The following is a 114,177-nucleotide window of genomic DNA, read 5'->3' as shown; positions in this document are numbered from 1 at the left end:
GGATCTGGGCGTTGAGCCGGACGAATCCGAGGCTGACTCCGGCGCCGGCGAAATTGCCGAGGACTCGGTAGCTCAGGCACCTGACTTCGGCGAAGAAAGTTCCATGGCCGATCTGGATCCGGAACTGGCTGAGATCTTCCTCGAAGAGGCCGGGGAAATCATCGACACCACCAGCGAGCAGCTGCACCAGTGGCAAAACAACCCTGAACAGCCCGAGCTGGTTAAAGAGCTGCAGCGGGAACTGCACACCCTCAAAGGGGGTGCCCGCATGGCCGATATCAACGCCATCGCCGATATCGCCCATGAAATGGAAACCCTGTTTGAACGTATTGCCGACGGCCGTATCGCTGCCACCGATGCGCGTACTGAACTGGCGCTGCGTGCCCATGATCAGCTCGCGGCACTGGTTGAAGCGATTGCCGACAGCGGCCACTGCCCCTCGGTGCCCGGTCTGGTTCAGGAACTGCATGCGGCCTGCAGTGACGGTCAGGCGGAAACCACGGAAACCGAACCGCAAATGGCGGTCACCGAGCCCGACGTCGATGAGACCGTCGTTCCCGAGCCCGAGGCCACGATCGAAGAGGCCGCCATTCCGGAGCCCGAGGCAGACAGCCTCGACCTGAGCGAACTGGAACAGGGCATCAGCGAGATGCTGACGCCTGGTCAGGACGACATACTGACGGAGTCTGAGGAGAACGCCGACACACCAGCAAACCTGTTGGCCGAGCAGGATCCTGAGCTGGTTGGCATTTTCCTCGAAGAAGCCTATGACCTGATCAACTCCACCGGCAGTGCGCTCCATGCCTGGAGCGAAGATCCGGCCAGCCGCGACATTGCTGCGGAGCTGCAGCGGGATGTGCATACCCTCAAGGGGGGTGCCCGCATGGCCGGCGTTGCGGCCATTGGCGACCTCACGCACGTACTGGAAGACCTGTTCGAGAAAATCGCCGAAGGTCAGATAGCCGCAACGCCACAGATGGTCGAGCTGCTGTTTGCCTGCCACGACCGCCTTGCCCAGATGGTGGAACAGGTTGCGACCCAGAAACCCTGTCCCCCTGCCCATGAGCTGGAGGCAGAGGTCAAGGCCATCCTCAGCGGAACGCCCGCCGGGCCACAGGCGTCGGCCGTCGCAATCGAAGATGTCGATGTGCCCGCCATGGCAGCCGAAAGCACCGATAGCAGTGATGACCTGGTCGGCGTATTCCTCGATGAAGGCCTGGAGATCCATGCCGCCATCGACGAGTGTCTGTCGCAGTGGAAAGCCGCGCCCGACGAGCTTACTGGCATAACCCAGCTGCAACAGGAACTGCACACCCTCAAAGGTGGCGCCCGTCTCGCCGATGCCGATGTCTTTGCCGAACTGGCAGAGCACTGGGAAAGCCTGCTCGATTCTCTGGTTCGGGGCAGTGGCAACCAAACCACGGTTCTGGCCCTGAGCGAACGCGCAAACGATGCCTTGCAGAAAATGCTCAACGGCGTTGAAGAGGGCGAGAAGCCTGTCGTCGATCCGACACTGCTGGCTGACATCAAAGCCGCCGAAGCGAGCGCGGAAAGAGCTGCCAGCGAAGCCGATACGTCAGCGTCTGCCGAGCCGGTGGACCAGGAAGTGATCGAGATCTTCCTTGAGGAAGCCGCCGAGCTGGTGGATCAACTCGAACACCTGCTGGCCGACTGGCAGAAAGATCCTGGCAGTCATCATTTCAATCAGGAAGCCCAGCGTGTTCTGCATACCCTCAAGGGTGGTGCCCGCCTGGCCCAGCTGAAATCCCTGGGGGATCGCTCCCATGGTCTGGAGACCCGGCTGATCGACCTCGGTGGCAATTTGCCGAACGCCGATGCCTGGCAGGCCATTACCGCCGATTACGACGGCATCGTCGCGCAACTTGCCGAGGTCAAGGGTCAGTTCGAGACCGGCCTGACTCCGGCTCAGCCAGCCGAACCGGCAAAGCCCGAAAACACGCTGGAAACTCCGCGGCCGTCGGCACCGATCACGCCAGCACCCGCGCCGGAGCAAGCCGCACCACTCCCCGCGGCGGCCGAGCCTGCTGAAGCGCCGGTACAGCAGCCCAAACCGGCACGCCAGCCCGTCAAGAAAGCCGCGGCCAGCACCCGCACGGGTACCCAGGAATCCATCCGGGTCTCGGCGCCGCTGTTGGACGAACTCGTCAACCTGGCCGGTGAGACCAGTATTACCCGTGGCCGCCTGGAACAACAGACCAGCGACTTCAGCTATACCCTCGACGAAATGGCCGCGACCATTGAGCGACTGCGAGAGCAGTTGCGGCGCATGGACATCGAAACCGAGGCGCAGATTCTGTTCCGTACCGAGCGTGAACATGGCCCGGATTACGGGGAAGACTTCGATCCCCTGGAAATGGACCGCTATTCGTCCATTCAGCAGCTGTCCCGGGCCCTCAGCGAGTCCTCGTCTGACCTTGCCGACTTGCGGGAAACCCTGTCAGACCGGATCCGTGATACCGAAACCCTGCTGGTACAGCAGTCGCGGATCAATACCGAGCTGCAGGAAGGTCTGATGAAGACCCGCATGATCCCGTTCGCATCCATGGTGCCGCGCCTGCGGCGGATCGTGCGACAGATCAGCGGCGAGCTGGGCAAGAAGGTGGAATTCGATGTCCGTAACCCGGAAGGGGAAATGGACCGTAACATTCTCGAGCGCATGATTGCCCCGCTTGAGCACATGCTGCGTAATGCCCTTGACCATGGCATCGAAATGCCGGATGAGCGCAAGGCCGCAGGCAAGCCGGAAGCCGGGGAGATTACGCTCTCGCTGACCCGCGAAGGCGGTGATGTGGTGCTGCGGATGATCGACGATGGCAAGGGCATCCCGATCCCGGTCATCCGCGACAAGGCCATCCGTCAGGGCATGCTGCGGGAAGATGAAGACCTGACCGACCGTGAGGTGCTGCAGTTCATCCTCCAGCCAGGCTTCTCGACCGCCCAGAAGGTGACCCAGATCTCTGGCCGTGGCGTAGGTATGGACGTGGTGGCCAGCGAAATCAAACAGCTCGGTGGCGCGCTCGATATCGACTCCGCCCTCGGCCAGGGCACGACGTTCACCGTCCGCCTGCCGTTCACCGTATCCGTCAACCGTGCGTTGATGGTGACCACCGGCGAAGATTTCTACGCCATTCCGCTCAATACCATCGAGGGTATCGTTCGGGTCAGCACTTACGAACTCGAGGAATACTACAAGCCGGATGCACCGCTGTACGAGTACGCTGGCCAGCAGTACCGCCTGCAGTATCTTGGCAGCCTGTTGCACAGTGAACACCAGCCCAAACTGCAGGGTCAGGCGCTGCCGCTGCCGGTGATTCTGGTGCGCGGTGCCGAGCAGCCCATGGCCCTGCAAGTGGACAGTCTGCTGGGCAGCCGGGAAATCGTGGTGAAATCCCTCGGTCCCCAGTTCAGCTCCGTGCGCGGGGTTTCCGGAGCTACCATTCTCGGTGACGGTAATGTGGTGGTGATCCTCGATCTTCCGGCCATGATCCGTTCCGACATTCTGTCCGAGCGTCAGCGCCAGGCCAGACTGCAGGGCGCCCAGGACTCGGTACGCCGGGAAGAGCGGGCAACCATTGTCATGGTGGTGGATGACTCGGTGACGGTGCGCAAGGTCACCTCACGCCTGCTGGAACGCAACGGTATGGAAGTGGTCACCGCCAAAGATGGCCTCGATGCCGTGGCCCAGCTGCAGGATCACCGTCCGGACATCATTCTGCTGGATATCGAAATGCCGCGAATGGACGGTTTCGAAGTCGCCAGCTTTGTCCGTCACGACGAGACCCTGCGGGATACACCGATCTGTATGATCACCTCCCGGACCGGTCAGAAGCACCGCGACCGCGCCTTGTCCATTGGCGTGAACGAGTATCTTGGCAAGCCGTTCCAGGAAGCCGAGCTGCTGGCAACCATTGAACGGCTGACCGGTGACAACTGATGGCCGGAAGCGCTGGCCGGCCGGCGGTCGGCATCGTTTCTGACGATGTCCTGCAACGACACCGGCTCCAGGAGGCGGTGTCCCGCTTCGGCCTGAATGCCAGCTTCAGCGGCGACCCGGAACGCCTGGAGGGCTACCCCCAGGTACCGGAGGCGGAAATCTGGCTGGTGACCCTCGAGGATGAGGCCGACCACCCCGACCTGTTCGAATTCCTGCTCGAACACACCAACGTACCGGTGCTGTTCGGGGTCGCTCCGGCCCCCAAGCCCGGCACCACCGACTACTTCCGCTGGGAACGGCGGCTTCAGGACAAGCTGGAACAGAATCTTGGCACCCTGGAGCAGCTCGATTCTGCCGACAGCCTCGAACAACTGGCCGCCACCGAGGCATCGGAAGCCCCCGAGCTGCCCCGGTGGGTGAGCCCGGCCGCTGCCGACCAGCCGGCACAGGATATCTGGATACTGGGCGCCTCCCTGGGCGGTCCGGCTGCGGTCAAGGCCTTTCTGGATCACCTCCCTGCCGGGCTGCCGGTGGGGTTCATCTACGCCCAGCACATTGATGGCAACTTTACCGACGTGCTGACCCGGGTGCTTGGTCGCCACGCCCATTACCAGCTCAAACACGCCAGCGAAGGTATCACGGTCAACAACGGCGACGTGGTTTTGCTGCCGGTTGAGCACGAATGGTACATCGCCAGCGATGGCCGCCTTGCCCGTAAGGATACCCCGTGGCCCGGGCTGTATGGGCCCTCCATCGATCAGGTGCTGCTCAACGTCGGCGATCATTATGGTGCCCGCTGCAACGCAATCCTGTTTTCGGGCATGGGCAGTGACGGCGCCATTGCCGCCCCGCTGCTGAAAGCCCACGGCAGTCGCATCTGGGTACAGGACAGCGCCAGCTGCGCCAACAGCTCGATGCCGGATTCGATCGCCGCCACCGGTTGCACCAGTTTTATCGGAACGCCTGAGCAGCTGGCCAGAGAACTTGTCAAAACCATTGAGGAATCCTGCCTGCTCAAGCGCAAGCAGCAACGGGATTCCGCCTGAGGAACAGAACCATGAGCGAAACCAGCCAGATCCTCCCCTGCGTAATGATCCCGATGACCGGACAGCAGCTGCTGCTGCCAAACGTATCCATTGCCGAAATCATCGATTACGCCAGTGTGGAGCCACGGAGCGACGCGCCCCAGTGGTTGCTGGGGGATATTCAGTGGCGCGGACTGACCCTTCCGGTCATCTCCTACGATGCGGCCAATGGCATCAAGGCCGGTGTTCCGGCCGGCAGTCGCGGTCGGGTGGCCGTGCTCAATACCATCGGCGAGCACCACAACACGCTGCCGTTCCTGGCAATCGTCACCCAAGGTATTCCCAGCCAGGCCCGGGTAGCCAGCGAACAGGTGCAGGAGCGGGAAGGCGAGACCGGCCCGGCGGATCTCATGCTGGTCGAGGTCGATGGCGAAAGTGCCCGCATCCCCAACCTTGAATACCTGGAATCCCTTGCCCTGCAGGCTCACCGGGGCTGACAACGGGCCCGGTGACGGCGACGGAAGCGAATGTTATAATGTTGCATTATTTTCCGGATTCTCCCTGCCATGTCCGACAGCGCCCTGCCTTACCGTCCGCACAATCACTCCGTCTGCGTCCAGCAGGCGCTGGCCGATGCCCGTGACATTTGCCAGAACCAACGGGCGCGCCTGACCCCGACCCGGGAGCGGGTACTGGAGCTGATCTGGCAATCCCACAAGCCACTGGGCGCCTACGATCTGCTGGCAGCGCTGGCTGAAGACGGCCACAACGCGGCGCCCCCCACAGTCTACCGGGCCCTCGATTTCCTGCTGCAGTATGGCCTGGTTCACCGAATCGCCTCGCTCAATGCCTTTATCGGCTGCACCCACGCCGGTCACCATCACACCAGTGTGTTTCTGATCTGCCGCCAGTGCCGCAATGCCCTTGAGCTGGCGGCCCCTGCGGTGGAGCAGGCAGTACAGCAAGCGGCCGCGGCCGAAGGGTTCACGCCCCGGGAAACGACCATAGAAATCGCCGGAGAGTGCCCTACCTGCAAGGCGGCAGAACATGCCTGAACGCTTGGTTACCCTTAACAACGTGAGTGTCCGCTTCGACGGCCCACCGGTGATCGATGGCATCAACCTGACGGTCAATCGTGGCGACATTGTTACCATCATTGGCCCCAACGGCGCCGGCAAGACTACGTTGATCAAATCCGTATTGGGGCTGCAACGGGTCTCCAGTGGCAACATCTGGCTCAAGCCCGGCGTGCGGATCGGTTACGTACCTCAGCATTTGGTACTGCAGCCAACCCTGCCACTGAGCGTGCGCCGCTTCATGATGTTGACCGGAGAGGCCGGGGACCGCTGCCAGCAGGCCCTCACCCGTACCGGTGTCGGTCACCTCGTCGATGCTTCGATTCACCACCTCTCCGGTGGCGAGAAGCAACGGGTACTGATCGCCCGGGCGCTGGCCCGTAACCCGGAACTGCTGGTGCTGGATGAGCCCGCCCAGGGCGTGGATATCAATGGTCAGGCGGCCCTCTACGAGCTGATCCGCAGCCTTCGCGACGAGCTCCACTGCGGCGTCATCATGATTTCCCATGATTTGCATCTGGTCATGGCCGCCACTGATCAGGTCATCTGCCTCAACCAACATGTTTGCTGTAGCGGCCGCCCGGAAGACATCTCGGCCGACCCTGCCTTTATCGAAACCTTCGGTCAGCAGGTCGCCGAGAGTCTGGCGGTCTATCACCATCACCACAATCATCAGCACAACCTTCATGGCGACGTCGTCGCCGGCGATGCTGACCACCGCCAGCATGAGGGATGCAGTGGCCATGGCGCTCATTGATTCAATTCTCGATGATTTTTTCTGGCGCGCACTGATCGGCGGCCTTGGGGTCGCTCTGGTGGCCGGGCCGCTGGGCTGTTTCGTGGTCTGGCGGCGTATGGCCTATTTCGGGGATACCCTGGCCCACTCCGCGCTGCTCGGCATTGCCCTGGGCTTCCTGTTCCAGCTGCCCCTCAACCTCGCCATTGCCGGCACCTGTGTCAGCCTTGCCGTCGTATTGGTGATGCTGGCCCGCAGCCGCACCCTGGCCACCGATACCCTGCTCGGTATTCTTGCCCACAGCGCCCTCGCCATCGGTCTGGTCACCCTGAGCTTCATGCCTGAGGTCCGCATCGACCTCAGTGGCTACCTCTTCGGCGACCTGCTGGCGATCAGCCGTGATGATCTGGCCTGGATCTATGGCGGCGCGGCAGTCATCCTGGTGCTGTTACAGCGGCTCTGGCGCGGCCTGCTGATGGCCACGATCCACGAGGAGCTGGCACGGGTGGAAGGATTCCCGGTCGAACGGCTACGCCTGGTACTGATGCTGATGTTCTCCCTGGTCATCGCCGTGGCCATGAAAATCGTCGGCGTGCTGCTGATCACCGCACTGCTGATCATTCCCGCCGCCACGGCCAGAAGGCTGGCCACCACCCCGGAACGGATGGTGCTGCTGGCCATGGGCATTGGCATGGTCGCGATATCCGGCGGTCTTGGCCTGTCCTGGTTTGCTGACAGCCCCGCCGGGCCATCGGTGGTCGTAGCCGCCTTCACCATGTTCCTGCTGACCTACAGTCTGGTCCGGCAACCCCGCAGCTGAAGCGGCCGCGGCGATCCACCTTCCCTGATTCGCCGACGTGGACTAAAGTGAAGCTGAGGCCGGACAGGCCTTCGCTTCCAGCCAGCCGGAGATCACCATGCCCCGCGCGCTCCAACAAGGATCCCGTTCCCTGCGTCGCCTGCTCCTCCTCCCGGGCTTGCCACTGCTGGTGTTGGTGGTCATCGTGATCGCTACAGCGTGGCTGGCCCAGACCGCCAGTACCGAGGGCCGTAGTCTGACCACCCAGCTGCTGACCACCCGCCAGCTGGGCCATGCAGCCCGTTTCGAAGCCCACTTCTCGCTGCTCGTTGAAAGCGCCAGGCGCATGGCCGCCAGCCGTATCGACACCCCCATGCAGTTTCGCCAACAGGCCAACGCCTTTCTCAGCCAGCACCCGGATCTGTTGGGGGTCGAGCTGATTCGCCGGGTTCCCGGATCCCAACGTCTTCAGGTCGAACAGCGGATCTCCGAGGAACTCGGCCAGCCGATGCAGTTCCGCCAATGGCAACAACTGATGACAGGCAGCCCCATCGAAGCCAGGGACGACTATCTGGTGGTCCGCTGGAGCACGGCCCGCAGCGATATGGAAGACAGCGGCAGTGGTATTGGCCCGGGCTTACTGGCCACCTCGGTACCGCAGTGGCCTCGCGAACTGGAGAACGCGTTGGTCCAGCAAATGGTGACCACAACGCCGCTGTCCACCGTGGAGAGCGGTGGGGTCAACGGCCACAGCCTGCGCATCTTCGTGCCCATCAACCGTGAAGACGTCGTCAGCATTGCCATGGCCCCATCACACTGGCTGGGTGGTCTGTTCGGTGCCTATCAGGATCCACGGATACGTTTTACCGTGCACGATCTCAACCAGCACAACAAGATACCGTTGTACGTGTCACCAGCGGAGGGGGCCGTCGTCGCCGAGCGGGCCCTTCGCTCGGAAGTCGCCGCAGGAAACCGCCACTGGATGATCACCACCTTTCCCACCAGGGAACTGTACCAGCAGGCGAATGCCCGCACCGTGAGGCAGTTGTGGCTGGCCGGGGCCGGCTTTGCCGTTGCCGCCAGCTCATTACTGGCCATGACGCTGCTGGCGCGACGGTTTTACCAGCGGCGGCTGGCACTGTCCAACGATCAACAGGCGCGACTCGATACCCGCCGGAAGAATCTGGAAGTGGAAAAATCCATTCTGCGTCAGGCGCTGGAGGACTCGGGACACCGAACCCGAGACCTGATCGCCCTGGCGGGAGGGCTCATCGCCGAACTGGATGAGAAGGGGCAAACCGGTTTTGTTTCTGAGCAGATCAGCGAGGTATTGGGCATACCCCCTTCGTTACTGGTCGATCAGCCTTTTGAAGCCCGGGTCGCGCCCGACAGTCTGGAATCCTTTCACTCCACCCTGGCCGCCGCCCGCGAATCCCGGGCCGTTGAACGGGCCGACCTGAACCTCCTCAGCGAGGACAACCACTGTCTGCCCGTTACCCTGCGGGTGAAGACCGTCACCGATCCGGTACATGGCTGCACCGGATTCCGCCTGAGTGTGATCCCCAGGCAGTAACGGGGCGCTCAGCTCAACGGCTTGTGGCTACCATCGCAAAACGGTGGCGTTGCCGTCTGCTTGCAGCCGCAAAACCACAGCCATTCTTCTTTCTCAGCGCGAAACCGGACCGGACGGAACGAAGTACCACGGTGGGAACCGTCACAGAACGGCTGGGATTCACTGCGGCCACAGGCACACCAGAAATAGTCCTTGCCAGCCTCAACCTTCACCGCGCAGGGTGTCGTTCTTGCAATCCGGGCTTCTGTTGACTCTGTCATCGTGATCTCCTGCTGGGTCTGCACAGTATAGCGGCACGGCCTAAGCGGCCATGCCGGGGTCATCAATGCTTGCCGTCCAGCGGACGCACAACGTCCTTCAGACGGCCACTTTCCACCAGTTCCAGAAACTCATCTCCAAGCCGCTGACTTTCCGTCACCGCCGCCCGCCAGGCTTTCTCACGACCGGCATCGTCATCCATGTAACGTTCAAAATCCTTACGGTCCGGCAATTTACGATCAGGCAACGACTCCAGATAAGCCTTCGAGGGGGCTACCAGCAGCACATCCTGCAGGCGGGTGGCATCGCCCCGCCGCCAGGGCAGCGATTTGTCAAACCAGCCGGGAATGACCTTGTCGGTAAAGTGGGGGTACAACACGATGCCAGGCTGCTCATAAGGCAGGTCCAGGTGGTAGTCCAGCAGCCCACCGTCACGGTACACCCCTTCCGGGGCACCGGGAATGTGGCTAACGCCAGACATCACCATGGGAATTGAGGCCGAGGCCAGCAAGGCCGGAATCAGGTTGTCACGGGTCAGCTCGACCTGGTGACTGGGAAAGTCCACCAGTTTGGCCACCGGGGTAGCCAGACGTCGGTCGTGGATGATGCCTCGCTCCATGAATCGGCCCAGGTGACGACGGCTGACCATATTGGCACTGATCGCCGTCATCAGCCCGAGAGCCAGACGGCCACGACTGTCGTGCTGTAACAATCCGCGACTGCGTACCACGACAATATTCAGGCGATAGTAGGGGTGATTGAGCAGGTATTCTTCTCGCCCTGCCAACAGCTGTTCGAGAAATGCCACGCTTTTACGGGTGATATCCGCGATGCTGCTGCCCTTGGCGAAACGCTGGCTGGTGTAAAGTTCCGCCAGCCGCGCCAGCTGCTCTTTGGGATCCTCCCCGGAGGCGATGGCGGCAAATCGCCAGCTGCCGATCGAAGCACCAATCAGTGCCCGCTCCTGGGGAGCACGCAACAGCCAGTCTCCGAAAATGGCCTGATCCAGGCCGGTCAGTCCCAGCGCCTTGGGGCCACCGGCGGCACCGGGCACCACGTGGACATCTTCCGGCACCAACGGCTTTTGCTGCAGGCGCTGCAAAGCCCTGCGGCCCGCGAGAACGGTTAACGCCGGGGGGCGGGTGTGTATCGCTGTCATCTGACTTCCTCCGTGACAAGTGGCGAGTGTAACCAACCGGCCGGACCACTACCACTTTCCCTTGTCATTTGAGGCCGCCCTGCCCGGTCAGAAAAAGTGGCCAATTTCAGGGTCATGGCAAGGAGATGCAGCGACCTTCCTGCAACATGCTAGACTGAGCAGAAGTGGATATAAAACTATAATAAACCAAGGATTGGCAGGACTTATCGTGACACCGGAACCGAACGCACCGAAAGCCGTAGCGACCAACCCCAGCCTGGTTGTGCTCGGTTTTCGCCATCAGATTGTCTACCACCTGCATTTCTGGGCGCTGGTAGCGGTGTCACCGCTTGTCCTGGTGCAATGGAATCAGGGCCATTACCTGCTGTCCGTGATTCTCTCATTGTTCTGCCTCAATGCCGTGCTGGTCATCGCGTGTCTGCGCTGGTGGAAAATCTATTTTCTGAACGGCTGGCCGTTTGTGCTGCTGGCCATCCTGTCCTCGACCTACTCGACCCACATTAATGGGCACGCAGGCCTTTACTGGGCATACCCGGCGGCGGCGGCGGTTTTCTTCCTGTTGCCGCTGCGGCCTGCGACGGTCTGCAACGTCCTGTTCGTGACCACCATGTCGGCGATTTCCTTCCGGCGCTTTCCGGAAGCCGACTTTTGGCGCATCACCTTTTCGCTGGGACTCACCTGCGTGTTTTCGATGGTCTTTGCCTGGCTGGTGGGGCGTCTCAAGAAAGAACTGGTCCAGATCGCCACCACCGACCCGCTGACCGGCTGCCTCAACCGGTCCCAGCTGGCGGACATACTCAACAACCAGATCCAGATGCGCGAACGATACGAGCGGGTATCCAGCGTCGTGCTGCTGGATCTTGATCACTTCAAGAATATCAACGACCGCTGGGGCCACGTCACCGGTGACCGGGTACTCAGAGAAGCGACGAAACGGGTACAGGCGCGGCTGCGGGAAAGCGACCAGATGTTCCGCATCGGCGGCGAAGAGTTCATGCTGGTGCTGCCGGAAACCCGTCAGCGGGATGCCGAGCAACTAACCCAGCAATTACTCGTTAACATCGCCACTGCGCCCTTCGAGGACGACATCAGGATGACCGCCAGTGCCGGCGTGACCGAGGTAAAAAAGGGCGATACCTGGTCTGCCTGGCTGAACCGTGCCGACCAGGCCCTGTACCTGGCCAAAAACCGGGGCCGCAACTGTTTGGTCAGTGGCCAGGATAGCGACCCCGGGCGGAAAGCTGCCGCACCCGGTTTATCCTGATCCCCGGTTAATGATGGCTGCGAAAGGCCTGGTACGCGGTGAACACCTGTTGCGGAGCCTCATAGTGAGGGTAGTGCCCGACCCGCGGCAATCCACAAGCGTCGGCGTTACTCACCAGCTCCTGGTAACGACGGGCCATGGCCACGCCGGAAATGGGATCAGTCCGGCCAAAAATGACCGCCGTGGGCATCTCTGCCCGGAGCAAGGCTCCGACCCAGCGGTTGCGGTGGCAGCGGCGCTCTTCCATGAAACGGATCAGGCGATGGAGAATGCCGCGGCCGTTGTTGTAGGTCAGCAAATACCAGAAGTTGTCGAGTTCGGCCTGGGACGGCCAGTGACAGCCACCGAACAGACGCCGGAACTGGACATCGAAGGTCCGCCGGGACATGCCCCGACTCACCAGCCCGCCGATGGGACCACTTAACAGGCGTTGTACCAGCAAGGGCCGGTGAACTTCCGGAAACAGCGCGCCGTTCAGGAAACAGACGCTGGCAATGGTAAACCCAAGCCGCCCCTCCTGCTGGCGAGCCAGCAGTTCCTGAGCCACACTGCAGCCGTAATCGTGGACCATCAGGTGGACCCGTTTCAGCCCCAGCCCTTCCAGCCAGCCCTGGTGCAGATCAGCCTGGTCATCAATGCTGTACCGGCGATTGGCCGGTTTGTCGGAAAACCCGAAGCCCAGCATGTCCAGCGCCATCACCCGGTAGTGCGGCGTCAGGTATGGCCAAAGCCGGCTCCAGTCCCAGCTGGCGGTGGGGTAGCCATGAATCAGGACCAGCGCCTCACCCTGCCCCTCCATGCGACTGAATATGGCATGACCATCGTAGTTGAACCATTGCCCCTTCTGTTGCCAAGCCTCCAGGGTGATTTCCCGCGACAATACCGTCGGTTTGTCTAGCGCAACGGGACTCTCCTGTTCCATCGGTTTCCCTCGTCTGAAAAGGTGTAAATGGCAACTGTAGTTCAAAGGTAGCACTTACGTCATCCTTTGGTCGCAATTTGCGATTCACCTCTCGGTGATGCCTGCAACTACCCATTCAGGGTGCGTCGTAGCGCGCTTTATCATAAGCTGTAGGGCTGAACGGCTGCGGGCCGGATTAACAACAACGAACCGATGGGCACCACGCCATGGCTGACACCCTGAACACCCTGACCGGTCACTACCGGCACATCATCCAACACCTGGGCGAGAACCCCCAACGGGAGGGCCTGCTGGATACTCCCGAACGTGCAGCCAAGGCGATGCAGTTCCTCACCCGGGGTTATCAGCAATCCCTTGAGGAGCTGGTCAACGGCGCCGTTTTCGAGTCGGCCATGGATGAAATGGTGGTGGTTCAGGACATCGAGCTCTACAGCCTCTGCGAACACCATCTGCTGCCGTTTATCGGCAAATGCCACATCGCCTATATCCCCCAGGGCAAGGTCCTCGGGCTGTCGAAGTTCGCCCGCATTGTCGACATGTACGCCCGGCGCCTGCAGATCCAGGAGAACCTGACCCGGGAAATTGCCGAAGCCATCGAACAGGTGACCGATGCCAGCGGTGTCGCCGTTGTTATTGAAGCCCAACACATGTGCATGATGATGCGCGGCGTTGAAAAGCAGAACTCATTGATGAAGACCTCAATGATGCTGGGCTCCTTCCGCAACTCCCAGGCCACCCGCACCGAATTTCTTACCCTGATCCAGAAACGTTAATTCCAGGAGACACCATGCCCGCTTCCGACGTCAGCCATCAGGCCACGGTACGCATCAAAGACCTGATTCTGCGCACCTACATTGGCATCAAAGAAGAAGAAATCAACAACCAGCAGGATGTCCGGATCAATGTCTGCCTGAGCTACGACGCCTCAGCGGCCATCAGCAACAACGATATCGATTCGGCCCTGAACTATCGCACCATCACCAAGCAGATCATCGGACACGTTGAAGGCAACCGCTTTGCCCTGCTCGAACGCATGACCCATGAGGTACTGGCCATCGTGATGGACCATGCCCCGGTACGCTGGGCCAGGGTCGAAATCGACAAGCCCCACGCCCTGCGTTATGCCGAATCGGTGTCTATCTCGCTGGAAGCCGAACGGGAGCTCTGAACCATGCCCAGCAATCAGCCGGAACAGATCCGCGCGCTGCTCAACGCGGTCAACACCATTGCCCTGGTCGGAGCCAGTGACAAGCCCAACCGGCCCAGCCATGACGTCATGGTCTTTCTGCAGCGCCAGGGCTACCGGGTGATTCCGGTCAATCCCCGGCTGGCAGGCCAGACCCTGCTCGGTGAGACCGTATACCCTGACCTGACAGCGATTCCCGAAGCCGTCGACATGGCGGAGCTGTTTCTTGCGCCCCGCTTTACCGACCCGGTGATTGATGAAGCCATCCGTCTCGGCATCGGTGCACTGTGGCTGCAAATCGGCGTGATCAACGAGGCCGGGGCGGCCCGCGCCGAAGCCCAGGGCCTCACCGTGGTCATGGATCACTGTCCCAAGCAGGAAATCCCCCGCCTTGGCATTTCACCGCGCAAACCCGCCAACAGCATCAGTTAAGCGGCACGTTTGTACAGTGTAGGTCATTGATATGTTCAGGAATAATGACGATACTCACCAACTGATGGCTCAGGCCAGCAAGCCATACACTGATTGGCAACCTCCATGCATAAACAATTCCTGAACGCTTTGCTCAGCCCACTTCTGCCGGCTCTGGTCATGCTGACCTTTCTGGCCGTGGCTCTGGGCCTGCAACACAGCATGGTGCGCCAGCAGGACCAACAGATCCAGGCCGCTATCGGCCAGGAAGCCGACAACCTGTCGAGGGAACTGACGGAGCGTTTCCAGGCCCACCAGCAGGCGATCTATCGTATGGCCCAACGGTTGCGGGTCAGCCCGGACATGACCGAAGCCACCTGGCGGATGGATGCCCGCAACTACCTCAGCAACTTTGGTATCTACCAGGCCATCGAATGGATCGACCGTGACTACTTCATACGCTGGATCGAGCCCATCAACGGTAATGAGAGCGTCGTCGGCTTCAACATTGCGTTTTCCGACCAGCGGCGTCGGGCTCTGGCCGAGGCGGCCGCCAATGACACTCTGGATTCGTCCGGCGTCATCACCCTGAAACAGGGCGGCACCGGGCTGGTCATATACGCCCCCGTGGGCTCCGGAGACGACAACAACGGCTTTATCGCGGGCGTATTTCTGCTCGAGAATCTGGCCGACACCCTGCTCAGCAGCAGCCTGCGTTCGGACTTCCTGATCACCATTGCCGAGAACGGCAAGCAAATTTACCAGCTGGCACCGGCGAACGACGTCAGCACGGCATACAGCGATTCCGTGCAGGCAGACCTGCTCAGCAGCACCTGGCAACTGACCCTCATCCCAACCGAACACTGGGTACAGAAACACCAGAGTTCGCTGCCCTGGGTAACCCTGTACACCCTGGCGCTGATGGGCGTATTGGTCAGTCTGGCCGGGCTGCTGATCCAGCTGGTCCTGAAACGTCACCAGGATCTGCTGAAAACCCGTTACGACCTGGAGCAGGAAATCCAGCAACGGCAGATCGCCCAACGCAACCTGGCACGCCTGGAATCCACCGACAGTCTGACCGGGCTGGCGAACCGCCGCTTTTTCATGGAGGACCTGGCCCACACCCTGATACTTGCGGACCGCCATCGGCGCCAGGCCGCCCTGGTGATGATTGATCTCGACCGCTTCCAGATGCTTAACGATTCCCTCGGCCATCAGTTTGGTGACGAACTGCTGATCCGGGTTGCCGAGCGTCTCAATGCCCTCGGTGATGAACGGGTGATGATCGCCTACGCCGGAGGCGATGAATTCATGGTATGCCAGCAGCACGTCGAAAACATCGATGACGTCATCCATCTGCTGGGGCAGATCCAGAAATGTTTCACTGAACCCTACGCCATCCAGGGTCACACCTACGCCATCACGGCCACCATGGGCATTGCCATCTATCCACAGAGTGGCGTGGACGCCGATGTGCTGCTGCGCAGCGCCGATATCGCCCTGCACCGGGCCAAGGAGAACGGCCGCAACTCCTACCAGTTCTACACCGAAGGCATGCAGGATCGGGAGGTACGGCGACTTGAGCTGGACAAGGACCTGGCAACAGCACTGGAACAGGACCAGTTCGTACTCCACCTGCAGCCCCAGCTTGACCTGAACACCATGGAGGTCAACAGTGCCGAAGCGCTGATCCGCTGGCAGCACCCCCAACGAGGCCTGATTCCGCCGTTCGAGTTTATTCCGTTGGCGGAGGAAAGCGGCCGCATTACCGACATTGGACGCTGGGTGGTGATGGCCGCCTGCCGTCAGCTCGCGGCTTGGCGGGATGGACCACTGAGCCGGATGAAGATTGCCATCAACTTGTCCGGGCGCGAACTCGACAACGAAGATCTGGTCGATCACATCCAGCGGGCGCTGACGCTCTTTCAGGTCGATGCCAGCCGGCTGGAAGTCGAGCTAACCGAAGAAATCTTTATCCAGAATATCGAACGCAACCGCAATCAGCTGAAGCGACTTCACGATCTGGGCGTTCTCCTGGCCATCGACGATTTCGGCGTCGGCTATTCCTCACTGGCCTATCTGCGGGACTTCCCCGTCGACCTGCTGAAAATCGACCGGTCATTCATCACCAACATCACCGAATGCCCTGACGATGCCATTATTACCCGGGCGGTCACCAATCTGGCCCACAACCTCGGCGTCAAAGTGGTGGCGGAAGGCGTGGAAACCGAAGAACAGCTTGAGTTCCTCAAGAACCTCAACTGCGACGTGGTTCAGGGCTACCTGATCAGCCGCCCGGTGGAGGCGACGCAGCTGGAGATCCTGCTGCGAGACAACCCGCGTTTCGTCATGGCCAGTAACCCGTAACTGCAACCACCAACCAAGGCTGAACCCGATGCAAGCCCGATACCTGACACCCGAACAAGACCGAAAAATCCGCCGCTGGGAAGCCTGGAACCGTGGCTATTTCATTTTCGCGTTCTTCGCCCTGTTGCTGATTCTGGTGTTCAGCAGCCAACTGGGGTTATCCAGCGGTGACAGCTGGGGTCCCCTGGGGCTGATCCTGGTGGTCCTTGTCAGCCCGATCATCGTCTTGCAGCTCCGCCTCCGCTGCCCTGCCTGCCATAAAAAAATTGGCTGGCAGGCCAAGCTGCTGGCGCCGGACCAGTGTCCCCAGTGTGGCATTTTCCTGAGCAGCCGGGACAACCCTTGACCTTTGAGTGGCTCATAGGTTTTAAACTGGCCTCATGATCGACCATCGCCCCCGCTAGCGGGTGGCAACCGTATGGTGAATGGAGGACGGTGAATGAAGGTCAAAGAACTTGCCAGAGCTGCCGGAACCAGCGGCGATACAGTCCGTTTCTATACCCGCGAGGGACTGCTTTGTCCGACCCGCAACCCGGACAACAACTACCAGCAGTACAGCGCCGATGACCTGCACCGGCTCAGGTTCGCCCGCAAGGCCCGGACTCTGGGCTTCTCGCTGCCCGAAATCAAGGCCATCCTTGAACAGGCCGATGATCACCACTCCCCCTGCCCCCTGGTCCGGGAGGTGTTTGAACAGCGTCTGTACAACGTGGAACAACAGATTGCGGAACTGACCCAACTGCGGGCGCGGATGCAGTCCGCCCTGCAAGCCTGGCAAACCATGCCCGACGGAACCCCGGACGGTCACACCATCTGCCGCCTTATTGAGCACTGGGACGATCCGGACAACATCAGCGCCAGCCAAGGAGACGTCTGCCATGACTGAACTCGCCCCAACTCCGGTCCGCCTCAGTATCAGCGGCGCCTCCTGCCAGGGCTGCGCCCGCAAGATCCGCGCGGCGCTGGCTGAGCTGGCCGGCAATGAAGACGCAATCGACATCGATCTGGACCAGCAGACGGTGACCCTGCCCCCAGACACCGATGCCGACGAAGCAGCGCGCCGGGTCTCCGAGGCCGGTTATCCGGCCGAGGTCATGGCTGCCGACAGCTGCCCGCTGCCCGCCAACGGCCCCGCCCCGGCTGCCCCGATCGCCAGCACCAGCGCCAGCGGCCCCCAGGTTCAGCTGGCGGTAACCGGTGCAACCTGCGCCTCCTGTGTACGGACCATTGAAGGCGCGCTGATGTCAGTGCCCGGCAGTCAGGGCGCGCATATGAACCTGGCGGACAACACCGCAACTGTCTTTGGCAACGCCGACACCCCGGCCCTGATTGCCGCGGTCGAAAGCGCCGGCTACGGCGCCCGGGAGATTGAAGACCCGGACACCATCGATGAACGCAAACAACAGGAAGACCAGCGCCATTACCGCGAACTGCTGATCAAAATGGCCATCAGCCTGGGGCTCGGTCTCGGCCTGATGATTTGGGGCATGGGTTTCGGCGACATGATGGTGACGGCCAGCAACCAGAGCACCTGGCTGGCCCTGGGCGGGCTGACCCTGGTGGTCATGCTGGCGACCGGCGGCCATTACTTCACTGGTGCCTGGAAGGCCTTCCTCCATCACAACGCCAACATGGACACCCTGATCGCGCTGGGTACCGGTACTGCCTGGCTGTATTCCATTGTGGTCGCCAGCGTGCCGGCCCTGGTGCCCGAGATGGCCCGGCATGTCTATTTTGAAGCCTCCGCCATGATCATTGGCCTGATCAACCTGGGCCAGGCCCTGGAACTTCGGGCCAAAGGCAAGACCTCCCAGGCGGTCCGGCGCTTGCTCGATCTGCGCCCCAAAACCGCCCGGGTGATCCGCGACGACCAGGAGATTGAGCTGCCGGTGGCCCAGGTTATGGTTGGCGACCGGTTACGGGTGCGGCCCGGCGAACAACTCCCCGTTGACGGTGAGATCACCGAGGGCGAGACCCGGATCGACGAGAGCATGCTGACCGGCGAGCCCATGCCCGTGGCCAAGGCCGTGGGTGACCGGGTGTCTGCCGGCACCATGAACGGTCGTGGGGCCATTGTTTATAAAGCCACACAGGTCGGCAGTGACACCGCGCTGGCACAGATCATTGCTCTGGTGAAACGGGCCCAGGCGTCCAAGCCGGCCATCGGCCGGCTTGCCGATCAGATCTCTGCGGTGTTCGTGCCTACCGTGATGCTGATTGCGGTGTTCTCCGCACTGGTCTGGTACAACTTTGGACCGCAACCGGCGGTGGTTCACATGATGGTGGCGGCCACTACCGTGCTGATCATTGCCTGCCCCTGCGCACTTGGACTGGCAACCCCGATGTCGGTGATGGTCGGCGTTGGCAAGGCCGCGGAATATGGCGTTCTGATCCGCCAGGGCGATGCCCTGCAAAACGCCGGCAAACTCGACCTGGTGATCCTCGATAAAACGGGCACCATCACCGAAGGCCACCCCACGCTGACCGACCTGGAAGCCCGCGATGGTGACACCCGCCAGCTGCTCGCCCTCGCTGCAGGCCTGGAACGTCATTCCGAGCACCCTCTGGCCGAAGCCATCGTTACCCGCGCCAGTGCTGACAACATTGAACCGGTGACCGTCACCGGCTTTGACGCCAGCAATGGCAAGGGTGTATCCGCACGTTTCGGCGACAGTACCCTGCGACTCGGCAATCGCCGCTGGCTGGAGCAGCACGGGGTCGACCTGTCGCCGCTGGAATCCGCGGCCAACCGGATCAGCAACAATGCCGGAACTCCGCTGTTCCTGGCCCGCGACCAGGAGGCGCTTGGTGTCCTCGGCGTCGCTGATGCCATCAAGGCGGATTCAGCAGCCGCGATTCAGCGCCTGCATGATGCTGGCATCCGGGTGATGATGGTAACCGGAGACGTGGAAGCGACCGCTGCGGCGATCGCCAATCAGGTCGGTATCGATGACGTGCGGTCAGAAGTCCTGCCTGAAAACAAAGCCAGCATTGTCAGCGACATGCATCAGCGGGGTTTCCGTGTGGCGATGGTTGGTGACGGCATCAATGATGCCCCGGCACTGGCGGCCGCCGATGTCGGTTTTGCCATTGGCACCGGCACCGACGTTGCCATCGAGAGCGCGTCCATCACCCTGATGCGGGGCTCACTGCACGGCGTTGTCGATGCCATCGAAATATCCCGCGCCACGGTACGTAATATCCATCAGAACCTGTTTGGCGCCTTTATCTACAACAGCCTCGGGATTCCCGTCGCCGCCGGACTGCTGTATCCGCTCTGGGGCATCCTGATGAACCCGATTCTGGCTGGGGCGGCGATGTCGCTGTCATCGGTGACCGTGGTCACCAACGCCAACCGCTTACGCCTGTTCCAGACCAGTGAAAAAAGGAGGAACCAATGAACGCCTGGCTGATCAATAGCGCAGGACTGCTGCTCATGGCCGGTATCGTCTGGTGGTTCTGGCTCGCCAGCGACCGCCGCAAACCCTCAGATAGTCATCATCACTGAAGGAAAACACCATGAAGAAACTCTCACTGGCTTTCAGCCTCGCCCTGGGACTCTCCCCCCTGGCCACGGCCCAGGCCGAAGAAACCGTGACCGTCTACAAGTCCCCCACTTGCGGCTGTTGCAGCGACTGGGTCCGGCACATGGAAGACAATGGCTTTGAGGTCAACGCCATCAACACCCAGCAGATCAACCAGATCAAGGCCGATGCCGGTGTACCCCAGGGGCTGGCCAGTTGCCACACCGCCTTCGTGGGGGATTACATCATTGAAGGCCACGTCCCGGCCTCAGATATCCGCCGCCTGCTGGCCGAAGCGCCGGCGGCCAGAGGGCTCTCGGTGCCGGGAATGCCGGCAGGCTCCCCCGGTATGGAAATGGGTGACCGTCAGGATCCTTACACCGTGATGCTGTTCAACGAGGCCGGCCAGACCCAGCCCTTCGCCCAGCATCCGTAACCCGCGCCCGGCCATTAAAGGGCCTGGTTGCAGAAGGCACGGAACTCCAGCTTACTGATGCGGCTGTCCAGGTTGAGATCCATGATCTCGAGCAGCCGCCGGCCCTGACGGAACACTTCCCGGGATGACGCCGCTTCGGCGCGGTCTTCGGGAATATTGCCGCAGGGCTGGCCTTCGCGGGCACCACACTGGACCAGGAACACCAACTCCGCACTTTCAATGTATTCACTGCCATTGCGGTTGGCACAGTCAAACTGCGCCTTGCCGACGCCCGCCAGGGCCTCGCTTTCAGTCCCGTCTGACACCCCGCCATAACCGGCACAACCCGTAATGACGAAGGCCAGCAGCAACGGGATGCCCACCCTTGCAGTGCCGTTCATGTTCTCACTCCCGTAACCATCAGCCGTTACTTACTATCGTCCATGGCACGCTTTCCTGCCACTGCCCCCGCACTCTGACGTTAGCACTGAAAACCGGTATACTGCGGTTCCAATTTAACGATCCCGCCAGTCAGGTTCCTTTGCATGCTAAATGCCGACGCGCTCAGTCAGTTGCGCCAGCTCAAATCCGATATCAAAGAAAACAAGGTGGTGTTGTCCGGCACCGTAAAGGCAACCAACGGCCGTTTTGGCTTCGTGGCCCTGGACGAAGGCCGTGATGTCTTCCTGCCACCGGAAGAGATGCAGAAGGTACTGCCTGGCGACCGCGTCAATATTACCGAACAGCAGGATGACAAGGGCAAGAGCCAGGGGGTCGTGGATGAGCTGCTGGAAACCGGTGTAAGCACCTTTGTCGGCCGTTATCTGGTTAAGGGCAAGGGGCACTTCGTGGTGCCGGAAACCCCGGGCATCAACCGCTGGATCTTTATTCCGCCCAAAGAGCGGCATGGCGCCGAACCCGATGACTTCATCTACTGCAGCATTCACCGCCACCCGATCCGGGATGGCAAGGGCCAGGCCAAGGTTCTGAAAATCATCGGCAAAGCAGGCGCGCCCGGTATCGAACGGGCCTTTACGCTGGCGTCGTTCGACATCAACGACGATTGGCCCGAAGCCGTGGCCCAGCAGGCTGAGCAGCTCGACGAAGCCGCCATCGAAGCGCTGGCCGCCGAGCGCGAGGATCGCCGTGAACAGCCCTACGTAACCATCGACAGCCCGGGCACCCAGGACATGGACGACGCCCTGCTGGCCGAACCGAATGCCACCGGCTGGAAGATTTCCGTTGCCATCGCCGACCCCACTGCACTGATCCCCGGCGGTAGCCCGGCGGAGCAGGAAGCCCTGGCCCGGGCCACTGCGATTTATTTCCCCGGTGAGCCGCGACCGATGTTCCCGGATGCCATCAGCACCCGACTGTGCTCACTGCTGCCGGATACCCCACGGCTGGCACTGATCTGCGACATGCAGGTCAATAACGATGGCAGCCTTGGCGACTACAGCTTTCACCAGGGGATCATCCGCTCCCAGGGCAAGCTCAGCTACGAGCAGGTTGCCCATGTCATCGAAGGCCGTGAAGGTGACGACACCCGCGAGCTGAGCGACGTCATTAACGCCAGTCTGGATCAGCTCCACCAGGCCGCGACGGCCCTGCGACGCTGGCGTGAAGCCAATGCCCTGCTAGGCACCGAGCGCCCGGAATTCCGCCTGCGCCTGGACGAGAACAAGCACATCCGCCAGATCGAGCCAGCCAGCCAGAATGAAGCCCACCGCCTGGTGGAGGAATGCATGGTCGCCGCCAACCGGTGCGCCGCCGATTTCCTCGGCCAGCGCGATCACGGCCTGTTCATTACCCACCCCGGCCTGCGCGCCGACCGTGCCGACAACATCCGCACCCTGCTGACCACCTACGCCCCCGAACTGGGCGAGCTGGATCCGGCCAGTGCCGACGGCTTCCGCCAGCTGATGCAGCAGGCCGACAGCGTGACCTGCGACGTTCCGCTTAAAGCCATCGTGTCCCGTCAGCTGGCCCGGGTGGAGCTGGCCTTCGCTCCCGCCCCGCACCAGGGCATGGGGCTGGCAGCCTACACCACGTTTACCTCACCGCTGCGCAAGTTCAGTGACTTTTATGTCCACCGGGTGATCAAGGCCGCGCTGTGGCAGCAGCCCCTGCAGGCGCTGACTGAAGCCCAGCTTGAAACCCTTCAGAGCACCCAGATCAAGGCACGACAGGCGGCCAACAGTCTGGAAAGCTGGCTCAAGTGCGAGTTTGCCCCGTCACTGGGCAGCGCACCGCAGCCCGGCGTCATCACCCGCACGGTGCCGGCCGGATTCTTCGTACGGCTGGACAGCAATGGCCTCGAGGGATTTGTCAGCTGCAAGACACTGGAAGGGAAGTTCAGTTTCGACCCGGTCACCCTGCGTCTGGTACACAACAAGAACGGTCGTATATTCCAGCTGGATCAGGCCGTGACGGTCACCCTGGCGGACGTTGACCGGGAACGCAAACAGATCAATTTCACATTGATCGAAGAAGACGGGCGAACAACAGAAGAAAGCCCGGCCCCGGCAGACGCCTGAGGCTGCTGCCGGGCACCAGGCCAGCGCCCATCAGTCCAGCATGGACTCCAGGCGCTGGTCTTTGGCACGCCACAGTGCGGTCAGCCAGTCCTTGATCCGCCGCCGGTGCTCACCATCGGCACTGTAGTCCCTGCCTTTGAGCTCCTCCGGGATGACAATCGTGTCCACGTGCAGCTTGACCACAGGCATGCGGCCACAGAGAAAATCCCAGAACGTCGGGGCTCCACCGGGAAAGGCAATGGTCACGTCCACCAGGGTCTGGATGGAATCACCCATGGCATCCAGCACGAAGCCGACGCCACCGGCTTTCGGGGTCAGCAGGTGTTTGTACGGGGATTTCTGGCGCTTGTGCTTGGCCGGTGTGAAGCGGGTCCCCTCGACAAAGTTCATCACACTTACCGGGGTATAACGGAACTTCTCGCAGGCCTTGCGGGTTGCCTGCAGATCTTCACCGCGCTTTTCCGGATGCTTGATCAGGTACTCCCGGGAATGACGCTTCATGAACGGAAAATCCAGCCCCCACCAGGCCAGACCAATCACCGGCACCCAGATCAGCTCCTTCTTCAGGAAGAACTTGAGAAATGGCGCCTTGCGGTTGAAAACCCGCTGCATCGCCAGAATATCGACCCAGCTCTGGTGGTTGCTCATCACCAGATACCAACCCTGGCGCTGCAACTGGTCGACGCCGGAGACCTGCCAGTCGGTTTTGTGGGTTAGCTTCATCCAGCCCGTATTGCAGGCCACCCAGGATTCCGAGATCCAGATCATCAAACGGGTGCAGAACACCCTGAAGCCCTGAATCGGAATGATCAGTTTCAACAGCGCCCAGGGATAAAGCAGCAGACACCAGAACAGGGTATTGACCGCCAGCAGCAGGGCATTCAGCACCCCGATGAACGGAGCAGGAAGAAAACTGAGCATGTGATTATCCATTATTGTCTTAGTATCGAAGGGCCGCATGATAGCAACCCCAACCCACGAAGGGCAGAGGCCCAAAGTGACCAATTTGCCAATTGACCTGGACGGTATTGCCATAGCTCCCGCTGGCACTCCGGGGCTATTCTTGCCTACGATTCATCCCGCTTTCCGAGAACTCTATGGACGGTGCCATGCCCAACTTCGCCAGGTCGGCGTTTGCCAAAGCCTCCGGTCTTTCACGCCGGACCCGACATTACGCCAACAATGCCTTTGACCGGGTCTTTCGCTCCGCCAGCCTGATTCAGGCCGGCCAGACTCCGTTTGAAACCCTGCACACGGATGGTCTGGTCAGCCTGCGGTACTACCCACCGCTGGCCGAAGACGTCATCGAACTGGAAGGTCTGGATATTCCGGTCGAACGCCGACCTCACAAGACCCCGGTGGTGATCGTACCGCCGCTGGCCGTCAACATGCTGATCTACGATCTGTTCCCCCAGCGCAGTCTGGTGCGGTTCCTGCGGGCCAAGGGCTTTGAGGTCTACCTGATCGACTGGGGCATGCCCACCCGCAAGCACACCCACTACAACATGCACACCTACGTTGCCGAACTGTTGCCGGCCTACCTCAACCGGGTCCGCCAGCACAGTGGTGAACAGGAGCTGTCGCTGCACGGCTGGAGCATGGGCGGCATGTTTACCCTGTTCTATTCGGCGCTGAGCAAGGATCAGCACATCCGCAACGCCATTGTGCTCGGCTCACCCATCGACAGCCATGCCTCCGGCCTGATGGGGATGATGTACCAGCGCATATCGGAAGTGGCCGAAGTAGTCCGGACCCGCACCGGTTTCCGGATTCATGACCTGCAGCCCCACTGGTTCCATACACCCGGCTGGGCCAACACCATCGGTTTCAAGCTAACCAACCCGATCGGCAGCGTCATGGGTTACTGGGAGCTGGTTGTGCGCCTGGGCGACCGCGAGTTCGTCCGGACCCATGCCACCACCTCAGCCTTCCTCGACCGCATGGTGGCTTACCCCGGCGGTATCATTCAGGACGCCGTGGTGCGCCTGTGGATCGACAACCAGTTGTCCGAGGGAGAGATCCAGATCGGTGACGACGTGGCCCGGCTACAGAACGTCAACGCCAACCTGATGGCGGTGGCCGGTGACAGCGACACCCTCGCCACTCCGGACGCAGCCCGTCGGGTCATGGATCATGTCAGCTCCAGCGACAAGACCTTCCGGGTTATCCCCGGCGGTCACATGGGGATACTCGCCGGCAGCAAGGCCCCCCATGCCAGCTGGCTGGAACTGGCGGACTGGCTGGCCGAGCGTTCCGACTGATTTTACCCTACACTGGGATCCATGAATCCCATCGATACATTCAACCTTGATGCCCGCGCCCTGCGGGTGCTGCTGGCCGTACTCGACGACGGCACCGTGTCCGGTGCCGCCGTCAAGCTTGGGCTCAGCCAGTCTGCAGTCAGCCACACCCTGGACCGGCTGCGTCAGGTCCTCGGCGACCCCTTGTTCGTCAAGTCCGGCCGCGGAATCGTGCCCACCAACTACACCCTGCGCATCGGCCCCCATGTGCGCCAGATCCTTGATGACCTGCGCTCGCTGTCCGCCGGCCCGCCGTTTGATCCCCGTGACGCCGAATTCACTTTTACCGTCGCAGCCAACGATTACCAGCGAGACCTGCTGCTGCCCCCACTGATGCAGACCCTGCGCCGGCAGGCGCCCGGCATTGCCCTCCAGGTGATTCCCTCCGGCATCCCCAGCGCCGACATGCTGCGCAAGGAAGTCTGCGACCTGATCATTTCTCCACACCCGCCGGCAGCCAGCGATGTCCTTCAGCGCCGGCTGCTGGACGATCAGATGGTGATCTTCTATGACCCCACGCAACGATCCGCCCCCACGACCCTGGCGGAGTATCTGCAGGCGAACCATATTGCCATTCTGTTCGGCACCGGCGAACGCATGGCCCTGGAAGGCTCCCTCAGCGCTCAGGGGCTGGAGCGCAAAGTGACGGTCACGGTATCCAATTTCTCCGGCCTGCCCGGCTTCCTGCGAGGATCCCAGCTTCTGGCAACCGCACCCCGCCGGATGAGTGAACACTTACTCAAGGGTTTTGCCTCGACACCTCTGCCCTTCGATTTCAAACCCTTCTCGTTGCTGATGCTGTGGCACCAGCGCAACCACGGCGACCCGGCGCATCGCTGGCTGCGCCAGCAACTGATCGACGTGGCACAACAACGGAAAAAATGATCGTGGCTATTCATCGATTTTATTCATAGGTGGTATGACCGGTGTGACTGTTATTTTGCACCGTTCAGGGGCGTACACTGAGTTTCCCACTCAGCCTATACCCGGAACTCCCATGCTCGCCCTGACCAGTGTCTGGACCACCGTACTGCTCGCTGCCGCCGTCGCCCTCGGCCCGCTGGCAACCGACATGTACCTGCCAGCCCTGCCCTCCATGGGCGTGGCGATGGCCGCCGGCACGGACCAGGTCCAGCTGACCCTGAGCATCTACATGGCCGGTTTCGCGCTCGCCCAGCTGCTCTGCGGCCCGCTGGCCGACCGTTTCGGCCGCAAGCCAGTGATGATCGCCGGCTTTGTCCTGTTTGCCATCGCCAGCGTCGGCTGTGCCCTGGCCAGCAATATCGAGACCCTGATCCTGTGCCGGTTCCTCCAGGCCATTGGCGGTTCGGCCGGCCCGGTCCTGGGCCGTGCCGCCATCCGTGACATCTACACTCCGCGGGAAGCGGCCCGGATCATGGCACTGTTGGCCAGCATCATGGCGCTGGCACCGGCATTGGCCCCCACCCTGGGCGGCTTGATGCTCAACCAGCTGGGCTGGCCCTCGATCTTTATTGCCCTGGCCGGCTACGCCATGGTGATGACGCTGATCGTCGCGATTGGTATCCCCGAGCCCATGGCCCCGGAAAACCGTCAGCCGCTGAAGTTGTGCAGCCTGATCGCCAACTACCGTACGATTGGCTCGGATATCAGTTTTATCGGCTACACCCTCACCAACGCACTGACGTTCTCCGGGCTGTTTGCCTTCCTGTCCGGCTCCTCGTTTGTGTTGATCGAATTCCTGGGAGTGGCACCTGAACTGTTCGGTCTCTATTTCGGCTTCATGGTGTTGGGCTATATTTCCGGCAACCTTACGTCGGTCCGGCTCAGCAAGAATCTGATGCCTGACCAGATCCTGCTGCGCGGGCTGGTGATTTCGGTGGCAGGTGGCAGCCTGATGGCAGCCCTGGCAATGATGGAGGTCTTCAACGTCTGGGCCGTGGTGGTGCCTCAGGCCATTGTCATGATCGGCGTCGGCATGGTGTTACCCCAAACCATGGCGGGCGCTCTCGCCAATTTCCCACGTATGGCGGGTTCCGCCTCGGCGCTGTTCGGCTTCGTGCAGATGGCAGTCGCCGCCACGATCGGAGCCATGGTAGGCTATCTGCACGATGGCACCTCCCTGGTGATGGCGGTCATCATTGCAGCCAGTGCCGTCGCGGCCCTTGCTGCCTACCTGTTGCTGGTGCAACGTCATCCGGCCACAGGCTTTGAGCCAGCCGCCGAGCCCGGTCGCTGACCCCGGAGCGTGACGAATCCGGGAGAATGGACTACACAGTAGTGGGTTCCATCACGTCCCAACACCACAACCCGGAGATACCCATGAGCAAAGTCACACTGGCCGGCAGCCCGCTGGAAATCGGCGGCCAATTTCCCGCAGCTGGCGACACAGCCCCCAGCTTTACCCTGACCACCCAGAGCCTGGAAGACGTCAGCCTCGACAGCTACGGCAGCCGCCGCAAGATCCTTAACATTGTCCCCAGCCTGGATACCGGTGTTTGCGCGGCGTCCACCCGCAAATTCAATGAAAAGGCCAGCAGCCTCGACAATACTGTGGTGCTGGTGGTGTCCGCCGACCTGCCCTTTGCCGCAGGCCGGTTCTGCGGTGCCGAGGGACTGGATAATGTGGTGACCCTGTCCACGTTCCGCCACCCGGACTTCCTGAACAACTATGGCGTGGCCATCCAGAATGGCCCTCTGGCCGGACTGTGCGCCAGGGCCGTGGTGGTGCTGGATGAAAACAACTCGGTCATCCACAGCGAGCTGGTCAGTGAAATCAAGCAGGAACCTGACTACGACGCGGCTCTCGGCGCGCTTTAACGAGCAACCCCGGACTTGCCCAAGGGTGCTCTCCCGCAGAGCACCCTCAGCGGTCACCGGCCTGCGGCCCACGCTCCCGGGGCTACTGTCTTCACCTGCGCCCTGCTAGAATCAAGCGCCCTTACTCTACCCAGAGCCGCACCCACCTGTGACCGACACAGCCAGCCAGCCCAGCCTGTCCAGACAACTGTTTACCATGACCTGGCCGATGCTGTTCGGTGTCCTGTCGCTGATGACCTTCCAGTTGGCAGACAGTGCCTTTGTGGGCCAGCTCGGGCGCGACCCGCTGGCCGCTCTCGGCTTCACCCTGCCCATGTACCAGCTGGTCATCGGCTTGCAGGTCGGGCTCGGTATTGCGACCACAGCGATCATTTCACGCACCCTCGGTGCCGGCGATTCGCTGCGGGCCGAGCGCCTCGGCGGTCTTGTGGTGGCGGTTGGCGCCATCCTGATTCTGGTACTGTGCCTGCTGTTATGGCTGCTGCGCGCACCGGTCATGACCCTGCTCGGCGCCGACGCCAGCCTGCTGCCGCTGATCCAGAGTTACTGGATGCCGTGGCTGGTCTCTGCCTGGCTCGGCGCCATGCTCTATTTCGGCTACAGTGTCTGCCGCTCCCATGGCAATACCCGCCTGCCCGGCTACATGATGGTGGTGAGCAGCCTGCTCAACATCGGCCTCGATCCGCTGTACATTTTCGTGTTCGGCTGGGGCCTGCCCGGTGCGGCACTTGCCTCCATTACCGCGTTCGGCATCGGCTGTCTGGTGATCTACCCCAAACTGCTGGGCTGGCAATGGCTGCGTTTCGATCTTCTGCAACTGCACCTTGCGACCGCCTTGAAGCAACTGGGCAGCATCATGGCCCCGGCCATGGTCAGCCAGCTGATGCCAGCGCTATCGGCGATGCTGGCCACCGCTCTGGTCGCCGGTTTCGGTTCGGCGGCGGTGGCCGCCTGGGGACTTGGAACCCGACTGGATTTTTTCTCGATCGTGGTGGTGCTGGCGCTGACCATGTCTCTGCCCCCCATGATCGGCCGCCTGCTGGGCGCCGGAGACCTTGAGCAGATTCGTCAGCTGGTCCGCCTGTCGGTGCGATTCGTGATGTTCTGGCAGCTGGCCATCGGCCTGTTGTGGTTGCTGGCCTCGGGGCTGGTGTCGCAGCTGTTCAGTGCCGACGCCACCGTGCGGGACGTGCTCGAAAGCTACCTGGTGCGGGTGCCGCTGGGTTACAGCGGGCTCGGGGTGTGCATGCTGATGGTGTCGGTCTGCAACGCGCTCGGCCTGGCCATGCGCGCGTTGCTGGTATCGACTCTGCGGCTGTTTCTCTGCTTCCTGCCGCTACTCTGGCTCGGCGGCCAGTGGGCCGGTATGAACGGCCTGATGATTGGCGCCCTGCTCGGCAACCTTTGCGCCGGTGTGATGGCCTACAGTTTCTACCGTCAGGGCATGCAGGCGCTGACGCTGCGCTCAGCCGAAGCGTGAGCGGAAACTTTCTGGCATCGCAGTCACCTGCTTGCTCTGATAGTTGAAGAACACAAAACCGTACTTCGCCAGCGCCACCGCCTGGCCATTTTCTGCCTTGCTGACACGGAACACGATGTCGCCACCGTAGGTGTTGAAATCGGTCATCCCCACCTCAAAGCGCAGCAACTCCGGAAAGAACGATTCCGACTGATACATGGTCGCCAGATCGGTGACGATGATCCCAACGCCCTGTTCATCGGCTTCTTCCACCCCATGGCTGACCAGGAACTGGGCCCGGGCTTCGGACAGCATCGAGATCAGCGCGTCATTCCCAAGGTGACGGGCGCCGTTGATGTCGGTGATCCGTACCGGCATTTCGGTTACGAAGGTAAATACGTCATCGGGGAAGGACAAAGCAACTCGGGCCACGGGCAGTCATCTCAGGTCGGGTTTGAATCGGGGCTGGTTCAGGCATAGCCGGGGCCGCCATCATACCTGCCCCGGGCGGCAGCTTCACCCGAAATCAGCGCTTTCCAGCGCTAACTGTGATAGAAAGATTGGCAGCTAACAATAATGTTCAATCCAAACAACGACACGACCCCGACATGGATATTCGCCCCGCTGCCACCCTTGCCCTGACCCGAAACACTGCCAACGGCCTGGAAGTGCTGCTGTTGCAGCGCACCTGGAAGGCGGCCTTCCTGCCGGGCTTCTACGTCTTTCCCGGCGGAGCCGTGGACGCCGCAGATCGCGACTGCCTTCGCCATCTGGGAGGCACCGATGACCAGACCGTCAGCCGCACCATGAGTCTCGATGAAGGCGGTGCCGACTACATGGTCGCCGCCATTCGCGAGTGCCTGGAGGAAGCCGGGCTGGTGCTGGCCCGCCACAAGGATGGCAGCCCCCTCAGACCGCAGGCCCTCGCCGCCATACTCGAACAGCGCAAGGCCCTGTTCGAGGGCAGCCTGAGCCTCGACCAGTTGTGCCAGCAACAGGACCTCGACCTGCCCCTGGACCAGCTGGCCTATCTGAGCCACTGGGTCACCCCTGTCGGTGCGCCCCGCCGCTTCGACACCCGGTTCTTTGTTTGCGCTGCTCCGGATGGCCAGCAGGCCTGTCATGATGGCAGCGAAACCATCGATCATGTCTGGCTGACCCCCCGGCAGGCACTGGACGATCACCAGAACGGACGGCGCCTGTTTGGCCCACCAACCCTGCGTACCCTGCGCCTGTTGCAGGACTTTGACAGCAGTGAGGCGGTGCTGGCCTACGCCCACGCCAATCCGCCGGGTGCGGAAGCGGCTCCCCCCTGGCCGGCCAGAAAGGGCGACAAGTCGATCGAGCTGGAGTCCGGTTCGCCGGCCTACGCCGAGGCCCGCAAGCTCGACCCCGAGCGATCCGGCCGCACCAGCGCGGCCATTGTGGCGGCGCAACCGGTCTCCCTGGCCCCCGGGGTGCTGCGGGTGACCGCCGACAATGCCGGTCTGATGACCGGTCCCGGCACCAATAGCTATGTATTGGGTCAGCCGGGTGATTTCACGGTGATCGACCCCGGCCCGGCCACCGATGCCCACCTGGAACAGCTACTGACACTGACCGGCGGAAACATCCGCCAGGTCCTCGTCACCCACACCCACCGTGACCACTCACCCGCCGCGCGGGTGCTGAAACAGCAAACCGGCGCCCGGCTCATCGGGCTGGCCCCACCGGCAGAGGCCACCCAGGATCAGACCTTTGTGCCCGACCACCAACCCGCTGACGGCGAGCTCATCGCCACCGGGGCCGGCGACCTCAAGGTGATCCACACCCCCGGCCACGCCTCCAACCACCTGTGTTTCCTGCTGACCGGTGAACAAATGCTGTTTTCCGGGGATCACATCATGCAGGGCTCAACGGTGGTCATCAATCCACCGGACGGCAACATGAGTGACTACCTCGGTTCATTACAAAAACTGCTGCTGGAGGATCTCCGCTACATTGCCCCGGGGCACGGCTTCCTGATTGGCCACCCGCACTCCGTCGTGGATTTTCTCACCACCCACCGCCTGGCCCGGGAACACAAGGTTGCCCGCGCCTTGCGCAGCCATGGTCCGGCCAGCGCCGAGGCGCTGACTCCGCACGCCTACGACGATGTGCCCGCCGCCCTCCATCCGCTGGCGACCCGCTCCCTGCTGGCCCATCTGGAAAAACTGCGGACCGATGGCAAAGCCCGGCAGGATGGTCAACACTGGCGATGGAGCGCGCCCATCCCGCAGTGAGGCAGTAGCTGGCCGCGGCATTAAACCTTTGTCACAACCGTACCCTGTCACCACCGGGCCGATTATCCTTGGCCCGGACTGACTAACGGCTCGAACGAGGATCCATGCCTACATCACCCTTTTGTCGCAACTGGCTGAAAACGATAACCGCAGCGCTCTGGCTCAGTGCCGCAGGCTTGCCAGTGGCCTGGGCGCAACAACCCGATGAGAGCGACGACGTCGAAGACATCGCCGAGGACGAGAACGTCAGCGATATCGATGCCTCAGAACCCCGTCGCGATGCGCCCACCCTGCAGCCAGTCGCCGCCCTGCCAGCAGCGACCCCGGACGCCGCGGTCAGCTCAGCGGACGAGGAAAGTACGGCGGCCAAGGTTGCTCCCAACATCGACCTCAAGGACGTGGCGCCCCCGCCGGAGCTCCAACCGGAGCCAGAACCGCCCGCACAGCCCCAACGACGGGCACCGGCACTGGAGCGGGAGCAGGCCCCACGCCAGCAACCTCATCCGGAGCAGCCATCGGAACCCGTGACCATGGGTGAAGAGCCCGCCGCCGCGATCGAGGGCAACGAACGTGAGCAGGCCCCGGGTACCGTAATTCCTGCTGCGGAACCGGAGTCCGAACCCGAACCTGTCGCCACCAGCCTGACCCTGCTCAATTCCGAGATTCTTCCCGGCACCGCAACCCGGCTGGCATGGGCCCCGGGCATCCAGATGGCCGGACTATCGCAGCCGACACCGGTGCTGGTGGTCAATGGCGCCCGCCCCGGCCCAACCCTGTGTCTGACCGGGGCCATCCATGGTGATGAGCTCAACGGCATCGAGATTGTCCGCCGCACGGTCTACGACCTCGACCCGGAAGAGCTGGCCGGGCGCGTCATTGGTATTCCCATCGTTAACCTGCCCGGCTTCGAGCGGGCCAGCCGCTATCTCCCGGACCGTCGCGACCTCAACCGGCATTTTCCCGGCAACCGCTACGGCAGCCTGGCCGATCGCATTGCCTATTCGCTGTTCAACAAGGTGATTCGTCACTGTGACATGCTGGTGGACATTCACACCGGTTCCCAACGACGCACCAACCTGCCTCAGTTGCGTGCGAACATGAACAACCCTGAGGTGGCCGCCTTTACCCGCGGCTTCGACCGCATGGCCGTCGTTCACAGTTCCGGGACCGTCGGCATGTTGCGGACTGCGGCGGTGGCGGCGGGCATTACCTCGGTTACCCTGGAAGCGGGGGAATCCCTGCGCATTCAGGAGCACCAGATCAAGGCCGGCGTGAACAGTCTCAACAGCCTGATGGAAAAACAGGGGATGATTTCGCGGATGTTCGTCTGGGGTGAACCGGAGCCGATCTACTACAACTCCTACTGGATCCGCGCCGAACATGGCGGCATCCTGTTCAGCGATGTGGAGTTGGGGGACCGGGTCCGTGAGGGCGATGTACTGGGTTTCGTCAGCGACCCGATCACCAATGCCCGTCATCCGATTAAAGCGCTGGCCAATGGCCGGATCATCGGCATGGCCGTCGATCAGGTGGTGATGGCCGGTTTTGCCGCCTACCACATCGGCGCAGTGACCGACGTACCGGCGCAAGAGGACGAGCAGGTCGAGGACTGACTCCCTGGGGCGACCGGCCATTGTGCTCAGGCGCCCCGGTCATTCAGGACGTTCCCAGCTCAGCGATAGCCTTGCGTATCTGGGTCAGGGCCTGCTCCAATACGGCTCGCGAGGTGCCCAGGTTAAGGCGCATGAAACCAGACCCGCCTTCCCCAAAGGAGGCCCCCGGGCTGAGTCCCACCCCCGCCTGACTGACAAAAAAGCGTTTCAGTTCACCGTCAGTCATGCCCAGCGCCCGGCAGTCGATCCACAGCAGATAGGTGCCCTGAGCCGGTGTCACGGTCAGTTGCGGGATATGCTCAGCCAGGTAATCACAGACAAAGTCGCGATTACCTGCCAGGTACACCAGCAGCTGATCCAGCCAGGCCCCTCCATGGCGATAGCCAGCCTCCAGCGCGGCCGCACTGAACGGATTGCACGACAGCACATGCAACTGCTCGAACGGCGCGGCCAGGGCCGCACGATGGGCGGGGTCAGGTGCCACCAGCACTGACAAGCCCATGCCGGGTACGTTGAAACTCTTGCTCGGGGCCACCGCGGTAATCAGCGGGTCCTGCGCTGTCGCCAGCGACGCCATGACGGTATGGGGCTCGCGGTCCGGGTAGACCAGGTCGGCATGAATCTCATCAGCCAGCACCACCAGGTTATAACGGCGGGCAATGGCCAGCACCGCCTCCAGTTCATCCCGGCGCCAGACCCGGCCTACCGGGTTGTGGGGAGAACACAGAAACAGCAGCCTGGCGCCATCGTCAGCACAACGTTCAAGGTGCTCCAGATCCATCTCATAGACGCCATCCCGCAGTCGTAAGGGGTTCTCCACCACTCGCCGCCCGGTCTTGCGAATGGCACTGTAGAAGGGCGGATAGACCGGGGGCTGGATAATGATGCCCTCGCCCTCGGCGGCAAACGCCAATGCCGCCGCGTGCAGAGACGGCACTACCCCGGGCACCAGCATCAGCCAGTCGCGCTCGATGGTCCAACCATGGCGCTCACGGAACCAGCTGATGATCGACTCATAGAGACTGTCGCGAAACAGGGTGTAGCCGTAAACCGGATGCTGTGCCCGTTCCACCAGCGCCCGGGTGACGGCCTCCGGCGCCGGGAAGTCCATGTCCGCCACCCACAGAGGAATCACCTCATGGCTACCGAATACCGCACCCCGGGCATCGAATTTCACCGCCCCGGTCTGCTCCCGCCCAACGATCTGGTCAAAATTCACCGTCACCAGCCAACGCCTCCTGTTTGTCGGTTACTCATCTTATGACTCCCCAGCATACCAGTAACCCCTCCATTCCCTGCGCCTTAGGTCTCAGTGACCCCACTGGCGAGGTTGATCACAATCACTCTAAACTGCCAAGTTCAGGCCTCTTCCACAAGGACCCAGCCAAGTCATGCTGACCCAGATTCTTGCCACCCTGTTGCCGGTCTTTCTGATCGCCTCCTGCGGCGCCCTGTATGGCCGCTATCGCAGTCCGGACATTAAGGGCATCAATGCCCTCAACATGGAGCTGTTCGTGCCCATGCTGGTGTTCGCGGTGCTGGCGGACCAGAAGGCGCCGTTGCAGGAATACGCCTGGCTCGCCCTGGCGGGCAGCATTGTGGTGCTCGGTTCCGGGCTGTTGCTGTGGCCGCTGGCACGCATCGCCAAGATCAACCCCAAGACCTTCCTGCCGCCGATGATGTTCAACAACTCCGGCAACATGGGCATCCCGGTGATCGTACTGGCCTTCGGCGAAGCCGCGCTGCCGGCGGCGGTGGTGCTGTTCATTGTCGAAATGATGCTCCATTTCACCGTTGGCCTGCACATGCTCAACCCCCACGAGCCACTGCGCAAGCTGCTGAAGATTCCGGTGGTGCTGGCCAGTATCGCCGGGCTGAGTCTGAATCTGGGTGGTATCGCGTTACCGGGGTGGCTGCTCGAATCCCTCAACATGCTCGGCGGCGTGTGCATTCCATTGATGCTGTTTACCCTGGGGGTGCGGATGCTGGATGTGGATTTCTCCGACTGGAAACTGGGCCTGCTCGGGGCCATCGCCTGCCCCGCCAGCGGCCTGTTGCTGGCCTGGCCACTGGTCGGCCTGATCGATCTGCCCGGTCTGCAACTGGCTACGCTGTGGGTCTTCGCGGCGCTGCCACCGGCGGTTCTCAACTATATGGTCGCGGAGCAATACCGCCAGGAGCCCCACCGGGTTGCCTCGCTGGTGCTGATCGGTAACCTTGGCAGCCTGGTGGTCATGCCGGTCACACTCGGTCTGATCTTCTCATCGTCACTGCTTTAGCCACTGCTATAGTGTAGAGGAACCTGCACGCCGACCGTTCAGTGACGCCGGTTTCAGAAACGGCGACCGGGTCTGGCGAACATCTTGACGATGGAAGAAGGAGGTCCTGAATGAGTGTTCTGCTGTTGCTGCTCAGCATCCTGGTGCTGATTTACCTGGGCACCGGCGGCACTACCGCCGCCACCGTGCTCTGCCTTGCCACCCTGATTGGCCTGTTTTACGACCACTGGCATCTGCTCAGCCTGGTTCTTGGCGGCGGCCTGCTGGCCCTGAGTCTGATCCTGTTATTCGGCGGTGACCTCCGCAAACAACGATTCAGCGGCCCGTTGCTGTGCTGGGTGCGCAGCAAACTCCCCAAACTCTCCGACACCGAAGCGGAAGCACTGAAATCCGGTACCGTCGATTGGGACGGCGAACTGTTTTCCGGCCAGCCGGACTGGCAGCGCCTGCTGGATTCCGCCCCCAGTCATCTGAGCAGCGAAGAGCAGGCCTTCATCGATGGCCCGGTGGAACACCTGTGCGCCATGCTCGACGACTGGGCCATCACCCATGAACACTATGACCTGCCCGCACCGGTGTGGAAGTTCATCCGCGATAACGGATTCTTTGGTTTGATGATTTCCACGGATATGGGCGGCAAGGGCTTCTCTCACACCGCACATTCAGAGATCGTGATGAAGATCTCCACCCGCAGCGTGTCAGCCGCCGTCACCGTCATGGTGCCAAACTCCCTTGGCCCCGGCGAGCTGCTGATGGAGTACGGTACCGACGAGCAGAAACAGCATTATCTGCCCCGGCTCGCCGCCGGTAAGGACATTCCCTGCTTCGCGCTCACCTCCCCGGTGGCCGGCTCTGATGCCGGTGCCATTCCCGACAAGGGCATTGTCAGCATGGGCGAGTGGAACGGCGAGCAAGTGCTGGGGCTGAAAGTCACCTGGAACAAGCGTTACATTACCCTGGCACCGGTTGCGACCCTGATTGGCCTTGCCATCAAAGTGTATGACCCCGACCGGCTGCTGGGCGGTGACGACGAAATCGGCGTGACCTGTGTGCTGGTGCCACGGGATCTGGAAGGGGTCAATGCCGGCGCCCGCCACTTGCCGATGAACACCGTGTTCATGAACGGGCCAACCTGGGGCACCGAGGTGTTCATCCCGATGGCACAGATCATTGGTGGCCAGGACATGCTTGGCAAGGGCTGGACGATGCTGCTGGAGTGCCTCTCCATCGGCCGCTCCATTTCCCTGCCCGCCCTCGGCACCGGTGCGGGCAAGGTCGCCAGCCTGGCCACCGGGTCCTACGCGCTGGTACGCGAACAGTTCGGTCGCTCCATCAGTCAGTTTGAAGGGGTGCAGGAGGCCCTCGAGCCCATTGCCGGCTACACCTACATGATGGACTCGGCCCGCCTGCTCACTGCCGCCATGCTCGATCGCGGGGTGCGGCCCTCGGTACCGTCCGCGGTGCTGAAATACCGCAACACCGACCTGATGCGGGAGGTCATCAACCACGCCATGGATGTGGTCGCCGGTCGCGGGGTCATTACCGGTCCGCGCAACTTCCTCGCCCGGGCCTATCAGGCGGTACCCATCGGCATCACCGTGGAAGGCGCCAATATCCTCACCCGCAGCCTGATGATCTTCGGCCAGGGCGCCATCCGCTGCCATCCGTTTATTGTTGAGGAAATTGAAGCCGCGGGTATGGAAGACAAAGCCGCTGCCGTCGACCGTTTTGATGGTGTGTTCTATCGCCATCTTGCCCACACCGGTCGCAACGCCCTGCGCGCCTTTGTCGGCGGACTCACCTTCGGACGACTGGAAACCGCCCCGCGGCTGGGGGATATTCGCCCCTGCTATCAGCAGCTGTCCCGCTTCAGCGCCGCGTTTGCCCTGATGACCGACGTCACCCTGCTCAGCGTCGGTGGCGGCCTGAAGGCACGACAGCGCCTGTCCGGGCGCATGGCCGACTGCCTGGTTCAGCTCTACTACGCCTCGGCAGTGATCAAGCAGTGGCACGAGGAAGGCTACCCGCCAGATCAGCGTCCACTGGTGGAATGGGGGCTCAAGACCTGCCTGCGCGACCTGCAGCAGCACATGCGCGAGCTGATCATCAATTTCCCGGTAGCGGCCCTGCGCTGGCCACTGCGGCTACTGGTCTTCCCGCTCGGCGCCAGCGGCCTCAACGGCCCCGATGACCGCCTCGGTACCCAGGTGGCGGAAACCATTGTCCGCGATACCCCGGTGCGTGCCCGCATCAGCCGTGGCTGTTACGTCAACCACAATCCGGATGACCCCCTCGGGCGGGTGCTGAACGCCTATCGGCTGGCCCACGAAACCCACGACATGCGCGAACGTCTGCATACCGCCATCCGCAGCCGCAACGAAGATGAACTCGATGCCATTGCCCTGCTGATGGGCCATCAACGCCAGGAACTGGTGGACTGGGCCCGTGAACAGCAGATCATCAGTGACGACGAGTGCGGTCCGTTGCTGGAAGCGTTGGAAGCTCTGTATGACGTGATCCGGGTGGATGCATTCGATGCCGAAGGCATCAAGAAGCTGGCCCGCTGTGCCAAGGGTAAACGACAGGTGGTGGAACGTCCGCCCAAGGAAGAAGACTGAGGAAGGGATCCGAGCTGCAGCGCTCGTGATGACGGGCCGGGGCACCAGACCCCGGCCAGTTTCGATCAGTAATGGTCGAGGATATCGAGGATTTCCCGGGTACCACGAATGATGGTGTAAACCCGGTCCTCCACTTCGACCCGCTGGCGACGGTCGTCGATGTCGTAGATACGGCCATCCCGATAGAGGTAATCCGGAAGATGGTCGCCACGTTCAATGCCCAGACGACGCTGCCAGCCCGGCGGCAGCGGCTCGCCCTGGGCGACCTTCTTTTGCAGGCCAGGGGGCAGGCCTTCCAGCCCGGGCGGGTTCGCCACAGCCGACACCGATCCCAGTGCCAGCAGCAGGCCGAGCATGCCTGCGGAGAGAGCCTTTTTCATACCTGTTACCTCATCTTGACGCTATAGACCCAAGCTACCATGGACATCCGGAGGTTACCCGTTACCACTTGTTCAGGAACGGACGACTCAGTCAGACTCGCTATCGGCCCGCAAGCCGTCCGCGATGGCTTCTTCCACCAACCAGCGTCGCAATATCTGAATGCCCCGTTCGCGACGCCGACTGGTTTTCCAGGCGAAATGGAACTGGTAGCCCGTGGCCAGCGGATGGCAGGGCAGGCGAACAAAATCGTCAGCGTCGTCCCGGTTGCTGAGCATGTAATCGTTGGTGAGTACGATGCCCTGGTGGTAACGGGCCGCCTCCAGTGCCAGCAGCATATGACTGAAGTGCTGGACCCGGGCCGTGACCGGGAGGGATTGGCCCACTGCGGAAAACCAATTGTGCCAGTCGCCCACCTTGCGGTCATAGATGCTGTAGGTGGACAGCAGGGGAAAACGCGCAAGCTGCTCCGGGCTCAGGGTAATCCGGTCATCCCCTTCCTGGCGGTTCAACGCCAGTTCACGACAAATTTTTTCCCAATAGTCACTGCTGCACACCGGAAACATCCGTTCCCGGTACAACAGTTCATAGCTGAAGGCCTGGGACGGCTGGTTGATGCAAATGAACGCATCGGCCACCCGGTCTGACAACACCGGGTTCTCCGTCGTCATTTCCAGGGACAGGTCGAGCTGGGGATAGCGTCGCTGCAGCTCGGGCAACCGGGGCACCAGCCAGCGCACTGCGAAGGAGCTGAAACAGGCCAGGCGCAGCCGCGAGGTTTCCTCACCCAACAACTGTTCGCTGGCCCGCTCAATCTGTAACAGCGCGGTGGTCACCGACTCCAGATATTGCCGGCCTTCATCGGTCAGCGCCAGAGTCCGTCCGGTGCGCAGGAACAGGCTCTCCCCCAGATAACTTTCCAGTTGCTTGATCTGGTGACTGACAGCACTCTGGGTCACCAACAGCTCCTCCGCCGCCAGGGAAAAACTGTTGAGGCGGGCGACGGCTTCAAAAACGGGCAAGGATTTCAGCGGGGGCAGCTTCATTATCTAATTTTCTAATCGGTTAAAATTAAGCATCATTTTATACGATAGCTTGAGCGACCTACACTGGCCACCCTGTCCCTTAGCCCCCGGAATAAACCATGTCTGGCAAGACCGTAAACAGCGCTATCCTGCTATTGGTGATCGGTAACGCCCTGGCACTGATCTCCGATGTCTTTATCAAACTGCTGGAACCCGGCGCACCGGTGTTCCAGTTTGCCTTCCTGCGTTGCCTGATTACCTTGCTGCTGTTGCTGCCGCTATGGAAACAGGTCAACCCACGGCGGCTGTTCCAGGGCGGGAAGGTTCATTTCATCCGCGCCCACATTCACCTGGGCGGCATGCTATGCATGGTGATCGCCCTTGGCGCACTGCCGCTGGCAACTGCCAACGCGGTGTTTTACGCGGCCCCCATTCTGGTCATGGCACTGTCCGCCCTGCTGTTTGGGGAGAAACTCCGCCCATTGAGTGTCTTCGCAGTAATGAGCGGTTTCGTGGGCATTCTGATGATTCTGCGGCCCGTTGATTTCAACTGGGGGGCAGTTGCCGCCCTGGGCTCGGCCGCGGCACTGGCGATCAACGCCGTGATGGTGCGCCAGCTGCCGCGGCGGCAGTCCACTGTGCACAAACTGGCGCTGACGTACGTGATGATTCTGCCCACCAGCGCCGTCTTTATGGTGGTGGAAGGCGCCCCCCTGGACCCGGCGATTCTCGTCAGTGCCCTGGGCTCCTCCCTGTTCATCCTGGGCTACAACGTGACCGTGTTGCTGGCCTATCGCCAGGTGGAGGCCAACCTGGTCACCAGTGCGGAGTACACCGGGCTGATATGGGCAGTACTGATTGGCTGGATAGGCTTCAATGAGACGCCCGACCTTTGGTTCGCAGTGGGCAGTGCCATGATAGTGGTGCCTCTGATTATGGTGGGGGTGCGTTCGCGTCAGCGGAGCGACCGGGTGCTCCGGGCCCAACCGGTGAATGGTTGAAGCCTCGGCCAATAACGATGCGAAGGGATGACCTGTCCCATCTCGCTGGCCTTAATACGGGGTCAGAGGGTCAGGTAACGGGCATTTCCAGGAAGCAGTTGGATTAGATACTGGGGGAGGTCATTAATTTTGACCCTTTCCCGTGGTCCGGTAGCCAGCCAGGAAAATAATTTAATTGAAGTGCGAATCATTATCATTAAAATGCGCACTCAAATATTATGACACGTGCTGGAGAACCCAATGTCGAAGTCCGAAGTCTCAACGCCGCTGCGCCGCCACCGATTGGCTGTTGCCATAGCCATGCTGCCAGTGTCGCTTATGGTAATTGGTACGGCACCGGTCCTTGCCGAGGATCAGTCTGATGCGCCCGACCTGCTACCCGGCCTGAATGTCACGGCCGACTGGCTGGGGCCACCAACGGAAGACTCTGAAAAGACTTACACCGGAGCCCGTACTGTCGTCGAAAATGAAGAACTCCAAAATGCCGGAGCCCTCAACCTGGAAGACGCCTTGCGCCCGGTACCCGGTGTCACAGTGCTTGATGAAACGGGGACGGGCATCCTACCCAATATCGGCATGCGTGGTCTGAACCCTCTGCGCAGCGAACGGCTCCAGATTCTTCTCGATGGGTACCCGATTGCGATCGGCCCCTACAGTAATGTCGGCGTCTCGCTGTTCCCGGTCACGCTTCCTAGCCTGGAAGTCGTGGATATTGTCCGCGGAGGAGCCTCCGTGCATTACGGACCCAATAACGTGGGCGGTGTGGTGAATTTCATCACCAAACCGATTCCGGCGCAAACCTCCCAGACCCTTCGTGAGCGGGTAACCATTGCGGAAGAGACCGGCAATGTCTTTACCGATACCTATTACCGGGTCGGCGGCCGGGCAACTGAAAAGCTTGTCTTGCAGTTCCAGGCCAACGTCCAGCGCGGTGACGGCTTTCGTGACCACTCCGATACGGAAGTAGATAACCTGATCCTGGATGCCAGTTATTACCTGAACGACCAGCATGAACTGGCTTCACAGTTGCAATATTATCGCGTCGAAGCGGAACTTCCCGGCGCCCTGACACCGGAAGCCTATGAGCAGGATCGCACCCAGAGCCAGCGCCCATACGACGGATACGAAGCCGACATGACGCGCGCCACATTTACCTGGACGTACACGCCGGCCGACAACGTGGAATTCCAATGGCGCAACTTTGTTCACGATGCTGACCGCACCTTCTTCTTCGGCCAGAACCTGAGCGGCAACGGCCACTGGGCGGATCCGGGGCTCGATTCCACCCACGTGGCAGATTCTCCAAGATTGTTCACCGTCTACGGCACCGAACCACGGATTGCCATTCGCCACGGCCGTCACGATATTACGCTGGGAGCAAGGTTTGTCAGCGAAGATGTGGAATTTGACGTGAATCGTCTGGAGTTTTCGTCGGGTAACCGTTCCATAGCGCGCGATTGGCACCTGGACACCCAGGCTGTCGCATTCTATGTAAGTGACACCCTGTCGTTCCAAGAGGACCGCCTGACGGTGACACCGGGCTTGCGTTATGAAGGTGTTGATATGGATTTCCGCGACAATCTCAGCGGCAATACCGAGGAAAACAATGCCGACGAATTGTTGCCAGGCCTGACCGTCGGCTACCAAGCTTCCGATGACCTATTTGTCTTCGCCAACAGCCAGCGTTCTCTCGTGCCGGTTCAGATTGCCCAGACCACCCGTGAAGGCGCGGTTGCCAATGAAACTGCCTGGAACCATGAGCTTGGCGCACGTCTTCAGATGACCCCGGACCTGCGGTCATCCGCCACGCTGTTCCGCATTGATTATGAGGACCAGATTCAATTCAATCGCTCAACCAGTCGTTTCGAGAACCTCGGAAAAACCCGTCACCAAGGTATCGAACTTGCGAATCGCTGGAACCTCAACAGTCATTGGGAACTGGGCCTAGGCTATACCTTCCTGGATACCGAACAGCTGACCGGTGACAACAAGGGCAATGAGCTGCCCAACGCGCCAACCCACAAAATCAGTGCAGACGCGTTTTACAGCTACCAGGCGTGGGATGCCAGCTTGACCTGGGTTTATGTCAGCTCCAGCTACAGCGATGCGGACAACACCAAAGAAGAAACCAGTAATGGCAGCGCTGGCAAGTTGCCAGACTATCACCTGGTTACAACCAGGGTCGGTCGTGACTTTCCGGTTGGCGGTGATCGTGTGCTGAATCTGGGCTTGGCCGTCAACAACCTGCTGGATGAGGACTATTACTTCCGGGGCGTGGACGTTAGTCCGGTCGGTCGTGTGCCTCAGCCGGGCCGAAGCTTTATCCTTGAGGCGCAACTCGATTTCTGATGGCCTGTCTACAGAACCAGATCGTAAAGCTCCTGCTGGTGGTCCTGATTTCGCCTGCTACAGGGTGGGCTGACAACCTCGATATCCGGCTGGCGGATGACCGAGGGGAAACCCTGCAGTTATCCGCACCGGCGACCCGACCTGCGGCGATTTCGACCTTCGGGGCCGACGTCGCACTGGCGTTAGGTACTGTGCCGGTCGCGGTCACCGACTACGGTATCCAGGGAGTACCCGATTATCTGGCGTCGCAGTTAAACGGTGTTCGGGGCCTTGGTCCCCGACATCAGCCTAATCTGGAGGTGCTGTCGTCGGTCGGGCCAGATCTCGTGATCGCCATTCGCCGTTATACCGCGAAAGACGCTGACCAGATTGAATCCATTGCGCCGCTGCTGGCCCTGGATCTGATCACGGTTCAGGACAGCCTGCGAGCCGTAGAGTTGGTGGGACAGGCTCTCGGTCAGCCAACAAAAGCTACGGAACTCAACGATCGCTTTCTAGACCGCATTCAATTGCTAAAAGAGCGCAATAAGGGAAAGGTCACGGAAACCGTGGCATTGCTGACCAGCGGCAGCGAAACGCCTTTTGTTTACTATGACCACTTTTTGCCGACAGCACTCCTGGAGCAACTCGGCTTTAATAACGTCGGTGGCGAGACACCCAATACTGACAGCGGCATTCCGCTGGGCTACAGAATCAGCCTTGAGGCCCTGCTGAAACTCAATCCGGATACCATCCTCGTATTGCCCACCAGTCGTCAGCGCGCGTTCACGATGAATCCCATCTGGCCGTATCTCACGGCAGTGCGCACGGGCCAAGTCTACGAAGTACCATACTATTGGAAAGAAGGCGCCGGTCCAATTGCCCGGGAGCGAATCCTGGACGACATTCAACGCCTGTTACTGCCTGCGGAAACCGACGAATGACGGTTTCCAATTCAGCCACGCGCCCTGTCACCCTCTATGGAGCAACGCTGCTGTTCCTGGTGCTGTTGTTCCTCATCGGGCTGATGGCAGGTTCCCGATGGGTATCGCCGACCCAGTTGCTGTCAGCCATTGGCGGTAACAGCGACCTGCTGACCCGGATCACCGTGCTGGAACTCCGACTGCCGCGTAATCTGCTGGGTTTTCTCGGCGGTGCTGCGCTTGGAGTTGCTGGAGCCGTCATGCAGAGCGTTACCCGGAACTCCCTGGCATCTCCTGGTCTGACTGGCGTGATCGCATCTGCTGCCCTGGCGGTGGTGTCGCTCCAGACTTTGAGCTCACCGAGTGCACTATGGTTGCCCGCGATGGCTCTCGGCGGAGGCCTGCTGGGTGGCTCGCTCACCTTTGTCATTGCCGGCCGACGGCAACTTCAGCCCGAGCGTGTGGTGCTTGCTGGAATAGCGGTCACGTCACTAGCGACGGCAGTGACCACAGGCCTTTTACTGGTGTCCGGGGCGGAGGCGGCGGAACTCTACTACTGGCTGGCAGGCAGCTTGATGGGGCGGGGCTGGCTCCAGCTCCAGATGGTGCTGCCTTGGCTGTTGCTTCCACTTGGCGCCCTGTTTGTGATGCAGCGGCCCTTCCGTTTATTGCAGCTGGAGGACGATCTTGCGCTTGCCATGGGGCTAGCTGTTGGTCGCTGGCGCCTGACGTTTCTGCTGTTGGCCTTGTTATTGGCAGCAGCGTTGGTCGCCTTCACCGGTCCGATTGTGTTCATTGGCCTCGTAGCACCACACATTGCCCGGCGTCTGGTCGGCGATCAGATCCAGCATTGGTTGCCTCTTAGTGCTCTGTTTGGGGGGTTACTGTTGTTGGCAGCCGACATCCTTGCACGCCAGCTGGCTTTTCCTCAGGAGTTACCCGTGGGTATGCTGACGGCCCTTATCGGGGCTCCCTGGCTGATTTATCTGATCAATTCGCAAACCTCACACCGGAGCGCATAACTTGACCAGTCCGGCTACGACACCACACCGAGCAGACCGCCACAGTATCCCGGCCCCAGCTATCGGCCCTATCGCCAGGCTGCTTTTAGCTGGCGGGCTCAGCGTGGTTGTTGTCATCGTCGCGGGCGTTCAGCTGGGGGCCGTAGACCTCGCCTGGTCCCAGGTGTGGGCGGGGCTCACCGGTGACACCTCACAACATGTGCAGCAAGTGGTCTTCGAAATACGGTTGCCCCGTACCCTGACCGGAGCTCTGATCGGTATTCACTTTGCGCTGTCAGGTTGGCTCCTACAACTGCTGAGCCGCAACCCCCTGGCCGAAGCGGGCATTCTCGGCATTTCCGCCGGCGCCAGTCTTGTCGCAGTCATTGCTTTCGTCGTCGGTGACTGGCTGGTTTCGAGCGAAAATCCCTACAGCAACACCTCGTTTGCCCTTGAATATTTACCCCTTTTTGCGATGGCAGGCGGACTTTTAACGGCGCTGGCGGTTTACTTCCTTGGCATGCGGCATGGCCATCTGTCGCCGGTTAAAATGACCCTAACCGGGGCGGTTATTGCCGGCATGTTGCACGCCCTGACCATCGGTGCCCTGGCGTTCTGGGGCCACGCCCATACTGAACTGGTTGCCCAATGGCTTGCGGGCTCGCTGTACGGCGCCGACTGGCAACACCTTCATACGCTGTTGCCCTGGACGATCATCGGAGTAATCGGTGTGATTTTGCTCATGCGCCCGCTTAGTGTGATGCAACTCGACGACCAACACTCACTCACTCTTGGCCTGGGCCTGAACCGCTGGCGTGCCTTTGCGCTGCTGATCGCCACCCTGCTGGCGGCCAGTGCCGTCGGAGCGGTGGGGCCCGTTGGTTTCATAGGTCTGCTCATCCCCCACATCAGCCGTCGGCTGGCAGGTGCCAATCTTCCTGTCCAGTTGGTGTTATGTGTGCTGTTGGGAGCGGTGTTGGCGGTACTGGCGGATTTACTCGGCCGGATGCTGTTTACACCCTACGAAGTCCCCGTGGGCGTGGTTTCGGCCGTCCTTGGCGTTCCATTTTTTCTTTATCTGTTATCGCGTCAACTCTAAGGTCGGGATCCGACATGTTACGAACCGAGCAGCTCTCACTTGACTACGGCGACAAACCAGTTGTCGACAACGTCTCGCTGACCATTCCCGAAGGTGGGATCACCTGCCTGTTGGGCCCCAATGGATCAGGCAAAAGTACCTTATTGAAAAGTTTTGCGGGCCTGTTACCAGCCCGGTCCGGTCAGGTCTACCTGGACGACCGGCCGGTTGAGCAATGGGACCGAGGCAAGCTGGCCCTCAGGCTCGCCATGCTGCCCCAAAAGCCCGTTGTGCCCGAGGGCATCCGGGTTCGGGACCTAGTGGCGCTAGGTCGTTTCCCACACCGTAAATGGTGGCAACGGAACCTCACCGTCGACGAAAAAGTGACCCTCGACGCCATGGCAATGACGGGCGTTTCAGACCTCGCGGAACAACCGGTGGAAGCGCTTTCAGGAGGACAACAACAGCGGGTATGGATCGCCATGGCCCTGGCCCAGGAAACGGACATTCTTCTACTCGACGAACCCACCACATTCCTCGATTGGGGATACCAGCTGGAAGTACTGGAGTTGCTATCCACGCTGAATCGCCAGCACGGACTTACAGTGGTCATGTCACTACACGATCTTAACCAAGCCGCCCAATTTGCTGACCGGATCGCTGTCCTGGCCGACGGCCAACTTAGAATGATAGGCAGCCCCGGAGAAGTGATTACAGAGTCCTTGGTACACCGAGTGTTTCGGGTACATACCTCCGTTGCCTCAGGGCCAGGGGGACGCCCATTCTGTTTTGGATTTGCAGCATCGATACAGAGCCGACCCAAACATAGTCCTCAACTTGCTACGACATCTTAGCTTGGGGATGGGCGGGGTCTACCTCGTTAAGCAGGAAAAGTGGAGGCCAGCCCGGCCGCCTGAATGAAGCCGCTGATCCCGGTCAGTACAATCTCCGCTGCCATCGCCGACAGGATCAGGCCGCTGACCTTGGAGAGGATGTTCAGCCCGGTCTTGCCCAACGCCCGCTCCAGATAACCGGACAGGAACAGCAATACAGTCAGCACCAGCAACGCGGTGATCATCCCCAGAACACCGCCGGCAATCTCCGGCACCGATTTCAGTTCCGCACCGTAGACCAGGATGGCACCAATGGTGGCAGGTCCGATGATGACCGGAATCGCCATCGGCACCACGGCGATGTCGTCACGGTCTTCCTGAGGCAGGCAGGTGGCATGGTTACGAGTGCCGCTGTTGACCAGGCTGATCGCCGTGAGAAACAGCAACGACCCGGCACCAATGCGAAACGAGTTCAGGGTAATACCGATGGCCTCAAACAACAGCGGGCCGGCGAAGAACAGCACCAGCCCCAGCACCAGCGCAGAAAAGCTGGCACGGCGAATGATGGAATTCTTCTCGGACGCCGGCTGGCCCCGGGTCAGCGCCAGGAACATGGTGACCACAAAGAAAGGCGCCAACAGGAAAAGAAAGCGAACGGCACTGCTCAGGTAGGTGGGGAGAAATTCGGACATCATGGCGGGTTTCGGCACTCTCAAAAGGCAAAACGGGATGCTACTCCGACCTGCCGAACCTGTCCGTACGCACCTTAACCTATGTCAGGGCCGGTACCTGAAACCTGCGCCGGTGCCCTGCGGGCCAGCCACTGTGGCCGCCGGCCAAACAATACCAGATTGCCCAACAGCGCCAGTCCCGCACCGGCGATGGCCGTCAGGGTCCAGTCGAAGCCTTCCAGCCAGGTCGACACCGACAGCGCCACCACCGGGAACAGTACGGTCGCGTAGCCCGCACGATCAGCCCCCAGGGTCTGAATCACCGTGAGGTAGCAATAGAACGCCACAATCGATCCCGGCACGGCCAGGAACAGGGTTGCCCCCCAGAACACCGCAGAGTCCGGCAGGGTCCAGGTTACGCCCTGAATCAGGCACCAGATGCCCAGGATCACCGCTCCGTAGACCATGGCCCAGGCGTTGGCCACGAGCAGGGGGATTCCTGCCTCACGCACCCTGACACTGATCAGGTTACCCATGGAAAACCAGAAGGTGCCCGCGACCGCAAACAGAATGCTCGCCAGCGAGGCGTTGCCCAAACGGAGGTCATGCCAGAACAGCAAAGCCACCCCGCTTACGCCCAGTACCATTGCCGGATACAGGCGTACGTGCGGCCGCTGACGCATCCACAGCCAGCCATTGATGGCATTAAACAGCGCCGCCAGCGAGAAAATGACCGCCAGCAGACCGCTGGTCATATTTTCAGCCGCCCGGTAAATCAGCAGGAAATTCACGCTGTACAGGGTCAGTCCCTGCAACAGCAGCCAGCCATGCTGGGCCAGGTTCAGCCGCGGCAGGCGGCGTAACAACGCCAGCAGGCCCAGGGCCACGGCGGACGCCATGACGAAGCGATAAAACACCGCCAGATCCACCGCTGCGCTTTCGACCTGCAGCCGAATCGCTGTCCAGGTCAGCCCCCAGATCAGGACAGTCACCGCATAGTGCACGCTCACCGGCATGGTCATCACTCCTTTGCGTCAGTTCTGGCAAGACCCTCACTCTACCCGCTCACCGTCATGAGCACTTGTCAGATCCTGCGCAAGGGTGGATCATTCTTGCGGAGGCCTCCGATGACAACCAATGCCAGATCACCACAGCCTGAATCCCAGCGTCACGATATTGCAGACACCCTGCGAGCGGCCGGCGTTGCCCCCAGACGGGTACTGGAGCTTGGCCAGGGCCGGGCCCTGGCCCATTGGCAGAACCGTAAGGGCCTGATTCATTACGAACGTCCCAGCCACCACGCCCTCAGTATCTACACCCAGCGCGGCGACAAGGCTTCCCGACTCGTCAACGGCCAGGCCGTCAGCCATGGCTTTCCCGGCGCCGCCTGCCTGTTCCCTGCCGGTAGCCGTTCCAGCTGGCTGATTGACGGCCCCTTCGAATTTTTCCACCTGTATTTCAGCGACCGGGATATTGCCCGCTGCGCGGCCGAGACCTGGGACTGCGAACCGGAGCAGGTACGGCTGAACGAGCTCTACCATGGTAACGATCCGATACTGGCCCAGAGCGGCCAGCTGCTTGCGCAGAGCGACTGGCAGGCCGCCGGGCAAACCCTGGCCATGGACCACCTTAGCCAGTGGCTGCTGGTACAGATCGTCAGCCAGCATTCCACCGTGCAGCAGGCCGCGCCCGAGGTGACCGGCCAGCTGTCCCGTCGTTACCGGCGCCTGCTGGAGGAACGCATCGACGGGCACCTGGACCAGCCGCTGACGCTGGCGGGTATGGCCGCCTGGGTCAATCTCAGCCCCTACCACTTTGCCCGCCTGTTCCGTGCCACCTTTGGCTGTGCACCGTATCAGTATGTTCAGGAACAGCGGCTGATCCGGGCCAAAGCCCAGTTACGCCATCCCGCCAACAAGATCACGGCCATCGCGCTCGCCTGTGGTTTCAATGACTCCAGCCAGTTCAGCCGGGCTTTCCGCAAGCGCTATGGCCTTACCCCGACGGCCTATCGGGAGCAGGCGGGCATCCGCGGTTAACGCAGGTAACCTTCGATGGCGAAGACGTGGGGATCGTCGTCCCCCAGGTGACGCAGGGCATCCGCCAGCTTGAGCAGGTACTCGTCGTTGTGACCGCTGGGGCCGCTGGAGACGGCTATCTGGCGGGCAATGTCCGCTTCGTGGGCAGGGCCGAGAAACGCCGCATTGTGCTCGTCGGCGATGTACACCAGCCCCTCGTCGCAACGGCCATCGTCAAAACTCAGGGTAGTGGTAAAGCGCAGGTACCCGTTCTTCTCGCGCTCATCCAGCTGCTCGAACACGTCGGGCGCAATCCGGTAAGCCACGCCCCGGCAGCGGGCGCCCGGTTGTTCGATCAGCGTCACCACCCGGCCCGGGGCATCCGGAGTACCGCGATGATCATGGGAACCCTGCCAGAACCGTCGTACCCAGCCGTGAATCATCGCCGGACGCTGCTCGAGGAATGGAAAATCCACCTTGTAAATCAGCGAACCGTAGCCAAACAACCACACCGACTCGACGCCGTCGAAGCAGAAACGCTGGCGGTTGTGTTCCGTGGTGTCAAAGGACATGGACAATTCCTGGCAAAGTGAGGGGCACGGTCGCATCATAAACAGCGCCAAGGGCGCCTGCCAAGCGTCGTTCGGAACTTTCCAGCAGGCAAAAAAAAAGCCGGGGCGAACCCCGGCAAGCGCTGCAACAGGCCATCGGCCTGGCACTCTGATCAGGCGGTTGCAGATACCGCTTCAGGGGCATAACTCACGTCACGAACACAGTCATACTGACTCGCATCGAAACGACGGGTCTGCTGACGGAACTGCCAGGTGAAGCCCGGCCACAGGGTGGTGTTCTTGCCATTTTCATTGACGTACCAGCTCTTGCAGCCGGTCTGCCAGACCGAATCCCCCAGTTTCGACTGCAGCGAGGCGTTATACGCCGCTTGGGCCCCGGCCTTCACTTCCACGCTCTGCCAGCCCTTGTGATCCATCCGCTTGAGGGCGTCGAGCACATACTGGATCTGCGATTCAATCATATACACCATGGAGCTGTGGCCCAGACCGGTGTTGGGGCCCATCAGCATGAACAGGTTGGGGAAACCGGCAATGGTGGTGCCTTTGTAGGCTTCCGCCCCACCCTGCCAGGCCGCCAGCAGGTCCTGGCCGCCACGGCCGGAGATCATGCCGCGGGGCACTGGATCCTGAGCCTTGAAGCCGGTGCCGTAGATAATACAGTCCACTTCCCGCTCCACCCCGTTGTTATCCACAATGACGTTGCCACGCACTTCGCGAATGCCATCGGTGAGCACATCGACATTGTCCTGGGCCAGGGCCGGGTAGTAGTTGTTGGAGATCAACACCCGCTTGCAGCCAAAGTGGAAATCCGGGGTGACCTTGCGACGCAGAACCGGATCCTTGATCTGGCTGCGAATGTACCGGCGGGCCTGCAGCTCACCCAGCTTGAGAATGCGCGGGTTGCCGACAAAACCCAACACCCGGGCTTCCAGGTACCAGTATATGGAGTTGCGCAGGGCATTGAGGGTCTGCGGCACCTTACGGAACGCCAACCGCTCGACAGCACTGATCTCACGGTCCGGCTTAGGCATGATCCAGGGCGGGGTACGCTGGTACAGGTCGAGCTGGCCGGCCTCTTTGGCCACTTCTGGCACGAACTGGATGGCACTCGCGCCGGTGCCGATGACCGCCACCCGCTTGCCCTTGAAATCGTAATCGTGATCCCAGTCCTGAGAGTGGAAACTCTTGCCGGTAAAGGTGTCGATGCCCTTGATCTCCGGGTACGCCGGGGTGCTCAGCCCGCCCATACCGGACACCACCACCTGGGCTTCCAGGGTTTCAAACGCCGGCAGCGCCTTGTCCTTGCGGTTGAGGGTATCGCCCGGCTTTACTCCCTTGTCCTGCATGTACTGCCACAGCGCCGGGCTGTCGCAGGTCTCCAGGGTCCAGCCCTGACGGCGCTCATCAAAACGGGCGCCGGCAACGTGGGTGTTGAGACGGATATGTCCGCTCAGACCGTACTTCTCGGCACAATGCTTGAGGTAGGCCTTGATCTCTTGCTGCTGGGCGTACATTCGTGTCCAGTTCGGGTTCTGCTCAAAGGAGAACGAATACAGCGCCGATTGCACATCACAGGCACAGCCCGGGTAATGGTTTTCGTGCCAGGTACCGCCGATGTCGTCGCTCTGCTCGAGAATCACAAAATCGTTGTAACCGGCCTGCTTCAGCTTGATGGCCATGCCCAGGCCTGAAAAGCCGGTACCGATAATGGCAATCCGGGTGCGCTTGTTCATAATCAGCCTCGTTATCTGCGTTGGCGACCGCTACCGCAGCGCCTGACTTTTGTTATGGTGCCTGGGAGTCCGTTGCCCGACCTCCCATTAAGGTATACAACCGTATACCTGACGCGTAGACAACTGTATACACCCGAAAGTAGACAGCTGTATACTTCGGAAACGCAAACCATGGGTAAATGACCCAAACTGACAACAAGGTGTCCCAATGAACGTCATGACCGGCGGAAAGCTAAAACTGGTGCAGGCAGCGCTGAAGCTGGCCACAGAGACCCGCAGTCTGACTTCGCTGGGGTTGAGGGAGCTGGCACGAGAGGCCGGGCTGAACCCCAATACCTTCTATCGCCATTTCAAGAATCTGGACGACCTCGGCCTACAGGTACTGGGCTATATCGCTGCCGAAATGAAAACCGGGGTCCGGCAGTTGCGCATGGTGGCCGAGTCATCGGAACAGGCCGCGACCACCACGGTCACGTTTGTCTACAACTACTTTCTGGAGAACCCCGCCGCTACCACGGTGGCCGTGCGTGAACTGTACGGTTCGTCACCGCTGTTGCGACGGGCGCTGGCCAACCAGCTCGATACCAGTGCCCGGGAGATGGCAGAAGATCTGATGCAACAGGGCCTGATTCCGCGGCGTCTGCCGGAACAGACGGTGCGGGAGATTTCCCACATGACCATCCGCTACATCCTGTTCCGGGCCATGGACTACATCGAAAAGCCCGACCAGCGTGACGCCATCCGCGCAGAAACCGAACGTTTCATTAACCGCCAGTTCCGCGGTGCCACGCTAGATCAGCTCAGCAATGAAGAATTCGAGGCGCTCACCGCAGCCCTCGAACAGAACGGTTAGCCGGCCCCTGTCGAAGCGGACCGGCAGGACCTCACAACGGCGCCACCACCCGGCGGCGCCCCCGCAGGTAGCCTCCGAAGAAGAACACCGCCAGGCCCATCATGATCAGGCCACTGCCCTGCAGCAGGGCCGGCGACAGTACCTCATCGTTCAGCCAAAACCCGAGGTAGAGGGCAAAGGCCGGGGTAATCAGGGTGATCAGCGCCACCGTGGTCGGTGTCAGATGCTGCAATACGTGGTAGTAGCTGACAAACCCCAGCAGCGAGCCAAACAGGGCCAAATACAGCACCGCCCAAGGTGACGGACTGGCCCAGTCAAGTGTCGGCATCTGGCCATCCAGCAGCCACCAGGCCAACGCGAACAGCGGCAGACTGAGGGTCAGCGAACCCACGGTCTGGGCCAGCGGATGAAGCCTGGCATCGGTTCGCTTGACCATCACCGCACTGACGCTGAACAGCAGTACCGCCACCAGCAACATTACAAACCCGCCCACCATGTCTGCCGTCAGCAACACGTCATCCCGGAACAACACCAGCAGACCAGCCACCGCCAGCAGGCAGGCACCCCACTTGTACAAGGGCATGGCCGGCTCTGCCAACAACCACTGCGCCAGCACTGCCGAGAGCATAGGAGACAGCCCGAAAAACACGGAAATCAGTCCGGAGGGTACCCGCTGGGCCGCCATGTAGCTGAGCCCGAGCGCACCGAAGATACCCACCAGCGCCCAGGCATAGCTTTTCAGTTCAACACCGCGCCAGCGCATGGGAATTCGCAGCACCTGCACCAGAACCAGACCCAACGCCGCTGCGATCAACATGCGCAGGCCTGCCGCCAGCATGGGGTGGAGGGTGGCGCCGCTCAGGGCGATGCCAATGGGGGTGGTGGCCCAGACCAGGACCACCGTCAGATACGCTGCCGGGACAGACATGAGACTCCTTCTCCTTGATAGATGGGTTCCTTCCGGACCACTGGCCCCGCGCCATAAAAAAGGCCGCAGGGCTTAACGCGCTGCGGCCTTTCGGGAATACGGTTAATTCGTCAGTAACCTACTCCCAAAACCGCAGCCACAGCCATACGGCGCCATTTGGCCACCAGGACCAGCGGGCGTTTTACGGACTTGATTGCGGACATTGGAGCGAACATCGGACTTCCGGTTACGGATTGAACACGGTAACTGACGAACCCGCAGAATGCCGGGGTTTGACGAAGGCTGTCAATAAAAAACCCCGCCAAAAGGCGGGGCAAGGGGCGTCTACTCTTCGATAAACACAAACGGAGTGATCAATACCGCCTGATCAATACAGTTGGGTCAGGGACTTGCGGGCGAACGGCTCGACTTCATCCAGCCGCCCCTCCTTCACCTTGACCAGCCATTCCGGGTCTTGCAGCAGGGCGCGGCCCACCGCAATCAACTCAAACTCGTGATTGTTCATCCGTTCAACCAGTTCGTCGATACCGGACTGTTCCACCGATTCCTGCTGGCTGGCAAACGTGCCGCTGATGAAATCCTCAGTCAGGCCAACGCTGCCTACCGACATGGTCGGCACGCCGGTCAGCTTCTGGGTCCAGCCGGCCAGGTTCAGATCCGATCCCTCGAATTCCGGTTCCCAGAAACGGCGGGTGGAGGCGTGAAAGATATCAACACCGGCGTCCGCCAGCGGCTTCAGAAAGGCTTCCAGCTCTTCCGGAGACGCCACCAGACGGGCATCGTAGTCCTGCTGTTTCCATTGGGAGAACCGCAGCATGATCGGAAAATCCGGGCCGACCCGCTCACGCACCGCCTCAATGATCTCGATGGCGAACCGGGAGCGGTTAGCCAGCGAGCCACCGTACTCGTCGTCACGCTGATTCGTGCCTTCCCAGAAGAACTGGTCGATCAGGTAGCCGTGGGCGCCGTGGATCTCGACACCGTCAAAGCCGATGGCCTTGGCATCCTGGGCGGCATCGGCAAACGCCGTGACCACGTCCTGGATATCAGCCTTGCTCATCGCCTTGCCATTGTGCTTGCCCGGGGCAAACAGACCGGAAGGACTGTAGCCCGGCACCGCCGGATCCGGCTCGACACCTTCCTTGCGGACAGAACCGACGTGCCACAGCTGCGGGAAGATCTTGCCACCGGCTTCGTGGACAGCATCCACCACCTTCTTCCAACCCGCCAGGGCCTCCGCACCGTGGAAGGCCGGTACGTTGGGGTAACCGTTGGCGGCCGCGTGGTTCACCGTGGTGCCTTCGGTAATCAGCAGGCCCACGCCACCTTCCGCGCGGCGGCGGTAATACTCCACCACGTTGTCGCCAGGTACATTGTCGGGCGAGAAGTTGCGGGTCATCGGGGCCATTGCCACGCGATTGGCCAGGGTCAGGGATTTCAGTTCAAACGGCTCGAACATTGGGCCCAGATTCATAGTCATGCTCTTTGTCTCCACGCATTCCAGCGACAGGGGTTAAAGAGGCAACAGCCGATGGCCGCCGCCCTTCAATTCGGTTTCATAATGCAACCCTATTGAATCTGGTTTTAGTTTGCAACCCTTTTAGGTAGACTTACGGACATGGCCAGAAAACGTTTTGATGATTCCAATTGTTCCGTCGCTCGCGCCCTCAATGAGGTAGGCGACTGGTGGTCGCTGCTGATCGTGCTGCAGGCAATGTACGGCACCCGCCGCTATGTGGATTTCCAGCAACAGCTGGGTATCGCCAAGAACATTCTTTGTGACCGCCTCAGCCGCCTGGTGGAAAACGACGTGCTGGCCAAGGTCGATGTCGGCGAGCATGGCTCCCGCTATGAGTATCGCCTGACCGATAAAGGCCGCGACCTGTTCCCGGTGGTGATCGCCCTGCGCCAGTGGGGAGACAAATGGAACCCGGCGCCGGACCAGGCCGCCCTCGATCTCCGGGACCGCGCCAGTGGTCGACCGATCAGCCCAATGCAGGTGCAGGATGCCGACGGCAAGCCATTGGCCCTGCGCGACGTTTTCCTTCCTGATCTCGATGAAGAACAGGCCGGCTGACACGCCGGCTTTTGAGCCAGATCAAATTCGTCCCGCCCCGCCGGTACTGACCAAACCATAATTGTCGCAGGTCAATTTCTTACGCCGCGAGCACGGTAATCTTCGGCACATCCAATTTTTATTGCCTGTCGAACGAGGAAATTGTCATGTCCAGAGTGATCAAAACCGGCGCGCTCGCCGGCTGTCTGCTGATAGCCAGTGCGGCACAAGCTCACGAAGCGGGTGACTTCCTGCTGCGGGTCGGGGTGGTGTATGCCGATCCTCACGCCTCCAGCGGTAATGTCACGCTCGGTGGCGCCGGTGTTGGCGATGGTAACTGGCAGGTGGATGTCGATTCCGATACCCAACTGGGCATCACGGCTACCTACATGCTGACGGACAGCATCGGGATCGGCGTTCTTGGTGCCACGCCGTTCAAGCATGACATCAACGCTGCCGGATCTATTGCCGGTGCGGGCAAGCTGGGGGAAACCAAGCAGCTGCCACCAACCCTGACCGTTCAGTACTTTCCACTGGACCGCAACTCCCGGTACCAGCCGTACGTCGGCGCGGGTATCAACTACACCAATTTCTTTGAGGAGGATACCACCGCAACCCTGACTGGCGCGGTGGATGCAGCCCTCGGCGGTGGCGTCATTGACGACACCAACCTGCGGCTGGATGACAGCTTCGGACTGGCACTTGAGCTCGGTCTGGACGTCCAGCTGACGGATCAGCTCGGGATCAACGCCGCCCTGTGGTGGGCCGATATCGACACCACCGCCAAGATCGACGCGGTCCAGAATGGCCAGACCCTGGGCACCGCCGAGGTCGATGTGGACATCGACCCGATGGTGTACATGGTTGGCCTGACCTACGCCTTCTAGGACATCCGTCCCTTATCTATCGTGTACGCTGTGGTTTGGGTCCGCTTGAAGCGGGCCCTTTTTTTGTCCGGCCAGCGGAATTTCCAGCGGTACGCTGCTGACTTCTCGGCTGACCACTGCGGCCGGCACCAGAGCGACCGGCACCCGGCCGGCCTTCGCCGGAACGGGCCCCGCCAGAACGGGCACCACCGGGACGACTCCGGGCTTTCGACGGATCGGCCTTGGCCTTTGGCTTCAGCGGCAGGTTATTGAGCGGCTCAAAGCCGTCGACCACTTCCCGCGGAATCTGCTGACTGATCAGTTTTTCGATGCCTGCCAGCAATTTGCCCTCATCAGCACAGACCAGGGAAACGGCGTGGCCCCGCTCACCGGCACGGCCAGTACGCCCGATGCGGTGCACATAGTCCTCAGGCACGTTGGGCAATTCGAAATTCACCACCTGTGGCAGCTGCTTGATGTCCAGGCCCCGGGCGGCAATATCGGTCGCCACCAGCACCCGGATTTCACCCTGCTTGAAGTCAGCCAGAGCACGGGTACGGGCTCCCTGTGACTTGTTGCCGTGAATCGCCGCGGCGGTGATGCCATCACGCTCCAGTTTCTGGGTCAGCCGGTTGGCGCCGTGCTTGGTGCGGGTAAACACCAGCACCTGCTGCCAGTTCTGGTCATGCACCAGCTGACTCAGCAGGGCCGACTTACGGCTGGGATCCACCGGGTAAACGGTCTGTTTGATGGTCTGCGCCGTGGTATTACGGGGAGACACTTCAACCTGCACCGGGCTGTTCAGCAGGCCCTGGGCCAGCTTGCGGATATCACCGGAGAACGTGGCCGAGAACAGCAGGTTCTGGCGCTGCTGGGGCAGCAGGGCAAGAATCTTGCGAATATCGCGGATAAAGCCCATGTCGAGCATACGGTCGGCTTCGTCCAGCACCAGGATATCGAGGGCGGCGAAGTCCACCACACCCTGCTGGTGCAGGTCGAGCAAACGGCCCGGGGTCGCCACCAGCACATCCACGCCCTGACGCAGGCGACGGATCTGGGGATTGATCTTTACGCCGCCAAACACCACGGCGGAAGAGGTCGGCATGTACTTGCTGTACAGGGCAACACTGTCGCCCACCTGAGCCGCCAGTTCACGGGTCGGTGTCAGGATCAGCGCACGAATGCCCTTGCCCCGGCGTTCGCTCTGGGACAGGCGTTGTAACAGCGGCAGGGTAAAACCGGCGGTCTTGCCGGTACCGGTCTGCGCCGCAGCCATGACATCACGGCCGGAAAGCACCGCGGGAATGGCCTGGGACTGAATAGGGGATGGGCGATCATAGCCCTGATCGCTGGTCGCACGAACCAGCTGCTCGGACAGGCCGAGGGAAGAAAAACTCATAGGTTTCAACTCATGAAATAATGCCCGGACATTGCCGGGGGCGCCCGAAAAAAGTATTGGGCGTACTGGACGACTACGGTCACTCACCACGTGTGTGGGGTGCCGTCCTCTGACAGGTCGTTTCGGATGGGTCGCAGCGGCGTATCAGCCGGATACTGCGGAGTCCTTCGAGGCAGGATGGCGCCACACTACCAGAGTGATCAAGCAATAGCCAGCGCTGCTCCCCTGGACGTGGATGAAAAATGCGCAATACTGGCCCGGATTAGACCACCCGCCCCCGCAGAGACTTGGTCTGTGCCCGTTTGGTCTTGCTGTCCATGCGGCGCTGGCGGGCAGCCCGCGACGGTTTGGTGGGACGGCGGGCCTTATCTGTCCGGACCGCCGACAGGATCAACTCCCGTAACCGCTCCAGGGCATCGTCCCGGTTTTTGTCCTGGGTGCGATGACTCTGGGCTTTGATCACAATCACCCCGTCTTTGCTGATGCGCTGATCAGACAGCGCCAGCAGGCGTTCCTTGTAGAACGCGGGCAAACTGGAACGGCGAATATCGAAACGCAGGTGAACCGCAGAAGACACCTTGTTGACGTTCTGCCCACCAGCACCCTGGGCCCGGATCGCATGGATCTCGATTTCCCAGTCGGCAAGGCTAACGGCGTTGGAAATCTGCAGCATCTTGCCCCTCTCCGGCTCAGTCGTAGCCGTCCACGTAGATCACCGCATCCAGCGGCTTGCGACGGTCCCACTCCAGCCGTTCCAGTTCCGGAGTATCAAAGAACTGCCTGACGTAACCCAGGCACAGATACCCGACCAGCTTGTTGTCCGCCGGTGCATTCAACAGGTCCTTGACGGTGTCAGGGTTGAGGATGCTAACCCAGCCCATGCCCACATTGAGCGCCCGGGCCATCAGCCACATGTTCTGGATGGCACAGACCACGCTGTATTCGCCGACCTCCACCATCGAGGTCTGACCCAGCACCGGACCGTCGGCGGGTTTGTAGAACACCGCGATGTTCACCGGTGCTTCCAGGATACCCTCCAGCTTGAGGCGGGCATACAGGTCGCGACGATCACCGCTGAACAGCTCTTCGGCCTTGCCGTTCTGGGCCTCGAAGTCCGCCACCACCCGGCGCCGGATGTCGGGGTTCTCAACCATGACGAATTCCCAGGGCTGGGAATACCCGACCGAGGGTGCCAGCGTGGCGGCCCGCAGAATCTGCGTTACCACCTCCTCCGGCACGGGGTCCGGAAGGAAGTTGTTGCCGCGCACATCCCGCCGGTGGAGCATGATCTCCGTGAGCAGGTGCTGATCAGCCTCAGTGAACGCCCGGTTATCCATACTCAGCCCTGTCGGCTCCGATTAACGAAAGACGCAGTGCTTGGCGTAATCACCGGCGTCGTTGGCGCTCCACTCACCTTTCGGTGTTTCGTCCATGTTTTCACACCAGGCTTCACTGCCCACTTCCGGTGAACAACCGGCCAGCAGGGAAGCAAACAATCCGGCAACAAACAACATACTCAGTTTTTTCATGGTTTCACTCCTCGACTGCTTCAGGCAGTAATGACGTATTTAAGTATCTCGACGACCTGTTCCGGTGTCTGAGCCCAGGCCATGGCCGAGGCATCCACTTCCTTCAGCGGATGCACAATGTCTTCTCCGTGCAGGGTAATGTAAGGCGTCCCCAGAGCCGCGCAGAAGCCGGCATCAAAGGCCGCGTTCCACTGTTTGTACTTGTCGCCAAAACGGATGATGGCAACGTCGCAGGATTCGATCAGGGTCTTGGTGCGAATGGCGTTGACCTTGGATGACTGGTGGTCACGCCAGAAAGAACTCTCCGGCACACCCAGCATGTCACCGGCGGCGTCACTGGCATCGTGGTCGGTGACCGGGGAAGTGAATTCCACCGGCAGGCCCGCAGCCTCGGCTCCGGCCTGGATCTGCTCACGCCAGTCAGTGTGGATTTCGCCGGAAAGGTAAACCGTCCAGATCATCGGATTCTCCTGAATAGTAAAAGTCTGGCCCGAATGATACGCGAGCGGAGACCGGAATCACATTGTCCCGCCGGGAGACCGGCGTCAGGTTACAGTGCCAGCGCCGCCCGTACCGTCAACGCCACCAGCACCAGCGATGACAACGCAAACACCACAAAGCGCACCTCGATCCGGTTGATCAGCGCCTGCACCAGACTGTGCACCACCCGCAAACCGACGTAAGCCCAGGCCAGGGTCAGGTTCATCCCGTTGCCCTCTCCCAGTAACGCCAGGGTCAGCGTAATGGCGTAGAAGAGGGTCGGCTGTTCCATCAGGTGGTTGTAATTGTCGGCCTTCCAACGCACCCGCGATGGCAACTCACTCATCTGCTGCCCCTGCGGCGCAGAAGGATCAAGCACCATACCGGCCTGCTTCATCGCCGGCAAACGAGTGGCGTACATCCACAGCCACATGACCAGGGACCAGGCCACCAGGGCAACAACGGGGGCAAGAATCGGGGTTGAAACGGACATATCTGGCGCTCTATGTTGATGTTGTTAGAGGCATCGAAACTAACGGATTTTGTCGCTCATTCCCAGCACCCCGCGATACGCTCAGAGATGGCTAGGGGCCCGTCCGCTGACAGACCGACTGCAGGGCCCTGGCCAGGGCCCGGGTCGCCGGACCGGCACTGTCGCGATCGGCAAAAACCAGGCTCAGCACTTCCTGGCGACTGCCACCTTCCTCCAACGCCAGGGGCACCAGTTCACCGGATCCCAACTCCTCAGCGATATGTAACCGTGGCAACCAGGCATAACCCAACCCCTGCTTGACGAACTGAATCGAGGTCTTCAGGTGCGTCACGGTCCAACGCTGCTCGGCCCCCAGCCAGCCCGCATCCTGTTTGCGCTTGAGTCCGGAATCCCGAACCACGAACTGGCGGTGGTGACGCAAGTCCCTCAGCGTCAACCGCTCAGAGCTCTGCGCCAGCGGGTGGTCACAGTGGGCGACCGCTACAAATTCCTGACGGATCAGTTCGTTGCCCAGAAACCCCGGGGGCGGACGATGAGTAATGGCGAGGTCGGCATAGCCACTGAGCAGGGCCTCCTGGCCGCCAGACAGCACAGACTCGATGATCTGAACCCGGGTTGAACGGCTCTCAGGCACAAACTGCGCCATGGCTTCGCTGAGCAGCGGTGGCGGAAAAATTACATCCACCGCCAACCGCACCTCCGGCTCCCAGTCCTGGGCCAGATTGGTCGCCAGCCGTTCCAGGCTGCGCAGGTCTTCGATCAGGCTGCGGGCCCGCCGCAGCAAGACCTCGCCAGCCTCACTCAACTCCGCCCGGCGGCCCCGAATAACCAGAACATCAACCGGCAACTGCTCCTGGAGGCACTTGAGGGTGTAACTGACCGAGGACTGGCTCTTGTTCAGGGCCTCCGCGGCACGGGCAAAACTGCCTTCATCAACCACCGCAGCCAGCACAGCCCACTGTTCCAGGGACGTTCGAGGCAGAACCGTCATAACGCTCACAATCCATCTGATATTTAGATCATTATCCCCTTACTTTTGCACCTTTTGAACAATTTAATCGATGTAATCTGTACTCAATCCAATCACGTACTCACGGAGAACACGACATGAACACCACTTTCATCCAACACATGCTGTCTACCAACGCCAGCCTTGGCGCCCTGGCCCTGCGGATTCCTGCCGGCATTATCTTCATGGCCCACGGCGCCCAGAAACTGTTTGGCTGGTTTGGCGGCTACGGCCTCGAAGGCACCGGCCAGTGGATGGCATCCATCGGACTGGAGCCAGGCTACCTGATGGCCCTCGGTGCCGGCAGCGCCGAGTTCTTTGGTGGCCTGGCCCTGCTGATCGGTCTGCTGGTGCGCCCGGCTGCCGCCGTACTGGCGGTCACGATGGCCGTGGCGATCCTGAGCGTGCACGTCAGTAATGGTCTGTTCATGAGCAACAACGGCTATGAATTCGGCCTCGCCCTGCTGGCAATAGCGGTGTCGCTGGCCGTCACCGGCGGCGGTCGAGCGTCCGTTGACCGCGCGCTGAGCAAAGCCTGATCACCGGCCTTTCAGGCTGAAACAGAAACGGGAAGCGTAACGCTTCCCGTTGTTTGTTTCAGCGAGTGTCACTCGGGCAATTGATGCTCAGCCAGCCGGGCACGAATGTCGTCCGGAATCGGCATCGATTTCTCGGTTTGGTAATCGAAGTAGATCAGCACCGCCAAACCGGCAGCGACTTGCTTGCCATCCTGCCAGGCTTCCTGAATCACCTGGCAGGACGAGGTACCCACCTTGCCGATGTGGGTGCGAATATCGATGGGCTTGCCCCAGTAACTCTGGGCTTTCAGGTCTACCTCAATGCGAGCGAGAATCAGCGGCCAGGTCTTGAGGTCCAGGGACGGGTGGAACAACTCAAACACCGGCGCCCGGCCCTGTTCAAACCAGACCGGGTAGGCGGTATTGCTGATGTGACCGAGGGCATCGGTATCGTTGAAGCGGGGATCAATATGGCACTGGAACATGGCGAAAAACTCTGTGTTGTTTTGGTGAAAAAGCCCGCAAACCGGGTGTCAGTAGCGGTTATCAGAGCATGATCACGCACAGCAGGCAAAACGACCTTGGTGGCAGGCGCGCTGACCGAAAATTCCGGATCTCCACAGGGCAGTCACCGCCCGTGGTGCGGTCAGCTGGCTCGGCTGCGCTTGATGGAGGTTTTCCGCGCCTTCCGGGGTTTCCCCGATGTTGCGGGTTTTCGGGACTTGTTAGCCCCAGTGGAAGCCGACGGCTTGCGGGGTGGCCGCGCACCACCGGCTGGCAAGGACTTGCCCGGCCTTTTTGATCCGGATTTAGCCGCCGGTTTCTTCGCCTTTCTTGGCGTCGCCGGGGCCTCCGAAGAGGAATGCTCCACGGCTTTGAGCAACACCGAGAGTTCCTTTTCGGTCAGGTCCCGCCATTCGCCGACAGGCAGGCCCTTCAGACCGACGTTCATAATCCGGATACGTTCGAGTTTGGTGACTTCATAGCCAAAGTATTCACACATGCGGCGAATCTGGCGATTCAGGCCCTGAACCAGGGTGATCCTGAACACCTGAGGGGATTCCTTGCTGACCTTGCATTTTTTGGTGACCACACCAAGAATCGGCACACCCTGACCCATGCCCTCAATAAAGTCGTCAGTAATGGGCTTGTTGACGGTCACCAGGTATTCCTTTTCATGGTTGTTGCCTGCCCGCAACACCTTGTTGACCAGATCACCGTTGTTGGTCAGGAAAATAAGTCCCTGGGAATCCTTGTCCAGCCGGCCGATCGGAAAAATCCGGGTACTGTGCTTCACGAAATCAACGATATTGTCCTTTTCGCTGCTTTCGGTTGTGCTGACAATGCCAACCGGTTTGTTCAGTGCCAGAAAGACAAAATGCGCCTCATCCTGCGGCTCAATCAGCTGACCGTTAACCCTCACCGTATCCCCGGCGTTCACCCGGTCGCCGATGGTCGCCCGCTTGCCGTTTATGTACACATTGCCCTGTTCAATGAAGCGGTCCGCCTCCCGTCTGGAGCAGATGCCACTGTCGCTTATGTATTTGTTCAAACGGGTTGATGAGGCATTAAACATAAATTGTCGTCTTACACGGCCTGGGTAGGGTGGGGTCGGAGCAAACTGGCATCAGGGTAGCATATCCGCCCTGCCCGGAATTCGGAAATGACAATCCACCTGGCCGTGGACATTGGCGGAAAAGGCGGTGTTGGCAGGACAAAAAACCAGGAAGGCAGCTGTGGTGCCTCCCTGGGTTCTTCGCTCACAACACAGTTCAGGCGGCGCCGGGCACCGCTACCGGTTCGTCGTCCAGATCGTGCTCGGCCTGGGCCAGCAGGGCAAACTCTTCCTCAGCCGTCTTGGCCACCAGGCGGTGTTTGCTGTAGCCAAAGTAGTAGGCCGCACCCACTACGAACAGCAAGAGAGTGTAGTTGAAGGCCCGGGGATCAAAGGCGTAGACACCGGTCAGGGCAACCAGCGACAGCACCAGAGCCACGGCGGAGGTGAACACTCCACCCGGAGTCCGGTAGGGCCGCGGCAGGTCCGGCTGGCGGATACGCAGCAGGATGTGACTCAGCGCCATCAGCGCGTAAGACAGCGTCGCACCCACCACCGCCATGCCCAGAATCAGGTCGCCTTCTCCGGTCAGTGACACCAGAAAACCGAACACACCAGGCACCACCAATGCCCAGGTCGGCGCCTTGCGCTCGCTGGTCAGGGACAGGAAGCGGGGCAGATAGCCGGCCCGGGACAGGGCAAACACCAGGCGGCTGTAACCGTAGATGATGGAGAAAAACGAGGCGATCAGACCGGCCAGCCCCAATACATTCACCACCGTGGCCAGGGTGTGGTTACCGCTGACCTTGAGCGCATCCACCAGCGGCACAGCACTGCTGCCCACCGCTTCCGCTCCGGCCGCTCCGGCCAGCAGGAACACCACCAGTACCGCAGTAAACAGCAGGAAGACCATGGCGCCGATGATGCCCTTGGGCACGTCCCGCGCCGGATTCTTGGCTTCCTCGGCCGCCAGAGGAACACCTTCCACCGCCAGGAACAGCCACATGCCGAACGGCAGCGCCGCCCACACCCCGTACCAGCCCAGCGGCATGAACTCACTGGCACCGGCAGCGTCGGTCACCGCAATGTCGAACAACCGGCTGCTGTCGAAGTCACCAATCAGCGCCGCCGCCGTGGCCAGGATGGCAAACACCGCCAGACCACTGATCACCATCATTACCTTGAGCGCTTCCCCCACGCCGGCCAGGTGGATGCCCACGAAGACCAGGTAGAACACCGCATACACCCAGGGGCCGTTAATCCCCAGCAACTCCTCCACCGCAGCGCCAATAAAGATGACAATCGCCGCTGGCCCTATGGCCTGGCGGGCGAAGCTGTAGCCGCCACCGGCCGCCGGAATCGCCGCCGACATTTCTGCCAGCGACAGCACCAGCGCGAAGTACATCACCGCCATCAGTGCCGCAGCGATGGCAAAACCGCCCCAGCCGGCCTCGCCGATGCCGAAGTTCCAGCCGGCAAAGTCCCCGGAAATGACATACGACACCCCCAGCCCGGCCAGCAGCACCCAGCCAGCGGTTCCCCGCTTCAGCTGGCGCTTGGCCAGGTAATCCTGATCAATTGCGTTCTTGGACATGGATATTCCTCTGTAGTCAGTAAAAAGCCGTCAGTTAAGGAGAAAGTTCGTCGTTTCTTGTTGATGCTCGATGACGTTATCTTCGGTGCGGTCTTTGAGGCGAACCCCCGACAGCTTCTGTCGACGGGACTCGCGTAACAGGTACAGCATTCGACGCGCGGCGTCGGTGGGTGTCAGGCCCGCAGGGCGGACGTTGGAAATGCAGTTGCGGAAGGCGTCGGTGAGCCCGGCCTTCGGCGCCCAGGTCAGGTACAGGCCAAGGCTGTCCGGCGAACTCAATCCCGGACGTTCGCCCACCAGCACCAGTACCGCGCTGGCATTGAGCAGCTCTCCCACCTCATCCCCCACGGCCACCCGGCCCTGGCGAACCAGTGTCAGGGGCGCCAGCCGCCAGGGCTGTTCACCGTCTTCCTGCAGCTGGGGAATCAGGGCGCTGAGAAACGCCACCGTGTTGTCCTGAATCGCCCGGGACGACAGCCCGTCGACCACCACCACCGCCAGATCAAACGGCTCAGCGGCCGATTCGTTCTGTTGGCTCAGCAGTGCCCGCGAGGGGTCATCCAGCCGCCGCCCCAGATCCGGTCGCTGCAGATAGACCTGGCGATCGCCTGCCCGGCTGTGCAGCACCAGGGGATCGGCAAAGGGCAACACAGTCGCTGCAGAGATACCCTGAGCCAGCGCGTCGGTATCAAGGGGCAGGTGCACGGCATCCTGGGCCTGGGCATGGGCCAGCTGGAACGCCAGCAGTTCATGGGTCGGCAGGCTGACGCCGGCACGCCCCAGCCCGATACGGGCATCGGTAAAGGCCCGCAACCGGTTCCAGGGATTGTCAGTGACGCCGCCGCGGTCCCCCGACGCTGGCTGGCGCGGGTCTGATGACTTGGCTCGGTCAGTCATGGTGCTTGTCCTCCGGCAGGTGGCTCAGGGTATGGGCGAAGGACGGCGGCAGGGTGTCGTGCAGCAGGTGGTTGTCGACATCGCGGAAAATTTCCATCTGCGCCAGCCAGCGCTCAAACTCCGGCGCCGCACGGGAGCCCAGCACCCGACGGGCATAGAGCGCATCGTGGAACGAGGTGGTCTGGTAGTTGAGCATGATGTCGTCAGATCCGGGAATGCCCATGACAAAGGTACAGCCGGCCACGCCCAGCAGGGTCAGCAGGTTGTCCATGTCGTTCTGGTCGGCTTCGGCATGGTTGGTGTAGCAGACATCACAACCCATGGGCAGGCCCAGCAGCTTGCCGCAGAAATGGTCTTCCAGACCGGCGCGGATAATCTCCTTGCCATCAAACAGGTATTCCGGACCGATGAACCCCACCACGGTATTCACCAGCAGCGGCCGGAACTTTCGGGCCACGGCGTACGCCCGCACCTCACAGGTTTGCTGATCAAGTCCGTGATGGGCGTTGGCCGACAGGGCACTGCCCTGCCCGGTCTCGAAGTACATGACGTTGTTGCCCACCGTGCCGCGATTGAGAGACTGGGCCGCGGCCTCCGCCTCGGCCAGTACCTTGAGGTTAAAACCAAAGCTGCTGTTGGTCGCTTCAGTCCCGCCGATCGACTGGAACACCAGGTCCACCGGTGCCCCCTGTTCGATCGCCTCCAGGGTATTGGTCACATGGGTCAGCACACAGGACTGGGTCGGGATCTGGTATTTCTGGATCACCTCGTCCATCAGCTTCATCAGCTTGACCGCTTGCGCCACGTTGTCCGTCGCCGGGTTGATACCGATCACCGCATCGCCATTGCCATACAGCAGCCCGTCCAGAATACTGGCGGCGATACCGGTAACATCATCGGTCGGATGGTTCGGTTGCAGGCGGGTGGAAAGGTGACCGGGCAGCCCGATGGTGTTGCGAAAGGCGGTGCTGACGTGGCACTTCTTGGCGGCCAGGATCAGATCCTGATTGCGCATCAGCTTGCTTACCGCCGCGGCCATCTCAGGCGTTATGCCCGCGCGGACTGCACGCAGTACCTGCGGCGTGGTGCTGTCACTGAGCAGCCAGTTACGGAAGTCGCCGACAGTCAGGTGAGAAATCGTGCTAAATGCCCCGGCGTCATGCTCATCCATGATCAGCCGGGTGACCTCGTCGGTTTCGTAGGGCACCAGGGCTTCGTTCAGGAACGTCTTCAGCGGTAGTTCGGCCAGTGCCATCTGGGCAACGACCCGCTCCTCTGCCGACTGGGCAATCACCCCGGCCAACCGGTCTCCGGAGCGGGCCGGTGTTGCCTTGGCCATTAAATCGGCAAGGTTTTCAAACTGATACGTTCTTACCCCTAACGTATAGTCATACTTGTTTTTCATGTGATGCCTATTCTGATGACCGATCGCTGAGTGAATTCGGGCCACTGCAGCGGAATGAAACTGGCTTTTATTCACCCTATCGGTAATTCCCCATGCCCGTTATCAAGATTCGGCAAACGTTATTTTTCTATTAATAATCAAAGTGATAAAAGTTAAAAAGAACAGCAAACTGCGATAATTCAAGCGCCGAACAGAGGATGATGCACCTTACGCACAATCAAAATGCCCCAAAAAGGGTCCTGGCTCGCCCAGCGGAACGACCCAATTTTCGGCATTCGGCCTTTCAAACCACTTTACGTTTACGTAAACTTCTTCTAACCTTGGTCTAAAACAGGAACGCCGCCATGGTCGAAAAAAGAACATTCAGCATCAGTGAACTCTCCCAGGAGTTCGACGTCACCACCCGGAGCATTCGTTTCTACGAGGATCAGGGGCTGTTGAAACCCTCCCGACGTGGGCAGACCCGAATCTTCAGTACCAAGGACCGGGTACGTCTGAAGCTCATTCTTCGGGGCAAACGCATGGGCTTCACCCTGGCGGAAACCAAAGAGCTGTTTGACCTCTGGGACGAAACCGAGACCGGCAACGAGAAGCAGTTGCTCAAGCTGCTGGACATCCTCGAAGCCCGACGCGCGCACCTGGAACAGCAAAAGAACGACATTGCCCAGGCAGAGATGGAAATGGACACCGCCGAAGCGCGGTGCCGGGATGCTCTGGCTGAACTGCGGAAGAAACAAACACCAGAGCTGGTGAAAGACAAATCCTAGCGAGCTGCCAAAACGCAGTGGCAGCCCTCAAACAACAAGAGTCCGATAAAGTAGGTAGCCAACGATGAAATCACAGTACTCAGAACTCAATTTCGGCCTCGGCGAAACCCTCGATATGCTACGGGAGCAGGTCAACGGGTTTGCTGCCGCCGAAATTGCCCCACGCGCTGAAGAAATCGATCGCAACAACGAATTCCCCATGGATCTGTGGCGGAAAATGGGCGACATGGGGTTGCTGGGGATTACCGTGAAGGAAGAATACGGCGGCTCCGACATGGGCTATCTGGCGCACGTCATCGCCATGGAGGAGATCAGCCGCGCGTCCGCCTCCGTTGGCCTCTCCTACGGTGCCCACTCCAACCTGTGCGTGAACCAGATTCACCGCAACGGCACCGAAGAACAGAAGCAGAAGTACCTGCCGAAACTGATCAGTGGCGAACACATTGGTGCCCTGGCGATGTCTGAACCCAACGCCGGTTCCGACGTCATCTCCATGAAACTGCACGCCCGCGACGAAGGCGACCACTATGTGCTGAACGGCAACAAGATGTGGATCACCAACGGGCCGGATGCCAACACCTATGTCATCTACGCCAAGACCGATCCCAGAGGCGGCTCCAAAGGCGTCACCGCCTTTATCGTGGAGCGCGACTACCCGGGCTTCAGCCGCCACCAGAAGCTCGACAAACTGGGCATGCGCGGTTCCAACACCTGCGAACTGGTGTTCGAAGACTGCAAGGTGCCCAAGGAAAACGTCCTCGGCGGCGAGGGCAACGGCGCCAAAGTGCTGATGAGCGGCCTGGACTACGAACGCCTGGTGCTCTCCGGCGGCCCGCTGGGGATCATGCAGGCGGCCATGGACGTCACCGTGCCCTACATCCGCGAGCGCAAGCAGTTCGGCCAGGCCATCGGCGAATTCGAACTGGTTCAGGGCAAGGTGGCGGACATGTACACCTTCATGAACACCGCCAAATCCTACGTCTACATGGTGGCCCAGTCCGCCGACCGCGGCGAGACCACCCGTAAGGACGCCGCCGGTGCCATCCTCTACTCCGCCGAAATGGCCACCAAGCTGGCGCTGGACGCCATCCAGCTGCTCGGCGGCAACGGCTACATCAACGACTACCCCACCGGTCGCCTGCTGCGGGATGCCAAGCTGTATGAAATCGGCGCCGGCACGTCGGAAATCCGGCGGATGCTGATCGGCCGTGAATTGTTCCTGAACAAATAATCACGCCGGTCCAAGCGACTACTCCCACATTTATTCGAGGGGGTGGCGGGCGGTCCTCACGGGAACCGCCCGCCACCCCCGGTTGCCCCGTTAAAGAAGGCTGGGAAAATGACCGTACTGCAGAGCAAAATAAACCCCAGGTCCGACGAATTTCAGGCCAACAAAGCCTCCATGGCCGAAGCCGTCGCCGACCTGCGCGACAAAGTCGCCACCATCCAGCAGGGCGGTGGCCCGTCCTACCAGGAACGCCACGTCGCCCGCGGTAAACTGCTGCCCCGGGAGCGCATCAACCGCCTCCTCGATGACGGCTCGCCCTTCCTGGAAATCGGCCAGTTCGCCGCCTACAACGTCTACGATGAAGAAGTACCCGCCGCGGGCGTGGTCGCCGGCGTCGGCCGGGTCTCCGGCACCGAATGCATGATCATTGCCAACGATGCCACCGTAAAGGGCGGCAGCTACTACCCGCTGACCGTCAAGAAGCACCTGCGGGCCCAGGAAATCGCCCTGGCCAACCGTCTGCCCTGCATCTACCTCGTTGACTCCGGCGGTGCCAACCTGCCCAGACAGGACGAAGTCTTCCCGGACCGTGACCACTTCGGCCGCATCTTCTACAACCAGGCCCGTATGTCCGCCGACGACATCCCCCAGATCGCCGTGGTGATGGGCCTGTGCACCGCCGGTGGCGCCTACGTACCGGCCATGGCCGATGAATCCATCATCGTGCGCAACCAGGGCACCATTTTCCTCGCTGGCCCACCGCTGGTGAAAGCGGCCACCGGTGAAGTGGTCAGTGCCGAAGACCTCGGCGGTGCCGATGTGCACTGCAAGATCTCTGGCGTGGCTGACCACTACGCCGAGAACGACGCCCACGCCCTGGAAATCGCCCGCCGCAGCGTCGCCAACCTCAACCGCCGCAAACCGGTGCCGGTGGAAGTGCAGAAGCCCCGCGCACCGCTGTACGACGAAGAGGAAATCTACGGCATCGTCGGCACCGACCTCCGCAAGCAGTTCGACGTCCGGGACGTCATCGCCCGCATCGTCGACGGCTCCGAATTCGACGAATTCAAACGCTACTACGGCCAGACCCTGGTGACCGGCTTTGCCCATATTCACGGCTATCCGGTTGGCATCATCGCCAACAACGGCATCCTGTTCAGCGAGTCGGCCCAGAAAGGCGCTCATTTCATTGAACTGTGCTGCCAGCGCAACATCCCGCTGTTGTTCCTGCAGAACATCACCGGCTTCATGGTTGGCCAGAAGTACGAAGCCGAAGGCATCGCCAAGCACGGTGCCAAAATGGTGATGGCGGTGGCCTGCGCCGAAGTACCGAAGATTACCGTGCTCATCGGCGGCAGCTACGGCGCCGGCAATTACGGCATGTGTGGCCGCGCCTACAGTCCCGATTTCCTGTGGATGTGGCCCAATGCCCGCATCTCGGTGATGGGCGGCGAGCAGGCGGCCGGCGTGTTGGCCCAGGTTCGCCGCGAAGGCCTCGAACGCAAGGGCGAAAGCTGGAGCGCCGAGGACGAGGCCGCGTTCAAGAAACCCATCGCCGATACCTATGAACACCAGGGCCACCCCTACTACGCCAGTGCGCGGCTGTGGGACGACGGCGTGATCGATCCGGCCCAGACCCGGGAAGTGGTCGCCCTCAGCCTGTCTGCCACCCTGAACAGACCCGCGAAGCCCACGCGCTTCGGCGTGTTCCGCATGTAACCGGGGGAGCCAAACCATGTCAGAACAGGAAACCGCGGTTCTGCTCAAGCGTCGCGCTGGTGGCGTCACCGAGGTGGTGCTGAACCGTCCGGACAAACGCAACGCCTTTGACGATGTAATCATCCAGCAGCTGATCCAGGCGCTGGCGCAGGTCGACGCGGACCAGGACACCCGGGTGGTGATCCTGCGTTCCGAAGGCAAACACTTCTCCGCCGGGGCGGATCTGGGCTGGATGCGGCGGATGGCCGACAACAGCCGCCAGGACAACCTCGACGACTCGCGGCAACTGGCGCGGCTGATGAACGTACTGAACCATCTGTCCAAACCGGTCATCGGCTTGGTTCAGGGTGCAGCGTTCGGCGGCGCCGTCGGGCTGGCCGCCTGCTGCGACATCGTACTGGCCACCGAGAAAGCCAGTTTCTGCCTGAGCGAGGTCAAACTGGGCCTCATCCCGGCGGTGATCAGCCCTTACGTGGTGCGCGCCATCGGCGAACGCCAGGCCCGACGCTACTTCATCTCCGCCGAGGTGTTCAGCGCCCGCGAGGCCCAGGAATACGGTCTGGTGCATCTGGTGTGTGACGACCTCGAGGCCATGGAGCAGCGCTGCAACGAACTGCTCGCCCAGCTCGCCAACAATGGCCCCGAAGCCATGACCGCTGCCAAGGATCTGATCTTTGCCGTCAGCCATAAGCCCATCAGCACCGAGGTAATTGACGACACCGCGCACCGAATTGCCGACATCCGCGTTGGCGAGGAAGGCCAGGAAGGCCTTGGCGCCTTCCTCAACAAGCGCAAGGCCAACTGGATTCCGGGAGATAACCAATAATGTTTAACAAGATACTGATTGCCAACCGGGGCGAAATCGCCTGCCGGATCATCCAGACCGCCCGCCGCATGGGCATTCGCTGCGTGGCCGTCTATTCGGACGCCGATGCCAACGCCCGCCACGTTGCCATGGCGGACGAAGCCTTCCACATCGGCCCCGCAGCCAGCTCGGAAAGCTACCTGCGCAGCGACAAGATCATCGAGATTGCCCGCCAAAGCGGCGCCCAGGCCATTCACCCGGGCTACGGCTTCCTCTCCGAGAACACCGACTTTGCCGAGGCCTGTGAGGCCAACGGCCTGGTGTTCATCGGCCCACCGTCTTCCGCCATCGCGGCCATGGGCTCCAAATCCGCCGCCAAAGCCATTATGGAAAAGGCCGGCGTGCCCCTGGTGCCGGGCTACCACGGCGCCGACCAGTCCCCCGACCTGCTGCGGTCCGAGGCCGAGACATGTGGCTTCCCTCTGCTGCTGAAAGCTGTCGCCGGTGGCGGCGGCAAGGGCATGCGCGTGGTGGAAAGCATGGCCGAGTTTGACGAGGCCCTCGCGGCCGCACAGCGGGAGGCCAGAAACGCCTTCGGCAACCCCGACATGCTGATCGAACGTTACCTGACCCAGCCCCGGCATGTGGAAATCCAGGTGTTCTGCGACCAGCAGGGCAACGGCATCTACCTGGCCGAGCGGGACTGCTCCGTGCAGCGCCGCCACCAGAAGGTGCTGGAAGAGGCCCCGGCGCCCGGTCTCAGTGACGACACCCGCAAGGCCATGGGCGAGGCCGCCGTTCGCGCCGCCCAGGCCATCCATTATGTGGGAGCGGGCACCGTCGAGTTCCTCTATGACGTGGACGGTTCCTTCTTCTTCATGGAGATGAACACCCGCCTGCAGGTTGAGCACCCGGTCACCGAGATGGTGACCGGCCAGGACCTGGTGGAGTGGCAGCTCAAGGTGGCCTGGGGTGAAGCCCTGCCGCTGCGCCAGGATCAGGTCCGCACCCGCGGCCACGCGGTGGAGGCACGGATCTACGCCGAAGACCCGGATCAGGACTTCCTGCCGGCCACCGGCACCCTGCGCTACCTCAGCACCCCGGACGAATCCGCCCACGTGCGGGTGGACACCGGGGTCACCGAGGGCGACGAGATCAGCATCCACTACGATCCGATGATCGCCAAGCTGATCGTCTGGGACGACAGCCGCGAACAGGCCGTCAACCGCATGGTGCAGGCATTGGAGCAGTACCGCATCGCCGGCCTGAAAACCAACATCCGGTTCCTGCATGCCACGGTGGACAGCCAGCCATTCCGCGAAGCCGACCTGACCACCGACTTCATCAACCGTCACGACGCACTGCTGTTCCCGAAATCCCGACTCGACCTGGACAAGGCCCTGGTGCTGGCGGCCGGCTTCGTGCTGGAACAGCGCAAGTCGATCGAACCGGTCACTGCCGACCCCTGGTCGCCCTATGGCCGCAGGAACAGCTGGCGGATGAACTCCGAATACGCCCAGCCACTGGCGCTGCAGGTGGGTGATGACATCCACGAGCTCAAGATCCTGGAACGGGACGATCGCTATCAGGTCTTCGTCGGCGACAGCGTTTACCACCTCAATGCCCGGCTCGACGAGGATTACCTGCAGGCGGTGATCAACGGCCATCGCATCAGCGTTCACGGCAACCTGCACGACGATGAACTGGTGCTGTTCTACGAGGGCGACACCTTCAAATGCACCGTCTACCGGGAAACCTACGGCGCCGAGGAATTGGCCGGTGAAGGCAGCCTGGCCGCGCCGATGAACGGTGCGGTGGTCGCCATTCAGGCCAAGGTGGGTGATCAGGTGAGCACCGGCCAGACCCTGGTGATTATGGAAGCCATGAAGATGGAGCATGCGATCAAGGCCCCCGCCGACGGCGTGGTCAGCGACATCTTCTTCGCCGAGGGCGATCAGGTATCCGAAGGCGCCGAGCTCATCGCCATCGACACCGGGGAGGCAGAGTAATGGCCTTTCCCAAGCAGGTTCGGCTGGTGGAGATGAGCCCCCGGGACGGGCTCCAGAACGAGCCCGGCCCGGTCATCGCCACCACCATCAAAACCGGACTCATCGACCGTCTCGCCGATTGCGGCCTCCGCCATATCGAGGCCGCCAGCTTTGTGTCCCCCAAATGGGTGCCGCAGATGGGTGATGCCGCCGAGGTGATGGCCGCGATCGGCCGCAAGGCCGGCGTCCGCTATTCTGCCCTCACGCCCAATTTGAAGGGATTTGAGAGCGCCCTGGCCGCCGGGGTAGACGAAGTGGCCGTGTTCGGTGCCGCCTCAGAATCCTTTACCCGCAAGAACATCAACTGCACGATTGCCGAGAGCCTGGAGCGATTTGCGCCGGTGGTCGAGGAAGCCCGCAAGCATGGCATCCCGGTCCGGGGTTACGTCTCCACGGTGCTGGGCTGCCCCTACGAAGGTGAGATCCAGCCTGAGCAGGTGGCGACCGTCGCCAAGGCCCTCTACGACCTGGGCTGCTACGAAATCTCCCTCGGCGACACCATCGGTGTGGGCACGCCGCTGAAGGCCAAACGCATGCTGGAAGCCGTCTCCAGAGACATCCCGATGGCGCACCTGGCGGCCCACTTCCACGACACCTACGGGCAGGCCCTCGCCAACCTCTACGCGGTTTTGGAAGAAGGCATCGCCGTTATCGATGCTTCGGTTGCAGGTCTCGGCGGCTGCCCGTACGCGAAAGGCGCGTCCGGCAACGTGGCCACGGAAGATGTTCTGTACCTGTTGAACGGCCTGGGCATCGAAACCGGCGTGGATCTTGAAAAGCTCGTCGCCACTGGCGACTGGATCAGCGGCCAGTTGAACCGGCGCAACGGTTCTAAAGTCGGCCAGGCACTGGGCGGACCATGCCAGTGATGGCGGGCGGGAGCGGACTTCCGCCAACCCACCAAAATTGAAGGGAAGGAACCATAGAATGACCCACCAAAACGTAGTGGCCCTGGATCTCCCCATCCCGGAGATCAGCGACCTGCCAGAAGACATCCAGAAGTACTTCCAGATCTGCCAGGACAAGCTCGGCATGATCCCTAACGTACTCACCGCCTACAGCCAGAACCTCCAGCAACTCGACGGCTTCTCCAGACTCTACAACGAACTGATGCTGGGCGATGGCGAACTGTCAAAGCTCGAACGCGAGATGGTCGCCGTGGTGGTCTCCTCCGAGAACAAGTGCTTTTACTGTCTGGTCGCCCATGGCGCAGCGGTGCGAGTGTTGAGCGGCGACCCGCAACTGGGCGAACACCTGGTCATGAACTATCGCAGCGCCAAACTCGATACCCGTCAGCGTGCCATGCTCGATTTCGCGTCGCACCTGACCCGATCCCCGGCCACCGTCACCGAAGACACCATCCAGACACTCCGGGACGCGGGCCTGAGCGACCGGGCCATATGGGACCTGAGTAACCTGGTCGGTTTCTACAATATGTCCAATCGCGTGGCGATCGCCAGCGACATGCAACCCAACCCCGAGTATCACAGCCAGAGTCGCTAGCAAGTACTCACACTTGCTTGCCCTCGAATACAAAAACAACGGAGGCAGAGACATGAGCAAGACTCTCCCAAGCTACACCAGCGGAACCGCTGACGTCCCCCTTCTGGGTATGACCATTGGCGAAATGCTGGACCGTACGGCAGAGAAGTACCCCGATACTGAAGCCCTGGTGTGTCTGCACCAGGATATCCGCTGGACCTACCGTGAATTCGTGGAAAAGGTCGATGAAGCCGCACGGGCGTTCATGGCGATCGGCGTAAAACGCGGCGACCGCGTCGGCATCTGGGCGCCGAACCGTTACGAGTGGACGGTCACCCAGTTTGCCACCGCGAAGGTGGGTGCCATCCTGGTCAACATCAACCCCGCCTACGGCGTGCACGAGCTCAAGTACGCCATGAACCTGGCCGGTATCAGCGTGCTGGTGACGGCGGACAGCTTCAAGGCTTCCAATTACCGGGAGATGCTCTACGAACTGGCGCCGGAGCTGAAACACAGTGCCCCCGGCAAGCTCAAGGCCGAGAACGTGGCCGATCTGCGCGCAGTGATCAACGTCCACCAGGACAGCCACGACGGCATGTGGACCTGGCAGGCCTTTGTCGGCTTTGCCAGCGAGGTAACTGCCGAAGAACTGGCCAGCCGCCAGGACTCACTGCAGTTCGACGACCCGATCAATATCCAGTTCACCTCCGGCACCACCGGCAACCCCAAGGGTGCCACCCTCACCCACCACAACATCCTCAACAACGGTTACTTCGTGGCCGAGAGCCAGCGCTACACCGAGAAAGACCGGCTGGTCATTCCGGTGCCGCTGTACCACTGTTTCGGCATGGTGATGGGCAACCTGGGCTGCATCACCCACGGCGCCACCATGATCTACGCCGACGAGGGCTTTGAACCGACATCGGTGCTTCGTGCGGTCCATCAGGAAAAAGCCACCGCCCTCTACGGCGTACCCACCATGTTCATTGCCGAACTGGCCGATCCGGAGTTCGACAGCTATGACCTCTCGTCGCTGCGCACCGGCATTATGGCCGGCTCGATCTGCCCGGCAGAGGTGATGAAGCAGGTCAACGGCAAGATGAACATGAAGGAAGTGCAGATCGCCTACGGCATGACCGAGACCAGCCCGGTATCCACCCAGACCAGTTCCCTCGACCCGTTCGAAAAGCAGGTCACCACGGTCGGTCGTACCCAACCCCACCTGGAGACCAAGATCGTCGATCCGGGCAGCGGCAACGTGGTGCCCCGTGGTGAGATCGGCGAACTGTGTACCCGTGGCTACAGCGTGATGCTGAAGTACTGGAACAACGAGGAAAAGACCCGCGAAGCCATCGACGATGCCGGCTGGATGCACACCGGCGACCTGGCCACCATGGACGAGGAGGGGTATATCCAGATCGTTGGCCGAATCAAGGACATGGTTATTCGCGGTGGTGAGAACATCTACCCGAAGGAAATCGAGGAATTCCTGTATACCCATCCGTCCATCGAGGACGTTCAGGTCACCGGCATCCCGGATGAGAAGTATGGCGAAGAACTGATTGCCTGGGTGAAGCTGCGCCCGGGGGCGGAACAGGTCACCGCCGACGACCTGCAGGCCTTCTGCAAGGGCAAGATCGCCCACTTCAAGATCCCGCGTAACTACAAGTTCGTGGATGCCTTCCCGATGACCGTCACCGGGAAGATCCAGAAGTTCAAGATGCGGGAAATTTCCATCGCAGAGCTGGGACTCAAGTAACCCTTCAATAAAAAGGCCACCCAAGCGGGTGGCCTTTTTTGTTTCCGGATATCCCGACCCGCCAGCGGCTGGCCGGCGCCGGTTCAGCCCAGGTTCTTCTTCACGAACTTTTGAACCTCTCCCACGATACCACTGCGGAAGGCCAGTACGGTGAGCACGAAAATGCCACCGAGGATCGGATCCACCCAGTCTCGCAAAGGTCCCTGGGAAAGCTGGTACTCCACGTTTACCACAAAAGTAGCACCCACCACCGGCCCTAGCAGGGTGCCCATGCCGCCGACCAGGGTCATCAGAATGACCTCGCCTGACATATGCCAGTGGGCATCGTTCAGTGACGCCAGCTGGAACACCACGGATTTCATCGACCCCGCCAGCCCTGCCAGGGCTGCAGAGATCACGAAAGCCAGCACCTTGTAGCGATCCACGTTGTACCCCAGCGACACCGCCCTCGCCTCGTTCTGCTTGATGGACTTCAGCACCTGGCCATAGGGACTGCTGACGACGCGCTGCACCAACAGGTAACAGCCAATAAACACCGCCAGCACGAAGTAATACATATTCAGGTTGTCTTCGAGATTGATCAGCCCGAACAGCTCGCCCCGGGGAATGCCGTGCATACCATCCTCACCACCGGTGAACTCGGACTGCACGAAGAAGAAAAACACCAGTTGCGCCAGGGCGAGGGTCACCATTGCAAAGTAGATCCCCTGACGGCGTATCGACAGCAGCGCGAAGGCCATACCCAGCAGCGTAGATGCCAGGGTACCCGCGAGGATGCCGACCTCGGTGGTCAGCCCCGAGTAATTGCTGAGCAGAAACCCGGTGGTGTAACTGCCGGTGGCGAGGAAGGCGGCATGGCCGAAGGACAGCAGCCCGGTGAAGCCGAACAGCAGGTTGAAGGCCACTGCGAACAAGGCAAAGCAGAGGATCTTCATCAGGAAGACCGGATACAGTACGAACGGCGCCGCCAGCAGCAGGAGCAGCAAGGCGCCATTGAGCATCATCTTGCGGCGATCCTGCAGCGCCTGCTGCTCGACGATGGCCTTGTGGATGTCGGCGGAATTGACGGATTGATTCATGGTTATGCCTCCTTACCGAACAAACCACTGGGCCGGAACATCAACACCAGCACCATGACCAGGAAGATGACCGCGGACGATGCCGGCGGGTAGAAGGTCTTGGTCAGGCCTTCGATCACCCCCATCAGGATGCCGGTAATGATGGCGCCACCAATGGAGCCCATGCCGCCGATCACCACCACCGCAAACACCACAATCAGGATGCTTGAGCCCATGACCGGCGTAACCGAGTAGATCGGAGCCGCCAGCACACCGGCAAAAGCCGCGAGGGCCACCCCGAAGCCGTAGGTCAGGCTGATCAGCAACGGCACGTTGATGCCGAAACCCTGCATCAGTTGCGAGTCTTCAGTGCCGGCACGCAGGTAGGCGCCGAGTTTGGTCTTCTCGATCACAAACCAGGTGCCAAAGCACACCAGCAGCGCAGCCACAATCACCCAGGCGCGGTAATACGGCAGGAACATGAAGCCCAGGTTCATGCCGCCCTTGAACATGTCCGGCATGGCGTAACGCAGACCGGAGACGCCGAAGATATTGACCAGCACCCCCTGAATGATGAGCGCGGCCCCGAAGGTGAGCAGCAGACTGTAGATGTGATCCTGGCCCGCAATCCGGCGCAACAGGAAGTATTCGATCAGGACGCCAAAGGTCCCCACCACCAGGGGCGCAAGGAACAGCGCCACCCAATAGCTGATGCCCAGGGTATCGAACATCAGGACAGTCACCATGGCGCCGAGCATGTACATGGCACCGTGGGCGAAATTGATGATCTTCAGCAGGCCGAAGATTACCGCCAGCCCCAGGCTGAGCAGGGCGTAGAAGGCGCCGTTAATAATCCCGATCAGCAGCTGGCCGGACAGCACAGCGAGGGGGACGCCAAATATCATGGTCATGTTGCTAACTCCAGAAACAGCGCAGACGTAAGAGTGGGGATCACCCCGTCAGGAGGCCGGCCACGTCCCGGTTGCGGTCAGGACGTGCCACGGCCGCGCCTGGTTCAGTTATTGACCAGCTTGCACTTGCTCTCAGAGAGCGGGCGATAGGCTTCGTCCGCCGGAATGGTCCGCAGGATCTGATACAGATCCCACTCGTTCTCGGACGCCTCCGGGGTCTTCACCTCTGCCAGGTACATGTCATGGACCATGCGGCCGTCGACACGGATCCGGCCGTTCTTGGCAAACATGTCGTTGATGGGGGTATCCATCATCTGCTGGCGAACGGTCTGGGCATCGTCGGAGCCGGTGGCGGCAACGGCATTCAGGTACTGGATGGTGCTGGAGTAAATACCGGCATGGACCATGGTGGGCCGGACACCGGTCTCCGCCATGAAGCGGTCGGACCACTCACGGGCCTCGTCGTTCATGTCCCAGTACCAGCCAGTGGTCAGCTGAATGCCCTGCGCGGTTTCGGCGCCCAGGGCATGAACGTCGGTCAGGAACAGCAGCAACGCAGCCAGGGTCTGGCCTGACTGGGTCAGTCCGAACTCACTGGCAGTGGTGATGGCGTTGGTTGTATCGGCGCCGGCGTTGGCCAGACCCACCACATCAGCACCGGAAGCCTGGGCCTGGAGGATAAAGGAGGAGAAGTCCTGAGTCGGGAACGGGTGACGCACGGTCCCGATGACTTCACCACCACTGGCTTCCACCACCCGGGTAACGTCGCCCTCGAGCGCGTGGCCAAAGGCGTAGTCCGCGGTCAGCATGTACCAGCTCTTACCGCCTTCCTGGACCACCGCACTGGCAGTACCATTGGCCAGCGGATAGGTGTCGTAGACGTAGTGGATGTGGTTCGGCGTGCAGTGCTCATTGGTGATACTGGAGGCGGCCGAGCCGGAGATGATGCCCAAACGGTCATTCTCCTCCAGGATCTTGCTCACGGCGATGGACACCGACGATGCCACCATCCCCGCCACCAAATCCACGTTGTCGTTCTCAACCCAGCGGCGAACCGTGCTGGACGAGGTATCCGGGCTGTTGCGGTCATCGGCGCTGACGACTTCGATTTTGGCGCCATTGACCGTGCCGCCGAAGTCCTTGATGGCCATGTTCAGGGCGGCCAGACCGTTGGGGCCCGCGAGGTCGCGGTAAGTGCCGGACATGTCCGCCAGGTAGCCAATCTTCACCGTGTCCCCGGATATTTCCGCCTGGGCACCGCCCACCATCAGGGTTGATGCAACGGCTGAGGTCAGAAGCTTCTTCATCATTGTCATTGTTGTATCTCCGCTACTGTCTTGCGTTGGTTCAGGTTGTTGTTGCTCAGGTCTTCATTGCTGCTCAGGTCATACGCCCAGATAGCCGTTCAGCACCGACTGTTTTTCCGTCAGTTCATGGGCGCCGATTTCTTCCACGATCTGGCCGTGCTCAACCACGTAGTGACGATCGGCCAGGGGCGCGGCAAAGTGAAAATTCTGTTCCACCAGAACGATGGTTAACCCCTTTTCTTTCAGGGCAACCAGCACCTCCCCCAGTTTCTCCACGATCACCGGCGCCAGCCCCTCGGTGATTTCATCCAGCAACAGCATCGTGGCGCCGGTACGCAGGATGCGCGCCATGGCCAGCATTTGCTGCTCGCCGCCGGAGAGCTTGGTGCCCTGGCTGAAGCGACGCTCGTAGAGGTTGGGAAACATGGTGTAGATCTCTTCCAGGCTCAAGCCACCGCTGCGGACTACGGGAGGCAGGGTGAGGTTCTCCTGGACACTGAGGGAGGAGAAGATGCCGCGATGTTCGGGACAGTACCCGACCCCCAGCCGGGCGATGTGATGGGGCGCGCAGGACATGCTTTCCTCGCCGTTGATCATGATCGATCCGGTGCGGCGTCCCACCATGTTCATGATCGCCTTGAGGGTGGTACTGCGACCCGCGCCGTTACGGCCCAGCAGGGTAACCAGTTCACCCCGGTTCACCACCAGGTCGATGCCATGCAGGATGTGGGATTCACCGTAGAAGGCATGCAGTCCGGAAACCCGTAACTGTTCGTACTCCCGATCCGGGTTCGCGCTCATTGGGCCGCCTCCGTTTGCTCGTTGTCATTCGCAGCACCCCGCTCACCGCTGCCGTCCGTGCCCATGTACACCTCCCGCACCTGGGGATCGGCAGACACGGTGGCGTAATCCCCCTCGGTCAGCACGGCCCCCTGGGCGAGCACGGTAATGCGGTCACAGAGTTTGCTGACGACGCTCAGGTGTGCTCCACCATCAGGACCGTGCGGCCCTGGGCGGCCGTCTGTACCAGCTCCACGACCCGGTCGACGTCTTCCGACCCCATGCCCTGGGTGGGCTCGTCAAGCAGCAGGATTTCAGGTTCCATGGCCAGAGTGGTAGCCAGCTCCAATGCCCGCTTGCGGCCGTAGGCCAGCTCCACCGTCGTGGTGTTGGCAAACTCGGCCAGCCCCACGGCGGCGAGCAGTTCCATGCAGCGTTCGTTAAGCTTGTTCAGGCAGTTGCCGGACTTCCAGAAGCTGAAGGAATTGCCCTCGAAGGTCTGCAGCGCCACGCGGATGTTCTCCAGCGCGGTCATGTGGGGAAACACCGCCGAAATCTGGAATGAGCGGACCATGCCCTTGCGGGCGATGGCGGCGGATTTCAGCGGCGTGATGTCCTCACCCCTGTAGAGGATCTGCCCACGGGTGGGAATCAGGAACTTGGTGAGCAGGTTGAACACAGTGGTCTTACCGGCACCGTTCGGGCCGATCAAGGCGTGGATATGGCCTTTCTGAATCTTCAGATTGACGTCGTTGACCGCGACAAAGCCCTTGAACTCTTTGACAAGGTTGCGGGTCTCCAGAACGTAGGGTTCGGTCATGAGCCAGTCTACCTTTGTTATTGTTGTATCTATCAAGTAACTCAGGTTAGATTGACGTACACGTAAACGTCAATTCAAATTGACGACTTTTTCGCCGATCTGACTCAGCAATAAGTCGTAGATCAGATCGATCACCGGGTCCGGAACGCCGTCCTCGTCGCCATCACCCGGGAGGATCAGCGAGGGACACCGGGGCCCGGTTTCTGCAGGGTGCCGTAGGCCGCGCCCTGCAGAAACCGTCGCTGTAGGCAGGTTTACCGCTCGTCAAAGCCAAGGATCATGCCCCGACTTCGTCCTTCGCCCGGTTGCGCAGCACGAAGCGCTGGATCTTGCCGCTGGGGGTCTTGGGCAGTTCATCAACGAATTCGATTTCCCGCGGAAAGGCGTGGGTCGACAGCCGGCGACGCACCAGCTCCTGGAGCTCATCTTTCAGCGCCTCGGTGTCGGCCGCCGCGTGCGCAGCCTTGATCACCACGTAGGCCTTGATGATGGCGCCGCGCTTCTCATCCGGCTTGGCGACAACGCCGGATTCAGCCACCGCCGCATGTTCCAGCAACGTACTCTCAACATCCGCCGGGCCAACGCGATAACCCGCGGTGGTGATGATGTCGTCATCCCGGCCGCTGAACGAGTAGCTGCCGTCACCGTGACAAATCACCATGTCGCCGGTGAGGTAGTAACCGTTGACGAACGGGTCCTTTTCGCCCCAGGTGTAGCCATCAAAATGGAACAGCGGCGACGCCTCAACATCCACGGCCAGCTGGCCGATGTCACCTTCACCCACTTCCTCGTTCTTCTCATTGAGGGCAACCACCCGGTGCCCAGGGGAGTGGCACCCGGGCGCTGGAGGTGCTCAAGACCATGGAAGTTGCAACAGGTCATCCCGGTTTCGGTCTGGCCATAGTGATCCTTGACCGGACAGAAGTGGCGATCCCGGATCCAGTTGACGACCTCCGGGCTCAGTGGTTCCCCGGCACTGCTGGCCACCCGCAACCCGAGGTTCTCACCCGTCGGCAGCACATGGTCGTTGGCCTTGAGCAGCCGGTACGCGGTCGGCGCCGCTGCCAGGTTGGTGATCTTGTACTTGCGGATCATGTCGTAGGTGGATTCCGGCGTGAACGCCCCCGGGTTGAAGTGGGTGGCGTGCCCCATCAGCAGGGGCCCGATGACGGCGTAGTAGAGACCGTAGGCCCAGCCGGGATCGGCGACGTTCCAGTAGCGATCATCCTCGCGCAGATCGATGGCGTACTTCATGTAGACGTAGAACGCCAGCAGGGCCCGGGCGGGCACGGCAACGCCCTTGGCCTTGCCCACGGTGCCGGAGGTAAACATCTGCAGGAACGGCTCGGAACCGCTGATCCGGACCGGCTCGAAATCAGCGGACTGGGCCTTGAGGGTGTCGTAGAAGTCGGCAATGGCGGCCCCGGTTTCGCTGGCGTTCACCGCCAGTACCGGGGCACATTCCTTAACGTCGGCCAGCTTGGGGTAGTTGGCCGGGTCGGTCACCACCAGGCGGGTCCCGGCCCGCTCCAGCCGGTATTCGATGGCACCGGAGCCGAACGCGGTAAACAGCGGCTGATAGACAGCCCCGGCCCGCAGAGTACCGGCGATAACGATCAGCAACTCCGGCGTACGGGGCAGCAGACCCGCCACCCGGTCGCCCTTGCCGATCCCCTGGGAGGCCAGGTAATTGGCAAAACGGGCCGAGCCCTCCCGCAGCTCGGCAAAGGTCAGCGAGCCATCAGCGCCGCCCTCCGTTTCGTAATGCAGGGCGACTTTGCGGGGATCGCTCGCCCACTTGTCGCAGATTTCGTGACAGACATTCAGGCCGCTGTCCAGGCGGCCCTCCAGGATCTCCGCTTCCAACGCGGCAGGATCGAAACGGTTGTAGATGTTGGCGTATTCCGGAAGGCTCATGTTCAGCTCCTGTTGTTGTTATCGTTGATACCTTGCGATCAAGGCTTATCACGATACGCACTTTACGTAAAGGTAAACCAAGACTTCAAAATAGCCGGAATTGCCCATTAATCAAGTTCGGCATCGGACGAATCAGGAGCACGCCACAAGCAGCCCGTTCTCCCAGTGGCCGTCACCTGCCTCCTACGTTTTTAGTTCTAAGGTACAGCTATACAGACGCTTCATCCCATGCCTATTCTGATGACCGATCGTTGAGTGATTTCGGGCCACTGCAGCGGAATGTAACTTGCATTTATTCACCCTATCGGTAATTCCCCGCGCCCGTTATCAAGTTTTGGCAAAACTATATTTTTGTTAAAAATCAAAGTGATAAAAGGCAAGGAGAACGACAGGCCGCAATTACTCAAGCTCCGGACAGATGACTATGCACCTCACAAACAACAAAAATGCACCCAAAATGCGCACAACCGAGGCCCGCGATGCTGATGAACACGCTCACAACCTGACCAACTGGCAGCAACAGTACGACCAGATCAGCGGTGGCGGCTTCTATGGCCGTATCGACGAACTTCCGCTTCCCCGGCTGCAGGTGTTCCGCGAGCACACCAGCAAGGCCTTGCGGCAGCAGTGCAATGTCTGGCCAAACTCGGTATGGATCGGGATTCCGGCGGTGGCGGATGACTGCCGCATCAACGGCCAGGTGGTCGCCGATCGCGATGTGATGTGCCGTCCGGGACATTGTGATTTCGAGCTGGTGACTCCGGAAGCCTTCGATATCTTCGGGGTCGTGATCGACCGCGACGAACTAAACCGGGTCGCTCGGGTACAGGGGCTGGAGCTGGAAGACGGCGCCCTGCTCCATCATCCACGGCTGAGCGTGCCCGCCCGAACCCTCGACGCCATGCGCTACATCATCTCGCGCCTGCTGGATGGCGACCGGCGACTGACCGCGCCTCATCTGCAGAAAGACCTGGTACTGATGGCGCTGCTGGAACTGTTGCAGCAGGAATCCCCCAACGATGAAGTTCCGCCCGGTTACCGCCACCGCAAGTGGGTGGTGGATCAGGTCAAGCAATACGTTGCCAGCCACCAGGATGCGCCACTGACCATGATTGACCTGTGTGAACTGACCAATGTCAGCCGCCGTACCCTGCAGTACAGTTTCGACAGCATTCTCGGCATCAGCCCGTTGCAGTATCTGCGGGCGACCCGGCTGAACCAGGTCCGCCGGGCCCTGCGTCGGGCCAACGCCCGTCAGACCGTTGCAGACATCGCCAGCTACTGGGGGTTCTGGCATCTCAGCCAGTTTGCCAAGGACTACAAGACTCTGTTTGGAGAATCGCCGTCCAACACCCGGAACACGCCCTGCGTCTGAAGCGCATTGTTTCGCAATAATCAGCAGCTTTTTACGCCACATCCGTCTAAAGATGGGCCCGGCCGGGCCCATGCTCCCTCCCCCGGAACCTATACTTAAAGATCATCAGACTGCCAAGGGAGAAGAGCCATGACTAAGGCTGACTGGCGTATCGAAGGACTGGAGTTCGTAAACTGCAACTGTGACTATGGCTGCCCCTGCCAGTTCAGTGCCCGCCCTACCCACGACAATTGTCAGGCCATGGGCGCGGTAAGGATCGACAAGGGCTATTTTGGCGACACCCGGCTGGATGGGCTGTCTTTCGTGATGACCCTGAAATGGCCCGGCGCCATCCACGAGGGCAATGGTGAAGCCCAGGCGTTCATCGATGAGAATGCCAGCGAGGCCCAGCGTGAAGGCATCCTTGCCATCCTCTCAGGAGACACCTCAGAGCCCGGCGCCACGTTTTTCAACGTATTCGCCAGCACGATGACCAAGATGAACGACCCGGTGTTCTGCCCCGTTTCCATTTCCGGAGATGTCGAGGCCCGCACCGCGTCCGTGACTGTCGGTGACGTGATTGAGTCTTCCGGGACGCCGATCATCAATCCGGTGTCCGGACTGGAACACCGGGCGCGGATTGATCTGCCCCAGGGTTTCGAGTTTGCGGTGGCGGAAGTGGCCAGCGGCACCACCCGGGCCCGGGGCGCCATGCCTCTGGATCTGGCGGGCACCCACAGCCACCTGACCCATCTCGATATCGGCCCACAGGGCGTCTATCGCTAAGGTCCGGCCATGACAACCAACGCCGACGCCCGCACGTTCAGGCTGTCAGGCGATGCCATCACCACCCTGCTGGCACTGGCGGTGGTGGTGTCGCTGTGCTGGTGGTATCTGATTGAGCTGGCCACCGACATGGCGGCGATGCCCATGGCGGACATGATGACGTTCCGCCCCTGGACGGCCAGCTATTTCCTGATGATGTTCCTGATGTGGGCGGTCATGATGGTGGCGATGATGGTGCCCAGTGCCATCCCGATGATCCTGTTGTATCGCCAGGTGGCCCGCCATAGCCGGGTGCCCCACCCCGCCCTTGGCACGGCCCTGTTCGTCGTGGCCTACGTTGCCGTCTGGACACTGTTCAGCCTGGCTGCCACCACCTTGCAATGGCAGCTGGAACAGGCCGCACTGCTGTCCCCGATGATGGCCAGCAACAGCGTGGTATTCAGTGCGGCCATCCTGATCCTCGCCGGGGTGTACCAGTGGTCACCCTGGAAAGACGCCTGCCTGCGCCATTGTCACGGCCCTTTTACGTTTGTCATGCAGCACTGGCGCCCGGGGCTCAGGGGCGCCCTGACCATGGGCCTGCATCACGGCGCCTACTGCCTCGGATGCTGCCTGCTGCTGATGGCGTTGCTGTTCGTGGGCGGGGTGATGAACCTGACGGTCATTGCGCTGATTGCGGTGCTGGTGCTGCTGGAGAAAGTGCTGCCCTGGGGCCGGAGTCCATCCCGGCTGCTGGGCGCCATAGCCATTGCCGCGGGTCTGGCACTGCTGGTCTGGCCCCAGGGCTGAATGTTCTCATCCAAGGGGCTAGCGGGCCGGATCCGCCCACTTGCTGGCCGGCGGCTGATAGCCGCGGATGGCCCTGATCAGGGCCTCCGGCTGTTGCTCGACAATCAGCATGTCGGCGTATTGCGGCTTGAGGAAGCCCTCTCCCGCCATGTGCCTGACAAAGGCCAGCAACTGGTCGTAGTAGCCATGGGCGTTGAGCACCGCGCAGGGCTTGCGGTGATAACCCAGCTGACCCCAGGTCCAGGCCTCAAACAGCTCGTCCATGGTACCGGGACCCCCGGGTAAGGCCACGAACGCATCCGCCAGTTCACTCATCCGGGCCTTGCGCTGGTGCATGTCTGCCACCACCTCCAGCTGGGTCAACCCGGCGTGAGCCAACTCCCGTTCCCGCAACGACTCCGGGATCACTCCATACACCTTTCCCCCGGCGGCCAGTACCGCGTCGGCGACAACCCCCATCAGGCCAACGTTACCGCCGCCGAACACCAGGTCTATGCCCTCGCTGGCAAGATGACGGCCCAAGGCCTCGGCGATGTCCCGGTAACGGGCGTCATGGCCAAAGCTGGAGCCACAGAATACGGCTACTTTCATTGTGCACTGCCCTCGGTGATGGCGGCCCCAGCCGGGGCGCGGCCCTGAAGCGATTCAAGGTAACCGCTGTCCGGCCGAACCTGGAAGAAACACTTACCGTCAGTAAAGACGTCAGTGTGCGGTACCAGCGGTTGCAGCTCCACCTCTCTGTCCAGTTCCATCGGCCAGTTGTCGGCACAGCCGGCCGCCTGGAACGAGCCCATCTCAAGCACCTGGTTCGCTGACTGCACATAGACGCTGCCATGGATGTAATTTCTCAACGGGATTCGGGCCACCAGCCAGTACACCCGCTCAGGATCCGGTTGCGCACGAATCACCGTACACTTTCGGGGCATGCTGAGACAGGACGTCTGGTCCCGGCTCAACACGCTCAACAGGGCATCCGGGATAACAACCTCCGGCGGAACCCGGGCAAACATATCCGCCACCGCAACGGGATCCCCGACGTCCACCACCACCGTGTTCTGCCACCGGCTCTGCTGTTGCAGAATTGCGTCGATGCTTGCCACCACCTCCGGATTCGCGGTCGCAAACTCACTGTCCCGCAAACGCTGCAACTCACGCACGCCGTAGGCACCAAGATCAAAACGCAGGTAAGCGTAGTCAAATTCGTCGATGGCGGTTTTTCCCGTTTCCAGACGGCTGGCCTGACTGGCCGCCGCCCAGGCTCGCAAGTCCGCCAGCGGAGAGTTGACCAGCAACAACACCGCAGCCACCACCAGTGCCAGCACTTTGTTGGCGCCCTGAATCGCCGGCAACGCGCGACTACGCTTCCAGACCACCAGTACCGAATAGCTGACCGTAAAACCGGCAATCAGCAGCTGGAGGGTCCCTGCCCACAGGCGGTCCACCGTCAGACCATACTGTTCAATACGCAACCCCAGCGCCCAGGCAGCCAGCAGCGAGTTCAGCGGCAGCAGCGCCACTGCCAGGTACACCAGGGTGCGCAACCAGACCGGGTACGGCGGCTGATCCGGGTTCTCACTCAGCGCCGAATTGAAAAAGAACAACAGAATCAGCGCCAGCCACATCATCAGCAGCGCGGCATGACCGGTCTCCCAGATTCTGTCCAGCCCGGTGAACGGCAAGGCGCCCAGAAACAACACCATAATCAACGCCGCCAGGGGCAACAACGCCTTGATCAGGGCTTCACACATGGCCTGAACCGTGGCAATCAGGCGAATCCGCTCACGGATCAGTACCAGCCCCCAGCCACCAACCAGTGCCGTCACCGGATAGATAAACAGGGGTTCTTCGAACAGTTCCTCGAAGAAATCAATGCCGATCACGTTGAACAGCCCGCCCCACAGGAACAACAGGCCCCAGAATACCCCGATAAACAACCCCAGCTGGGCCAGGGTCAGGGCATTCTGCCAGGACAACTCCAGCAGCTGGCGATAGTGGAACCGGGGACTCTGGTTAATGCACCAGACCCGGAAGAACAACGCCAGGATAAACAACGCCACAGCGACACTTGTGGATAACGCAAAAACGAAGTGACCGTGACTGGGCACCGCCAATTCGGCCGCCCAGCTTAACCAGCCCAGGTGCCAGCCCAATCCCCCCAGCAACCCCATCAGCGGCAACAGCCCCCAGCCATTGCGGCGGTCTGTCACCCGCTCCAGCCCGAGGTAGTAGAACAACGGCACCCCCAGCGCCAGGGCATAGCTCATGAACATCCAGCGCGGATCGGTCGCGGGCCAGACCTCGTTGTCGGCCGCTAAATGAAGAAAATACAGCGCAAAGCCCTGGATCAGGGCCAGGATTATCAGGCCATAGCGGCTGGTCTGGTCCAGCCTGTGGGCCACGGTGCGGGATGTCTCGGTCAAGTGTCTGCCTCCCCGGCCTGCTGCCAGGCCACAATACGCTCCGCACCATGCGCCCCCCACAGAGCGTAAGCATCGCGGCCCGGATGAAACCCGTCGCTGGCCATCAGGTTGTGATCCAGGGGAAAAGGTACGGCCAGGTACTCACAGCCTGCTTCAGACTCGCACAACGAGCGCATATCCCCATCCAGCTGCCCGGCCCGCAACCCCAGGTACCAACGCAGGGGCTGTGGCAAGGCCGGAAAACGCCCCATGGGGGGAACCGCGGTAAACAGAATATAGCGCACACCAAAACGGCCACACAGGTCGGCGCTCAGGGCACGGAGATTCGCTTGCCAGTCGCGCCGCCCGGTGCGACCGGTAACATCATTGACTCCCACCGACACCAACGCGACATCATAATGCCCGGTGGGATGGGTACTCACGGCAGCCCGGACATCCGCACTTGTGCGGCCGGTCTCGGCCAACAGCGTCCAGCTGACCCGGCGATGTTTCGCCAGGGCCTGGACCAGGCATCCGGACAACGCCTCGTGCTGATGACTAACGCCGACGCCGGCGGCAGCAGAATCACCCACGATCAACAGGCGCAGCGGTTCGCCTTCACCCACATGGCCGCTGCGCGGGCCCTCCGGCTCCGGCAGCCGCGGCGTATCGCGGCGGACACGACGGCCCTGAAGCAGCAGAAAGGGCAACAACAACAACGTTGAGACCGGATAGAGCATGGTTCAGCGGTTGCCTCCCTCAGCGCGCTCCCGGAACAGCGCTTCCAACGCATCCTGCCACTGATCGTTCAGGGCCGGATCGCGGCACAGTACGCCGTCCAGTTCGGTCAGGTTTCGCAATGTAAGATCGTCCAGGGATTCCTGCGCACGGAGATCCTCGGCCAGACGCAGGCGGTAGTGGCCGAAGGGGCACTCATCAGGGCCTTGTTCCAGACCGGCAAACATCGGCACCTCGGCCAGGCTTGGCTGTCTTGACCGCGGCGGGGCCAACGTACGGGTCACAAACACCGCATCGGCGTAGTCGGGATGGCGCACCACCCAGATCTCGCGGTTCAGGTAGCTGGCCGGCATTGCCATGTAAAACTGCCGTTCCGATTGGCCTTCGATGGCGAACTCACCGACGGTGCCGGTCGCGGTGGTCAGCTCAGGCTGGTCCAGGTTGCGGACTTCCGCGCCAACCACCGGCGCCCCGTCTTCGGCATCAAAGACCTGACCGGACACCGGCTGCACCAGCCACATATCGGTCACCATGGGCACACAACCCGCCAACAACATTAGCGCCAGACCCAGGCCAAACATGCGTTTCACAGGACTCTCCCTTCCGTTCATTATCGACCAAAGGTATACAAACTCGCGATCTATGGCGAATTTCTGTCAATGCGCCAATGCCTGCGCGCTGGCGGACACAGCCGGTGACACATAGCTGAAACGGCTCCGGTACTGCTCCATGGTGCAACCCACCGTGCGTTTGAACAACCGGCGAAAGGAACTGGCATCCTCATAGCCCACCTGCCAGATGATCTGGCTGGTCTGCTCCCGGCTCGACTCCAGCAAGTGCTTGGCCGCTTCCACCCTCAGCTGCTGCAAATAAGACAGTGGGGTTTCGCCGGTGGCCTCCTTGAACCGACGTTTGAAGGTCCGGTTACCCAACCCGGCAACGGCCGCCACCTCGTCAATCGCCACCGGCCCGGAGTAATGCTGCTCCAGCCAGGCCTGGGCTTTCTGCACCGCCAGATCGTTATGGGCCTTGTGGCCGAAGAACGTCATGTAGGGAGTCTGCTCCGAACGGCGGTTATCGAGCACCAGCAGCTTGCTGCAGGCCAACGCCAGCGCTGGCGAGGCCAGCCGCTCGACCAGATACAGACACAGGTCGGTGTAAGCGGTCGCGCCACCGGCACAGATCACCTGACCGTTGTCCACCAGCAACTGATGATCGTCCAGCCGCAGCTGCGGGTAGCGCAGGCGGAACATCGGCGCCGCGCGCCAATGAGTGGTGGCCACCTGGCCTTCCAGCAGACCGGCCTCGGCCAGGACAAAACTGCCGGTACAAACGCTGGCCACCAATGCACCGTCGTCGAAGGCAGCCCGCAGCCAGGGAAAGAGCGGGGCAAGCTCGCGCATGCTGCGCTCAAGGTGAGCCGGCGACGCCACCGCCTCCGCTCCGGATCCCACCACCACCAGGTCCGGCTGCAATGACTCCCGTTCACAGGTCGGCGTGACCAGGGCGCCGCTGTAACCGCGCACCGGCTGGTTATCCAGGGTTACCAGCTGGCAGTCGAACATCAGCTTCCCCCGCTGGCCCGGCAGACGGGCGCAATAATTGGCGGTCGCGAAGAAATCCATCACCCCATACACACCCGAAGCGTGGCAGTTAGGCAGAGCGACCACAGCAACCTTGATCATAGCAATGTCCTTTTTCGCATTTACTATGTCAAATATGACACTCCTCGCTGGCAGCCACAAGCCCTAATCTGAAACGGTCATCCATTACGGCCACGGAGGCCGAACCAGGGAGGCATACGCCCATGACCATCCACATGAGAAACCTGACCACCGCAACCACCGCATCGCCCTCGTCGCAACCGCACAAGGTCCGGCAGGAGGCTCTCCGCCTGGGCCTGGAACTCTACTCCCGACTGTCCGCCGACGGCGCCGCACGGCTGATCGACCGCCTCGCGTTCACACCGCAACGGTTACCGATGCCCTCGCGCTACGAATACCTGCTCGATCAGGCCGACAGCCATACCCAGCTACACCATGGCGCCCATACCCTGCCGGTCTACAGCTGGGGCGATGGCCCGACCATCCTCGGCGTTCACGGCTGGTCTGGCGCGGGCATCCAGTTTGGTGCCTATATCGAGCCGCTGGTCGAGGCTGGCTACCGGGTCGTGTTGTATGACGCGCCCGCCCATGGCCGCGCCCAGGGCGAGCGTACTGACCTGTATGAGATGGCCGAGGTGCTGACGCGAGTGGCCCACCACGTCGGTCCGCTGCACGGCATCATCGCCCACTCGGTCGGCGCCCTCATCGCCGGGCGGGCGCTGGTGGATGGGCTGGCCGCCCGCAAGCTGGTGCTGCTGGCACCGCCGGCAAATCTGTCCGACGTGGTCGACGGCCTGGGCAAACAGCTCGGCCTCAGCGCCAGCGCCCTGTCCGGGCATCGCCGACGCATGGAAGCCCGATTCGGGGCCGACGTCTGGAGCCGGCTGTCGCTGGAACAGTTGGCCCCCCAGCTGATGCCGCAGGGCCTGGTGGTCATCGACAGCGACGATCGCGAAATCAACGAGGCCGAGAGTGCACGGGTCTATCATCACTGGCCCGATGCCGGTCTGCTGCGTACCGCCGGCCTCGGTCATCACCGCCTGTTGTGGCACCCGGATGCGGTGGAGCCGGTTACGGACTTTCTTACCCGCTGACGCCAACCTTTGCCGCGGCACCCGCCGCGGCCTTTTTCTGGCCAACCGCCCCGCTCACCTTAACTTTGCCAGCCAGACCCGTTACAGTCGGGAACCAATAGCCGCAACATGCCAACCATGACCGCTACTGGAGAACCCGATGTCTGCCTTACCCCGCCTGATTGCCACCCTGTTGTTTCTGATACCTGGCCTGCTCCAGGCCGCCACGCCGGTCCGGGTTGGGGTGACGGAAGTACCGCCGTTTGTCATGCAGACAGACGATGGCCAATGGCAGGGCATCAGCATGGACCTGTGGAGCAGCATCAGCGACGAACTGGGTCTGGAATACGAGGTGGTCGCTTTGCCCTTCCAGCAGCTGCTGGCGCAGGTCGAATCCGGCCAGATTGATGTGGCGGTGGGCGCCCTGACCATGACGGCAGAGCGGGAAACCCGCTTTGACTTCAGCCACCCCTTCTATCAGACCGGACTCTCCATTGGTGTGCCCAACGCCCCCGACCAAAGCGTGCTGACCAGCCTGAAATCGCTGCTGAGCTGGCAATTCTTCAGCGTGGTGGCCGCGCTGGCCGGGGTACTGCTGCTGGTGGGGGTGATCCTGTGGCTGTTTGAGCGCAAGCACAACCCTGAGCAGTTTGGCGGCTCCACCGCCGAGGGTGTCGGCTCAGGCTTCTGGTGGGCAGCGGTCACCATGACCACCGTGGGTTACGGCGACAAGGCTCCGGTCTCCCTGCTCGGCCGGCTCGTTGGCCTGATCTGGATGTTCGCCGGCCTGATCATGGTAGCCAGTTTTACCGCCGCCATTACCTCGGCACTCACCGTCAGCAACCTGCAGCACCAGATTCAGGGGCCCCAGGACCTGCCCGGCAATACCGTCGCCACCATCGCCAACACCGCCAGTGAGGCCTACCTCAGCGAACAGCGTATTCAGTACCTGAGCTACCCGGACCTGACCACCGCCATGCAATCCGTGGTCGATGGCGAAACCGACGCCATTGTCTACGACCGGGCGCTGATGCAGTACCGCAACCTGCAGCTGCCCGGGCAGCGGTTGAGCATTCTGCCCGGGGTCTTCGACAATCAGCTCTACGGGCTTGCCCTGCCTCAGGGCAGCGAACTGCGGGGGCCGGTATCGGAACAGGTTCTGGCGGTCACCGAATCCGGGGATTGGTCACGGATTGTCAGCCGCTACCTGGGCCGGGACGAATAGACGTCGGGCCTGGGAATAACGGGGGCGCCAGTAGGGGCTGTTGAGGGAGGATTCACGCACCCCGCTGGACGTCGACGCATGGATAAACCGGTCATCACCCATGAAAATACCGGCATGGCCATCATTGCCATTGCTGTCAAAGAACACCAGGTCGCCGGGCTGCAACTGGTCTCGCGCCACCGCCTGTCCCACCACCACCATTTGCCCGGTGGTGCGCGGCAGGAGGTGACCAAAGGCCTCCCGGTAGGCCGTCTTGATAAACCCTGAACAATCAAAGCCTCTGGCGGACATACCGCCATAGCGGTAGGGCACCCCCTGGTAACGCTCAAACACCTGCTGCAACAATACCAGCCGGGTCAGGGCATCTGTCTGGGCGAAGGGTAGTGCAGCGATCTCCGGGGCGGCTTCCGGAGTCGCAGCCCAGGCGTCTTCCGAAGTCACTTCCCGGGCTTCGTCCTGAGTCAGTGGTGGCGACTGGGGCTGGCTGGCACAGCCCGACAGGAGTGCCAGTGCGCACCCGGTCAGGGCACCCGCCAGAGGTCCCGGCAGCCATTGTGTTTTTGTCTGTAGCATCACCAAACCTTGCGTCCGTCTTCCCGCCTTTGCCCTGCCTGTAGCGCCTGTCACCAGCATAGCGCTGAATGGCTAACGCCGAAACTTTGTCTCCAAAACCACCGCCGAGTTGGTGCGTTCCACCCCCTCGAGATTACCGATTTCGTCCAGCACCAGGCTCAGCGCCTCCAGCGACTGGGCCTGGACAATTGCCAGCAGATCATATTCCCCGCTGACGGCGTACAGCTGGGCGACATTGGGTATCTGCTCCAGTGCGGTGTTGGTGCGGGCGGTTAGTTTCTGGTGAACCTTGATAGAGACATGAGCTTCAACCTGATTGGCGTTGTACTCACCACCAAGCTCCAGCGAATAGCCCTTGATGATACCGCTGGCCTCCAGCCGGGCAATGCGGTTCTGCACCGTGGAGCGGGACAGGTGCAGGGCCCGGGCCAGATCAGAGATGCTGGTACGGGCGTTCTGACGCAGCAGTGTAATCAGGCGCTGGTCCTGGCTATTGATCATATTGATAACCTTAATGGTCAATTTGATTAATCAATACCACATATCGATCAATTCGCAACTGCAATCTGATCATTACCGATTCCATAATAGCCCTATGTGATACCCAGGCCGACTCTTCGGTCGTCCCATCGCCTGACCAGCGGTCCCAGACACGGAGCCAAGCCCATGATCATCCGCCCGATTGCCCATCAGGATCTGCCTGCCTTGCAGGCGATCGCCATTGAATCCGGCCCCGGGTTTACCTCACTGATCGATGACCACGAGTTCCTGGTCAACAGGATCCAGCATTCCATCGACAGCTTCGCCTGCCCGGTCCAGAGCCCTGGCCAGCAGAGTTACCTGTTCGTACTGGAGGACGAAGCCAGTGGGGAGATCATGGGCACCACCGGGATCGAGGCCTCCGTCGGGCTGAGCAGCCCGCTGTACCATTACCACCGCAGCCGGGTAGTCCATCATTCCCGCGAACTGGACCTGTTCAACAGTGTCGAGGTGCTGAACATGTGCAACCACTACACCGGTTGCACCGAAATCTGCACCCTGTACCTGCGCCCGCGCTTTCGCCGTGCCCACGCCGGCAAGCTGTTGTCGAAAGTGCGTTTCCTGTTTATGGCCCAGCACCCGCAACGGTTTGCCGATACGGTGATTGCCGAGATGCGAGGGGTATCCGATGGGGCCGGTGAGTCACCGTTCTGGAACTGGCTGCAGGCACACTTCGTCGATCTTGATTTCGCCACCGTCACGCAACTGTCCGGCGCCGGTAACAAAGGCTTTATCGCAGAGCTGATGCCAAAATACCCGCTCTACACCAACCTGTTGAGTGAGCCCGCCCGGGCAGTCATTGGTCAGGTTCACCCCGACACCCGCCCGGCGCTGGCCATGCTCGAAGCCGAAGGCTTCCGCCACAAAGGCTACGTCGACCTGTTTGATGGCGGCCCCACGGTGGAGGCCGAACGAGACCAGATCCACAGCATCGCCGGCTCGGTACCGTGCCGCATTCAGGCCATCGCCCGCGACACCGCCGTGCTGAATCGCGCCCCGGCCAGCGCCCAGGGCGACCTGCTGGCGATTGCCAATACCCGTTGCGAGGGCTTTCGGGCCACCCTTACCCGACAGGCCGTGTATCTGCCCGAGCACGATGTGCTGCAGGTACCCGCCGCCCTCGCCCGGTCCCTGAATCTGGACGATAGCGCCCAGGCCCGGTTTGTCCGCCTGGCACCCGCCGCCATCGGCCGTCAATCCCATACCCGTACCGGCCCGGGGCAGACCCGCCAGCCCCGGCAGGAGTTCCGCTATGCACTCTGACAGGCATCCTGATATTCACCCCGATACCCACTCCGACCGTCAGGCCCTGTTCCAGCACCTGTGGGACAACTACCGTGCGGTCACCCCGTCGGCTGACCGGATTCACCAGATTCTGGGAGCCCGCCAGGACGGGGACATCGTCAACGATCATATTGCCCTGCGCACCTTCAATCTGGACAAAGTCGGCCTCGGGCGACTGGCGGCCCACTTTCTCGCCCTGGGCTACCACGAAGGCGGTGAATACCACTTCGAGGCCAAGAAACTTTACGCCCGCCACTACGAACACCCGGACCCGACGGCCCCGAAGGTGTTCATCTCGGAATTGCTGGTTGATCAGTGTTCCCCGCAACTGCAGACCATCGTCCGGGGTCTGGTGGATCAGGTCCCCGCAGAGGCGGTCAGCGCCAGCGATTTTCTGTACTCAGGCACTCACTGGCAAGTGGATTACGCCACCTACCAACAGCTGCTGAAAGAAAGTGAATACGCGGCCTGGGTCGCAGCCTGGGGTTACCGGGCCAACCACTTCACGGTCAACATCAACCGCCTGACCGGGTTTGATTCGGTGGCGGCCATTAATGCGGTGCTGAAGGCAGAAGGGTTTGCGGTGAACAGTGCGGGGGGAGACATCAAGGGCTCCCCTGAAGACCTGCTGGAGCAGTCCTCAACCATGGCAGACCGGGCCGAGGTGGTGTTCAGTGATCGCACCGCGGTCATCCCCAGCTGTTTCTACGAGTTTGCCAAGCGTTATCCGACGGCGAATGGCGAGCTGTACGGCGGCTTTGTGGCCGCCTCCGCAGACAAGATTTTTGAGAGTACGGACAGCAAGGGCAGTGCGAGCACGGCCGCCGGCATGTAGAGCCCGCTGACCGGAGCCTTTCACGCTTCACTCCCCTTTCTCACGCCCCCCTCGAGGTGCGGTAATCGGCGTCCACCCAGCATCGGGGCAGCGCTTCGCCGGAGGGGAACATCAGTTTTTCCTTTTCGTAGGGCTCCGGGTCCTGGGCTTCCTCGCCAAAGTGCAGGCAGCCGGTGACCCGGCTCTCGAACGGATTGAACAGTGCGCCCAGATCCAGAATTTCGACCAGATGGCCGGTGGAATGTTCAGCCAGCAACATGATGCCCTCCCCGAGGTTCGCTCTTCAGGTAGTCGCGACAGGTGTTCGCCCATAGATAAAGCATAGACCCGTTTGCCACTTTCAGGGGCGCTGGCTCACGGCATACCGATTCCCGTTGCGGCGATTTCGACCCGGTTCCGGCCGAGATGCTTGGCCTGATACAGAGCCCGGTCGGCCAGCGATTGCGCAGCTTCCAGGGCGCCTTCAACCTCCAGCGAGTCATCCACCTCAACCAGGCCAACGCTGGTGGTAAAGCCAAAGCGATGATCCCGGTCCGGCACCTCAATGGAAAGGCTCCCCACTTTCTGCAACAGTCGTTCGGCCACCTGCCGCGCCCGTTGGCCGTCACAATCCACCAATAGCATGGCGAACTCTTCGCCACCGAGACGGCCAACCACATCGTGCTCGCGTCCGAGTTCAGTCAGTTGTTCACCGAAGGCCCGCAGGGCCGAGTCACCAGCGGCGTGACCGTACTGGTCATTGATGTTTTTGAACAGGTCGATGTCCAGCATCAGCAGGGAAACCGGCTCTCCGGAGCGGCGGGCTTGGCTCAGCGCCTGGCGGGCCTGGGTGAAGAAACCGTGGCGATTACTGACCGCGGTCAGCATGTCGGTCGTGGCGAGGACTTCCAGCCGTTTATTACTGTCCTGCAGGGCCGAGGATAATTGCTTGAAACGGACCAGGAAAAATCCCCCCACCACCAACAGGCACAGGCTGGCCAGCGCCACCAGCACGGCAATCCGGTAATCGACACGCTGCAACGGTTCAAACAGGAAGCCTTCAAGTGTCCCGTCACCCTCAGTCATCCCCAGCTCCCGGTAGCTGTCAGCAATAAACTGCCAGCGATGGGGGTTCATGTGACCGACCTGAATCAGCTCTGGCATGACCAGTTGATGGATGATGTCGGCCTCGTAACGCAGATGCTCCAGGCTCTTCTCCGGTGCGTATTGCTGCTGGATCAGGGCGATGGTTTCTTCCTGATGGGATAATGCATACTCCCAGCCCCGCAGGCTGGCATCGGTAAACCGTTGCACCAGGCCGGGATTGCGTTCAGTCAACGCTTCGCTGGTCACCAGTACGTCGTTGTAGAAGTTGATGCCGTAATCACGGGGGTCGATCAGGAAATAGTCGACACCCTGCTGCTCCAGGGCGTAGGGTTCGTTCGAAATGTAGCCATCGAAGGCGTCAACCCTGCCTTCAATCAGGTCATCAAGCTGATAACTGGTGGGCACCAGCTCCAGGGCATCCAGCGGCAAGCCCTCTCGCAGGAACACCGTCAGCAGTTCCGCACTTTCAGGCGGCGGCAGCACCATGACCCTGCGCCCCAGCAGGTCACGAGGTGACCGGATGCCAGCATCCGCCCGGGTAATCCAGACTATGGGCGAGGTTTGCATGATCGCCGCCAGTGCCACCACCGGCTGACCGGCCATCCGCTCGATTACCACCCCGGATCCGGTGACCGCAAAATCCACCTGGCCGCTGAGTACATCATCAATGGGCCTTTGCGCCTGCGGCCCGCCTTCCAGCAACGAAACCTCCAGCCCCGCATCGCTGTAGAAGCCCTTTTCCTGCGCCATGTAGTAGCCGGCAAACTGGAACTGGTGCAACCAGCGCAGCTGCAGCGTTACGGATTCGCCTCTGGCTATCACCGGCAACCCTGCCAGCGACAGCATTGAGCACATCCAGATACCGGCCAGTAATACTTTTTTCATGACTCGTACATCACGGAACCACCGGGCTCGCTGATTCAAACAACCTCTAATGGCCAGTCTAGGTCAGCGGGAGCAGAAGTGCCCGCCGCCCGGCACATGGCCGGCCGAGTTCAGACAGATCCTGAGACCAGGAAACGCACCGGAGTGCGCATTCCGGCGAATCCGGATCCGTTATTCAAACCGGTTGACGAGGATACTGTTGCGCAACCCATCGTTCTGTTGCCAGATGGCCAGCACACTGCTGTTGAGGCCTGTCGCCACATCCACCAGACTGGCATGGCCAAGGTCACTGGATTCGATCCGTTCCGGCCCGGACCAGCCGGTGCCGGCCAGAAAGCGGTTGGCCCAGACGTTGTTCAGACCACCGTCGTCCTGGTACCACACCGCCATACCGTTGCCATTGGTATCCAGGGCCACCCGGGCATCGAGCGCATTGCCCGTGCTGTTGGTTTCGATGATGTCTGCACTGCCCCATCCAGCCCCGGCACTGTAGCGGTTCGCCCAGACATTCTGGCGGCTGGCATCCATCTGGAACCACACCACCAGAGCGTTGCCAGCGGCATCCATGGTTGCCTGCGGGCTCCCTGCACCGCCGAAATTCTCATTTTCAAGCAGGCTTGCGCTGCCCCACCCCGAATCCGGGTCGTAGCGGCTGGCCCAGATATTGTTTCGGGTGCCGTCGTCCTGGGCCCAGGCGGCAACGGCAAACCCGTTATCAGACAGGGCCACGTCAGCGCCCCCGGCGTCCATATTGCTGAACTCGATCTGCTCAGCGACCTGCCATCCGCTGCCCACATCATAACGATTCGACCAGATGTCATAGCGAGTGAAGCCCGCATTGAACTGTTTCCAGACCACCACCGCATCCCCTTGCTGGTTCATGGCCAGACGGGGATTCAGGGTGCCGGCGATGTTGGCATCAATAACCTCGGCACTGCCCCATCCGCTCCCGGCCTGGAAATAGCTCGCATACACGTTGTTGCGAATGCCATTGTCCTGGTACCACACGGCAATCCCGTTGCCACTGCGGTCCATCGCAACCTGTGGCGAATGGGCATTGGCAACATTGCTGACTTCCAGCAACGTCGGGGCGTCCCAGGTTTGCGTCATGAGTTCAAATCGGCTGGCGCGGATATTGTTCCAGGTGCCATCATTCTGCACCCACACCGCCAGCCCATTACCCTGGCCATCCATGGCCACATGGGGCTTGCTGGCATTGCCCGCATCCAGATTCTCGAGTTTGACCGGCGTGCCCCAGCCAAACTCGACGTCGTAATAGTTCGCCCAGAGGTTGGTGCGCACGCCATCGTCCTGAACCCAGACAGCCAGGGCATTCCCGGCAGCGTCCAGCGCCACCTGGGGAAACCCAGCGTCCTCATTGGACGACTCGATGACCGTTTCACCCTGCCACTGACCATCCACGGTCGTGAACGACCAGCTGTACGCCTCTGACAAGGTATTGCCATCCAGATCAGCAATGGTCCGGGCCAAGGTCGCCGTGTGCCTTGCCATCATCGGTAATGCCGCCTGCGGGGTGAACGTGGCCACGTTGGTATTCCCATCAAAACTGACCGTGCCAGCCACCGCCCCCCCGGGGGTCGCCACAGTGAAACTGGCGTCGTCGACGCTGGCAGTCAGCACGTCCCTGTTGAAGGTTGCGCTCACGACCGCTGACCGGGCCACACCCGTGGCGTCCGCAGGCGGGCTGGTACTGGTGACCACAGTCCCTGACGAGCCACCACCGCCACAGGCGGTGACAAGAAGTAGCGCAGACACAAAGAGGCAGATCCGAACCGGTTGAATGTTCATTTGACGTACCTTTTCCCTAACTTGCCCTGACGTTGCTCGCAGGTTCCCTGCTGTCTCATGGGTACCGGTACCGCCAGAGCCGGGCCCTGAAACTTAGCCTAGCCGACCCTCAGGCATACTGCATACTCAAATCAGGGTTTCGGCCTGCTCACTTTCAAGGCGTGCAACCAACTGATTTGCAACATAATCGATCATCCGCCCCCTGCGCCAAACTGGTGCTTGTTAAATATTTTCTTATCTTACAAACAGTTAGAAAACCTACGCAGTTTTGGCACGCTCCGTGCGTAGTCTCATTCCGCCAGCGTACCGGGGTTACGGCAACTCCCTGCGCCGGTGCAACGGTCAACAAGAGCAAAGACGCTTATCAAGCCAGCTAGTCCTGGCGCGGTAGGCGTTTTTTTTTGCCTCGAATAACGACAACAGCCGGCGGAAAGCACGCACCACCCTGCTCTTGAACGCTAACGAACTTGTGCGACGACAAACCATTGAGATTCAGGAGATACCGTATGACACGTTTCACCCTCAGACAGACCGGCCTGTTACTCAGCACCACCTTGCTGGGCGCCGGGGCCCATGCGCAAACCAGTGAGTTCACCCAGGCCTTCACCGATGGCAGCACCTATGGTGATTTCCGGCTGCGGTATGAGCAGGTTGACCAGGACAACCCCCTCAGGGATGCCGACGGGCTGACGCTGCGCTCGCGGCTTGGCTACAAGACCGGCAGTTACCATGGCCTGAGTGGGGTACTGGAGTTTGAAGATTCGCGGGTGGTCGCCGGGGTCGACAGCTACAACGACACCCTGGGGAACAACACCGGGCACTCGGTCATTGCAGACCCGGAAACCACGGAAGTCGACCAGGCATTCCTGAACTACAGCCGCGACGGATTCACCGCCAGAGGCGGACGCCAGGTCATCGCCTTCGACAATCAGCGCTTCATTGGTGCTGTCGGCTGGCGCCAGGACCGCCAGACCTTCGATGGTGGCCGTCTGGGCTATGCACTCGGCGACCTGAGCATCGACTACGCCTACATCAGCCAGCACAACCGAATCTTCGCCGAGGCCAAAGACCAGACCGCGAAGGACAACCTGGTGCACGCCAGCTACGCCTTGCCGTTTGGCACGGTCACCGGCTACGCCTACCTGCTGGAGCTGGACAACAACACCGATAACGGCCTCGATACCTACGGCCTGAGGTTTGCCGGCCAGACCGATCTGGACAGTATCGGCGTGCTCTACGAACTGGAATACGCCAGCCAAGAGGCTGACAGCGGCGGCAGCGAGGCCGAGGCCGATTACTACAAGGCCCTCGCCGGGGTGAATGTCCGGGGTATTACCCTGTCTCTGGCCTACGAAGTGCTGGGCTCCGATGATGGCAGCTACGGTTTCTCCACCCCGCTGGCCACGCTGCATGCCTTCAATGGCTGGGCCGACCAGTTCCTGGCCACGCCAGACAGCGGCCTGCAGGACCTCATGGTCAGCGCCAGTGGCGCACTTGCCGGTGGTAAATGGGTTCTGGCCTATCACGACTTCAGCGCCGATGACGACAGCGCCGGGGTTGATGACCTGGGGAGCGAAGTGGATGTGGCCTACAACCGTGGCTTTGGCCAGACCTATTACGGGGGCATAAAGTATGCAGCCTACATGGCCGGTGACGATGCGGCTGGCAAGGTCGATACCAACAAGCTCTGGCTGACCCTGGGCGCGAAGTTCTGACCTCTGGCTGTTCAGGGGTGCGGGGTGGGATGCGTCTTCCGCCCCGCGATTTTATTTGGAAACCCGCCTGGCGAATCAGCAGAACTGGATCATCATCACCGATACATTGTCGCTGGCAGCAGTCGCCAGGCTGGCGTCAAGCAGTCGCTGGCTCTGCTCTTCGAGGGAGCCAGGTGACGTCAGCAGCTCTGGCCAGTGCTGATCCGGCACCGCCCCGAACAGTCCGGCTGAGCACAACACCAGACGTTCACCCGGTTCCAGCGTCAACTCGACATAGCTGGCGCCGGCGTCCCGTGAGACCCCGAGAGCGCGACTCAGAACCTTGCGGAACGGCAGCCGCTGGCGCTCGGCTTCGGTGATCGAGCCCTCGTCGATCATGTGCTGGGCCACCGTATCGTCGCGGGTCTGCAGCTGCAGTTGCTCACCCTGCATCCAGTAGCAGCGGGCATCCCCAATATGGGCAATCCAGGCCCGTCCGCGCTGGAGCCAGGCCACCACCACACTGGTCCCCAGGTTATCCAGTTCCGGGCGATCACGGCGGGCATGGCCGATACGTTCATTGGCCAGGTTCAGCACCGCCTGGATCCGGTCAGCAATGGCATCATCCGCCACGCCCCGTTCCACCGCCGGTTTGAGCACCGCCAGCAGGGTGTCCACGGCAATCCGGCTGGCGATTTCGCCGCCGTCATCCCCACGTATGCCATCCGCGATGATACCCAGCAACCTGTGACCGTCACTGGACCGGCACCAGCCCACCGTGTCCCCGTTACTGGTGGCACAGCGACCGATATGGCTAAGGGCGGCAATGGTCAGGCTCATTTGGCCCACCCACAAGTGCCCGCCGCCGGAAACAACCGGTGCAGACTGGGTAACAAGGACAACAGCAACGTGATAGCCACAGTTCCGCCAACTTCAACAGGAGGGAATAGTCAAAGTTTAAGAACGGATGGGTCGCAGATGTACCAGCGATTTGCCGTCTTTTTGTAAGAGTTTGTACGTTTCCTGGCCAGAGCCCCGGGGCAACGGGCTAGGACGAAAGATCAAACACCAGCGGCACCAGCGACCACATAGCCAGGTAAACCAGCGCAACGGTGAGCAGATTAAGCCATATCCCGGCCTTCATCATGTCGGCGATCTGCAGATCTTCGTAGGAAAACACAATGGCATTGGGCGGCGTGGCCACCGGCATCATGAACGCCATGGACGCCGACAGTGCGACCGGGATCGCCAGCATTAACGGGCTCTGGCCCAACCCCACCGCGACAGCCCCCAGGATCGGCAGGAAGGTCGCGGTAGTGGCGGTATTGGACGTAATTTCAGTGAGAAAGATAATCGCCGCAATGGTCGCCAGAATGATCCACCCGATGGATACGCCGGACAACCCGCCTACCCCCTGGCCGATCGCTTCCGCCAATCCGGTGGACTTGAAGGCACCGGCCAGCGCCAGGCCGCCCCCGAAGAGCAGCAACACCCCCCAGGGCACCATTTTTGCCGCCGACCACTCCACCGTGAACTGACCTTTCTCAACCGACGCCGGCAACACGAACAGAATCGTGGCAGCCAGCAGGGCAATCGAGGTATCGCTGACAGCCAGACCGGTGAACTGAACCAGCAGGCTGCGGAAAATCCACAACCCCGCCGTGCACAGGAACACCACCATCACAATCTTTTCACCCCTCGACATCGGACCCAGTTCGCTCAGTTCCTGATCGATCAGTTTGCCGGCCCCCCCCAGGTCCAGCCCTTTGACCGGAAACACCAGCCGGCACAACAGCAGCCAGGTCAGCGGCAGCATGATCGCCACCAGCGGAATTCCGACCAGCATCCAGGTACCAAAATCGATACGGATGCCATAGCTGTCGCTGAGAAAACTGGCGAGCAGGGTGTTCGGTGGAGTGCCAATCAGGGTCCCCACGCCGCCGATCGAGGCGCTGTAGGCGACCCCGAGTAACAGGGCGATGCCAAAACGACGGGCCATGACCCGGTCGCTGGTGCGGCTGGAGACAAATTCGACGATGGACATCGCCACCGCGTACATCATCACCGTGGTGGCGGTGTTGGAGATCCACATCGACAGGAACGCCGTCGCCAGCATGAAACCGGCGATGATGCCTGAGGGGCTCGTGCCCACCACCTTGACGATACGCAGGGCAATCCGCCGGTGCAGCCCCCAGCGCTGCATCGCCGCGGCAATCAGGAAGCCACCCAGAAACAGGAAAACCAGCGGGTTACCATAACTGGCACCGACCGCTTTCTGGTCGGCAATGCCCAGCATCGGCATCAGGGTAATGGGCAACAAGGCAGTAACCGGCACCGGCACGGCTTCGGTCATCCACCAGATCACCATCCAGGCCGCCAGCGCCACCAGCCGCCAGGCCTCCGGAGACAACGCCTCCGGCGCCGGCAAGACCAGTACCACGAACATCAGCACAGGCCCCATCACCAGCGCCAGCAGGTGGCTGGCAGAGATACGGCTGACGGCTGCCGCTGGTGTCTGGTCGTCGGACGCATCCTGGGACATAAAAGCACCCTGTTACAAGTCTGATTTGCCCCTTAACTTAGCAGTAACAGCCACGTTCGGCCCGACCCAGATCAAATCCCCGAATGGACAAAGCTACCCGTGCGGACTAGAAGTTAAGGGTCACACTTGGCATTGGAGGCTAAGATCATGGCACGAACCGTTTATACCTTCATGGCTGTAACCCTTCTCCTTTTGCCCGGTGCGGTATTTGCAGGCAGCGACAGCGGCCTGTACGTTGGTGCATCGGTAGGTTCCTCACAACTCGACTACAGCGACAATGACCCGGATTTCGGTCAGGTCGATTTCGACGATGACGACGCCGGCTACAAGGTATTCGCCGGTTTCAACATAGGCCTTGTTCCCCTTGTAGATCTGGCGGTTGAGGGTGCCTATGTGGATTTCGGTCAGTTCAGCGGAACGATCAACAACGTTGGCGGCAATGACCTAGAAGTCACCGGCTGGACCCTCGCGGGACTGGCTGGGGCCAAACTCGGCCCGGTCGGCCTGTTCGCGAAGGTCGGTGCCATTGACTGGGACGGCGATCTCGACGGCAGTTTCGGCAGCGGTTCCGACGACGGCACCGATCCGCTCTACGGCATTGGGGCCAGATTCCAGCTGATGTCCTTCCAGGTGCGGGCAGAGTATGAACTGTTTGATCTGGATAACGTCGACATTGATTACTTCTCGGTCGGCGCAGCCTATACATTCTGACACCAACCACCCCAAACGACCGGCCGCCAGGATCCGGTGGCCGGTCTCAATGCAGGCAAGACTGGCATCAGTACTCAGTCATTCATCAAGAAGCATGTCAAACCCGCCATAGATCAGCCGTCCTCCCGGATGCCACAATTCACCATCCAGCCGATACCAAACCGATCGACGACCATGCCGAAGCGCTGAGCCCAGAAGGTTTCCGCAAACGGCATGCGGACGCTGCCGTTCTCCGCCAGGGCGCGAAATACCTCCTCACCCAAGGCAATGTCATCGTATTGCAGGGCAATCTCGTTGCCCGCTGGCGCCTGATAGCACTCCGGCAGCCTATCGGCCCCCATAATCGTATGAGCGCCCAGGACCAGTTCAGCATGGCAGATACGATCGCGGAACGACGCCGGAACCTGTTCGGCCATTGGCGTGTCGCCGTAAGGCAGCATGGCACGTACCTGGCCGCCCATCAGATCGGCGTAGAATTCCAGGGCTTCCCGGCAGTGACCGGCGAACACCAGATGAGTGCTTACGCCCACCGGTAGCCGGGCCAGCTTGTCACCGAGCGCCCGGTGTTTTTCGATGGCCGCGCTGGGGGCAAAATCCGCCAGTTCAAAGTAACGGCGCAGTTCCAGCCGGACCTGGCCGTCACTGAATTCGATGCGATACCCTTCAGAACTCGGTTTCAGCCCATCGCCAGTCACAAAGACGCCAGCCTGCATCAACCGCTCATTGTAGTCGGCCATGGCCTGCAACAGGCATTCTGATGGCATAACGCCCTTCTCGGTCCGTTCGTCGGCTTTGCGAATCAGCATAAATTTCATTGTCGTCCCTCCAGATTTTGATTTGGCTTCCAAGACAGAGTCGCGTCAGACGAGCGCCAATCGACACCGCCTCCAAAAATTTATGGGAGGGATCGTCGCGACGACATCGGTCAAATTCAGGTAGGATCTGGAAGTGATGTCCACCACAGAGAATAGGTTCGATGAAAAAGCAGTTTCTCCTCCCTGCCCTGTTTGCCACGTCCCTGCTGAGTGCCTGCAGCGGACCCGATACCCCTCAGGAAGTCAGTGAGGCTTTCTGGCAATCGATGGTCGAAGGAGATGCCGCCGATGCCAACAGCTATTCCACCCTGATCAGCGATGCCGCCTTTGACAGCTTCGAGCGGGATTGGCAGGGGGTTGATATTCAGTGGGGCCGGGTGGTGATCGACGGCAACGAAGCCACCGTCGAAACCCTGCTCGCTGGCCTTGAAGACGCCCGCCCCCCCCTCGAAACCACCACCTACCTGGTGAAGAAGAATGACCAGTGGCTGGTGGACTACTACCGCACCGGCGATGCCCTGGAACAGCAGCCACTGTTTGGCAATGTGCTCGGCAAGCTCGAGCAGCTTGGACAGGAGCTGCAGGCCCGCTGGTCACGGCAGTCCAACGAGATGGCGCTGGAAATCGAGCGTATGACCCAGGAACTGGAGCAGCAGGCCCAGCTGGCCAACGAACGCTTTTCGATCCTGATGGAGGAATACGGCCAGCGGCTGGAGCAACAGCTTGACGAACTCTCACGCTCCATTGAAGAAGCGCTGAAGGAAAACCCCTCCGCCGCACCCGAAGACCGGCGTACGCTGAATCAGGCGGTCATCCGCCTGGACGAGCAGAAACAGCAGCTGGATGAGCCCGACCTGCAATCCGTGGCTGAGGGCACCCAGGTTGCGGCGCAAACCCAGCTGGACCTTAACCGCCTCGGCAATGAATTCGCCGGCTACAAGGCCGAATGGCAACAGCGGGTGGCCGAAATGGAAAGCGGGTTCAAGGCGTTCCTCGACCAGCTGCACCAGCCGGCAAACTAGGACGCCACCGAACGGTGGCTTGTCTGTAACCGACATCCCGGTTGACTGCCTGCGACATTGGCCTGGGGCGGGGTGACAGGCTCCGCCACCCCGATTACTATGAGGAAATACTTTGCATCTGCAACCTCCGTCCAGAAGGGCTACCTTCATCTGCGGAGGTGGGTGATTACCCGAGGTACCATCGTTAACCAACGAGGGCGTCGATGATAAAAACAACAAACGTCAGTGCCATTGATCAGCGTGTCGCGACCTGGAAGCAGTCCGTTGACCAGGCGGTGGGAGGGCTCTGCACCCAGGTCGGGAGCCGCGAGCACTTTGCCGGACAGATCCGCAGGTTTTGCTCCTACGGCATGGAATTCACCAAGCTCCAGGCCAGCGGGCTGACCCTTCAGCGGAAACGGCACGACGCGGACAACCGCGACAACCAGTACTTCTATCTGATCTATCAGCGCGACGGTTCCGCCCGGGTTCAGCAACGCCACAGCCACGCCACTATGCAGCGGGGCGACCTGGTGCTGCTGGATTCAAACCAGCCGTTCTCCATTGAGTATGGCGAGCATGGATACCAGTACTGTTTCCACATTCCCCGAGAAATGGCCCTGCGCAACTGGCGTCATACCCGGGTTCTCACGGCAGAAAAAGTTTCGGCAAAGAGCGACCTGGCCGCACTGGTGACCCCTCTGCTGCAAAAAACCGCCGTTGTCGGGCGGACTGATCCCACGGGCGCCAGCGAAGACTGCCTGCTCAATGCTGTGCTCAGTCTGATGCAGCCACTGTTCACCCAGACTCGGGACCGGGCCAAGGAATACCATTCCATCTACCTGCAGAAAGCGATGGCCTTCATCGAACACAACCTCCGCAACGAGGCCATCACCGGCCAAATGGTGGCCGACCACCTGGGCATCTCACCCCGCCACCTGCAGCGGATCTTCAAGACCCTCGGCACCTCGTTCAACAAACTCCTTCGTGAGCATCGTCTGTGCGCCTGCGCCAGCGATCTTGCCGACCCAAGGCTGGCCCACATCGACGTAACTTCAGTGGCTTTTTACTGGGGTTTCAAGGACTGTGCCCACTTCAGCCGGGTCTTCAAAGACCACTATGGTCTTCCGCCATCCCAGTACCGGGCCCAGCATCTGACCGGACGCTGACGGCCGCGACATCGGTCGTGTCGTTTTGACACAAGTCCGGTGTCCGTCACCAGCAAGCCCTCTGCCATTGCCACTGTTAACGTTTTGGGGCAGTCCGCCGGAATCGGTGATTCTGGCCCCCCAATAACAACAACGGTGAACAATAATGAACCAATCTGTCCGTAACCTTTGCTGCGCCATGACGGCGCTGTCCCTGCTAACCCCCGCGGTGAGTCTGGCGATCGATGTTGATCCCAGGGACTATACCGCCCTGCCGGAAGGCGCCAACCTGAACGTCCTCTATGCCCGCCAGCTTTCCGCCGATGACCTGAATGTCGACGGCCAGGCCGTAACCGATGACCTGGACCTCGACGCCACGATCGGTATCTATCGCTTCGTTCACTTTACCAAGGTGATGGATCTGACCGTCGATCCACAGGTACTGCTACCTTTCGGCACCCAGGAAATAGGCCTGCTGGACGATTCCAGTTCCGGCATGGGCGATGCCATCTTTGCGGCAACGGTCTGGCTCCATGAAGATCCGGAAAAGCAGAGTTACTTCGGGATCACTCCCTATGTGATCGCCCCCACCGGTGAGTACGACGCCGACAAGCCGGTAAATCTGGGCACCAATCGCTGGAGCTATATCCTGCAGGCGGGCTACATGACCCGGCTCACCGAAAAACTTGCCTTGGACCTTGTCGCCGATGTGCAGTGGTATGGCACCAACTCCGACCCTCAGAGCGGTGACCGACTGAAACAGGACGAGGCCTACCAGGTCCAGGCCATGCTGTCCTATGACCTTACCCCAACCACCTACCCGAGCCTCCGCTACAGCTGGCGCAAAGGTGACGAAACCCACCTTGATGGTGTCGCCATGGGCAATGAAGTGGACTCCTCCACCATCACCGTTGGCATCAATCACTGGTTGTTACCCGGAAAGCTGCAGCTCCAGGCCCAGTACCTGAGGGATCTGGATGTCAGTCAGTACGGTCCTGAGCTGGAAGCATTCCAGCTCCGCTTCCTTCACCTGTTCGGTTTATAAGGCCGGCCAAGGCCTTCTGGAGAACACACGATGCAAAATTTCAGGTTGCTGATAAACGGCCGGCTGGAGCCTGCCCGGGAAACCATCGACGTGATCAATCCCGCCGATGAAAAGGTTCTGGCCCAGTGCCCCAAAGCGTCAATTGCGCAGCTGGAACAGGCCGTCCAGGCGGCAAAGCAGGCCTTCCCAAGCTGGAGCCAGACCCCCATGTCAGAGCGACGGATACAGCTGATGCTGATGGCCAACGCCCTCCAAATTCACAAGCAGGAACTGGCCCTGCTGTTAACCGCCGAGCAGGGCAAACCCCTGAGCCAGGCCCGGGCAGAGGTGGATTACGCCCAGGCATTTTGCCAAACCATTGCCGACATGCGGCTGGACAACCAGTGGCTGATCGACAATGAGCAGCAGCATGTACAGCTACAACGCCGGCCACTGGGGGTAGTCGCCGCCATCACACCCTGGAATTTCCCGCTACTCATTGCCTGCTACAAGATTGCCCCAGCCCTGCTCGCGGGAAATACCCTGGTATTGAAACCCGCCCCAACAACCCCTTTGGCCACCCTGAAACTGGGTGAAGCGATCCTGAATATCTTTCCACCGGGTGTGGTGAACATCATCACCGACAACAACGATCTCGGCCCGTTACTCACCCAACACCCGGATATCCAGAAGGTCTCCTTTACCGGGTCCACCCAGACCGGCAAGGCGGTTATGTCGAGTGCCGCCGCTACACTCAAACGGCTCACCCTGGAGCTGGGAGGCAACGATGCCGCCCTGGTGCTGGATGACGTCAATGTGGACGACGTAGCCCAGGATATTTTCAACGCAGCCTTCATCAACAGCGGTCAGGTTTGTGTCGCGATCAAGCGAGTCTATGTCCCTGACCGAATTTACGACCGGATGTGCGACGCGATTGCCACCCTCGCGGCTTCAGCCATAGTCGGAGACGGCATGGACTCGGCCAGCCAGTACGGGCCGGTGCAGAATCGCGCCCAGTTCGACAAGGTCTGCGGCTACCTGCACGAGGCCAAGCAGCACGGCACCATCATTGCCGGTGGCGATGTGCCCGACCAGCCAGGCTTCCTGATTCCGCTGACGGTGGTCAGGGATCTCAAAGATGGCAATCCCGTGGTGGACGAGGAAGCCTTTGGCCCAATCCTTCCGATCGTACGCTACACCGATCTTGATCAGGTAATTGCCGGCCTCAATCGCTCCCCCTATGGTCTTGGCGGCTCGGTCTGGTCATCCAACCTGGCCCGAGCCGAGTCGGTGGCCAATCGACTGGATACCGGCACCGTATGGATCAATCAGCATTGTGCCTTTGGGCCTCACATACCCATGCCCACTACCCGCGCCTCCGGCATCGGGGTTGAGTGGGGCCAGCAGGGGCTTGAGGAATACACCACCCTGAGGGTGATCAATACCAAACGAACAGAGGCCGCCGGCAACTGACGCCAGCTCCGGTCAATCACGAGGCAAAAACAATGACAAGAACAGCACTACTGTGGCCGGTCGCCGGCCTGCTTTCGCTCACTCTCGCAGCGGGCTGTACGCCGATCACCGAACAGGATACCGCCACCACGGAGAACCCTGATGCCGTCTCCCCCGGTGCCGTCACCGACGACCGTTGGCGGCGGGCGGACCAAGAACCACAAAGCTGGCTGGGGGTCGGCCGCACTTATGAGGAACAGCGTTTCAGCCCACTCACACAAATCAGCGCTGATAACGTGGCAAACCTGGGACTGGCCTGGGTCTACGACATGGGCTCAAAACAGGGAGGCTCGGCCACCCCGGTGGTCGTAGACGGGGTAATGTATATCACCGGCCCCTGGGGCAAGGTCTATGCCCTTGACGCGCTCACCGGCAAACAGCTTTGGACCTACAACCCCCGGGTAAACCCGGAGGCCGGAGCCCGCGGCTGTTGCGGCGTAACCAACCGTGGTCTGGCGGTGTATCAGGGCAAGGTGTACGTCGGCGTCTATGATGCCCGCCTGGTCGCCCTCGACGCCCGAACCGGCGCGGTGGCCTGGGAGGTGAACACCAACGAGGACAACAACGACCGGCGCACAATCACCGGCGCGCCGCGGGTGGCCAATGGGCGGGTGATCATTGGCCATGGTGGTGCCGAGTTTGGGGTACGTGGTTACGTCAGTGCCTATGACGCCGATACCGGCAAAAAGCTTTGGCGATTCTACACCGTACCCGGTAACCCGGAGCGGGGCTTCGAGAACCAGGCCATGGCAGATGCCGCCGAGACCTGGAGTGGCGACTGGTGGGCCCAGGGGGGCGGCGGTACGGTCTGGGATTCCATGATCTATGACCCCACCGCCGACGTACTCTATATCGGCACCGGGAACGGTTCGCCCTGGAACCGCCGCATCCGCAGCCCCGAAGGCGGTGACAACCTCTATCTCTCGTCCATCGTAGCGGTCAACGCCCGCTCCGGCGAGTATCTCTGGCACTACCAGACCACCCCCGGGGAGGCCTGGGATTACACCGCCACCCAACCTTTGATGCTGGCCACCCTGGAATTGGCGGGCAAGCCCCGCGACGTCATTATGCAGGCGCCCAAGAACGGCTTCTTCTATGTCCTCGACCGCCACACCGGGGAGTTGCTGTCGGCCAACAATTTCACCAAGGTCACCTGGGCCTCTCACATCGACATGACCACCGGACGACCGGTGGAAACAGAGAACGCCCGCTATGAGGACGGCCCGCAGCTGGCTTTCCCATCGCCGTTCGGCGCCCATAACTGGCACCCGATGAGCTACAACCCGCAGACCGGGTTGGTGTACATCCCCCACCAGCAAGTACCCTGGGTGTACAACGAGGAAGAGGATTACCAAGCCAAACCCGGAAACGTGTTCAACCTGGGACTGAAATGGCCGGACTTTCCGGAAGATCCCTCGGTACTGGCGCAGGTGCTGCCATTGATCAAGGGCAGCCTGATCGCGTGGGACCCGGTAACCCAGCAGAAAGCCTGGGAAGTGGAATACCCCACCATCTGGAATGGCGGTACCGTCACCACCGCGGGTAACCTGGTGTTCCAGGGCACCCCCTCGGGACAGCTATACGCCTACCGGGCAGACAGCGGGGAACGAGTCTGGAGCTATGACGTCGGTATCGGCATCGTAGCGGCACCGGCGGTCTATGCTATTGACGGCGAGGAATATGTGAGTGTGCTGACCGGGGTTGGCGGCGCTCTGTCCCGCATCGCCGGGCCCTTTGCCGCGGCTTACCAGGCCCGCCACAGCAATCGGGTCTACACCTTCCGGCTGGGCGGCACGGCCACCAACCCGCCGGTACCGGAACGCCGGCCACAACCACCGTTGAGCCCGCCGGCACTGGCCGCAACGCCAGCCGCTGTGGATGCCGGCCGTGCCCTCTACAACCGCTATTGCATGCGCTGTCACGGTGAGGGTGCCATTGCCGGGCTGATGGACGATATACCCGACCTGCGCCACAGCCCGCTGCTCCATGCCGGCTTTGAAACCACCGTACACCATGGCCGTCCTGGCACCTACATGCCCCCGTTCGACAGCCTGCTGACCGAGGCTGACATCGAACAGGTCCGCAGCTACATCGTTAAGCGAGCCCACGACGCCATTCGCGAACAGCAACCCGAGTAACCCAGAAACACTTGCCCCCTGACGCTAGCACGATATCTCCAAGACGTTAGCGTCATCCTGGTGGTCCGGCGATGACACCGGACCACCCTTTTTACTGCCCGGTTACGCCGGTACAGAGTTGCGGATCAGGTAGTCAAAGGCACTGAGGGCCGCCTTGGCGCCTTCGCCCATGGAAATCACAATCTGCTTGTAGGGCACCGTGGTGGCATCACCGGCAGCGAACACTCCGGGCACCGAGGTCTCACCACGATCATTGATGATGATCTCGCCGTGCTGGCTCAGTTCCAGGTCTCCCTTCAGCCATTCGGTGTTGGGCACCAGTCCGATCTGCA

104 protein-coding genes and 2 pseudogenes (2 of these 106 running past the window's edge) are annotated in these 114,177 nt (G+C 61.1%); 59 read left to right on the top strand and 47 right to left on the bottom strand.

The genetic code is table 11. From position 1 onward, the window contains the following. The 7 genes from BLV11_RS08595 to BLV11_RS08565 all read left to right on the top strand — a co-directional run. Positions 1–3,955, top strand: partial view of an Hpt domain-containing protein gene (locus BLV11_RS08595; RefSeq protein WP_091812556.1) — the end only. 4,271 nt of this gene lie to the left of the window's left edge; 3,955 of the gene's 8,226 nt are visible here — the last part of the coding sequence; the start codon falls outside the window, past its left edge; the stop codon is at positions 3,953–3,955. After that, positions 3,955–5,001 (top strand): chemotaxis protein CheB, encoded by a 1,047-nt coding sequence (locus BLV11_RS08590; RefSeq protein ID WP_091812555.1) that lies wholly within the window; start codon positions 3,955–3,957, stop codon positions 4,999–5,001. Before BLV11_RS08595 ends, BLV11_RS08590 begins: the two co-directional genes overlap by 1 nt. Positions 5,002–5,012: 11 nt before the next feature. Continuing rightward, positions 5,013–5,477, top strand: a complete 465-nt coding sequence (locus tag BLV11_RS08585) for a chemotaxis protein CheW (protein WP_091812554.1) — start codon at positions 5,013–5,015, stop codon at positions 5,475–5,477. A 69-nt stretch (positions 5,478–5,546) separates the two neighbouring features. After that, on the top strand, positions 5,547–6,035 hold the full coding sequence (locus BLV11_RS08580; protein WP_091812553.1) for a Fur family transcriptional regulator: 489 nt from the start codon (positions 5,547–5,549) through the stop codon (positions 6,033–6,035). Beyond that, positions 6,028–6,813 (top strand): zinc ABC transporter ATP-binding protein ZnuC, encoded by a 786-nt coding sequence (znuC, locus tag BLV11_RS08575; RefSeq protein WP_091812552.1) that lies wholly within the window; start codon positions 6,028–6,030, stop codon positions 6,811–6,813. Before BLV11_RS08580 ends, znuC begins: the two co-directional genes overlap by 8 nt. Continuing rightward, complete coding sequence (gene znuB / locus BLV11_RS08570) at positions 6,800–7,612, top strand: zinc ABC transporter permease subunit ZnuB (protein ID WP_091812588.1); 813 nt, start codon at positions 6,800–6,802, stop codon at positions 7,610–7,612. Before znuC ends, znuB begins: the two co-directional genes overlap by 14 nt. 97 nt (positions 7,613–7,709) lie before the next feature. Then, a complete protein-coding gene (locus BLV11_RS08565) occupies positions 7,710–9,164 on the top strand; it encodes a CHASE domain-containing protein (protein ID WP_091812551.1) in 1,455 nt (484 codons plus the stop codon). A gap of 8 nt (positions 9,165–9,172) precedes the next feature. Here the strand turns inward: BLV11_RS08565 and BLV11_RS08560 are convergent, their stop codons facing one another. Continuing rightward, a complete protein-coding gene (locus BLV11_RS08560; protein WP_091812550.1) occupies positions 9,173–9,424 on the bottom strand; it encodes a CDGSH iron-sulfur domain-containing protein in 252 nt (83 codons plus the stop codon). 62 nt (positions 9,425–9,486) lie between these two features. Further along, the gene (locus BLV11_RS08555) at positions 9,487–10,581 is read right to left on the bottom strand and encodes a patatin-like phospholipase family protein (protein ID WP_091812549.1); all 1,095 of its coding nucleotides are present in this window, start codon (positions 10,579–10,581) and stop codon (positions 9,487–9,489) included. A 208-nt stretch (positions 10,582–10,789) separates the two neighbouring features. Here BLV11_RS08555 and BLV11_RS08550 point away from each other — a divergent pair, with 208 nt between their 5' ends. Continuing rightward, positions 10,790–11,845 carry a GGDEF domain-containing protein gene (locus BLV11_RS08550; RefSeq protein ID WP_091812548.1) on the top strand — a complete coding sequence of 352 codons (1,056 nt, stop codon included), beginning with the start codon at positions 10,790–10,792 and terminating at the stop codon, positions 11,843–11,845. A 7-nt stretch (positions 11,846–11,852) separates the two neighbouring features. On the opposite strand, the gene BLV11_RS08545 is transcribed toward BLV11_RS08550, so the two are convergent. Further along, positions 11,853–12,767 carry an alpha/beta fold hydrolase gene (locus BLV11_RS08545; protein WP_091812547.1) on the bottom strand — a complete coding sequence of 305 codons (915 nt, stop codon included), beginning with the start codon at positions 12,765–12,767 and terminating at the stop codon, positions 11,853–11,855. A gap of 206 nt (positions 12,768–12,973) precedes the next feature. On the opposite strand from BLV11_RS08545, the gene folE reads away from it, so the two are divergent. The 8 genes from folE (at position 12,974) to BLV11_RS08505 (ending at position 20,691) form a co-directional block, all read left to right on the top strand. After that, positions 12,974–13,540, top strand: a complete 567-nt coding sequence (gene folE / locus BLV11_RS08540) for a GTP cyclohydrolase I FolE (RefSeq protein WP_091812546.1) — start codon at positions 12,974–12,976, stop codon at positions 13,538–13,540. Between the two features lie 14 nt (positions 13,541–13,554). Continuing rightward, positions 13,555–13,935: a dihydroneopterin triphosphate 2'-epimerase gene (gene folX, locus BLV11_RS08535; protein WP_091812545.1), complete on the top strand. Its 381-nt coding sequence runs from the start codon at positions 13,555–13,557 to the stop codon at positions 13,933–13,935. Between the two features lie 3 nt (positions 13,936–13,938). Continuing rightward, positions 13,939–14,385 (top strand): CoA-binding protein, encoded by a 447-nt coding sequence (locus BLV11_RS08530; protein ID WP_091812544.1) that lies wholly within the window; start codon positions 13,939–13,941, stop codon positions 14,383–14,385. A gap of 105 nt (positions 14,386–14,490) precedes the next feature. Next, positions 14,491–16,731 carry a bifunctional diguanylate cyclase/phosphodiesterase gene (locus BLV11_RS08525; protein WP_091812543.1) on the top strand — a complete coding sequence of 747 codons (2,241 nt, stop codon included), beginning with the start codon at positions 14,491–14,493 and terminating at the stop codon, positions 16,729–16,731. A gap of 28 nt (positions 16,732–16,759) precedes the next feature. Continuing rightward, positions 16,760–17,077 carry a hypothetical protein gene (locus BLV11_RS08520; protein WP_091812542.1) on the top strand — a complete coding sequence of 106 codons (318 nt, stop codon included), beginning with the start codon at positions 16,760–16,762 and terminating at the stop codon, positions 17,075–17,077. Between the two features lie 93 nt (positions 17,078–17,170). Further along, positions 17,171–17,617: a MerR family transcriptional regulator gene (locus BLV11_RS08515; protein ID WP_091812541.1), complete on the top strand. Its 447-nt coding sequence runs from the start codon at positions 17,171–17,173 to the stop codon at positions 17,615–17,617. Next, positions 17,610–20,132, top strand: coding sequence for a heavy metal translocating P-type ATPase (locus BLV11_RS08510; protein ID WP_091812540.1), 2,523 nt, complete (start codon positions 17,610–17,612; stop codon positions 20,130–20,132). The genes BLV11_RS08515 and BLV11_RS08510 overlap by 8 nt, the downstream gene beginning before the upstream one ends. 118 nt (positions 20,133–20,250) lie before the next feature. Continuing rightward, a complete protein-coding gene (locus BLV11_RS08505) occupies positions 20,251–20,691 on the top strand; it encodes a DUF411 domain-containing protein (RefSeq protein ID WP_091812539.1) in 441 nt (146 codons plus the stop codon). Positions 20,692–20,705: 14 nt separating this feature from the next. Here BLV11_RS08505 and BLV11_RS08500 read toward each other — a convergent pair whose 3' ends face one another. Further along, positions 20,706–21,071 carry an EF-hand domain-containing protein gene (locus BLV11_RS08500; RefSeq protein ID WP_091812538.1) on the bottom strand — a complete coding sequence of 122 codons (366 nt, stop codon included), beginning with the start codon at positions 21,069–21,071 and terminating at the stop codon, positions 20,706–20,708. Between the two features lie 144 nt (positions 21,072–21,215). Between BLV11_RS08500 and BLV11_RS08495 the strand changes: the two genes are divergently transcribed. Further along, the gene (locus BLV11_RS08495; protein WP_091812537.1) at positions 21,216–23,207 is read left to right on the top strand and encodes a ribonuclease R family protein; all 1,992 of its coding nucleotides are present in this window, start codon (positions 21,216–21,218) and stop codon (positions 23,205–23,207) included. Between the two features lie 30 nt (positions 23,208–23,237). Here BLV11_RS08495 and BLV11_RS08490 read toward each other — a convergent pair whose 3' ends face one another. Next, on the bottom strand, positions 23,238–24,128 hold the full coding sequence (locus BLV11_RS08490) for an acyltransferase (protein ID WP_091812536.1): 891 nt from the start codon (positions 24,126–24,128) through the stop codon (positions 23,238–23,240). A 176-nt stretch (positions 24,129–24,304) separates the two neighbouring features. On the opposite strand from BLV11_RS08490, the gene BLV11_RS08485 reads away from it, so the two are divergent. The 5 genes from BLV11_RS08485 (at position 24,305) to BLV11_RS08465 (ending at position 29,786) form a co-directional block, all read left to right on the top strand. Next, positions 24,305–25,468, top strand: a complete 1,164-nt coding sequence (locus BLV11_RS08485; RefSeq protein ID WP_245725963.1) for an alpha/beta fold hydrolase — start codon at positions 24,305–24,307, stop codon at positions 25,466–25,468. 21 nt (positions 25,469–25,489) lie between these two features. Continuing rightward, positions 25,490–26,392 carry a LysR family transcriptional regulator gene (locus BLV11_RS08480; protein ID WP_091812534.1) on the top strand — a complete coding sequence of 301 codons (903 nt, stop codon included), beginning with the start codon at positions 25,490–25,492 and terminating at the stop codon, positions 26,390–26,392. 112 nt (positions 26,393–26,504) lie between these two features. Further along, positions 26,505–27,725, top strand: coding sequence for a multidrug effflux MFS transporter (locus BLV11_RS08475; protein ID WP_091812533.1), 1,221 nt, complete (start codon positions 26,505–26,507; stop codon positions 27,723–27,725). An 83-nt stretch (positions 27,726–27,808) separates the two neighbouring features. Beyond that, complete coding sequence (gene tpx / locus BLV11_RS08470) at positions 27,809–28,306, top strand: thiol peroxidase (RefSeq protein ID WP_091812532.1); 498 nt, start codon at positions 27,809–27,811, stop codon at positions 28,304–28,306. 196 nt (positions 28,307–28,502) lie between these two features. Further along, positions 28,503–29,786: an MATE family efflux transporter gene (locus BLV11_RS08465; protein WP_091812587.1), complete on the top strand. Its 1,284-nt coding sequence runs from the start codon at positions 28,503–28,505 to the stop codon at positions 29,784–29,786. Here BLV11_RS08465 and BLV11_RS08460 read toward each other — a convergent pair. Further along, on the bottom strand, positions 29,772–30,197 hold the full coding sequence (locus BLV11_RS08460) for an acyl-CoA thioesterase (protein ID WP_091812531.1): 426 nt from the start codon (positions 30,195–30,197) through the stop codon (positions 29,772–29,774). The genes BLV11_RS08465 and BLV11_RS08460 overlap by 15 nt on opposite strands. Positions 30,198–30,373: 176 nt before the next feature. Here BLV11_RS08460 and BLV11_RS08455 point away from each other — a divergent pair, with 176 nt between their 5' ends. After that, positions 30,374–32,026 carry an MBL fold metallo-hydrolase gene (locus tag BLV11_RS08455; RefSeq protein ID WP_091812530.1) on the top strand — a complete coding sequence of 551 codons (1,653 nt, stop codon included), beginning with the start codon at positions 30,374–30,376 and terminating at the stop codon, positions 32,024–32,026. Between the two features lie 104 nt (positions 32,027–32,130). Further along, positions 32,131–33,639 carry a succinylglutamate desuccinylase/aspartoacylase domain-containing protein gene (locus tag BLV11_RS08450; protein WP_091812529.1) on the top strand — a complete coding sequence of 503 codons (1,509 nt, stop codon included), beginning with the start codon at positions 32,131–32,133 and terminating at the stop codon, positions 33,637–33,639. 43 nt (positions 33,640–33,682) lie between these two features. On the opposite strand, the gene BLV11_RS08445 is transcribed toward BLV11_RS08450, so the two are convergent. Next, complete coding sequence (locus BLV11_RS08445) at positions 33,683–34,867, bottom strand: MalY/PatB family protein (RefSeq protein WP_425433824.1); 1,185 nt, start codon at positions 34,865–34,867, stop codon at positions 33,683–33,685. 163 nt (positions 34,868–35,030) lie between these two features. Between BLV11_RS08445 and BLV11_RS08440 the strand changes: the two genes are divergently transcribed. Beyond that, positions 35,031–35,918, top strand: a complete 888-nt coding sequence (locus tag BLV11_RS08440) for an AEC family transporter (RefSeq protein ID WP_091812527.1) — start codon at positions 35,031–35,033, stop codon at positions 35,916–35,918. Between the two features lie 110 nt (positions 35,919–36,028). Beyond that, positions 36,029–38,536 (top strand): acyl-CoA dehydrogenase, encoded by a 2,508-nt coding sequence (locus BLV11_RS08435; protein WP_091812526.1) that lies wholly within the window; start codon positions 36,029–36,031, stop codon positions 38,534–38,536. Positions 38,537–38,601: 65 nt separating this feature from the next. Here BLV11_RS08435 and BLV11_RS08430 read toward each other — a convergent pair whose 3' ends face one another. Together BLV11_RS08430 and BLV11_RS08425 are read right to left on the bottom strand one after the other, a co-directional pair. Then, positions 38,602–38,916: a hypothetical protein gene (locus BLV11_RS08430; RefSeq protein ID WP_091812525.1), complete on the bottom strand. Its 315-nt coding sequence runs from the start codon at positions 38,914–38,916 to the stop codon at positions 38,602–38,604. An 87-nt stretch (positions 38,917–39,003) separates the two neighbouring features. Further along, entirely contained in the window at positions 39,004–39,960 is a 957-nt protein-coding gene (locus BLV11_RS08425; protein WP_091812524.1) for a LysR substrate-binding domain-containing protein, read from the bottom strand. Between the two features lie 98 nt (positions 39,961–40,058). Here BLV11_RS08425 and BLV11_RS08420 point away from each other — a divergent pair, with 98 nt between their 5' ends. The 6 genes from BLV11_RS08420 (at position 40,059) to BLV11_RS08395 (ending at position 47,124) form a co-directional block, all read left to right on the top strand. After that, complete coding sequence (locus BLV11_RS08420; protein WP_091812523.1) at positions 40,059–40,940, top strand: DMT family transporter; 882 nt, start codon at positions 40,059–40,061, stop codon at positions 40,938–40,940. A 240-nt stretch (positions 40,941–41,180) separates the two neighbouring features. Next, complete coding sequence (locus BLV11_RS08415) at positions 41,181–43,289, top strand: TonB-dependent receptor family protein (protein ID WP_091812522.1); 2,109 nt, start codon at positions 41,181–41,183, stop codon at positions 43,287–43,289. After that, positions 43,289–44,212: an ABC transporter substrate-binding protein gene (locus BLV11_RS08410; protein WP_245725962.1), complete on the top strand. Its 924-nt coding sequence runs from the start codon at positions 43,289–43,291 to the stop codon at positions 44,210–44,212. The genes BLV11_RS08415 and BLV11_RS08410 overlap by 1 nt, the downstream gene beginning before the upstream one ends. After that, entirely contained in the window at positions 44,209–45,213 is a 1,005-nt protein-coding gene (locus BLV11_RS08405) for a FecCD family ABC transporter permease (protein WP_091812521.1), read from the top strand. The genes BLV11_RS08410 and BLV11_RS08405 overlap by 4 nt, the downstream gene beginning before the upstream one ends. A 103-nt stretch (positions 45,214–45,316) precedes the next feature. Then, positions 45,317–46,291, top strand: a complete 975-nt coding sequence (locus BLV11_RS08400) for a FecCD family ABC transporter permease (RefSeq protein WP_245725961.1) — start codon at positions 45,317–45,319, stop codon at positions 46,289–46,291. Positions 46,292–46,305: 14 nt separating this feature from the next. Further along, positions 46,306–47,124, top strand: a complete 819-nt coding sequence (locus BLV11_RS08395) for an ABC transporter ATP-binding protein (protein ID WP_091812519.1) — start codon at positions 46,306–46,308, stop codon at positions 47,122–47,124. 26 nt (positions 47,125–47,150) lie between these two features. Here the strand turns inward: BLV11_RS08395 and BLV11_RS08390 are convergent, their stop codons facing one another. Continuing rightward, positions 47,151–47,798 carry a MarC family protein gene (locus BLV11_RS08390; RefSeq protein ID WP_091812518.1) on the bottom strand — a complete coding sequence of 216 codons (648 nt, stop codon included), beginning with the start codon at positions 47,796–47,798 and terminating at the stop codon, positions 47,151–47,153. A 71-nt stretch (positions 47,799–47,869) separates the two neighbouring features. Further along, positions 47,870–48,790 (bottom strand): DMT family transporter, encoded by a 921-nt coding sequence (locus tag BLV11_RS08385; protein ID WP_091812517.1) that lies wholly within the window; start codon positions 48,788–48,790, stop codon positions 47,870–47,872. A gap of 111 nt (positions 48,791–48,901) precedes the next feature. On the opposite strand from BLV11_RS08385, the gene BLV11_RS08380 reads away from it, so the two are divergent. After that, the gene (locus BLV11_RS08380; RefSeq protein ID WP_091812516.1) at positions 48,902–49,813 is read left to right on the top strand and encodes a helix-turn-helix transcriptional regulator; all 912 of its coding nucleotides are present in this window, start codon (positions 48,902–48,904) and stop codon (positions 49,811–49,813) included. Here the strand turns inward: BLV11_RS08380 and BLV11_RS08375 are convergent. Next, on the bottom strand, positions 49,810–50,364 hold the full coding sequence (locus BLV11_RS08375) for a gamma-glutamylcyclotransferase (protein ID WP_091812515.1): 555 nt from the start codon (positions 50,362–50,364) through the stop codon (positions 49,810–49,812). The two genes, BLV11_RS08380 and BLV11_RS08375, sit on opposite strands and share 4 nt — an antisense overlap. Before the next feature lie 152 nt (positions 50,365–50,516). Further along, positions 50,517–52,097: a flavin-containing monooxygenase gene (locus BLV11_RS08370; RefSeq protein WP_091812514.1), complete on the bottom strand. Its 1,581-nt coding sequence runs from the start codon at positions 52,095–52,097 to the stop codon at positions 50,517–50,519. 208 nt (positions 52,098–52,305) lie between these two features. Here BLV11_RS08370 and BLV11_RS08365 point away from each other — a divergent pair, with 208 nt between their 5' ends. Further along, positions 52,306–52,950, top strand: coding sequence for a TetR family transcriptional regulator (locus tag BLV11_RS08365; RefSeq protein WP_091812513.1), 645 nt, complete (start codon positions 52,306–52,308; stop codon positions 52,948–52,950). Between the two features lie 31 nt (positions 52,951–52,981). On the opposite strand, the gene BLV11_RS08360 is transcribed toward BLV11_RS08365, so the two are convergent. Together BLV11_RS08360 and BLV11_RS08355 are read right to left on the bottom strand one after the other, a co-directional pair. Beyond that, positions 52,982–53,878 (bottom strand): DMT family transporter, encoded by an 897-nt coding sequence (locus BLV11_RS08360; RefSeq protein WP_091812512.1) that lies wholly within the window; start codon positions 53,876–53,878, stop codon positions 52,982–52,984. 367 nt (positions 53,879–54,245) lie between these two features. After that, positions 54,246–55,358 carry an NADH:flavin oxidoreductase gene (locus tag BLV11_RS08355; RefSeq protein ID WP_091812511.1) on the bottom strand — a complete coding sequence of 371 codons (1,113 nt, stop codon included), beginning with the start codon at positions 55,356–55,358 and terminating at the stop codon, positions 54,246–54,248. 138 nt (positions 55,359–55,496) lie between these two features. Between BLV11_RS08355 and BLV11_RS08350 the strand changes: the two genes are divergently transcribed. Then, on the top strand, positions 55,497–55,955 hold the full coding sequence (locus BLV11_RS08350; RefSeq protein WP_091812510.1) for a winged helix-turn-helix transcriptional regulator: 459 nt from the start codon (positions 55,497–55,499) through the stop codon (positions 55,953–55,955). A 146-nt stretch (positions 55,956–56,101) separates the two neighbouring features. Next, positions 56,102–56,821 (top strand): OmpW/AlkL family protein, encoded by a 720-nt coding sequence (locus BLV11_RS08345; protein ID WP_091812509.1) that lies wholly within the window; start codon positions 56,102–56,104, stop codon positions 56,819–56,821. A gap of 16 nt (positions 56,822–56,837) precedes the next feature. Here the strand turns inward: BLV11_RS08345 and BLV11_RS08340 are convergent, their stop codons facing one another. From BLV11_RS08340 to BLV11_RS08310, 7 genes are all read right to left on the bottom strand, one after another. Continuing rightward, complete coding sequence (locus tag BLV11_RS08340) at positions 56,838–58,199, bottom strand: DEAD/DEAH box helicase (RefSeq protein WP_091812508.1); 1,362 nt, start codon at positions 58,197–58,199, stop codon at positions 56,838–56,840. 262 nt (positions 58,200–58,461) lie between these two features. Continuing rightward, on the bottom strand, positions 58,462–58,872 hold the full coding sequence (gene arfB, locus BLV11_RS08335) for an alternative ribosome rescue aminoacyl-tRNA hydrolase ArfB (protein WP_091812507.1): 411 nt from the start codon (positions 58,870–58,872) through the stop codon (positions 58,462–58,464). A gap of 16 nt (positions 58,873–58,888) precedes the next feature. Beyond that, positions 58,889–59,536: a 5,6-dimethylbenzimidazole synthase gene (gene bluB, locus BLV11_RS08330; protein ID WP_091812506.1), complete on the bottom strand. Its 648-nt coding sequence runs from the start codon at positions 59,534–59,536 to the stop codon at positions 58,889–58,891. A 21-nt stretch (positions 59,537–59,557) separates the two neighbouring features. Next, positions 59,558–59,728 carry a DUF3012 domain-containing protein gene (locus tag BLV11_RS08325; RefSeq protein ID WP_091812505.1) on the bottom strand — a complete coding sequence of 57 codons (171 nt, stop codon included), beginning with the start codon at positions 59,726–59,728 and terminating at the stop codon, positions 59,558–59,560. Between the two features lie 20 nt (positions 59,729–59,748). Next, positions 59,749–60,189, bottom strand: a complete 441-nt coding sequence (locus tag BLV11_RS08320) for a YtoQ family protein (RefSeq protein WP_091812504.1) — start codon at positions 60,187–60,189, stop codon at positions 59,749–59,751. An 89-nt stretch (positions 60,190–60,278) separates the two neighbouring features. Next, complete coding sequence (locus tag BLV11_RS08315; protein ID WP_091812503.1) at positions 60,279–60,701, bottom strand: MAPEG family protein; 423 nt, start codon at positions 60,699–60,701, stop codon at positions 60,279–60,281. Positions 60,702–60,792: 91 nt separating this feature from the next. Next, a complete protein-coding gene (locus BLV11_RS08310) occupies positions 60,793–61,692 on the bottom strand; it encodes a LysR family transcriptional regulator (RefSeq protein ID WP_091812502.1) in 900 nt (299 codons plus the stop codon). A 116-nt stretch (positions 61,693–61,808) separates the two neighbouring features. On the opposite strand from BLV11_RS08310, the gene BLV11_RS08305 reads away from it, so the two are divergent. Further along, the gene (locus BLV11_RS08305) at positions 61,809–62,249 is read left to right on the top strand and encodes a DoxX family protein (protein ID WP_091812501.1); all 441 of its coding nucleotides are present in this window, start codon (positions 61,809–61,811) and stop codon (positions 62,247–62,249) included. A gap of 68 nt (positions 62,250–62,317) precedes the next feature. Here BLV11_RS08305 and BLV11_RS08300 read toward each other — a convergent pair whose 3' ends face one another. The 5 genes from BLV11_RS08300 to BLV11_RS08280 all read right to left on the bottom strand — a co-directional run bounded on the left by BLV11_RS08300 (position 62,318) and on the right by BLV11_RS08280 (position 67,679). Beyond that, positions 62,318–62,713: an acyl-CoA thioesterase gene (locus BLV11_RS08300; RefSeq protein ID WP_091812500.1), complete on the bottom strand. Its 396-nt coding sequence runs from the start codon at positions 62,711–62,713 to the stop codon at positions 62,318–62,320. Positions 62,714–62,874: 161 nt separating this feature from the next. Further along, positions 62,875–63,804 carry a 23S rRNA pseudouridine(2604) synthase RluF gene (rluF, locus tag BLV11_RS08295; RefSeq protein WP_091812499.1) on the bottom strand — a complete coding sequence of 310 codons (930 nt, stop codon included), beginning with the start codon at positions 63,802–63,804 and terminating at the stop codon, positions 62,875–62,877. A gap of 196 nt (positions 63,805–64,000) precedes the next feature. Beyond that, positions 64,001–65,377 carry an amino acid permease gene (locus tag BLV11_RS08290; protein WP_091812498.1) on the bottom strand — a complete coding sequence of 459 codons (1,377 nt, stop codon included), beginning with the start codon at positions 65,375–65,377 and terminating at the stop codon, positions 64,001–64,003. A gap of 30 nt (positions 65,378–65,407) precedes the next feature. Continuing rightward, complete coding sequence (eutC, locus tag BLV11_RS08285; protein WP_091812497.1) at positions 65,408–66,274, bottom strand: ethanolamine ammonia-lyase subunit EutC; 867 nt, start codon at positions 66,272–66,274, stop codon at positions 65,408–65,410. After that, entirely contained in the window at positions 66,267–67,679 is a 1,413-nt protein-coding gene (locus tag BLV11_RS08280) for an ethanolamine ammonia-lyase subunit EutB (RefSeq protein ID WP_091812496.1), read from the bottom strand. Before BLV11_RS08280 ends, eutC begins: the two co-directional genes overlap by 8 nt. 344 nt (positions 67,680–68,023) lie before the next feature. Here BLV11_RS08280 and BLV11_RS08275 point away from each other — a divergent pair, with 344 nt between their 5' ends. The 8 genes from BLV11_RS08275 to BLV11_RS08240 all read left to right on the top strand — a co-directional run bounded on the left by BLV11_RS08275 (position 68,024) and on the right by BLV11_RS08240 (position 77,487). After that, positions 68,024–68,446, top strand: coding sequence for a MerR family transcriptional regulator (locus BLV11_RS08275; RefSeq protein ID WP_091812495.1), 423 nt, complete (start codon positions 68,024–68,026; stop codon positions 68,444–68,446). Positions 68,447–68,510: 64 nt separating this feature from the next. After that, positions 68,511–69,677 (top strand): isovaleryl-CoA dehydrogenase, encoded by a 1,167-nt coding sequence (locus tag BLV11_RS08270; protein WP_091812494.1) that lies wholly within the window; start codon positions 68,511–68,513, stop codon positions 69,675–69,677. 108 nt (positions 69,678–69,785) lie between these two features. Then, positions 69,786–71,393, top strand: a complete 1,608-nt coding sequence (locus BLV11_RS08265) for a carboxyl transferase domain-containing protein (RefSeq protein ID WP_091812493.1) — start codon at positions 69,786–69,788, stop codon at positions 71,391–71,393. Positions 71,394–71,409: 16 nt separating this feature from the next. Then, entirely contained in the window at positions 71,410–72,219 is an 810-nt protein-coding gene (locus tag BLV11_RS08260) for an enoyl-CoA hydratase-related protein (protein WP_091812492.1), read from the top strand. Next, positions 72,219–74,207, top strand: a complete 1,989-nt coding sequence (locus tag BLV11_RS08255) for an acetyl/propionyl/methylcrotonyl-CoA carboxylase subunit alpha (protein WP_091812491.1) — start codon at positions 72,219–72,221, stop codon at positions 74,205–74,207. The genes BLV11_RS08260 and BLV11_RS08255 overlap by 1 nt, the downstream gene beginning before the upstream one ends. Beyond that, positions 74,207–75,115, top strand: coding sequence for a hydroxymethylglutaryl-CoA lyase (locus BLV11_RS08250; protein ID WP_091812490.1), 909 nt, complete (start codon positions 74,207–74,209; stop codon positions 75,113–75,115). Before BLV11_RS08255 ends, BLV11_RS08250 begins: the two co-directional genes overlap by 1 nt. A 58-nt stretch (positions 75,116–75,173) precedes the next feature. Next, positions 75,174–75,749 carry a peroxidase-related enzyme gene (locus BLV11_RS08245; protein ID WP_091812489.1) on the top strand — a complete coding sequence of 192 codons (576 nt, stop codon included), beginning with the start codon at positions 75,174–75,176 and terminating at the stop codon, positions 75,747–75,749. 52 nt (positions 75,750–75,801) lie between these two features. Continuing rightward, positions 75,802–77,487, top strand: a complete 1,686-nt coding sequence (locus tag BLV11_RS08240) for an AMP-binding protein (RefSeq protein WP_091812488.1) — start codon at positions 75,802–75,804, stop codon at positions 77,485–77,487. 83 nt (positions 77,488–77,570) lie between these two features. Here the strand turns inward: BLV11_RS08240 and BLV11_RS08235 are convergent, their stop codons facing one another. The 6 genes and pseudogenes from BLV11_RS08235 to BLV11_RS08210 all read right to left on the bottom strand — a co-directional run bounded on the left by BLV11_RS08235 (position 77,571) and on the right by BLV11_RS08210 (position 84,280). Further along, positions 77,571–78,566: a branched-chain amino acid ABC transporter permease gene (locus tag BLV11_RS08235; protein ID WP_091812487.1), complete on the bottom strand. Its 996-nt coding sequence runs from the start codon at positions 78,564–78,566 to the stop codon at positions 77,571–77,573. 2 nt (positions 78,567–78,568) lie between these two features. Beyond that, positions 78,569–79,456, bottom strand: a complete 888-nt coding sequence (locus tag BLV11_RS08230; protein WP_091812486.1) for a branched-chain amino acid ABC transporter permease — start codon at positions 79,454–79,456, stop codon at positions 78,569–78,571. Positions 79,457–79,560: 104 nt separating this feature from the next. Further along, the gene (locus BLV11_RS08225) at positions 79,561–80,772 is read right to left on the bottom strand and encodes an ABC transporter substrate-binding protein (protein ID WP_091812485.1); all 1,212 of its coding nucleotides are present in this window, start codon (positions 80,770–80,772) and stop codon (positions 79,561–79,563) included. A gap of 69 nt (positions 80,773–80,841) precedes the next feature. Continuing rightward, positions 80,842–81,564: an ABC transporter ATP-binding protein gene (locus BLV11_RS08220; RefSeq protein WP_091812484.1), complete on the bottom strand. Its 723-nt coding sequence runs from the start codon at positions 81,562–81,564 to the stop codon at positions 80,842–80,844. Continuing rightward, positions 81,561–82,363: pseudogene (locus BLV11_RS08215) on the bottom strand (ABC transporter ATP-binding protein). The gene BLV11_RS08220 and the pseudogene BLV11_RS08215 overlap by 4 nt, the downstream one beginning before the upstream one ends. Positions 82,364–82,640: 277 nt before the next feature. Beyond that, a pseudogene (locus tag BLV11_RS08210) lies at positions 82,641–84,280 on the bottom strand (AMP-binding protein). Between the two features lie 457 nt (positions 84,281–84,737). Here BLV11_RS08210 and BLV11_RS08205 point away from each other — a divergent pair. From BLV11_RS08205 to BLV11_RS08195, 3 genes are all read left to right on the top strand, one after another. Then, positions 84,738–85,655, top strand: a complete 918-nt coding sequence (locus BLV11_RS08205; protein WP_245725959.1) for a helix-turn-helix domain-containing protein — start codon at positions 84,738–84,740, stop codon at positions 85,653–85,655. Between the two features lie 129 nt (positions 85,656–85,784). After that, positions 85,785–86,420, top strand: a complete 636-nt coding sequence (locus BLV11_RS08200) for a DUF1326 domain-containing protein (RefSeq protein ID WP_091812482.1) — start codon at positions 85,785–85,787, stop codon at positions 86,418–86,420. Between the two features lie 9 nt (positions 86,421–86,429). Continuing rightward, positions 86,430–87,209, top strand: a complete 780-nt coding sequence (locus tag BLV11_RS08195) for a DUF2182 domain-containing protein (protein WP_091812481.1) — start codon at positions 86,430–86,432, stop codon at positions 87,207–87,209. An 18-nt stretch (positions 87,210–87,227) separates the two neighbouring features. On the opposite strand, the gene BLV11_RS08190 is transcribed toward BLV11_RS08195, so the two are convergent. From BLV11_RS08190 to BLV11_RS08170, 5 genes are all read right to left on the bottom strand, one after another. Continuing rightward, positions 87,228–87,800, bottom strand: coding sequence for an LOG family protein (locus tag BLV11_RS08190; RefSeq protein WP_091812480.1), 573 nt, complete (start codon positions 87,798–87,800; stop codon positions 87,228–87,230). Next, on the bottom strand, positions 87,797–89,629 hold the full coding sequence (locus BLV11_RS08185; protein ID WP_091812479.1) for a DUF4153 domain-containing protein: 1,833 nt from the start codon (positions 89,627–89,629) through the stop codon (positions 87,797–87,799). The genes BLV11_RS08190 and BLV11_RS08185 overlap by 4 nt, the downstream gene beginning before the upstream one ends. Beyond that, a complete protein-coding gene (locus tag BLV11_RS08180; RefSeq protein ID WP_091812478.1) occupies positions 89,626–90,348 on the bottom strand; it encodes an SGNH/GDSL hydrolase family protein in 723 nt (240 codons plus the stop codon). The genes BLV11_RS08185 and BLV11_RS08180 overlap by 4 nt, the downstream gene beginning before the upstream one ends. A gap of 3 nt (positions 90,349–90,351) precedes the next feature. Then, entirely contained in the window at positions 90,352–90,936 is a 585-nt protein-coding gene (locus BLV11_RS08175) for a carboxypeptidase-like regulatory domain-containing protein (RefSeq protein WP_139173218.1), read from the bottom strand. Positions 90,937–91,002: 66 nt separating this feature from the next. Continuing rightward, on the bottom strand, positions 91,003–92,031 hold the full coding sequence (locus BLV11_RS08170) for a GlxA family transcriptional regulator (RefSeq protein ID WP_091812476.1): 1,029 nt from the start codon (positions 92,029–92,031) through the stop codon (positions 91,003–91,005). 122 nt (positions 92,032–92,153) lie between these two features. On the opposite strand from BLV11_RS08170, the gene BLV11_RS08165 reads away from it, so the two are divergent. Both BLV11_RS08165 and BLV11_RS08160 read left to right on the top strand, forming a co-directional pair. After that, positions 92,154–93,044 (top strand): alpha/beta fold hydrolase, encoded by an 891-nt coding sequence (locus BLV11_RS08165; protein WP_091812475.1) that lies wholly within the window; start codon positions 92,154–92,156, stop codon positions 93,042–93,044. Positions 93,045–93,183: 139 nt separating this feature from the next. Continuing rightward, positions 93,184–94,248, top strand: a complete 1,065-nt coding sequence (locus BLV11_RS08160) for a transporter substrate-binding domain-containing protein (RefSeq protein WP_091812474.1) — start codon at positions 93,184–93,186, stop codon at positions 94,246–94,248. Here BLV11_RS08160 and BLV11_RS08155 read toward each other — a convergent pair. Together BLV11_RS08155 and BLV11_RS08150 are read right to left on the bottom strand one after the other, a co-directional pair. After that, complete coding sequence (locus BLV11_RS08155) at positions 94,210–94,821, bottom strand: C40 family peptidase (protein WP_091812473.1); 612 nt, start codon at positions 94,819–94,821, stop codon at positions 94,210–94,212. The genes BLV11_RS08160 and BLV11_RS08155 overlap by 39 nt on opposite strands. Positions 94,822–94,893: 72 nt before the next feature. Next, positions 94,894–95,322, bottom strand: a complete 429-nt coding sequence (locus BLV11_RS08150; protein ID WP_091812472.1) for an Lrp/AsnC family transcriptional regulator — start codon at positions 95,320–95,322, stop codon at positions 94,894–94,896. A gap of 165 nt (positions 95,323–95,487) precedes the next feature. Between BLV11_RS08150 and astA the strand changes: the two genes are divergently transcribed. Together astA and BLV11_RS08140 are read left to right on the top strand one after the other, a co-directional pair. Beyond that, positions 95,488–96,624, top strand: coding sequence for an arginine N-succinyltransferase (astA, locus tag BLV11_RS08145; RefSeq protein WP_091812471.1), 1,137 nt, complete (start codon positions 95,488–95,490; stop codon positions 96,622–96,624). Further along, positions 96,614–97,480 (top strand): DUF1338 domain-containing protein, encoded by an 867-nt coding sequence (locus tag BLV11_RS08140; RefSeq protein WP_091812470.1) that lies wholly within the window; start codon positions 96,614–96,616, stop codon positions 97,478–97,480. The genes astA and BLV11_RS08140 overlap by 11 nt, the downstream gene beginning before the upstream one ends. A 40-nt stretch (positions 97,481–97,520) precedes the next feature. Here BLV11_RS08140 and BLV11_RS08135 read toward each other — a convergent pair whose 3' ends face one another. From BLV11_RS08135 to BLV11_RS08125, 3 genes are all read right to left on the bottom strand, one after another. Next, on the bottom strand, positions 97,521–97,739 hold the full coding sequence (locus BLV11_RS08135) for an acetyltransferase (RefSeq protein WP_091812469.1): 219 nt from the start codon (positions 97,737–97,739) through the stop codon (positions 97,521–97,523). A 95-nt stretch (positions 97,740–97,834) separates the two neighbouring features. Beyond that, positions 97,835–99,451 carry a GGDEF domain-containing protein gene (locus BLV11_RS08130; protein WP_091812468.1) on the bottom strand — a complete coding sequence of 539 codons (1,617 nt, stop codon included), beginning with the start codon at positions 99,449–99,451 and terminating at the stop codon, positions 97,835–97,837. Positions 99,452–99,622: 171 nt separating this feature from the next. Next, positions 99,623–101,260 carry an Ig-like domain-containing domain gene (locus BLV11_RS08125; protein WP_091812467.1) on the bottom strand — a complete coding sequence of 546 codons (1,638 nt, stop codon included), beginning with the start codon at positions 101,258–101,260 and terminating at the stop codon, positions 99,623–99,625. A 506-nt stretch (positions 101,261–101,766) separates the two neighbouring features. On the opposite strand from BLV11_RS08125, the gene BLV11_RS08120 reads away from it, so the two are divergent. After that, positions 101,767–102,975, top strand: a complete 1,209-nt coding sequence (locus tag BLV11_RS08120) for an alginate export family protein (protein ID WP_091812466.1) — start codon at positions 101,767–101,769, stop codon at positions 102,973–102,975. Positions 102,976–103,050: 75 nt separating this feature from the next. Here the strand turns inward: BLV11_RS08120 and BLV11_RS08115 are convergent, their stop codons facing one another. Together BLV11_RS08115 and BLV11_RS08110 are read right to left on the bottom strand one after the other, a co-directional pair. Then, a complete protein-coding gene (locus tag BLV11_RS08115) occupies positions 103,051–103,794 on the bottom strand; it encodes a PP2C family protein-serine/threonine phosphatase (RefSeq protein ID WP_091812465.1) in 744 nt (247 codons plus the stop codon). Positions 103,795–104,002: 208 nt separating this feature from the next. Then, complete coding sequence (locus tag BLV11_RS08110) at positions 104,003–105,496, bottom strand: SLC13 family permease (protein ID WP_091812464.1); 1,494 nt, start codon at positions 105,494–105,496, stop codon at positions 104,003–104,005. Between the two features lie 147 nt (positions 105,497–105,643). Between BLV11_RS08110 and BLV11_RS08105 the strand changes: the two genes are divergently transcribed. Further along, positions 105,644–106,207 (top strand): outer membrane beta-barrel protein, encoded by a 564-nt coding sequence (locus tag BLV11_RS08105; RefSeq protein WP_091812463.1) that lies wholly within the window; start codon positions 105,644–105,646, stop codon positions 106,205–106,207. A 113-nt stretch (positions 106,208–106,320) separates the two neighbouring features. On the opposite strand, the gene BLV11_RS08100 is transcribed toward BLV11_RS08105, so the two are convergent. Further along, entirely contained in the window at positions 106,321–107,022 is a 702-nt protein-coding gene (locus BLV11_RS08100; protein ID WP_091812462.1) for a VOC family protein, read from the bottom strand. Positions 107,023–107,183: 161 nt separating this feature from the next. Between BLV11_RS08100 and BLV11_RS08095 the strand changes: the two genes are divergently transcribed. From BLV11_RS08095 to BLV11_RS08075, 5 genes are all read left to right on the top strand, one after another. After that, positions 107,184–108,044 (top strand): hypothetical protein, encoded by an 861-nt coding sequence (locus tag BLV11_RS08095; protein WP_091812461.1) that lies wholly within the window; start codon positions 107,184–107,186, stop codon positions 108,042–108,044. A gap of 203 nt (positions 108,045–108,247) precedes the next feature. Continuing rightward, positions 108,248–109,192 (top strand): transcriptional regulator FeaR, encoded by a 945-nt coding sequence (gene feaR / locus BLV11_RS08090; RefSeq protein WP_091812460.1) that lies wholly within the window; start codon positions 108,248–108,250, stop codon positions 109,190–109,192. A gap of 145 nt (positions 109,193–109,337) precedes the next feature. Further along, positions 109,338–110,216, top strand: a complete 879-nt coding sequence (locus BLV11_RS08085; protein WP_091812459.1) for a transporter — start codon at positions 109,338–109,340, stop codon at positions 110,214–110,216. 30 nt (positions 110,217–110,246) lie between these two features. Further along, positions 110,247–111,668 (top strand): aldehyde dehydrogenase family protein, encoded by a 1,422-nt coding sequence (locus BLV11_RS08080; RefSeq protein WP_091812458.1) that lies wholly within the window; start codon positions 110,247–110,249, stop codon positions 111,666–111,668. Between the two features lie 32 nt (positions 111,669–111,700). Then, positions 111,701–113,845 (top strand): PQQ-dependent dehydrogenase, methanol/ethanol family, encoded by a 2,145-nt coding sequence (locus tag BLV11_RS08075; RefSeq protein ID WP_091812457.1) that lies wholly within the window; start codon positions 111,701–111,703, stop codon positions 113,843–113,845. A 102-nt stretch (positions 113,846–113,947) separates the two neighbouring features. Here the strand turns inward: BLV11_RS08075 and ahpF are convergent, their stop codons facing one another. Beyond that, positions 113,948–114,177 carry the 3' end of an alkyl hydroperoxide reductase subunit F gene (gene ahpF / locus BLV11_RS08070; RefSeq protein WP_091812456.1) on the bottom strand. Its footprint extends 1,339 nt past the window's final position, so 230 of the gene's 1,569 nt are visible here — the last part of the coding sequence; the start codon falls outside the window, past its right edge; its stop codon occupies positions 113,948–113,950.

Source organism: Marinobacter mobilis, assembly GCF_900106945.1.
In the GTDB taxonomy this organism is placed as follows: domain Bacteria; phylum Pseudomonadota; class Gammaproteobacteria; order Pseudomonadales; family Oleiphilaceae; genus Marinobacter; species Marinobacter mobilis.
This window is presented reverse-complemented; position numbering and strand designations above follow the sequence as displayed.

What these genes read in the sequence shown, in the direction of transcription:
- BLV11_RS08420 (WP_091812523.1), top strand. Translation starts at nt 40,059, where the DNA reads ATGTCTGGCAAGACCGTAAACAGCGCTATCCTGCTATTGGTGATCGGT.
- BLV11_RS08515 (WP_091812541.1), top strand. Translation starts at nt 17,171, where the DNA reads ATGAAGGTCAAAGAACTTGCCAGAGCTGCCGGAACCAGCGGCGATACA.
- znuC (WP_091812552.1), top strand. Translation starts at nt 6,028, where the DNA reads ATGCCTGAACGCTTGGTTACCCTTAACAACGTGAGTGTCCGCTTCGAC.
- BLV11_RS08505 (WP_091812539.1), top strand. Translation starts at nt 20,251, where the DNA reads ATGAAGAAACTCTCACTGGCTTTCAGCCTCGCCCTGGGACTCTCCCCC.
- BLV11_RS08370 (WP_091812514.1), bottom strand. Translation starts at nt 52,097, where the DNA reads ATGAACAAGCGCACCCGGATTGCCATTATCGGTACCGGCTTTTCAGGC.
- BLV11_RS08125 (WP_091812467.1), bottom strand. Translation starts at nt 101,260, where the DNA reads ATGAACATTCAACCGGTTCGGATCTGCCTCTTTGTGTCTGCGCTACTT.
- BLV11_RS08545 (WP_091812547.1), bottom strand. Translation starts at nt 12,767, where the DNA reads ATGGAACAGGAGAGTCCCGTTGCGCTAGACAAACCGACGGTATTGTCG.
- BLV11_RS08150 (WP_091812472.1), bottom strand. Translation starts at nt 95,322, where the DNA reads ATGATCAATAGCCAGGACCAGCGCCTGATTACACTGCTGCGTCAGAAC.
- znuB (WP_091812588.1), top strand. Translation starts at nt 6,800, where the DNA reads ATGGCGCTCATTGATTCAATTCTCGATGATTTTTTCTGGCGCGCACTG.
- BLV11_RS08085 (WP_091812459.1), top strand. Translation starts at nt 109,338, where the DNA reads ATGAACCAATCTGTCCGTAACCTTTGCTGCGCCATGACGGCGCTGTCC.
- BLV11_RS08280 (WP_091812496.1), bottom strand. Translation starts at nt 67,679, where the DNA reads ATGAAAAACAAGTATGACTATACGTTAGGGGTAAGAACGTATCAGTTT.
- BLV11_RS08130 (WP_091812468.1), bottom strand. Translation starts at nt 99,451, where the DNA reads ATGAAAAAAGTATTACTGGCCGGTATCTGGATGTGCTCAATGCTGTCG.
- BLV11_RS08300 (WP_091812500.1), bottom strand. Translation starts at nt 62,713, where the DNA reads ATGTTCCAGTGCCATATTGATCCCCGCTTCAACGATACCGATGCCCTC.
- BLV11_RS08480 (WP_091812534.1), top strand. Translation starts at nt 25,490, where the DNA reads ATGAATCCCATCGATACATTCAACCTTGATGCCCGCGCCCTGCGGGTG.
- BLV11_RS08560 (WP_091812550.1), bottom strand. Translation starts at nt 9,424, where the DNA reads ATGACAGAGTCAACAGAAGCCCGGATTGCAAGAACGACACCCTGCGCG.
- BLV11_RS08340 (WP_091812508.1), bottom strand. Translation starts at nt 58,199, where the DNA reads ATGAGTTTTTCTTCCCTCGGCCTGTCCGAGCAGCTGGTTCGTGCGACC.
- BLV11_RS08100 (WP_091812462.1), bottom strand. Translation starts at nt 107,022, where the DNA reads ATGAAATTTATGCTGATTCGCAAAGCCGACGAACGGACCGAGAAGGGC.
- BLV11_RS08425 (WP_091812524.1), bottom strand. Translation starts at nt 39,960, where the DNA reads ATGAAGCTGCCCCCGCTGAAATCCTTGCCCGTTTTTGAAGCCGTCGCC.
- BLV11_RS08590 (WP_091812555.1), top strand. Translation starts at nt 3,955, where the DNA reads ATGGCCGGAAGCGCTGGCCGGCCGGCGGTCGGCATCGTTTCTGACGAT.
- BLV11_RS08395 (WP_091812519.1), top strand. Translation starts at nt 46,306, where the DNA reads ATGTTACGAACCGAGCAGCTCTCACTTGACTACGGCGACAAACCAGTT.
- BLV11_RS08405 (WP_091812521.1), top strand. Translation starts at nt 44,209, where the DNA reads ATGACGGTTTCCAATTCAGCCACGCGCCCTGTCACCCTCTATGGAGCA.
- BLV11_RS08350 (WP_091812510.1), top strand. Translation starts at nt 55,497, where the DNA reads ATGGCCAGAAAACGTTTTGATGATTCCAATTGTTCCGTCGCTCGCGCC.
- BLV11_RS08105 (WP_091812463.1), top strand. Translation starts at nt 105,644, where the DNA reads ATGGCACGAACCGTTTATACCTTCATGGCTGTAACCCTTCTCCTTTTG.
- BLV11_RS08415 (WP_091812522.1), top strand. Translation starts at nt 41,181, where the DNA reads ATGTCGAAGTCCGAAGTCTCAACGCCGCTGCGCCGCCACCGATTGGCT.
- BLV11_RS08275 (WP_091812495.1), top strand. Translation starts at nt 68,024, where the DNA reads ATGGTCGAAAAAAGAACATTCAGCATCAGTGAACTCTCCCAGGAGTTC.
- BLV11_RS08380 (WP_091812516.1), top strand. Translation starts at nt 48,902, where the DNA reads ATGACAACCAATGCCAGATCACCACAGCCTGAATCCCAGCGTCACGAT.
- BLV11_RS08290 (WP_091812498.1), bottom strand. Translation starts at nt 65,377, where the DNA reads ATGTCCAAGAACGCAATTGATCAGGATTACCTGGCCAAGCGCCAGCTG.
- BLV11_RS08230 (WP_091812486.1), bottom strand. Translation starts at nt 79,456, where the DNA reads ATGACCATGATATTTGGCGTCCCCCTCGCTGTGCTGTCCGGCCAGCTG.
- BLV11_RS08305 (WP_091812501.1), top strand. Translation starts at nt 61,809, where the DNA reads ATGAACACCACTTTCATCCAACACATGCTGTCTACCAACGCCAGCCTT.
- BLV11_RS08195 (WP_091812481.1), top strand. Translation starts at nt 86,430, where the DNA reads ATGACAACCAACGCCGACGCCCGCACGTTCAGGCTGTCAGGCGATGCC.
- BLV11_RS08120 (WP_091812466.1), top strand. Translation starts at nt 101,767, where the DNA reads ATGACACGTTTCACCCTCAGACAGACCGGCCTGTTACTCAGCACCACC.
- BLV11_RS08435 (WP_091812526.1), top strand. Translation starts at nt 36,029, where the DNA reads ATGAGTGTTCTGCTGTTGCTGCTCAGCATCCTGGTGCTGATTTACCTG.
- BLV11_RS08260 (WP_091812492.1), top strand. Translation starts at nt 71,410, where the DNA reads ATGTCAGAACAGGAAACCGCGGTTCTGCTCAAGCGTCGCGCTGGTGGC.
- BLV11_RS08205 (WP_245725959.1), top strand. Translation starts at nt 84,738, where the DNA reads ATGCGCACAACCGAGGCCCGCGATGCTGATGAACACGCTCACAACCTG.
- BLV11_RS08115 (WP_091812465.1), bottom strand. Translation starts at nt 103,794, where the DNA reads ATGAGCCTGACCATTGCCGCCCTTAGCCATATCGGTCGCTGTGCCACC.
- BLV11_RS08135 (WP_091812469.1), bottom strand. Translation starts at nt 97,739, where the DNA reads ATGTTGCTGGCTGAACATTCCACCGGCCATCTGGTCGAAATTCTGGAT.
- BLV11_RS08585 (WP_091812554.1), top strand. Translation starts at nt 5,013, where the DNA reads ATGAGCGAAACCAGCCAGATCCTCCCCTGCGTAATGATCCCGATGACC.
- rluF (WP_091812499.1), bottom strand. Translation starts at nt 63,804, where the DNA reads ATGTTTAATGCCTCATCAACCCGTTTGAACAAATACATAAGCGACAGT.
- BLV11_RS08165 (WP_091812475.1), top strand. Translation starts at nt 92,154, where the DNA reads ATGACCATCCACATGAGAAACCTGACCACCGCAACCACCGCATCGCCC.
- BLV11_RS08315 (WP_091812503.1), bottom strand. Translation starts at nt 60,701, where the DNA reads ATGTCCGTTTCAACCCCGATTCTTGCCCCCGTTGTTGCCCTGGTGGCC.
- BLV11_RS08475 (WP_091812533.1), top strand. Translation starts at nt 26,505, where the DNA reads ATGCTCGCCCTGACCAGTGTCTGGACCACCGTACTGCTCGCTGCCGCC.
- BLV11_RS08180 (WP_091812478.1), bottom strand. Translation starts at nt 90,348, where the DNA reads ATGCTCTATCCGGTCTCAACGTTGTTGTTGTTGCCCTTTCTGCTGCTT.
- arfB (WP_091812507.1), bottom strand. Translation starts at nt 58,872, where the DNA reads ATGCTGCAGATTTCCAACGCCGTTAGCCTTGCCGACTGGGAAATCGAG.
- BLV11_RS08075 (WP_091812457.1), top strand. Translation starts at nt 111,701, where the DNA reads ATGACAAGAACAGCACTACTGTGGCCGGTCGCCGGCCTGCTTTCGCTC.
- folE (WP_091812546.1), top strand. Translation starts at nt 12,974, where the DNA reads ATGGCTGACACCCTGAACACCCTGACCGGTCACTACCGGCACATCATC.
- BLV11_RS08455 (WP_091812530.1), top strand. Translation starts at nt 30,374, where the DNA reads ATGGATATTCGCCCCGCTGCCACCCTTGCCCTGACCCGAAACACTGCC.
- eutC (WP_091812497.1), bottom strand. Translation starts at nt 66,274, where the DNA reads ATGACTGACCGAGCCAAGTCATCAGACCCGCGCCAGCCAGCGTCGGGG.
- BLV11_RS08355 (WP_091812511.1), bottom strand. Translation starts at nt 55,358, where the DNA reads ATGACTATGAATCTGGGCCCAATGTTCGAGCCGTTTGAACTGAAATCC.
- BLV11_RS08510 (WP_091812540.1), top strand. Translation starts at nt 17,610, where the DNA reads ATGACTGAACTCGCCCCAACTCCGGTCCGCCTCAGTATCAGCGGCGCC.
- BLV11_RS08080 (WP_091812458.1), top strand. Translation starts at nt 110,247, where the DNA reads ATGCAAAATTTCAGGTTGCTGATAAACGGCCGGCTGGAGCCTGCCCGG.
- BLV11_RS08235 (WP_091812487.1), bottom strand. Translation starts at nt 78,566, where the DNA reads ATGAATCAATCCGTCAATTCCGCCGACATCCACAAGGCCATCGTCGAG.
- BLV11_RS08430 (WP_091812525.1), bottom strand. Translation starts at nt 38,916, where the DNA reads ATGAAAAAGGCTCTCTCCGCAGGCATGCTCGGCCTGCTGCTGGCACTG.
- BLV11_RS08225 (WP_091812485.1), bottom strand. Translation starts at nt 80,772, where the DNA reads ATGACAATGATGAAGAAGCTTCTGACCTCAGCCGTTGCATCAACCCTG.
- BLV11_RS08220 (WP_091812484.1), bottom strand. Translation starts at nt 81,564, where the DNA reads ATGAGCGCGAACCCGGATCGGGAGTACGAACAGTTACGGGTTTCCGGA.
- BLV11_RS08140 (WP_091812470.1), top strand. Translation starts at nt 96,614, where the DNA reads ATGCACTCTGACAGGCATCCTGATATTCACCCCGATACCCACTCCGAC.
- BLV11_RS08450 (WP_091812529.1), top strand. Translation starts at nt 32,131, where the DNA reads ATGCCTACATCACCCTTTTGTCGCAACTGGCTGAAAACGATAACCGCA.
- BLV11_RS08385 (WP_091812517.1), bottom strand. Translation starts at nt 48,790, where the DNA reads ATGCCGGTGAGCGTGCACTATGCGGTGACTGTCCTGATCTGGGGGCTG.
- BLV11_RS08310 (WP_091812502.1), bottom strand. Translation starts at nt 61,692, where the DNA reads ATGACGGTTCTGCCTCGAACGTCCCTGGAACAGTGGGCTGTGCTGGCT.
- BLV11_RS08190 (WP_091812480.1), bottom strand. Translation starts at nt 87,800, where the DNA reads ATGAAAGTAGCCGTATTCTGTGGCTCCAGCTTTGGCCATGACGCCCGT.
- BLV11_RS08495 (WP_091812537.1), top strand. Translation starts at nt 21,216, where the DNA reads ATGCTAAATGCCGACGCGCTCAGTCAGTTGCGCCAGCTCAAATCCGAT.
- BLV11_RS08580 (WP_091812553.1), top strand. Translation starts at nt 5,547, where the DNA reads ATGTCCGACAGCGCCCTGCCTTACCGTCCGCACAATCACTCCGTCTGC.
- BLV11_RS08240 (WP_091812488.1), top strand. Translation starts at nt 75,802, where the DNA reads ATGAGCAAGACTCTCCCAAGCTACACCAGCGGAACCGCTGACGTCCCC.
- BLV11_RS08465 (WP_091812587.1), top strand. Translation starts at nt 28,503, where the DNA reads ATGACCTGGCCGATGCTGTTCGGTGTCCTGTCGCTGATGACCTTCCAG.
- BLV11_RS08250 (WP_091812490.1), top strand. Translation starts at nt 74,207, where the DNA reads ATGGCCTTTCCCAAGCAGGTTCGGCTGGTGGAGATGAGCCCCCGGGAC.
- BLV11_RS08390 (WP_091812518.1), bottom strand. Translation starts at nt 47,798, where the DNA reads ATGATGTCCGAATTTCTCCCCACCTACCTGAGCAGTGCCGTTCGCTTT.
- BLV11_RS08170 (WP_091812476.1), bottom strand. Translation starts at nt 92,031, where the DNA reads ATGATCAAGGTTGCTGTGGTCGCTCTGCCTAACTGCCACGCTTCGGGT.
- BLV11_RS08410 (WP_245725962.1), top strand. Translation starts at nt 43,289, where the DNA reads ATGGCCTGTCTACAGAACCAGATCGTAAAGCTCCTGCTGGTGGTCCTG.
- BLV11_RS08345 (WP_091812509.1), top strand. Translation starts at nt 56,102, where the DNA reads ATGTCCAGAGTGATCAAAACCGGCGCGCTCGCCGGCTGTCTGCTGATA.
- BLV11_RS08375 (WP_091812515.1), bottom strand. Translation starts at nt 50,364, where the DNA reads ATGTCCTTTGACACCACGGAACACAACCGCCAGCGTTTCTGCTTCGAC.
- BLV11_RS08530 (WP_091812544.1), top strand. Translation starts at nt 13,939, where the DNA reads ATGCCCAGCAATCAGCCGGAACAGATCCGCGCGCTGCTCAACGCGGTC.
- BLV11_RS08245 (WP_091812489.1), top strand. Translation starts at nt 75,174, where the DNA reads ATGACCCACCAAAACGTAGTGGCCCTGGATCTCCCCATCCCGGAGATC.
- BLV11_RS08095 (WP_091812461.1), top strand. Translation starts at nt 107,184, where the DNA reads ATGAAAAAGCAGTTTCTCCTCCCTGCCCTGTTTGCCACGTCCCTGCTG.
- BLV11_RS08440 (WP_091812527.1), top strand. Translation starts at nt 35,031, where the DNA reads ATGCTGACCCAGATTCTTGCCACCCTGTTGCCGGTCTTTCTGATCGCC.
- BLV11_RS08490 (WP_091812536.1), bottom strand. Translation starts at nt 24,128, where the DNA reads ATGCTCAGTTTTCTTCCTGCTCCGTTCATCGGGGTGCTGAATGCCCTG.
- BLV11_RS08565 (WP_091812551.1), top strand. Translation starts at nt 7,710, where the DNA reads ATGCCCCGCGCGCTCCAACAAGGATCCCGTTCCCTGCGTCGCCTGCTC.
- BLV11_RS08555 (WP_091812549.1), bottom strand. Translation starts at nt 10,581, where the DNA reads ATGACAGCGATACACACCCGCCCCCCGGCGTTAACCGTTCTCGCGGGC.
- astA (WP_091812471.1), top strand. Translation starts at nt 95,488, where the DNA reads ATGATCATCCGCCCGATTGCCCATCAGGATCTGCCTGCCTTGCAGGCG.
- BLV11_RS08320 (WP_091812504.1), bottom strand. Translation starts at nt 60,189, where the DNA reads ATGATCTGGACGGTTTACCTTTCCGGCGAAATCCACACTGACTGGCGT.
- tpx (WP_091812532.1), top strand. Translation starts at nt 27,809, where the DNA reads ATGAGCAAAGTCACACTGGCCGGCAGCCCGCTGGAAATCGGCGGCCAA.
- BLV11_RS08325 (WP_091812505.1), bottom strand. Translation starts at nt 59,728, where the DNA reads ATGAAAAAACTGAGTATGTTGTTTGTTGCCGGATTGTTTGCTTCCCTG.
- BLV11_RS08520 (WP_091812542.1), top strand. Translation starts at nt 16,760, where the DNA reads ATGCAAGCCCGATACCTGACACCCGAACAAGACCGAAAAATCCGCCGC.
- BLV11_RS08365 (WP_091812513.1), top strand. Translation starts at nt 52,306, where the DNA reads ATGAACGTCATGACCGGCGGAAAGCTAAAACTGGTGCAGGCAGCGCTG.
- BLV11_RS08500 (WP_091812538.1), bottom strand. Translation starts at nt 21,071, where the DNA reads ATGAACGGCACTGCAAGGGTGGGCATCCCGTTGCTGCTGGCCTTCGTC.
- BLV11_RS08200 (WP_091812482.1), top strand. Translation starts at nt 85,785, where the DNA reads ATGACTAAGGCTGACTGGCGTATCGAAGGACTGGAGTTCGTAAACTGC.
- BLV11_RS08270 (WP_091812494.1), top strand. Translation starts at nt 68,511, where the DNA reads ATGAAATCACAGTACTCAGAACTCAATTTCGGCCTCGGCGAAACCCTC.
- BLV11_RS08360 (WP_091812512.1), bottom strand. Translation starts at nt 53,878, where the DNA reads ATGTCTGTCCCGGCAGCGTATCTGACGGTGGTCCTGGTCTGGGCCACC.
- BLV11_RS08255 (WP_091812491.1), top strand. Translation starts at nt 72,219, where the DNA reads ATGTTTAACAAGATACTGATTGCCAACCGGGGCGAAATCGCCTGCCGG.
- feaR (WP_091812460.1), top strand. Translation starts at nt 108,248, where the DNA reads ATGATAAAAACAACAAACGTCAGTGCCATTGATCAGCGTGTCGCGACC.
- BLV11_RS08485 (WP_245725963.1), top strand. Translation starts at nt 24,305, where the DNA reads ATGGACGGTGCCATGCCCAACTTCGCCAGGTCGGCGTTTGCCAAAGCC.
- BLV11_RS08110 (WP_091812464.1), bottom strand. Translation starts at nt 105,496, where the DNA reads ATGTCCCAGGATGCGTCCGACGACCAGACACCAGCGGCAGCCGTCAGC.
- folX (WP_091812545.1), top strand. Translation starts at nt 13,555, where the DNA reads ATGCCCGCTTCCGACGTCAGCCATCAGGCCACGGTACGCATCAAAGAC.
- bluB (WP_091812506.1), bottom strand. Translation starts at nt 59,536, where the DNA reads ATGGATAACCGGGCGTTCACTGAGGCTGATCAGCACCTGCTCACGGAG.
- BLV11_RS08155 (WP_091812473.1), bottom strand. Translation starts at nt 94,821, where the DNA reads ATGCTACAGACAAAAACACAATGGCTGCCGGGACCTCTGGCGGGTGCC.
- BLV11_RS08525 (WP_091812543.1), top strand. Translation starts at nt 14,491, where the DNA reads ATGCATAAACAATTCCTGAACGCTTTGCTCAGCCCACTTCTGCCGGCT.
- BLV11_RS08265 (WP_091812493.1), top strand. Translation starts at nt 69,786, where the DNA reads ATGACCGTACTGCAGAGCAAAATAAACCCCAGGTCCGACGAATTTCAG.
- BLV11_RS08160 (WP_091812474.1), top strand. Translation starts at nt 93,184, where the DNA reads ATGTCTGCCTTACCCCGCCTGATTGCCACCCTGTTGTTTCTGATACCT.